Genomic DNA, 115,343 nt, shown 5'->3' on the forward strand with positions numbered 1-115,343 from the left:
AGAAAACGTTCCGTATGGAACGTAGGTGAGAGTCGCATTCGCTCTTCACCTGAAACAAAATAAGCTGAACTTAATTTGCGTTGCTCGTTGCTGTTGCCCCGAAGCAGGATGCGTATAATACGCTTCCGAGTTTTGATGTCAACGTTTATTTTAAAGTATTTCGAAAAACATTTAAAAGTTAATGTTAACTTACGTTATTTACCGTTATTACAGCTAGATAACATATCAAAACAGTTCATTGATGATTCATTTTGCGTGAACCCCTTGGAACTGGAGCGCATTGTAAAGATTTATATAATTAGGTCAACCCTTTTTTCGTTAAAATCATAATTAAAAACCACTTGCTTAACTTTCATACAGGCCTTGTGTGTGTTTACTTCAATACGTTCATTACTTACTCATATCTATTAAATTGACTTCAATTACTTAGCCTTATCTCTATAAACTTTTTGATTACTAAATATCCCTGGCACTGCATTTATCAGCTAGCTATGTTATTTTTATCACTACTTTACCGAAAACATGCGTCTTCATATGGTTTGGGTATAAACATTCAATTAGATTGCAGTATTGCAATAGGTGCTATATGAGTATTACTAACATACGTCCTTATAAGGGCATTCATCCTTCCATTGGTGCTAATATTTACATTGATAGCTCAGCTGTTCTTGTTGGAGATATTACTTTATCGGAAGATGTCAGTATTTGGCCTCTTGTTGCAGCACGTGGTGACGTAAATACAATTACCATTGGTAGCCGAACTAATATTCAAGATGGTAGTGTTTTGCATGTCACTCGAAAAAGCCCAAGTAACCCACAGGGCAATCCTTTAATAATTGGTGATGATGTTACCATTGGTCATAAGTGCATGTTGCACGGTTGTCAGCTTGGTAACCGTATACTTGTGGGTATGGGCGCCATTATTATGGATGGTGCCATCATTGAAAATGATGTTTTTATTGGTGCGGGCAGTTTAGTGCCTCCGAATAAAACATTAGTTAGCGGTTATTTATATGTAGGAAACCCTGTAAAACAGGTTAGACCCTTAAAAGAAAGTGAGGCAGCTTTTCTTAAACAATCAGCAATAAATTATGTTGAATTAAAAAATGATTACTTAAATGATTAACTACCTTAGTAAATATATTTATTAGCGCATTTGTATATGAATACTACTTCCCTCTGGCTCATTTTTTTCGAGCCAGAGTTCGACTATTTCTTCTAGATCAAATTTAGTACAAGTATCTATTTCTTCAAGCATCTTTAGCTGCATTGAATGGAAGTAAATAGTAATCACTTGCGCTGATAATAATGCCGTAAAGCACCAAGCATCTTGCTCTTTATCAAAGGCTAAATCATCATTAAATAAAATTGCTTGATTCATACTGATTTCTCTCTTTATTTTAAAGAAGCTCTTAATTTAGCAATTACTGGCTGAACTTCGGGAGTCACTCCTCGCCAAACTTCAAAGCTAACGGCTGCTTGTCCTACCAACATACCCAAGCCATCAATCACTTTTATTGCCCCATGTTCTTTTGCCCATTTAAGGAATGGAGTTTCATCTTTACCGTAGACCATGTCATAACAAACCACATTCTGACTTATTATTGAAGTTGATATTGGCGGTAAATGGCCTGATAAACTCGCTGACGTAGCATTTATAATTACATCGAAACTCAGTTGTTCGAGATCTTGGTAACCTAAAGCACTTAGGCGACTATCTGCAAAGTGCTGACATAATGTATCAGCTTTACTTACCGTTCGATTCGCAATAACAATAGAATGAGGACCTTGTGCAAGTAAAGGTAATAAAACCCCTCTTGCCGCTCCACCTGCACCCAATAGCAAAATCCGACTGTTTTTTAAAGAAACGTTGTTAGTAATTAAATCCTGAACTAATCCTGCTCCATCAGTATTATCACCAAAAATCTTACCTTCTTTAAAGGTAAGTGTATTGACAGCGCCAGCTAATGACGCACGGTCGGTGAGTTCATCAGCTAAAGCCAATGCTTGCTCTTTAAAAGGTACTGTGACGTTTGCGCCCTTGCCATCCTGATGGATAAAGTCGGCAACGGCATTGGAGAAGCCGTCAATATCAACTAACTGTTTTTGATAATTGATATTTTGTTGGCTCTTACTAGCAAATATATGATGAATATCTGGGGAACGGGAATGCTCTATTGGGTTTCCAAAAACGCGATATTGATCTGGGGTCTGTTGTGTCATAGTTATTGCAAATAAGTTAGCGTATGGCTACAGCCTAACTGAATCAACAATTAATGAAAACAAAAAAGCAGTAACCCTTTAGAATAAGTTACTGCTTTTTATTGTAAGTGCTTATTTAATATTCTTAGAATTTATAACCAAGCATTACGGAATATACCATAGGGTCGACATCAATACTTGCGGTACCAATACTATCACCACCTACATCAAAGCTGGCATCTGAATTGATATCTATATAACGAATAGAGGCATTTACATGCCATTTCTCATTAATATGATAGTCAGCACCAATTTGCACTGAATAGCCAAAAGAACCATCTAACTCTAAGTTGCTTAAACCTAAACCTGTTGGAGCAGATTCGAATTCTTCATCAAAAAATATTGTGTAATTTAAGCCAACACCAATATAAGGCTTAAGAGAAGTCCCTGTATCAAAATAGTACAGAGCACTTAGCGTTGGTGGTAAGTGACTAACTTCGGCCAATTTTACTCCATCTACACCCAAAACAGCATTCGGGTCTTGGATTGTCACATCATGAGTAAATGGTGTTGCTGCAAGCAGTTCAATTGCCCAATTACTATCAAAGAAATACACTACATTTAAACCTAACTGTGTATTGTCATCCACAGTCATCGTCATAGTGGAGTCATTACCACCTAAAATAATTGGGGTTTTACCCGTATCAGGTGAAACCATAGTGAGACCTCCTCTCACTAAGATGTCACCTGCTTGATTAGCTAAAGCTGCAGTAGGAAGTATTGATAATAAAGCGATGGTTAATAACGTTTTTTTCATGATTTTATATCCTTAAAATAATTATGGGTATAATAGTCATATTGATTTAATAAAGTTTGATTTAGCGCAACGTTTTAACCACTATCTAGGACGCTCATCGATACTTTGATCTCGATCATATTCTTATGATATTCAAAGAAAACATCACATTATCTAACTGGAGTTGCGGATAGATTAGCAGTGTTATTCTCTTAACTTTCACACATCAATAAATCATTTAACTTCTGATTACTTTACCTGTCAACGCATCAATAATTTTTGATGGTGAAGTATGACCTAGAGTTACTCCCTTAAGTATAAAGTCGACTTGATTAGATAAGGTGAGATCTAATGTCTGCCAAGTTTTGGCGGGTTCTTGTCCAGATAAATTAGCACTGGTTGAGACTATTGGTTTATTCGTTTGCTTACACAAGGCAACTACATCGGGTTGACTGGTAATTCTTACAGCAATAGTATCAAAGCGTCCTGATAATAACGGTGAAATTGTATTATTTTTAGATATTAGCTGAGTGATGCCATCAGGCCATCTTGATAATACGCTAGCACGCATATCTTGCGGGATTTTACTGTCGTCAATATATGGAAGTAACTGAGCGTAGTTTCCTGCGAGTAAAATCAGTCCCTTGTCAGCAGACCTTGCTTTTAACTGCAACAGGCGCTTAAGTGATTCTTCATTATCAGGATCACAGCCAAGCCCAAATACCGCTTCCGTTGGATAAGCAATTATGCCTCCACTGTTAAAAGCATCAACTACATTTTTTTCGCTCACAGATCGCCCTTATCTTAATTAATCACTTCCATACAATATTACCAAACACTGTTCATAAACGCCTAGTGAAGGATTAATTTATCGATAGAAAAGTTCTATATTCCGTATTTAGCTAAACAAGGTTATAATTACAGCTCTATTTTTACTTTCTTCATATACGAAGAACATTCTATAATTTTAAAGGGCATAAATTCATGACAGTCGGTATCATCATGGGATCAAAATCAGATTGGCCAACAATGCAGCACACAGCAGAAATGCTTGATTCTTTAGGTGTAAAGTACGAAACCAAAGTCGTTTCTGCACACCGTACGCCTCACTTACTTGCCGAATATGCTGAAAGTGCAAAAGATAGAGGTATTAAGGTTATTATTGCAGGCGCTGGCGGTGCAGCTCATTTACCAGGAATGGCAGCTGCTTATACTGCTTTACCTGTTTTAGGTGTTCCTGTGCAATCTAAAGCTCTTAATGGCCAAGATTCTTTATTATCTATTGTACAAATGCCAAAAGGTATCGCTGTAGGTACATTAGCCATTGGTAATGCCGGTGCAGCTAACGCTGGATTACTTGCAGCACAAATCATTGGTACTTATGACGCTGAAATCCAACAAAATATCGAAGAGTTTCGTCAAAAGCAGACTGAAACCATACTTGCTAACCCAAACCCGGCAGAATAGAACCTCTCATGAATAAAGTTCTCATACTTGGCGCAGGTCAATTAGCTCGAATGATGGAATTAGCGGGCACACCTTTAAACTTGGATGTTAAAGCTCTCGATGTATTAAGTAATAAGGTTGTACAACCTCTTGCTCCTGAATATATTTGTAGCGATTTAGAAACAGGCATTAAAAATGCTGATGTAATTACAGCTGAATTTGAGCATGTTGCCCATGACATACTTGCTGAGTGTGAGCAATCAGGGAAGTTAAATCCAACAAGTAACGCGATTAAAATTGGTGGTGATAGGAGATTAGAAAAAGCATTACTTGAATCTTGTAATGCTGCCAATGCCAAACACTATTTTGTTAACTCTAAAATAGATTTTGATAAAGCTATTGAACACTTATCATTACCTATTATCTTTAAGAGTGCACTTGAAGGATATGACGGGAAAGGGCAATGGCGATTAAAGTCAGCTGCTGATTCAGATGCCATTTGGCAAGATATGGCTGACTTTATTGCGGCCTCAAAAACGACTGTTAAACAAGGTATTGTTGCTGAGCAAATGGTACCTTTTGATCGTGAAATCTCGCTGGTTGGTGTTCGTCGTATAAACGGTGATGTTGCGGTTTATCCTTTAACTGAAAATCATCATACTAATGGTATTTTGAGTGTATCTGTTGCTGCTCCTGTTGATGAACAATTGCAGGAACAAGCCAGTAAGGTGTTTAAAGCGCTTACAGATAAACTCAATTATGTTGGAGTTATGGCAATTGAATTTTTCCAAGTGGGAAATCAACTCTTAGTCAATGAAATTGCACCAAGAGTACATAATTCAGGACATTGGACCCAACAAGGAGCTGACACTTGTCAGTTTGAAAATCATTTAAGAGCAATCTGTGATTTGCCTTTAGGTAGTACTGCACTGATTCGCCCTACAGCAATGGTTAACATCATTGGTGAAGATACTGTACCTAATGAGGTGCTTGCTATACCGAGTGCTACTATTCATTGGTATAACAAAGGTAAACGTGCCGGTCGTAAAATGGGTCACATAAATGTTAGTGGTGAGAGTGAGTTACAACTTGCTGAGCGTTTACAGTGTTTAGCCGATATCCTTTGTAAACAAGCCTACCCAGATCTTAATGGCTTCGCAAAAAGCTATTTAGAAAAGCACAGCTAATAACTTTTTTAGTTGATAAGCTAAAAATAAAAAGACGCCTATTACGTATATAGTAAAGGCGTCTTTTTTATATCTATAGTTACTGCCTATTTATAGCAATTTCTGCATATAAGAACACTTTTTATCTGCACACTGGTATTTGAGTCCGGCAGCCATATTTCTTTTTAATAAAAGAGGAAATTGACACTTTTCACAGCGCCCTTCAATTGGCTCATGATTGACGACAAACTTACACTTTGGGTAAGCATCACAAGAGTAAAACTTCTTACCAAATCGACTGGTCTTTTCTTGCAGTGAGCCTCTTTTACAACTTGGGCACACCACATCTTGTATGATCTCTTGCGCCTCTTGCTCAATATGATGGCATTGGGGGAAGTTACTACAACCAATAAACATACCGTAGCGACCTTGCTTAACCGCTAACACATGAGAGCATAATGGACATTCACTTCCCGGTAATGTTTTATCTTCAACACGTTCGTGTTCAACCACTGCCCGAGTATATTGACAGTTAGGATAATTGACACAACCTAAAAATGCTCCTGATTTACCATGTTTAATGGACAATTCTGATCCGCATTCAGGACACACTTGATACTCTTTTTCTAAAGCATGTTCGTGATGAGTAAAAAGAGCTTTATCTGATTCAGACATTAGTGGAAATTGCGCATAAAATAAGTGTAGCGCTATTATGCCACAAAATGTCCCTGAGCAATACGCTCAGTGACTGCTGGCTAAATACACTGCATAGTGAATTTAGTCAGCTTGAGGGGAATTGGTTAGTGAAGTGGACCTTCTTGTTCTTCAAAGATTAAGTCTTCTAGCTGGGAGTACGCAGACTCTTTACCTGGTACATTAAATAACACCATCAAAATAACCCACTTCAAATCATCCATAGAGAAATACTTGGTATCAAGTTCCATGACTCTATCGATCACCATTTCACGCGTGGTAAAATCAAGCACATTAACTTGCTCTAAAAATAAAATAAAACCACGACTTGGGGTATCAAGTAACTGCATTTCTTCACTGGTATAAATACGTACCGACTTACTGCCTACGCGAGTAAGATAAGGATAAGCATCTGTGTCTTGCAACGCGGTAAGTTTTTCAAGCCAATTTAATGCTTTATATATTTCATCCTGATGAAAGCCTGCGCGTGTTAACTCATCAGTTAACAGCTCATGATCCACCATGGCTTCTGCTTCATTTTGGATGTACGTTTCAAAAAGATACATTAAGATATCGAACATAACTAGCCCCTTTTATTGCGTTCTAATGTAGCCACCAGGTACCGCAGATACCAGACCACTTAGCTCAAGCATTGTTAACCGAATTAACACTTCCTCTACGGGAAGTTCGCTCCGTGAAACTACCTTATCTACGGGAGTAATCTCAAATCCCACACTAGCCAACAATGCATCGTTACACAAGTCTTTTTGATTTATTTCACTTTCTCCATTGTGAGTGCCCTTTTCAACTGACTCTAAAGCCTGTTGACCACCCTTTAAGTGTAGACTAGGTTTATCTGCAAAAGCGAACTCATCTATTATATCGGCACATTGTTCAACAAGTTTAGCGCCTTGTTTAATTAACCAGTGACAGCCTTTAGCTTGTTTATTTTCAATAGAGCTAGGAATAGCGAAAACGTCTCTATTTTGATCGAGTGCACAGCGAGCTGTAATCAAAGAACCACTTTTTAACTCTGCCTCTACCACTAATACACCTAAGCTTAAGCCACTAATAAGACGATTTCTTTTTGGAAAGTGCCCCGCTCTAGCTTGTGTGCCTGGAATAAACTCACTAATAATTGCGCCACTTGACGCAATTATTTGCTGTGCCAGACATAAATGTCTAGCTGGATATACTTGATCTAATCCAGTAGCAACAACTGCGATGGTACCCGCAGGTTGGCTAAGAGCACCACGATGTGCTGCAGCATCAATACCGAGAGCCAATCCACTGGTGATAACAAAATTTAGCTGCACCAATTGTTGGCATAATGAAAATGCAGTATCCCTTCCCCCTACACTAGCAGAACGACTACCGACCACTGCTAATTGCGGGGCATTGAGTAATAATGTATTTCCCTGAACAAATATTACTAAAGGTGGATCATAAATTTGTTTGAGTAATTGTGGATAGCGAGGTTCGTCAAAACAAATGATGACACTATTACATGCTGCACTTGTTCGAATAATTTGCGCTATTTTTTGCCAGTCAGGCTGATGAAAAGCGTAAAGTTGTTTTACACTTAAATTATTAGCAGAGCTAAGTACAGAGGGCTTATTATCTAACGAAAATAATGCTGTTAAACCAAAGGTTTCAACAAGTGCTATTTTTTTGTGGATGGCTAACCGAGGAACAAGCTTTAAAGCTAACCAATGTTCAATATTATTACTGTTATTAATCATTACTTGTCTTCTCCTTAAGAGCAAGTCATGTATCCGCTCCACCTGAAGACTCAGTAGGAGCGGGTATAGGTTTTATTTTTTCTCTAATAAAGCAGGAAAAATAAAACACTCAACAGTTGGCTATTCTGGAGCAGTAATCAAATCGTTTATTCTTGCTGGTTTCTGGGTATTAAGAATAAGTGCCATACTTGCTTTTTGGTACACTTTAAAAACCATTAATTCACCTAATTGCTCTTCTGGCATTTTATAATCACTACCCGTTATCTTATTCCAACGAGACGTTTCTATACTATAGGCAGGACCATTGCCGGTATCAACAACGGCAGGACTTGTTCGCTTTATCGCCATAACATCACCGACAGTAACGTCATGCTCAAAACCACGGTTAATCATAACTACTTCAAGCTTGGCAAATTCACGGCCATTGCTAGTTGCCTTAATAATAGCGCCACGTAGGGATGAATTAGCAGCTTTCATAGGAAAAACAGCTGGTAACAATTGTCCTTCATTAACTGGTACTACATAGTGTCCAGCATGAATCTCTCTTTTCACAGAGCCAACATTCATCGTTGAAGGTACATCATCTTCGATATCACCGCGCTTTATTACCTGTCCGGTACCAACTAGATTGACATAAAAACCTAAAGAATCGCCTGTTTCAGGATCAAAAATTTCTTCACCTTTATCATAAATGGCGTAACTGTGAGCAAGCTCTAAATCCGCATTAACATAAACTTTGAAGTCATTCGTTGTCATTCTGTAGCCTTCATCACTACCAATAATATAAGGCAATGCTTCTAACTCATCTTCTGTAAATAAATTGTCATATCTAATAAAGGGTGCAATCACTTCTAGTGGTAATAAAGTAATGGAAGAATCTTTAGTCTTTTCTTGGCGAATCTTAGGTGACCATTTATAGCTTGGTTTTACTGGCTCTACCACAAGCATTGGTTCACCATTTTCATCAAAGACAAGCTTTAAAATATCACCTGGATAAATTAAGTGCGGGTTATTAACTTCTGGATTTAAACGCCATAACTTAGGCCATAACCAAGGTTGATCAAGAAATAGCGCTGAAATATCCCATAACGTATCACCTTTAACTACTGTATGTGTTTTAGGTGCATCATCATTAAGCTTTATCTGGTCGGCAAGTACTACCAATGGACAAGACAGTAAAGATAGCGAGAGTATTATTTTTTTAAGCATGGAGCTCATTCCTTTTCGTGCTTACTGCTGTAACGCACTATAAATATTGGTTATATCGAGTGACTTAAAAATGCAGGTTTCAGTTACAGTTACTTGAGTATATAATTAAAACATAACATTCTAGATGAATTATCGCTAATTCTTTTAACAAAATATGACTATTTTAACTGTATTACGTTTTCCCGATCCGCGTTTAAGAACAAAAGCGCAGTCCCTTACTGATATTACTGATGCAACGGCTATGATTATAGACGATATGTTGGCAACTATGTATGAAGAAAAAGGCGTCGGTCTGGCCGCTACCCAAGTCGATATTCATCAACGTATTGTTGTAATGGATACTTCTGAAGATAACGATCAGCCCTTAGTCTTTATCAACCCTGAAATTATAGCTACTAGTGACGAAACATCCATCAATGAAGAAGGTTGTTTATCTGTTCCTGGCACTTATGCCAAAGTAGATCGTCATGATGCATGTACGGTAAAAGCACTTGATCGACAGGGTAAAGAATTCACATTAAACGCCACTGAATTGCAAAGTATTTGTATACAACATGAACTTGACCACTTAAACGGTGTTTTGTTTGTTGATTACCTATCCCCGCTAAAGCGTCAACGTATTCAAAAAAAGCTTGAAAAAGAAGCTAGACTTGAAAAAAATCAGTAAGTACTTACTCACTTACAATAATAGGAATTCCTTTGGCTACTCCATTAAATATCATCTTTGCAGGCACTCCTGACTTTGCAGCACAACATTTAGCCGCGTTAATTCACGCTAAACATAATGTTATTGCCGTTTATTGCCCGCCAGACAAACCAGCAGGTCGCGGTAAAAGACTAACCGCTTGCGCAACAAAGCTACTCGCACTAGAGCACAACATTATTGTTGAGCAGCCTATTAATTTTAAGAGTGAAGAAGACCAACAGCAATTAGCTCAATATAATGCGGATATCATGGTTGTCGTTGCTTATGGCCTATTATTACCTGAAGTAGTTTTAAGTGCTCCACGTTTAGGTTGTATTAATGTACACGGTTCAATTTTACCTAAGTGGCGTGGTGCTGCACCTATACAGCGATCACTTGAAGCGGGTGATAAAAAAACAGGTGTCACTATCATGCAAATGGATAAAGGTTTAGATACTGGCGACATGATATTAAAAACCGAGTGTGACATAGAGATTACCGATACTAGTGCTAGCCTTTATGAAAAACTCGCCAACCTTGGCCCAACAGCGTTAGTAGAAACACTCACATTGATGGCTTTGCCTAATTATCAAGCCAGTGATCACAATATTGCTCAAGATAATGAATTAGCCACTTACGCCAAGAAACTAGATAAAGCTGAAGCAGAACTTAATTGGCAACTTAGTGCCACCGAACTGCACCGCAAAGTTAGAGCATACATCCCTTGGCCGGTATCTCAATTTACCTTCACTGAGTCAGAGACTGAATCGGAAGGTAAGCAACATAGATTACGAGTCTGGCAAGCATCCGTTCAAGAATATCAAGGCAATGCAGTTCCTGGCACTATAATAAAAGCAGACAAAGAAGGTATCGATGTAGCAACAACTGATGGTTGCTTACGCCTAGAAGTTATTCAACTTCCTGGAAAAAAAGCATTGGCCGTGAAAGATATCCTTAATGGTCGCAGCGATTGGTTCGTTGTTGGCAGTCCTATAAATAAGCTTGGTTAATAAAAAATGATAATTAATATTAGAGCTCTTGCAGCAAAATGTTGTTACGCCGTTATAGATCAAGGGCGAAGCTTAAGTGACGAACTACCAAAACAACAAGATAAACTGATAGGTAAAGATAAGGGCTTGCTGCAAGAAATTTGCTATGGCGTACTTCGCTATCTCCCTGAATTAGAAAACGATGTCAGTCAATTAGTACAAAAGCCTATAAAGGGAAAGCAGAGAGTCTTTCATTTTTTGCTTTTAGTGGGGGTTTATCAAATAAGATATATGCGTATACCTGACCACGCAGCGGTGAGTGAAACGGTAGCAGCAACAAAAACGTTAAAAAATGACCATATGAAAGGGTTGGTTAATGCTGTGCTTAGAGGTTTTTTACGTACTTTGGAAGCAGAAAGTAAACAAGACAACAAAACAGATAAAAAGATACCTGACCCAATAAAATACAATCATCCAGGTTGGTTTATTAAAAAAATACAACATGCTTACCCTGATCAATGGCAAGCGATACTCGATGCAAATCAGCAAAAGCCGCCAATGTGGTTGCGAACCAATCAGCAACACCATACTAGTGAGCAATATCAGGCGCTACTTATTGAGGCAGATATTGAAATTGCCAATATTGAACCACACTCCCAGGCCATTGCACTTGCTAAACCACTCGATGTCGCTCATTTACCCGGATTTGATGACGGCTGGGTTTCAGTACAAGATGGTGCAGCACAACAAGCAGCACGTTTACTCGATTGCCAACCCAATGATGTTGTACTAGATTGCTGTGCAGCACCCGGTGGTAAAACCTGCCATATCCTTGAGAAAACGCCTGATATTGCCTCAATGACTGCAATAGACATTGAAGAAGGTCGTCTTACTCGCGTTCATGAAAATTTAGATCGCTTAAATCTAACCGCTGAAGTAATTACTGCAGACGCAGCTACCCAAGAGTGGTGGTCTGGCGAACAATTTGACCGTATACTACTTGATGCGCCCTGCTCTGGAACTGGCGTTATTCGCCGTCATCCTGATATAAAATGGTTACGTAAAGCCGACGATATTGATAAGTTAGTCGTATTGCAGCAGCAGATTCTTGACAACATTTGGTCAATGCTCAAACCAGGCGGTACCTTACTTTATGCAACCTGTAGTGTTTTACCTGAAGAAAACAGTCTGCAAATATCTCGCTTTATAGAGCAAAATCAAGACGTACAATTAATTGCCATTAACAGTAATAACCCTGATACTGATGAAAATGCAATAGGTTGGCAATTATTACCTGATGCTGAAAACATGGACGGCTTTTATTACGCCAAATTGTTAAAACTAAAATAATATAAACAACAAAAGCAGAAAAGTAATACATGAAAATAATCATAGTGGGTGCAGGACAAGTTGGCGGTACGTTAGCTGAAAACCTTGTTGGTGAAAACAACGATATTTCTGTAGTAGACATAGATGGTGAAAAGCTACGTGAACTGCAAGACAAAATGGATTTACAAGTCGTTACTGGTCAAGGTTGTCACCCCGATGTATTAAAAAGTGCTGGCGCTGAAGATGCTGACATGGTTATTGCGGTGACTAGTGACGATGCCACCAATATGATCACATGCCAAATATGTTCTTCACTATTTAATACGCCGAAAAAGATTGCTCGTATCCGCTCGAATCAAATATTAAAATATTCAGAGCAACTTTTTCATAAAAAGCATATCCCTGTAGATCATGTTATTGCCCCTGAAGAATTAGTAACACGAGATATTGCTCGTCTAATTGATTACCCTGGTGCACTGCAAGTATTAGAATTTGCGCACGGAAAAGTGAGTCTGGTTGCAGTAAAAGCTTACTATGGTGGTTTACTTGTTGGTCACGCACTTTCAACATTAAGAGATCATATCCCTAATGTTGATACTCGCGTTGCGGCAATTTACCGAAATGGTAAGCCTATTCGTCCTCTTGGTACTACCGTAATTGAAGCTGACGATGAAGTTTTCTTCATCGCCGCGAGTATTCATATTCGTGCGGTGATGAATGAATTACAAAAATTAGAAGCCGCATACAAGCGCATTATGATTGCCGGTGGCGGTAATATTGGTGCTGGTTTAGCAAGAATTTTAGAAAAAAACCATCAAGTAAAGCTCATTGAACGTTCACCAAAACGTGCGGAACAATTAACTTCTGAGCTCAATGATACCTTAGTTTTCGCTGGTGACTCTTCCGACCAAGAATTACTCACAGAAGAGAATATTGATCAATTTGATATTTTTATCGCGGTTACCAATGATGACGAAGCTAATATCATGTCGTCACTACTCGCTAAAAAACTTGGCGTTCGTAAAACCATGGTACTTATCCAACGAGATGCCTACATTGATTTAGTACAAGGCAGTACTATTGATATTGCGATATCACCACAGCAAGCCACTATCTCTGCATTATTAACACACGTTAGACGTGGTGCTATCGATAACGTTTATAGTCTACGCGGCGGCGCAGCTGAAGCCATTGAAATTGTTGCTAAGGGTGACGAGAAATCATCCAAAGTTGTTGGTCGCTCAATCAAAAACATTAAACTACCACCGGGTGCGACTATCGGTGCAGTTGTCCGAGGTAGTGAAGTCTTAATCGCTCATTCAAACACCTTAATTCATGAAGAAGATCACGTTATTCTATTTTTAGTGAATAAACGCTATATTAGCGATATAGAAAAGCTGTTCCAAGTGAGCGCCATTTACTTCTAGTCCTTTTGAAATAACTACTTACAGCTAATTACTTACCTTACAATTGATTAGCTGTAATAATCCCGTTCCTGTCACACAGTCTTTAAAGTGAGAGTTATCACTCTCGTTTCAAATAATAAAAAATAATAATTTAAAAGGATTTTAATGAAAATATCAAAGGTATTTACCGCTATTACTTTTGCGCTTTCGAGTGTAGCTTTTACCACTCAAGCAGAACTTGCTGATAGTACTCAAGATTGGCAAACGTTTGAAACTGAAAATTTCCGTGTGCATTTCACCCCTGAATATCGTCAATGGGCCTTATCCAGTGCGCGAGAAATGGAAGTTGTCCGTCAATTAATCAAAGATCAACAAGGCCGAGTGCTCACAGAAAAAGTAGATACCTTTATTATTGACCCATATAACGCGGCAAACGGTTTTGCCGTACCACTTAGCCATAAGCCTTATATGGCTCTTTTCGCAACACCAGCACAATCAGATACTGTTATTTCAAGTTCAACGGGTTGGCAGCAACTTTTAGTACTACATGAGTATGTGCATCTAGTACATCTAGCTCAAAAAAGTCGAAGTAATTGGCGAAATAATGTTGCCAATTGGTATGATGTTTTTGATGCGAGTCAGATAAATGGTGAACGATGGGTTAGTGAGGGGTATGCAACATTACTCGAATCGAGATTAACCGGTCGAGGTCGCTTATTCAACAATCAAATTGAAGCCATTATTCAAAAGTTTGCGCGACAAGGCGCAATGCCATCTTACAAAGAACTCAGTGTTGCTAATGACAATTTTATGTCTGGCTCTATGGCTTACCTTGTTGGTGTGCGTTATTTAAAGTGGTTAGAAGATAATTATGGCGTAGATACACTGGATGCCGTTTGGACTCGTTGGTCTGCCGTTGAACAACGAGACTTTGAAGCGGCTTTTAAAGGTGTTTTCCCTGATACTGCCAAAAACCTTTATCAACGTTTCGTTGCTGAATACACTTTCAATGCCATGAAACATGAAGTTAAACTCGGTAAAAATAGCAATGCGGATAATCGCTCAGCATTATGGTTAGATTTATCTGATTATATTAGTGGTCCAAGTTTAAGCCCACAAGGCGATTACCTTGCTATCGTTGAAACACAAAGAACTGATGAAGGAAAAATCACTAAGTTAAATGTATATAAGACTAGCGAAAACACAAAAAAGGCAGAAGAGTTTACTAAAGATAACAAAGAGTTATTGGAAGAAGATCCTCAAGATATTGTAGATAAAGCGCCGAGTGTTTTTAAAAGAGAAGTGGCCTACACATTAAATCAAAAAAACAATCGTGGTATTAATAACCCTCGCTGGCTTGATAAGGATACCCTTATATATGGTTCAGCGACCTTAGCTAGTGTAAATAGCCTTCATCAAGATCTGTTTTCTTGGCATTTGCCTACAAATACCGTAAAGCAATTGACTAAAAGCGCAAATATTCGTCGTTTTGATATCAGTAATGATGGCCAATATATTATTGCTGAACGTAATCGATTTGGTTATTCTCAATTAGTAAAAGTAAGCTTATCCCCTTCATCAATCGGACAAATTACTGCTGAATTAACGCAAAAAAGCCTTGAGCACGTTTACGATTTCCCACGACTTCGCCCTACTTCTGATGGTAAACCTTCAGATAGTTTTGCTTATGTTAGCTCAACTTTAAATAATAAATGGCAGTTAAAAGTTCGTCAGCTAAGTGACGGTCAAGAAACAATTATTCCACTCCCAGAAAACTACCAATTTCTTTCTTTTCCTGAATGGTCTAAAGATGGAGAGGCATTGTATTTTGTCGCTGGCTTAGACAGTGCAACACGCATATATAAGTATGATTTTACGACTGAAGATTTATCGTCTATCACCTTAGGTGAACAGGTTGTTACCTGGCCTATGGTTCAGAAGGATAATAAACTACTGCACTTGGCGATTAATTCTGAGGGCTCAGATGTTTTTCAATTAGATTTAACCAAAGCTAATAAACAACTTATTACCGATACAACAACGAGTTCGGCAATGACCGTTGAGTTAGCTGACAAGTTAAAACTAGCCAAAGCAACTGTCCATATTGATGAGAGTATTGGTGAACAATCAACCTATGGCATAGGTCCACAACAGGGTACCATAACCTTAGCAGAGAGCTATTATTCTGCCAGTAGCAGTATGTTAGAAGTCGGTTACAAGTCTGGCGATGTACTTTCTCGTTTTGACTGGCAAGTAAACCTCAGCCAAGATGTTTTCAGCAATATTATCTCTGGTGCATCAGGGGTTGTTCGCTGGCAGGGATGGCCTGTTAAATTACTTGCACACAGTTACGTATTCAACTTAAAAATAGATCAACAAGATAGTGATGCATTATCTTTGGGTAAAACAACTGAAAAAGGGCTGTTATTTGAGGCTCGCTATCCATATAACGTAGAAACACTTTCTGTCGATGTATTTGTACAAGCGCAAGCTTCACAATTTGAAAACAGCCAACATGTTGATTTTTCTAGCCAGTCTTTTTCCCTCGGTATTGAACAAAGTTGGTCTCATGACCAACAGAGCTGGGGTATTTCGCAAATGATTAACGCCCAAGTAATTGGTGCCCAAGATGATCAAGCCGATGCAGGCATTAGTGGTAATGGCAATGATGGTAGTTACACGGGTAGTAATGGTCTAGTAAACCTCAGTGCGCATATAAAAAGCTTTAGCTTAGGTTTTAACTATCTTTGGGCACAACGTTCTGAAGATGCTGGCGATATACTTAGCTTAGGTGGTTACGCTTCTACACTCATTCAAGACAAAGCGCATCTCAATAAGCAGTTAGCGCCCGAGTTGGCTTTTTATCGTCAAACAGGTAATGACTATCAAGCCTATCAAGCCTATATACCATTAGGGATTGTTGAAGTGTTTTATACTCGACATGAAATGGCTGAACGAGACATTATTGATAGTTACGGCGTTAAAGGGTCTATCAATAACGACTTTGGTTTTACTGGGGTCACTAATTTAGCGATTAATTATGGTATTGCACAAGTTAACCCCGAGAATGAGAGTTCTGATACTCAAGGTTGGCTTGCCTTTAGTTACCAGTGGTAATTATACCAATTCAATTGATCACCTAACCATTGGATAGATTGGTGGACTTATGAAGTTGTACATACCTATTTAATTATATGTCTGTACAACTCATGAACGCCAGAAGGCTGGAGTAAACAAAACTAACAGCGTAAAAATCTCTAAACGACCAAATAACATTGCCATGATTAATACCCACTTACTCATATCATTAATCGATGAAAAGTTAGCAGCAACCTCACCTAAGCCAGGGCCAAGGTTATTAATACAAGCAGCAACCGCGGTGAATGCCGTAATGTCGTCCATACCTGCGGCAAGTAGTAATAACATACAAATAACAAACACTGCAGCATATGCAGAGAAGAATCCCCATACCGCTTCAACAATACGATCTGGTAAAACTTTTCGACCTAATTTGATACTAAATATAGCTCTGGGATGTACTAGCTTGTTGAGTTCTCGAAGGCCTTGTAAATAGAGTAATACCACCCTAACTACCTTCATTCCGCCACCGGTACTACCCGCACAACCACCTATGAAACTTGAAAAAATAAGCAGCATAGGTAATAACGTTGGCCAATCCGCAAATGATGTTGTGGTAAAACCTGCCGTTGTACTAATAGATACAGCTTGAAATAGTGCTTGATCTAATGCTTGGTCTGCATCTTGATAAGTACCTGTACTTAATAAGACGGTAAAACAAATCAAAACCAGTACGATTTGAATACCAATAAAAACTTTGAACTCAGGGTCGAAGAAATAATTTTTTAGTGATTTACTTTGTACCGCAGCATAGTGCAATGCAAAGTTCACCCCTGCAATCAATAAGAATGTGACACAAACTAAGTTAATTGCGGGGCTATTGAAATAGCCCATGCTGGCATCATGTGTTGAAAATCCACCAATGGCAATCGTTGAAAAGGCATGACAAATAGCATCAAACCCAGACATACCCGCAAGCCAATAAGCGAGCGCACAAGCGATAGTTAACCCTAAATAGATATACCACAAATGTTTTGCGGTATCGGCAATACGAGGCGTCATTTTCGAATCTTTAACTGGGCCTGGTGTTTCAGCACGATATAGCTGCATACCACCAATACCAAGCATGGGTAATACCGCAACCGCTAACACAATGATACCCATACCACCAAGCCACTGTAATTGCTGGCGATACCATAAGACCGCATGAGGTAAATCATCAATGTGATTTAGAATAGTGGCACCAGTGGTAGTTAATCCTGAAAACGATTCAAAAAAAGCATCTGTGGTGGATAAATTTGGCGTCTCTAATAACATCAGAGGAATAGCAGAGAAGCTAGCTAATACTAACCAAAAAAGTACAACAATCAAAAAGCCCTCCCTGGCTTTAAGATCAGTCTTTTCATAACGGTTAGGATACCACGCTAAAAACCCGGTACCGATACACCATAGAAAAGCGAGAATAAAAGGTAAACCACCACCATCGCGATAGACTAATGAAATTAATGCAGGAGGCAGCATGGTCACACTAAGTAGCCCAACCAACAAACCTAGAATTCGGATAATATTTTTATATTGCACGTTTAATTTTTCTTATTCGGTTTATTGTTCGGTTTCTTGTTTGATAGCGGTTAACTGTAATTGTCCTGATGACAATGTGTTTAACTTATCCTGCATGAATACCAATTTCGCTATTGGAATAGTGAGTCTAAAAATGACTGTTTGTTGATAGTCCTGAGTGATAACTTGGCCTTCAACTTGCCTAAGCAAATGTAAAACATCATCAACTTGACTATATTGACATGCTAAGGTTTTGTGCACCATAGCTATTTTAATTTTTGACTGTAAAAAGGTTAATGCTTGGCGAACACTACCACCGTATGCTCTTTGTAAACCACCGGTACCTAATTTAGTACCACCAAAATACCGTACGACGATAGCACAAACATGACCAATGCCTCCGCCTTGTAATGCTATTAACATTGGTTTTCCAGCAGTTCCTGTCGGTTCTCCATCATCAGAAAAACCATAACCTTGACTATCATCAGCCGATTTTGTTAAAAAAGCATGGCAATGATGACTCGCTTGCGGGTGAAGTTGTTGCAGTTCTTTTAACATAGCTTTTGCTTGTGCTATATCATCACAGGGGCGTAAATAGCAGATAAAACGACTGCGGTTAATGATGGTTTCATCTTCAACATCATTAACCGCGATAGCGTAGGGTTTGGTCACAATTACTATTACTTATCTAACTAAGACCTAAATCTCTGGTCATATTCTCATTGTGTGATTGATGCACAATAATATTATCTTCAATACGAATACCACCAAAACAACGCATTTCATCAACATTTTGCCAGTTAACTTGATCCGCATTAGTCGATGACTTTAAATCAGCAAGTAATGAATCAATAAAATATAAACCAGGTTCAATGGTAAATACTTGGTTTGCTTCAATAGTACGAGATGTGCGTAAGAATGGGTGTGCTGCTGGCGTATTTACATGAGTGCCACGCTCATCAGCCATAAAACCACCAACATCATGTACCTGTAAACCTAAGTGATGACCTAAGCCATGTGGGAAGAAGGTAGAAATAATACCTGACTCAACCGCTGTATCAGCATCAACATTGATAAAGTTAAAGTCACGTAATACTTGGCCTATGGCTCTATGTGTTTCAATATGAAGATCAACATAACTCACACCAGGCTTTAATCCTGCTACAGCATTAAGCATCAGCTTATCCATACGAGCGATCAATTCCGCAAACTTATCATTCTTATATGAGTAAGTACGGGTAATATCTGCTGAATAGCCGTTAAAGTTAGCTCCGGCATCAATAAGAAATGATTGATGCGCTTGTGGCGTTATTTTATCCAACGTCATGTAATGTAAAATTGAGCAATTTTTATTTAGGGCTACAATGTTACCGTATGGCGTGTCGTTAGTGCCATAACCAATCGACTTAAGATAAGCCTGTTGGATATCATATTCACTATCACCTTGTAAAAAAGCGTTACGTGCCGCTTGATGCGCCTTAACTGCCAAAACATTCGATTGACGAAGGCACTCATGCTCATATTTACTTTTATAACCACGATGATAGTGGATGTAATTAAGTAATGGTTCCGGATTAATAGCTTCAAAGCCTAGCGCTGTTGCTACTTCAATGTGGCTACCAATATAAGCAAAACCCTTTTTATCATAAGGTAATAACTTATCAACCTCGCTAGCCTTAGTTAACACTTTAATGTTAAAAAACTCACCCCAATAACTTTCTGCTAATGGTGTTATCTTGTGCCAAAAGTCGACTGGCTGATAATAAATTAGCGTTGGTTTATCTTCGCCATTAAGCACCAACCAAGAATTTGGAATATCAATGAGTGGTAGCCAATATTTAAAGTGAGGATTAACTTTAAACGGATAACTATTATCATCAAGAAAGATCTTAATTTCTTGTCCAGAATGGATAACTAAACCTTCGAGGTTTTCACGTGAAAGAACGGCTTTAGTCATCTGTTGCAACTGAGCAATATGAGCTGGGTATTGGCTAGCCAACTTGGCATTAATTGTTGTCATGTATTATGTCTCCGAAAGACGGCTATCAAGAAATTTAACTCATGATAGCATATACCATGCTATTGACTGATGAATGGCCTGCTTTAAATGTGATAAATCTGTGCAGAATACTTTGCGAATGAAAGAGACTGTTACCTTTAAAGCTTAAAATTTAATTAATCACCAATACTCATATTAATAACGTTATTAAAAACCTCACTCACCTGTCCAGGTTTGTGCTGGTAAATCTCTTGATAAGCTAAAACGCTTTTGACGTAATTACGGGTTTCTTTAAAGGGTATGGTTTCTATCCAAATATCAGCGGGCATGACACTGCTATTTTTTAGCCATCGTTTTACTCTATAAGGACCCGCATTATATGACGCAGTAGCAAGAATCTGATTCCCCTTATTTTTATCAAGTAAGTTACGTAAATACTTGGTGCCTAATTTGATGTTATTTTCCGCATTGTACAAATATTTTCGACTAACACTACCTCGTTTTAATTGCTTTGCAGTCTTCGGCATTAATTGCATTAGTCCTTTAGCTCCTACTGGTGAACGAGCATCAGTCATAAACGAACTTTCACGTCTAGCTATAGCAAAAGCCCATGCTGGATTTATTGCTTGTTTCTTTGCGTGTTGATTGATTTTTTTGTCAAATGCTTTTGGAAATCGTAATTCAACATCATCAAGATAACCAACTTGTGACAAGGTAAATATTGCTCGATCAAACCAACCATTTTCGTTAGCTAGTTTCGCAGCAACAAGCTTTTCGCGATCATTAAGTTGTTTCAACCAAAAACGCCATTCTCTTCGTGCTTCGATATAACGGCCTAAATAATAGAATTCGAATGCCCTCTTCGCTGAGGGATACAACAAGATGTTGTTCTTTTCCTGACTACTGATCGTTAACGGACTATTTTGTAAACTGACCGGTGTATCTAAATAACTTGCCGCTAAAAAACCATAGTAATGACGTTTACTTGCTAATTCGTTCATTACATCTTGTCCACGTTCGAGTTCATCCGTAGCAATCAATGCCCTTGCATACCAATACTGCCACTGCAATTCTGTTTTATATTTTGCCGGCATTGTTGCTAACTCTTGCAACACTCTTTGCCAATCCTGTTGTTTTAATACTTCAGTTAACTGCCACTGCATAATACTGCGGTCTACATTTTTAGGATCTAACCTTTCCAGCCATGTCATTGCCTGCTCATGATTTTTACTCGATAAAGCCACTGCAAATTTTTCTGTTATTTGTTCATTTTGCGTTGCCGAAAAAGTAAAGACTTGTTGCGCCTTTTTGTAACTAGCTAACGCTTTATCTGGGTCGCGCCAGACTAAGCGTTTAATACCATAAGTATATATTTCACTTTCTTGCACTGACTTTTTAATAAATTTATTTTGTCTCGTTACTGTTGCAGGATCTCTTCTTACTTGGTGCCATAACCGCCCTAAATATTGCTGCTCTTTAGGCAATAAATTAGTTAAATAAGGAATAAGCGTATGTTTTCCGCCATTTGCAGCTAAAGCTATACGTTGCAAGACAATTTCATCCGTTCTATAACCAGCGAGTTGCCACTGCTTAATGATTGGGTCACAGACTTTATCTAATGATTTACCAACCAACCAAAGCTTAGTCACCTGTGGTAGTACGACACTTTTAGGAAAGCCTGCTTTTAATGAGAAGTTTAACTTTTGACAACTCAACACTGTATTAGACGTTTTTTGATAAAACGACAAAAATAGAGAGCCTTTGCCTTTTTTAGCTAAATACTTCAACCACGCCTTTCGAAGTGGCCAGTCTAATGGTGAGTTTTTATATTTCTCTAGAAAAAGTGCTATTTCACCGGCAGATGATAGTTGCATAGTTTCCATTAGACGACGTTGGTCTAAATAGGGCTGTAGAGGGTAATAATATAATTGGTTATACAAGCTTTTATATCGCTCAGAATAACTTTGTGCTAATAACTTTTCAGCTTTTATGAATATTCTTTGCTGGCCAATATCTGTCAATATCTGCAAATTATCATCTGCTTGTGACATCTTCATTGATGCAAGCATACAGGCCGACAACAATAAAACCTTAAGTATACTTTTCACTGGCACCTCGGGAATTGATAATTAAATTTCTGGAGAGATTATTCTTAAACTTTGGATAACTTGAGTATAGCTGAAGCAATTTCTTTAAACGTTATTCTCGCTTTATTTCTTATGCTGAAATACTCCAATAAGGTATAATTATTTATAAATTAATCTTCTTAATGTTCATGTGATGCCTACTACTATTTTTCAACAAACTGATAATACCCTCGATGCTATAGGCCTACGTTGTCCTGAGCCTGTAATGATGGTCCGTATGAATATCCGAAAAATGGCTAGCGGTGAAACTTTATTAATAAAATGTGATGATCCATCGACAGCTAGAGACATTCCTAGTTTTTGCCGATTTATGGAACATGAACTTATTGCAAAGCAAATAGACACCCTACCTTTTTTATATGTTATTAAAAAAAGCTAACCGTTGCTCAAGCTTTCTATTATCAAGTTGTAACTAGGTATTTCTAGCAGGAACTTTTTCTTTAATTTATTGCCTGATTATTAGCAACAAGTAATCGCTAATACCCATGGAGCAATACCTTATGACCAAACCTAGTAATAACAAACTCATTTCTTTTTTACAGAGCAATAAAAAATTTATTATTTTTATCTTATTAATGTCGGTATTTCGAAGCGCTGTTGCCGATTGGTACACAGTGCCTACCGGCTCAATGCAACCTACCATTCAAGAAGGTGACCGGATTGTCGTTAACAAGATGGCTTATGATTTACGTCTTCCTTTTACCGGCGTAACATTGGTCTCCCTTGATACCCCACAACGTGGTGAGATTGTTGTTTTTGAATCTAAAGCTGCTGATCTTAGATTAATTAAACGTGTGATTGGTTTACCCGGTGATGTAGTAGCAATGAATAATGAAATTATTCAAGTGAACGGTAAAACGCTTTCTTATAAAGCATTAGCTAAAAGTCCTAATAACCAAAACAGTACTACGATCTCTTCAATAGAAACAATAGGAGATATCCATCACCATATAAATATTGATAATACCGCAAGTGATAGCCTCAGTAATTTTTCCCCCGTGACTGTTCCCGCAGGTCATTATTTAGTATTGGGTGATAATCGACGCCATAGTGCTGACTCTCGTGTTTATGGCTTTGTTCCTCATAATGAATTACGTGGAAAAGCGACAGCAATCGCCTTCTCTGTTAATTATGATAACTATTACATACCAAGATCTGACCGATTTTTACAAGACATATATCGTTTATAGTAGCCATTCATTATAAAAAATCCCCAAGCCTAATAGGTATTGGGGATTAAGCAACTCACTTTACAATAAAATTTATGCCGGTATTTGTACTTTTTTCAACATAACAAAAAGCTCATCTTTCAGTTTGAGTCTTAGCTTCTTTTTACCATCCAAATATTCATCACTGGTGTTCTCAACACCTTGCTCTATACGATTAACTTCGTGATCAATTTCATGATACTCATTAAAGCGTTTCAAAAAGTGGTTATCATTCATTTTTAAGTGATGTATCTCATCGGTTAAATCTGGAAATTCGTGATGTAAATCATGCTTTTCTAATGTCATATTTTTCTCCAAAAGTTATTATCTAAATTTGTAGTGTTGATTATTAATGTGCGCACTTAATACATGTGGTTGTATAGGGTAATGCCGATAATCTATCGGGATTAATCGGTTCATCACACTCAGTACAATTCCCGTATAAACCGTCGGTAATCCGCTTGAGTGCTGACTTAACTAAGCTTAATTCTAATTTCGCTTCGTGATGTATTTCATCAAGTACGTCGTCATTTTCTGTTTCTGTTGCTTGTTCAGAAAAATCCTGTGATCGACCTTTATGGAAGTCAGCTTCTATTGCAGAAATTCGCTTTGTTAGTTGTGATTGCTTATTTTCCAATAACGTCGTTATCTCTTTGCTTGGCATAAACAGTTCCTTATTAATCAGTCTTTATATTCTCTACATTCACTTTACGCCTATCAGTATTGCTGTTGTTGATCTAGCTCAAGTTTTTGATGCCATTTCTTTATTGTTTACCACTTAATTTTAGACATAAAAAAAGGCCATGTTGCCATGACCTTTTTTAGGTTTTTGTACTTATAGAATGATCAAAATACCACTATTGAAGTACTGAAATATCCGCGATAGCAAAGAAGCTATTTCTTATTTCATTCAGTAACGTTAGGCGATTAATTTTAATAGCTTCGTCATCACTCATCACCATGACATTATCAAAGAAAGTATCTATCGGCGCTTTAAGCTGAGCCAACTCAGACAGTGCTGCTTGATAGTTTTTATCGACCATTAATGGCGAAACCTTCAACTTTATCTCTTGGTAGATGTTAGCTAAATCACGTTCAGCTTCTTCTGTTGCTAAGTCAGCATTAAACGCTTGATAAAGTTCACCATCAAATTTAGCTAAGATGTTACCTACACGTTTATTTGCCGCAGCAAGTGTTGCCGCTTCAGCTAACTCACCAAAGAATGTCACTGCTTTAATGCGTTTGTCAAAATCAAGTGGTGCACTTGGTTTTTTAGCTAATACCGCTTGGATGATATCAACTCGAATGCCCTGCTCTTGATAGAATGCACGGAAACGACCCATAATAAATTCAAGTACATCGCTGGCGGTATTTTCGTTAACTAACTTGTCACCAAACAATTCTATGCTTTTATTAATCAAAGTAGAAAGGTCTAAATCAAGCTGCTTTTCTATGATGATACGAATACTACCAATAGCAGCTCTTCGTAGCGCAAATGGGTCTTTATCGCCCTTAGGTGCTTGATTAATACCAAAGATTCCAACTAGGCTATCAATCTTGTCACTTATAGCAACGGCGCAACCAATATTTGCTTCAGGTAACGAATCACCGGAAAAACGTGGACGATACTGATCTTCCAATGCTTGCGCGATATTTTCATTTTCACCATCATGCAAAGCATAGTACTTACCCATAGTGCCCTGCACTTGTGGAAATTCCAGTACCATTTCTGACATTAAATCTGTTTTGCTAAGTAGACCTGCACGATAAGCATCTTGTGCATTTTCATTTAATTGTTCAGCGATGAACTGAGATAACGAGGCAATGCGTTCAGATTTTGCTTTTAATGTCCCTAACTGCTTTTGGAACAATACTGACTCAAGGCTAGCAAGTCTTGATTCTAAGCTTTGCTTTTTATCTGTTTTAAAGAAAAACTCAGCATCAGCTAGACGTGGACGGATTACTTTTTCATTACCAAAGATAACGGCGTTAGGATCTTTAGATTCTATATTGGCAACAAAAATGAATTTATTAACCAATTGACCTGCTTTATCAGTTACAGGAAAATACTTCTGATGATCTTTCATCGAGTATATTAACGGCTCTGCAGGAACATTTAAAAAGTCTTCATCAAATGTGCCCACTAAGGTAACTGGCCATTCAACCAGTGCAGTAACTTCGTTAAGTAATTCTTCATCAATCAAGGCAACAGCATCAATGTCATTCGCTACTTGTTTTATTTGAGCAACAATCTTGTTTTGTCTTTCATTAAAGTCTACTTCTACATAAGCTTTTAATAAGTTAGCTTGGTAATCATTAGCATGTTCAATTGTCACTAAACCTTCATGATGAAAGCGATGACCTTGCACTTGATTACTTGAACTTACACCAAGTGCTTCTCCTGCAATTATTTCATTACCAAAAAGCATAGTTAACGTGTGCACTGGACGAATGAACTGAGTACGCTCAGCTCCCCAACGCATTGGTTTGGCAATGGGTAATTTATTTAAGGCTGTAGTGACCATGGCGGGTACAAGTTCAGTAACCGCTTTACCTGCGACAGTAGCGCGATGAAGCAACCACTCGCCTTTATCAGTAACTAAGCGTTCAGCCTGATCAACGTCTATGCCGTTCGATCGAGCCCAACCTTGTGCAGCTTTACTAGCATTACCTTCAGCATCAAAAGCAACATTGACTGCTGGCCCGCGCTTTTCTACTGTTTTGTCTTCTTGTTTATCTACTAAATCAAATACTTGAACAGCTAAACGACGAGGTGTTGCGAACCATTTAATATCGCTATACGCTAAACCATGAGCATCCAACTGGCTTTTAATATTGTCATAAAAAGCAGTTGCTAATGTTTTTAAAGATTTCGGAGGTAACTCTTCAGTACCAAGCTCAATAAGGAGTGTTTCCGTAGTCATTATTTATCTCCTTTAGTTAACGTTTCATTAGTGCTGGCGTTGTTATTTTTACATAGCGGGAAACCAAGCTCTTCACGTTTCTGGTAATAAGCTTGTGCAACACCTTTTGATAAAGCACGTACTCGTAGAATGTAACGCTGGCGTTCAGTTACTGATATAGCATGACGCGCATCAAGTAAGTTAAAAGCATGTGATGCTTTTATTACTTGCTCATAAGCTGGTAGAGGTAAATTAGCTTCAATCAGCTTTTGACTATCTTTTTCACATTGATCAAACTGAACAAATAACGCATCAACATCGGCGTGTTCAAAGTTATAAGTAGATTGCTCTACTTCATTTTGATGGAAAATATCACGATAATAAACAGTACCTAATGGACCATCAGTCCAAACTAAGTCATAGATGCTATCCACATTTTGGATATACATTGCTAAGCGCTCTAGTCCGTATGTAATTTCACCGGTAACTGGCGTACATTCTAAACCACCAACTTGTTGGAAATAAGTAAATTGAGATATTTCCATACCGTTTAACCAGATTTCCCAGCCTAAACCCCAAGCACCTAACGTTGGTGACTCCCAGTTATCTTCAACAAAGCGAATATCATGAACAAGTGGATCTACACCTAACTCTTTTAATGAGTTGAGGTACAGCTCCTGAATATTCTTCGGTGATGGTTTCAGCATCACTTGGAATTGATAATAGTGCTGTAAGCGATTTGGGTTTTCACCATAACGACCATCTGTTGGACGACGGCAAGGTTGCACGTAGGCGCTACTAATCGGCTCAGGGCCAATAGAGCGTAAAAAAGTCATTGGATGGAATGTTCCAGCCCCTACTTCTAGATCAAGAGGCTGTACGATTACACAGCCTTGACGTGACCAGTAATCTTGCAGTTGCAAGATTAATCCTTGGAAAGTTTTACTATTATAAGTTGTCATGGTGTTCACATTCACTTTTGTATTGTTTAACTGAGCAAAGGGTTTTCATATTCTTTGCCATATTATTCGTTTTGTAATTATAACTTTATTAGAGTATTTATCCTACAAAAATGCCCGATATGAAGACCGGGCATTTTATTTAGAAGCTAATAATTACTATATATCAAGGTTTGAAACTTTTAAGGCATTATCTTCGATGAACTTTCTACGTGGTTCAACATGATCGCCCATTAACGTAGTGAACAATTGATCCGCTGCAATAGCATCTTCAATCGTTACTTGTAACATACGTCGTGTATCAGGATCCATAGTCGTTTCCCAAAGCTGCTCAGGGTTCATTTCACCTAGCCCTTTGTAACGTTGTATGTATTGACCACGTTTCGATTCTGCCATTAACCACTCTAAGGCTTCTTCAAAGTTAGTTACCGGATTAACTTTATCACCACGCTTAACGTAAGCACCTTCTTCCATCAAATCATTAATAGCGGTGTTCAATGCCATAATTGATGCAAATTCTTTTGATTGTATGAACTCATAACTACAATGATATTCTTTATCAATACCGTGCTTTCTTACAATAAAGTTAGGGAAGTAAATATTACGCTCTGGGTTATGCTTTACTTCAATTTTATAGATTGAACCATTACTGTCTTGATTCTCAAGTTGAGTAATTAAATTCTTTGCCCAAGCATTGACTTTAGCTTCATCAGTAAAGTCTTCGGCGGTAATAGTACTGCTATAAATCATTTTCTCTAAGATATCCGCAGGTATCTGTCTAGATAAACGTTTAATAACATCCTTCGTTTTACGGAATTGATTTACTAACTGCTCTAAAGCAGCACCTGAAATTGCCGGTGCATCTTCATTAACATGAATAGCAGCATGGTCAAGTGCAAGTGTTGTTAAGTATTCTGTTAAGCCATCATCATCTTTAATATAACGTTCTTGCTTACCTTTTTTAACTTTATAAAGTGGTGGTTGTGCGATAAAGATATGACCACGTTCCATAATTTCTGGCATTTGACGATAGAAGAACGTTAATAATAACGTACGGATGTGTGATCCATCGACATCGGCATCGGTCATGATAATGATGCTGTGATAACGAAGTTTTTCCGGATTATATTCATCACGGCCAATACCACAACCTAACGCTGTAATTAACGTGCCCACTTCTTGAGAAGATATCATCTTATCAAAACGTGCTTTCTCAACGTTAAGAATTTTACCTTTTAGCGGTAATATAGCTTGGTTTCTACGATTACGTCCCTGCTTGGCTGAACCACCAGCAGAGTCCCCTTCCACAATATATATTTCAGATAATGCAGGATCTTTTTCCTGACAATCTGCTAACTTACCAGGTAAGCCTGCAATATCTAAAACACCTTTACGGCGAGTCATTTCACGAGCTTTACGAGCTGCTTCACGCGCTCTTGCAGCATCAACTATCTTCATGATAATGGTACGTGCAATTGAAGGGTTTTCTAATAGGTATTCACCTAGTTTTTCGCCCATCGCTTGTTCAACAGCTGTTTTCACTTCTGATGAAACCAATTTATCTTTTGTTTGTGAAGAGAATTTAGGATCAGGAACTTTAACCGAAATAACCGCCGTTAAACCTTCACGCGCATCATCACCAGTAGCACTCGTTTCAGTAGCACCACCTTTTTTGGTTTTGTTTAAACCCTCTTTAGTCATATAAGAGTTAAGCGTTCGTGTTAATGCTGTTCTAAAACCACTTAAATGAGTACCACCATCACGCTGTGGAATGTTATTAGTGAAACAATAGATATTCTCTTGGAAGCCATCATTCCACTGCATTGCTACTTCAACAACAATGCCATCTTCACGTTCTAGATCAAAATAGAATATTTCTTCATTTACAGCAGTTTTGTTAGTATTTAAATAATCAACAAATGCCTGAATACCGCCATCATACTGGAAGTGATCTTCTTTACCTTCTTCACGCTCATCAATTAATCTAATTGATACGCCAGAGTTCAAGAATGATAATTCACGAATTCGTTTTACTAATATTTCATAATGAAATAAAACATCTGTGAAAGTATCAGTGCTTGGCCAGAATCGAACCTCTGTACCTGTTTTATCACTAACGCCAACTTCAGCAAGTGGCGCTTCAGCTACACCGATGTGATAAAACTGTTCAAACAATTTACCATCACGGCGAATGTTCAATTTAAGTTTTTCACTTAAGGCATTTACTACTGAAATACCAACACCGTGTAAACCACCAGATACTTTATAACCTGAATCTTCACCACCAAACTTACCACCGGCATGTAAAACCGTCATGATAACTTCAGCTGCAGAAATGCCTTCTTCAGGATGAATTTCTGTGGGTATACCACGACCATCATCTTGTACTGACACTGAGCCATCTAAATGGATAGTCACTATAATATCAGAGCAATGTCCTGCTAATGCTTCATCGATTGAGTTATCTAGAACCTCGAAAACCATATGATGTAAACCAGTGCCATCATCCGTGTCACCTATATACATACCAGGTCTTTTTCGTACTGCATCAAGCCCTTTTAGTACTTTAATACTGGCCGAGCTATATTCATTTTCTACTGTCATAGTTTTTGCCTACTCAATCTTAACTGAATTATTCACAGGTAATATACCACCATGTTTCACGTGAAACATATGATATTTATTTTTACTACTCTCTTTATCAATAACTGAGTCGTTAGTAATAAAAGGTTGTAATACACCCTCTTCTATTGCCGTAATAATTACTTGGCAATCCAAAGTACTTAACGCTGTTGACAAAGACTCTCTAGAATTAGCATCTAATTCAGCACCTATGTCATCAATAAGTAAAATTGGTTTTACTCGATTAACTCTTGCAATTAATTTAGCTTGTGCAAATGTTAACGCCAGTAAAAACAACTTTTGTTGTCCTCTTGAAAGCTGACTTTCTAATGCCTGCTTTGCAATGAGAAATTTCACATCAAATTTATGCGCGCCATAAATGCTATAACCAAAAGCTTGTTCTCTTTCATAGCTATCATTTAACGAATCAATTAACTTCTTCTTCTGTGGCCAACCTTGTAAATATTGAACCGTAACTTTATCAGCAATACTCGGTAATAACATTTCTAACCAATAAGGTAACTCTGCAATTAAGTTAGTTATATATTGATTTCTAACTTCAGCAACTTCTTCTGAAAGTTGGCAAAACAGCGCGGTCCAATAATCAAATGTCGCTTTATCTAAATTGTGTCTTATACAAGCATTACGTTGTTTGAGTACTCTATTAAATTCACGCCATTGCTTAGATGAATCATGTTTCACGTGAAACATACCTAACTCTACAAAACGACGACGCTCTTTCGGTCCGCCAAAAAATAGTTTAAAACTTTCCGGAGTGACAATTTGTACTGCTATATTCTTAGCTAACTCAGATAAACGCGCATGACGCTCACCATTTATTTTAATAAGCGTAACACCTGTTTGTAAATGTTTGCTTAAGCCTAGTTGTAAATCGTTTATATCTTTAACACTAACAACAAAATTATCAGTGTCGTAACTTGCAAGATGCTCTACTTTACTCGTTCGAAAAGATTTACCATGACCAAGAAAAAATATAGCTTCAAGTAAACTACTTTTTCCGCTGCCATTATCCCCAACAAAAAAATTAAGTTTGGGATGTAAATCAATAGCAACAGATGATAAGTTTCTAAAATTATACGTAGTAAGCCTAGCAACACTCATCTGTAAAAAAGTACCTATTCACTATAATCTATAAACGCATCGGCATAACAACATAAAGCGCTTCGCCATTGTTACTACCTTCAATGACTACACTACTGTTTGCATCGGCTAAAGTAAATTTAACATTTTCATCTTTGATAGCACTTAATACATCAAGAACATAACTAACGTTAAAACCAATTTCTAAATCGCCATAAGGAAAGTTAATTTCAATTTCTTCCTCTGCTTGTTCTTGCTCTGGATTATTGGCGGTAATTTTCAAATTAGTATCTGAGAAGTTTAAGCGAACGCCTTTAAACTTTTCATTAGATAAAATAGAAGCACGTGATAAAACCTGACGAAGTGCATCTTTATTAGTTTCAAAAATCTTGTCACCATTTCGAGGTAATACTCGTCGGTAATCAGGAAAACGACCATCAACTAATTTACTGGTAAAAGAAAACTCAGTATCAATAATGCGAATGTGATTAGAGCCTAAAAATATCTTTACTGATTCATCAACAGGAGCAAGTAGTCTAATTATTTCCAGTATACCTTTACGCGGAACAATAACTTGTCTTGCTGGTAATGCTAACGATTCATTTGATATTTTACAAATTGCCAGACGATGACCATCGGTTGCAACAGATCTGATTTCGTTACCTTCACTTTCAATAGACATACCATTGAGATAATAACGAACATCTTGGTTAGCCATCGAAAAATGAGTGCTCTCAATTAAACGTAAAAATTCAGATTTTAATAACTGAAATTCTACATCACCTTTCCATTCTTCAATATTTGGAAAATCAACAGCGGGTAAAGTAGAAAGAGAATATCGACTACGGCCCGAAGATAACTTAATAGACTCATCAATAACTTCAAAAGATATCAAAGAATTATCCGGTAAGCTTTTACATATATCTAAAAGCTTACGTGCGGGAATAGTAATATTGCCGTCTTCACCTTGATTCTGAATTTCTGCATAAGCAACCATTTCAAGTTCTAAATCAGTAGCTGTCAAGGTAAGTGAATGACCACTTACTTCAAAAAGTATATTACTCAAAATTGGTAAAGTACTTTTACGTTCTACTGCACCAGAAACCAGTAATAATGGTTTAAGTAATAATTCCCTGTTCAGTGAAAACTTCATTTTGGTACCTGCTTAAGTGCTTGTGTTATTATTTTTAAATTAAGACGAAAGTGTTCTAATTAAATTTGAATAATCTTCTTTAATATCATGCGTTTCTTCACGTAAAGACTTAACTTTACGGCAGGCATGTAAAACAGTTGTATGATCTCGACCACCAAATGCATCACCAATTTCGGGCAAGCTATGGTTCGTTAACTCTTTAGATAATGCCATGGCTATTTGGCGAGGTCGAGCAACAGAGCGATTTCGTCGTTTTGATAACAGGTCTGCTATTTTAATTTTATAATATTCAGCAACCGTTCGTTGAATATTATCTATAGTAACTAATTTATCTTGTAAGGCGAGTAAATCACGTAATGCTTCTCGGACAAAGTCGATAGTAATAGCACGACCGGTAAAATTAGCATTAGCAATAACACGGTTTAAAGCCCCTTCTAACTCGCGAACATTAGATCGAAGACGTTTCGCAATAAAGAAAGCAACTTCATCAGCCAGATTAATCTGACTTTCTTCTGCTTTACGTTTTAATATTGCCACACGCGTTTCAAGCTCTGGTGGTTCAATGGCTAAAGTTAAGCCCCAGCCAAATCGAGATTTCAAACGATCATCAACACCATTGATTTCTTTAGGATATCGATCACTAGTCAATATAACCTGTTGATTTCCCTCAAGAAGAGCATTAAACGTATGAAAGAATTCTTCTTGAGTTCGTTCTTTACCTGCAAAAAATTGAATATCATCAATAAGCAAAGCATCAACACTACGGTAATATTGTTTAAATTTTTCCATAGCGTTGTTTTGTAATGCTCGAACCATATCTTGCACAAAACGCTCTGAGTGCATGTAAGCAATTTTAGCATTGGGTTTGTTGAGCAGAATTCCATTACCAACTGCATGCAATAAATGCGTTTTACCTAAACCCGTGCCACCATAAATAAATAGTGGGTTATAAGCAGTACCTGGATTATCTGCAACTTGTGAAGCAGCTGCTCGAGCAAGTTGATTAGATTTACCTTCAACAAAGTTTTCGAAGGTGTAATTTAATCGTACATTGGTTTTTTTGGGAATATTACTTTCTGGCTCTGCAACTTTAGGAGAAGAAGTCGCTTTAGAAAACATTGACTCATTACCACCATTACTGCGAGTGGTTAAATTATTAGTAACGTTATTATTAACTATCGGTTTACTACCGACATCAAAGCGGAGTAATAATGGATTACTTGGTTCGTTAATAGTAAGAAGTTCATTTATACGATTAACATATTTGTCTCTAACCCAATCTAGAACAAAGCGATTCGGAGCATATAAGGTCATAACATTATCATTTATGACGCATTGTAACGGTCGGATCCACATACTAAATTGCTGAGCAGGCAATTCTTCTTGTAGAACAGATAGGCATCTTTGCCAAGGTGAATGATCCAACCAAAACTCCAGTAGTAACTAGGTTATTATTTTTCTGAGGGCTATTATCTATTGAGTTATCCACAAGTGCAATATTGACTTTTCACTATTATAATTGTTTTTTGATCACATAAAGATAACTAATTGTAATTATTAGATAAAAGCAAAGAACATCAACAAAAATAAGTATGCTATTTATCAGGTATTTTCACTTTAAACCTTCATTTAACTGAATTAGTTATTCATAAAATAAAACTGTATTGTGGTAAAACTGTGAATATCATTATTAAAGCGACTAAAGATCACAATGATCATCGTTTAATAAGTAAGGATCATTGTGAAAATAGCTGACATAAATCATTGACAATTTATCCAGTAAGCTTTAATATTCGGCCTCATTTTTTAGACTGTGTGCTCAATAGGCTGTTTTGCCAGGGCAACAACAACCGACGGATTAGCGTAATGAAAAGAACATTTCAACCTAGCGTATTAAAGCGTAAGCGTAACCACGGGTTTCGTGCTCGTATGGCAACTAAGAACGGACGTGCTGTTATAGCTCGTCGTCGTGCGAAAGGCCGTGCTCGTCTTAGCGCATAGTATCGAACCTTGTTTACAATGTTTGATATAAGGTAGCCTGACTATGGCTACTTACAAATTTAATCGGGAGTCACGTTTGTTGACTCCCGGTCATTTTCAAGCGGTTTTTTCTAAACCTATCCGCTTTGGCTCTCGCCACTTTACTTTATTAGTAACAACTAAACCTCATACTCTCATATCTGATAAACATAACTCAGTTGCCAAAAACCGTTTAGGCTTAGCTATTGCTAAAAAACGAGTAAAACTGGCTGTGCAACGTAATCGTGTTAAAAGACAAGTCAGAGAAAGTTTCCGCTTAAATCAAGATAATTTACCAGCTATCGATGTAGTCGTTATGGTAAAATCCGGTATTGATCAACTTGATAACAAGACGATAAATCAGGAATTAGAAAAGATATGGCGAAAAATAATTCAGCGCCACAAAAACTAGTAATAACAGGTATAAAAGGCTATCAACGCTTTATTAGTCCGTTACTAGGTTCTAATTGTAGATTTTATCCAAGCTGTTCTGCCTATGCAACTGAAGCAATTAATCGTTTTGGTGTAGTAAAAGGTGGCTGGTTAGCTAGCAAACGTATATTAAGATGTCACCCACTCAATGAGGGCGGTGAAGATCCAGTTCCCCCTATAAAAAACAACTTCAAATCAGATTAAGATAATATTTCGGCATTGAAATACGAGTAAATATACTTATATACATCTATAGCCTGATAGTTTTTATTCATATCAATAGCTAGCCTATTACCAATGAGTTTTACGAATAAGTTACTATAAAATGATTTATTCGCCGATCTGAGGTTAAATAACCGACCTAGACTAAAAGATAGTAGGTTATTAAGCGTACCTATATTAATATGCCTCGCACTTATCAAATTTAAATTATGCTCGGGATAATATTCCCCTGCCAACAAAGAAGAGAAGTAAATTTTATGGAATCCCAACGCAGTCTACTTTTTATTGCGCTTATGGTTGTTACCTACTTACTGTTTAGTCAATGGCAACAAGAAAATGCCGTACTTCCTGAGCAAACAAGTATTAGCCAAAACCAGTCAGCTGAAAATGCCAACTCAGACTTCGTGCCTGAATCTTCAGATGCTCAAGTAAGTTCGGTAAAATCAAAACAGACTTCTGCCAAATTAATCACAGTTACCACTGATGCATTCATCTTGAAAATTAATAGTCAAGGTGGTGACATAGTTGAAGCTAAATTACGTAAATTCGATACCGAGCAAGGTAATGGTATTCCTTTTACCCTTTTACAAAATGGTAATCAAAAATATATTGCTCAAAGTGGTTTAACCGGTGCTAATGGTATTGACCGTACAATTAAAGGTCGTCCAATATATACCAGTGCACAAAGCAACTATGAATTAACCAATGACAATTTAAGTATTGATTTGGTTTTTCATGATGCTAGCGGTATGACAGTGACTAAACGTTTTACCTTTAATAAAAACAGCTACGCTGTTGATGTTGAATACTTAATAGACAACAAGACGGCTAACAGTGTTTCCATTCAAATGTATGGTCAACTTAAGCAATCGACTGTTGTAGCTACTGGCGGAGGCATGCTACCAACTTACCGTGGCGCTGCATTCTCAACAACAGAAGATCGTTACGAAAAATATGATTTTGACGATATTCAAGAAGAAAACTTAACTAAAGCGACTGCTGGTGGTTGGGTGGCGATGCTTGAACATTACTTCGTTTCAGCTTGGGTACCAAAAGCTGAAGACAGTAACCAAATTTATACTAGTTTTAGTAATAATTTTGAAGCTGTTATTGGCTTTAAAGCTCCAGCAGTAATCATTGATGCAGGTCAGCAAGGTTCAACGTCTGCAATATTCTATGTAGGCCCTAAAGATCAGTATGCACTAGATGAAATTTCTGACGGCTTAGGTTTAACTATTGATTACGGTTTCTTATGGATGATTAGTAAACCACTATTCTGGTTACTACTTACCATCCAAAGTTTTGTTATTAACTGGGGTCTTGCAATTATCTGTATCACCTTAATTGTTAAAGGTGGTATGTACCCGTTAACTAAAGCGCAATATACCTCAATGGCTAAAATGCGTGACTTAGCACCTAAAATGGCTCAGTTAAAAGAACGCTTTGGTGATGACAGACAAAAAATGTCACAAGCTACCATGGAAATGTATCGTAAAGAAAAGGTAAACCCAGCAGGCGGCTGTTTACCACTAATACTTCAGATGCCTATTTTCTTAGCGCTTTACTGGGTATTCTTGGAAAGTGTTGAATTACGTCATGCTCCGTTTGTATTCTGGATTCAAGATTTATCAGCGATGGACCCATACTTTGTATTACCTGTGCTTATGGGTGCAAGTATGTATGTCATGCAAAAAATGCAACCGATGACAATACAAGATCCAATGCAGCAAAAGATTATGCAATACATGCCTGTAGTATTCTCAATATTCATGGCTTGGTTCCCATCTGGTTTAGTACTTTACTGGTTAGTAAGTAACTTAATATCAATTGCACAAATGAAAGTTATCTTTGCTGGCATAGCCAAGAAAAAAGAAGCAACAGCAGCGTAAAATCTGCACATAGCTTACTTAGTAAAATAAATACAAAGGCGATTACTGTTTTATCAGTAATCGCCTTTTTTATTATTAGGGAGTAACTTTTAGGCATTTAACTCGGAAATACAGTAAAATAGTCGGCATTCAGATTTCAAAGTAATTACCTAGCCATGACCTCAATTTCTTACAAAACGACAATCGCCGCACAAGCCACAGCACCTGGACGTGGTGGCGTTGGTATTATTAGAGTATCAGGCCCAGAAGCCAAAAATGTTGCTCTCGCTATTTTAGGTAAACTCCCGGAAGTAAGAAAAGCTGAATATCTGCCATTTTTAGATAGTACATCCGCTGATAAAGCACAGGTATTAGATCAAGGTATCGCACTCTATTTCAAAGCACCTCATTCATTTACTGGCGAAGATGTTATTGAGTTTCAGGGCCACGGTGGTCCCGTTATTTTAGATATGCTGCTTAAATCAATACTCGCGTTACCCAAAGTCATTATGGCAAAGCCTGGTGAGTTCAGTGAACAAGCTTTTTTAAATGACAAACTCGATTTAACCCAAGCAGAAGCAATTGCTGATTTAATTAACTCAAGTTCAGAACAAGCAGCTCGGTCTGCCCTGCACTCTTTACAAGGTGATTTCTCAAAACTCGTCAACGAAATGGTCGAAAGTATTATTCATCTACGCATGTATGTTGAAGCTGCAATTGATTTTCCAGAAGAAGAAATTGATTTTCTCGCTGATAAAAAAATAGTTAATGACTTAAAAAGTATTATTAACAAAGTAGAAGATGTTCGCAAACAAGCACAACAAGGCAGCATTATTCGTGAGGGAATGCGCGTAGTGATTGCAGGCCGCCCTAATGCGGGTAAATCAAGCTTATTAAATGCATTGAGTGGTAAACAAACTGCCATAGTTACTGATATTGCCGGTACCACCCGCGATGTGCTCGCCGAGCAAATTCATATCGATGGCATGCCACTACATATAATTGATACTGCGGGATTACGAGACAGTGATGATGTCGTTGAAAAAATTGGCATTGAACGCGCTTGGCAAGAAATCAATAAAGCTGACCGTGTGTTATTAATGGTAGATGCCAGCGAAGATCACAGTATCTTAGAAGATGAGCAAGATATTAAAGATTACTACCCAGAGTTTTTTGCCAAACTACCTGAAAATATTGGCCTGACGCTTATCAGAAATAAAGCCGATGTAAATGATGCCAAAACAGGCTTTACCGAGTTTACTGATACTGATGGCACACAACACGCCATTATTACCTTGTCAGCAAAGACAGGTAAAGGCGTTAATAACCTTAAAGAGCACTTAAAAACGATTATGGGTTACCAAGGTAGTACTGAAGGTGGCTTTATGGCAAGAAGACGTCACCTAGTGGCACTAGAGAATACCCATCAGCATTTGCTTGTCGGCTTAGAGCAACTTGAGTCTTATGTAGCAGGCGAGATATTGGCAGAAGAATTACGTATTTGTCAGCAAGAGTTAGATCAAATAACAGGTGAGTTCACTAGTGATGATCTTTTAGGTAAGATCTTTAGTTCATTCTGTATTGGTAAATAACCAATATTCATACCTGTTAGCATTAAAATAAACAGAGGTAAGCCATTTACCTCTGTTGTTATCACCTAATATAAATTATTACATTTGGTATAACCCTTCGTACGAATCCTCATTATAGTGTCTACAGTCCCCTATTCCACGCCAGTAAATGTTAGTAATTCAACACTGAAAAGAGTAAAAAATAAGTAAATATACTTATTATATTTGATCGAAAAGCTTATTTTTATCCATTGTTAAGTAATACAATAGGGTAAATATGCACTATAAATCCCCCCTTATAAACTAAAGAGACCCTCTATGAGCTCAATTCAAATCATTGTTGGCAGTATGCTTGGTGGTACAGAATATGTTGCAGAAGCGTGTGAAGAAACCCTAATTAAGCTTGATCATAAGGTTGATATTCACTTAAAACCGGATCTTAATAACATCATCAATAAGACTTTCCCTAACCAGATTGAAGATAAAAAGCCTATTTGGATCCTTTGTACCTCAACACATGGTGCTGGTGACTACCCAGACAACATCAAGCAATTTGTTAGTGATCTAAGACATTGTGCACAAGATCTATCCACGGTTAGTTTTTTAACCATAGGGATCGGAGATTCTAGCTATGATACTTTTTGCAAAGCCGCTACAGATATATCAAAACTATTAATTTCAATGGGTTGCAGTGAGTTAGCTGCGGTTAAGACCTTTGATATGTCAGAAGATATAGATCCAGAAGATCTTGTTCAGCAGTGGATCAGTTCAAATATAGATCTACTTTCGATCTAAGGTGATCACTTACCCATAAGTTATACACAGTTTTCGATCTATTTAATTAGCATTGTGGATAAAACACTGAATAACCCGTTAATTTTCTATTATTATTCAGTGGATTAAAATCGTTTTTAAACGTCTTGTGGATAACTAGCTGTTTTGATCAAAGCTTATTCGCTGGTTGATCAAAGGTTGATCACAGTGTTATCATTGCCGTTAGTTATTAATAAATATAAGAAAAAAGCACTTACCCACAGAAAATAACGATCCTAATAAGTAATAATAACAAGATCTTTCTAAAGATCTCTTTTTATATATTAAGGATCAGCCCCGATCATTTTTACGAATTTGATCGTATCCCTGAAGAGAAAAAAGCGCTAAAATACGTTTCCTAATTTTTGAGTCTTGCAAATTTTGCAATTCATTTTCAAATAAAAACTTTAACTAATTTTAACCAAGCGGGATTGTTATTTTATGTGGTATCAAGAGTCTTATGACGTAATTGTTGTTGGTGGTGGTCATGCGGGAACCGAGGCCTCACTTGCTGCTGCGCGTATGGGCTGCAAAACTTTGTTGTTAACTCATAACATTGACACGCTAGGCCAAATGTCTTGCAACCCTGCCATTGGCGGCATTGGCAAGGGGCATCTTGTTAAAGAAATTGATGCACTCGGCGGTTTGATGGCAACGGCCATTGACCATAGTGCTATTCAATTTAGAACCTTAAATTCAAGCAAAGGCCCTGCGGTTAGAGCAACGCGTGCTCAAGCAGATCGTGTTTTATATCGAAACTACGTTCGTAACTTTCTGGAAAACCAAGAAAATTTAACTATTTTCCAACAACCATGCGATGACTTGATCCTTGAAAACGATCGCGTAGTTGGTGTATCGACTCAAATGGGTCTTAAATTTAAAGCTAAAACTGTAGTTCTTACGGTAGGAACTTTCCTTTCAGGACTGATCCACATTGGTTTAAATAATTACCAAGGTGGTCGAGCAGGTGATCCTGCAAGCGTAAATCTCGCTGCAAAGATGAAAGATATGCCATTTAGAATGGATCGTTTAAAAACGGGTACTCCACCAAGACTTGACGCAAGATCATTAGACTTTTCTGTTATGGAAGAGCAAGCGGGTGATACACCTAGCCCAGTGTTTTCTTTTATGGGATCACAAGCGGATCATCCTGAACAACTATCTTGTTATATCACCCATACTAACGAACAAACCCACCAGATCATTCGTGAAGGATTAGATCGATCTCCAATGTATACCGGTGTAATTGAAGGCGTAGGTCCAAGATACTGTCCGTCTATTGAAGACAAGATCACACGTTTTGCAGATAAAAATTCACATCAAATATTTGTTGAACCTGAAGGACTAACTACTCATGAAGTATACCCAAATGGTATTTCAACGAGTTTACCTTTTGATGTGCAAATGAATTTAGTCCGTTCAATTAAAGGTTTTGAAAACGCTTTTATTACCCGTCCAGGTTATGCCATTGAATATGATTACTTCGATCCTCGTGATTTAAAACAGAGCTTAGAAAGCAAATTTGTTCAGAATTTATATTTTGCGGGTCAAATTAATGGTACTACAGGTTATGAGGAAGCCGGTGCTCAAGGTCTTATTGCTGGTGCTAACGCAGCCAACAGAGTTAAAGAACGTGACGAATTTACTCTAGGTCGTGATCAAGCCTACATGGGTGTGTTAATTGATGATCTAGCAACGCTAGGTACTAAAGAACCTTATCGCATGTTTACTTCTCGCGCTGAATACCGTTTATTGCTTCGTGAAGACAACGCAGATATACGCTTAACAGAAGAAGGTCGTAAAATTGGTTTAGTTGATGATGCTCGCTGGCAGCGATTTAATGAGAAGATGGAAAACGTTGAACTTGAACGTCAACGCTTACGATCTACTTGGGTACAAAAGGATCATACAAAAATAGATCAAATTAATGCTTTGTTGAAAACACCAATGAGTAAAGAAGCGAGTTTAGAAGACTTAATTCGTCGTCCAGAAGTAAACTATACCGATCTAATGAAGATCGAAGGTTTAGGTCCAGCGATAAAAGATAAGCAAGCCTCTGAGCAAATTGAGATTCAAACGAAGTACGCGGGTTATATCGACAGACAGCTCGATGAAATAGCCAAGAAAAAACGCAATGAAGATACTTTGATCCCTGCCGATTTTGATTATCAGCAAATTTCAGGCCTTTCTAATGAAGTTGTTGCTAAGCTAAAAGACGCTCGTCCGGAAACTATCGGTAAAGCTTCGCGAATTTCTGGTATTACTCCAGCGGCAATTTCGTTATTATTAGTCTACTTAAAAAAACACGGTCTTTTACGCAAATTAGCGTAAAAGCAATAGCTAGGGGCTAGCTGGTAATTAATTTTAAATTTAACGTTAATTACCCGCTCGTCTAAAAAAAATGACCTTAACACAGCAATTATCGACACTGATTAGCAAAACTCAGCTAGTCGTATCTGAAGAACAAATAGATTTACTTATTCAATACGTTGAGTTACTCAACAAATGGAATAAAGCTTATAACCTAACGTCTGTTCGCGATCCTAGTGAAATGCTAATTAAGCATATTATGGATAGCTTAATGGTGGGTGAAGTACTTACAGGTGAAAACTTTATTGATGTAGGTACTGGCCCTGGTTTACCTGGCATACCTTTAGCTATTTTATATCCAGAAAGAAATTTTGTCTTATTAGATAGTTTAGGTAAGCGAATCACTTTCCTTAGACAAGTCGTTTTTCAATTAAAACTCGCTAATGTTACCCCCGTGAAAGCGAGAGTTGAAGATTACCAAGGTGAACAGCCTTTTGATGGTGTATTAAGTCGTGCCTTCTCTTCCCTAAATGATATGGTAAGTTGGTGTCAGCATTTAATTACCACTGAACAAGGACAATTTTTTGCACTGAAAGGGCGATATCCTCAGGATGAAATCTCACAATTACCTGAAAATATTACTTTAGTAGCGAGTCATGAAATTACCGTGCCTGAACTGGTTGGTGAACGCCATGTTATAGTGTTGAAAAAGTCGCACTAGAAATAAAATAAAAATAGAGGCGCTTGTGGGAAAAATAATAGCAATTGCAAACCAAAAAGGTGGTGTGGGTAAAACCACTACCGCGGTTAATTTGGCTGCCTCGTTGGCAGCGACAAAACGCAAAGTTTTATTAGTTGATTTAGATCCGCAAGGCAATGCAACCATGGCGAGTGGTGTTGATAAATACCAAGTTCATGCGACCTGTTATGAATTATTAGTTGAAGAGCAAAGTGTTGAAGATGTTGTTATTAAAGAAACATCAGGTCTTTATCATTTAATATCAGCTAATACAGACGTTACTGCAGCAGAAATAAAATTAATGGAAGTCTATGCACGTGAACAGCGCTTGAAAAGAGCGTTAGCGCCTGTTAAAGACTTTTATGACTTCATCATCATCGATTGTCCACCATCTTTGAATATGCTTACTGTTAACGCCATGACAGCGGCTGATTCCGTCCTAGTGCCAATGCAATGTGAATACTATGCATTAGAAGGCTTAACAGCACTTATGGATACTATTACTAAGTTAACGTCAGTAGTGAATGATAAATTACATATCGAAGGCATACTTCGCACTATGTATGATCCTCGAAATCGCTTGGCTAATGATGTATCTGAGCAATTGAAACGACATTTTGGTGATAAAGTTTATCGCAGTGTAATCCCAAGAAATGTTCGTTTAGCTGAAGCACCAAGTTTTGGTACTCCAGCGATGTATTATGATAAATCTTCAACGGGTGCTAAAGCTTATTTAGCCCTTGCCGGTGAAGTATTACGTAAAAATGATTCGGCTAAAAAAGCCAAGCAAGCTACGGCCAATGTTGCCAGCTAGCGTAAAGGACAAATTATGAGTACAGCAAAACGTAAAGGCGCTAGTCGCTTAGGTCGTGGTCTTGATGCGCTATTATCACCAGCGGTTTCAGGTGCAGAAACAAAAGCGAATATCACTGAAGCTAGCAACAGCGTACAAACGATAGAAAATGAGCTACTAAAACTACCAATTGAACAGTTAATTCCAGGTAAATATCAACCACGCCGTGGTATGTCTGATGCCGGCCTTGAAGAGTTGTCATTATCTATTAAATCACAAGGTATTATTCAACCGATTGTTGTGCGTTTAGTTGAAGATGATAAATATGAAATTATTGCCGGTGAACGTCGATGGCGTGCTGCTAAATTAGCACAACTTAAAATTGTTCCTTGTTTAGTTAAAGACGTACCTGACGAGTCAGCGGTCGCTATTGCACTGATTGAGAATATCCAACGTGAAGATCTTAATGCGATGGAAGAAGCGGTGGCATTAGAGCGTTTATTAACGGAGTTTGAGTTAACCCATCAAGAAGTCGCTGTTGCTATTGGTAAATCTCGTACTACGGTAAGTAACTTATTACGTTTAAATAAATTAAATGAAGAAGTTAAAACCTTACTAGAAAATGGTGATATTGAAATGGGTCACGCCCGTGCTTTATTAGCCTTGGAAGGTGAGGAGCAAACTTCAGCCGCGCAAACCGTAGCAACGAAAGAGCTGACGGTACGAGAAACAGAGAGTTTAATTAAAAATATTCAAAACCCTGTTGCTGAAAAAGAAAAAGTTGAAAAAGCGATTGATACTATCGTGTTGGAACAAGGCTTAGCAGATAAAATCGGCGCTAAAGTTGCTATTAACCATAATAGTAAAGGCAAAGGTAAGCTTGTTATCTCTTACGATAACTTAGCTAAACTTGAAGAGATATTAGCCAAAATTAATTAATATGTTGATGATATTAAGTAATATTAAAACCAGCCTAGCGCTGGTTTTTTGTTTTACAAGTGTAAAACAGCCAAGCTCACTCTGATTTTATTTAAACGGGCTAAATTATCTAAAAAATTAGCCTATGTTAAAGTTTATTTTATCAGTCCTATTATCTCTCGTTATATTTATGAAAAATCACACTAATTTAGTCAATAGAGTTTTTCTACAGGCTCTGACTATATGCGGAATGAAGGAGTAATTGTTGTGATCGAGTATCACTATAATGCTGTTAGTAGTGATAATGATGAATATTACACTGAACTTGCCACTGAAGCTCCTATCAGAAAGTTAGAGTGTATTTATATGGCGAGAACTACAATTACCCAGCTCTGACTTAGTTGGCCCCCCTTTTGTCTCTCTAAGTGCCAGTGCTTTTTATAATATAAATGATCGTTCAGTGTTTTGACTATCAATAGTGAAACCAGCTGGAGTGAGAGTTTATATTCTGATATTGGTGTTTATATAAGTCATGGCGATACGTTGCAATACCAAACTAATGGTTTGATGTTGAATATGCTTTTGGCTCTGAATTTGGATTCAGCCACTGAATCTTTATGCCTGTTTTGGGGATTGTTTTTAGTTTTTGATTTGAGTTATTATTTAACGTAAAGTACAGGTTGTTATTATTTTCAAGGATGAAATATGCAAGAATTACCACCATTAACACTCGTTAAAACCTGGCTTGAAGTTGTTCAACAACTCGAAATCCCTATCTCTATACGTGAAAAACGCAGTAAATTGCTGACCTATTATTTTGGCTCAATTAAACAAGCTCAAAGATATGTAGAGGATAATGATGATTACAGGATATTAGTATCTTAGGTAAGTAGATGGTCCACCCGACAGGAGTCGAACCTGTGACCTCGCCCTCCGGAGGGGCGCGCTCTATCCAGCTGAGCTACGGGTGGTTTATTGATGCTATATATTGTTAAAAATATAACCTCAATGGATACGCGGCAGATACTATAATTTATCAATATACTTGTCTAGTTAAGTTATCGAAAATATCTCATAAGTAAGGTGGATATATTCGGCTTAAACCTTATCTTTGCCCTATTTATGTACTTTCGCGGGAAAACTGCCTAAAGTTATGAATACTCTATTAAATTTTCGGTTATATTATCAAAATGAAACCATCTCTTGTCGGGTTACTTTCAAGCTTGATCATCGTCAGTGTGTCATTAGTTATGCCCATTTATGCGCAACAACTTGAAACTAAAACTATTAAAGCTGAACCCATGGTTAAAAAAATTAGCCGTACGGGTAAGTTAACTTTCAAACGAACGTTAAGTTTGTCCTTCAAAAGTAGTGGTTATCTTGAAAAACTTAGCGTTGATGAAGGTGAAAGCTTTACTAAAGGTCAGTTACTAGCACAAATTGACAGTGAAGAGCTTACTGCTGAAAAAAACGCTAGTTATGCGCGTTTATTACAAGCAAAGCGTGAAATTAGGCGTATTAAAACGCTTATTAGTAAGAAACTAAGTTCACAACAAGCATTAGATGATGCGAAAACTTTGGTTGAAACAACACGTGCTAGTCATAAAATAGCAGAATATAACCTTTCAAAGTCTCAGCTGATAGCACCGTTTGATGGTGTCGTGCTAACTCGATTTTCCGAGTTAGGTGAATTACAAAGCCCTAATCAACATGTCTTAAAAATAGCAGCGATAGAAAATAATTTAGTGGTTCGAGTTGCCTTAACTGCAGCAGAGTTGAATCTAGTTAAATTACAGCAAAAAATTGACCTTAATTTAGCTAAGTTTGGGGTAGTTACTGGCTCAGTGAGTAAAGTACCGGCGATTGCGGATGAACAAAGTCATTTGTTTACTATTGAAATATTATTAGATAATTTGAATGTGAATCAAGTGGCTGTTGGACAATTGGTCTATGTATTAACGGATGTAGTTACCGATACTCTAGCCTATAGATTACCGCTTGAGGCCCTCAATAGTGTCGATAGACAAGGTCGAGCTTTAATTATGGTACTAGATGCCGATTCAGCCGAAGCTGAAAGTTATAGCCAACAAGCCTTCTCGATTAAGCAGCTTTCAAATGAATACATTTACTTATCAGCTCAGCCAAGTCCCCTACCCTTAACTATTGTCACAAGAGGTTGGCAGCATCTTGCTTTAGAAAATAAGCAACTAGATGAAACTCAGTAAAGGGAAATAGCAGATGAAACTCCCTAGATTAGCGATAGACAATGCCCAATTCACTCTAACTATTTTTTTGTTGTTAGTTTTGATTGGTGTGGTGTCATATTTAAGTATGCCTCGCTCAGAAGATCCTCAATTTGACTTGCCGGTCACCTTAATTGAAGTAGTTTACCCTGGCGCATCACCCAGTGACATTGAAACCTTAGTGGTTGATCCGCTTGAACAAGAAATTGCTGATATTGAAAATATTAAAAAGATAGAAGCAAAAATCCATAATGGCGCGGTTAGAATTACCATAGATTTTCTTTATGGTACTGATGCTGAAGCTGCTTTTAATAAAGTTAAACAGGCGGTATCCACAGTAAGGCCTAATTTACCTGTAGGCGTTGCTGAGTTGCTGGTATTAAAAGCAACGCCGAGCAGTGTTGCCATAATGCAGTTGGCTTTATGGTCTGAGCCGACAGACTACAAAACGATGGAATTGCATGCCAAGTTACTAGAAAAAAGACTAGAAACTATCGCTAGTGTTCGTAAAGCCAGTATTTGGGGATATCCGCGGCAAATTGTAGCGATAGATATTAATCTACCGTTATTAAAACATTATGGCCTCGCACTGACTGATATAACACAAGTGCTTCAGGGGCGAGCATTAAATATCACCCCTGGTTTTGTTGATGCCAGCACACGCCGTTTTAATGTTAAGACCAGTGGGAATTTCACTCAAGTAGATGAAATAGAAAATACCATTATTAGTGATAGCAGCATGATCAGTGCTAATGGAATTTTAAAAGTTAAAGATATCGCTAATGTCAGTTTTACTGATGCAGAGCCAAGTTATTTAGCATACTTTGATGATATTCCGGCAATATTTATTACGGTAGAACAGCGTGAGAAAACCAATATATTTGTCTTAACTGAGCAAATAAATCAAGAGATTGAGCTGTTTAAACAGAGTTTACCTCGTGGTATTAAGCTGGAAAAATTATTTCAGCAAGCTGACAGTGTTAACGTACGTGTTAATGGTTTTTTTGATAATTTAACGCAGGGGCTGGTTATAGTTGGTTTGATGGCCTTACTATTTTTAGGGTTCAGAGAAGCCTTAGTGGTGATCCTAGCTATTCCCATTTCATTTTTGATGGCCATTGGTTGGCTTGATTTTAGTGGTTATGGTTTACAGCAAATGTCGATCGTTGGTTTAATCATTGCTTTAGGTTTGCTAGTTGATAACGCCATTGTGGTAACCGAGAGTATTCACCGAGAAAATAAGCTGGGTAAAGATATAAACCAGGCGGCAGCAATCGGTACTAGTAAAGTAGCTTGGGCAATTGCCAGTGGCACTATTACCACTATGTTAGCCTTTTTACCTATGCTAATGATTCAAAGTAATACCGGTGATTTTATTCGCTCAATGCCGGTAACAGTGGTGTTAGTACTACTTGCTTCCTTATTAGTGGCATTAACGTTAACGCCACTTTTAGCAAGTAAGCTGTTTGTTGTTATCGATAAAGGCAGTAAAACTAAAGCAGCTAAAAGTTACACCCTTCAGCATTACGCTAATAAATTTGCAGAAAAAAGTTATAGCAATACTTTACAGGTATTAATGCGCCATAAAGTAAGTGTTATTGTTATTAGCTTATTGATGTTAGTTGCTATGTTCTCTTTATTTGGCCAAGTCGGTGTAAGTTTATTTCCGAAAGCAGAAAAACCGATGTTACTAATTAATGTCACGACACCTGCAAACTCATCTTTAGCCTATACAGATAAAGTGCTTCAGCAAGTACGTCAGCACGTTAAAGAGTATGCTTTAGTTGATAAAGTAGCGCTTAACGTGGGTAATTCAAATCCACGTATTTATTATAATGAAGTACCCAAACGCGGTATTGTCCGTTTTGGCCAAGCATTGCTTGTTTTAAGGGAATATCATTCTGATGAAGTTACTAATTTAGTTAAAAGTTTACGTGATGATTTTAGTTATTGGCAGCAGGCAGAAATCACCGTTAAAGAGTTTACTCAGGGTCCGGTGACCGATCAGGTTATTGCAATTAGGCTGTTAAGTGAATCACTAAATGACTTAGAAAAGGTTGCTAATGACCTTGCGGCTAAAGTACGACAGTTACCCGGTGTTGTAAATATAGATAACCCTATTGGTATGGCAAATACGGAGTTAGCGCTTACTATTAATTACCAGCAAGCAGCATTGAGCGGTGTTAGTATTGAGCGATTAGATAAAACTATTAGTACTCTTTTATCAGGCACTACTATTGGTCAATTTAATGATATTAACGGTGAAGATTATCCTATTATGATTCGTCAAAAAAGTCCCAGTATTGATAGTTTATCGGCCATTGAGATTAGTAATAATCAAGGAGTTTCAATTCCCCTTGAGCAACTCGCTACCATCGAATTACAAAAGGGTGGCAGTGATTTTTTTCATTACCAAAAGCTACGCATGGCTAAAGTATCAGCCGATGTAGAAACGGGTTATTCAGTTGGCGATATCACTAAAAAATTGGTTAATTATCTTCAGCAGTATGATTTACCTGAAGGTATGCATTTTACTTTAGGTGGTGAAGAAGAATCTCGACAGAAGACTTTTGCGGGCTTAACACAAGTTATGTTGATTACGGCTATAGGGATATTTGCCGTATTGGTATTACAGTTCAAGTCTATTTTGCAGCCCATGATTATTTTTAGCTCTATTCCTTTTGCAATGGCAGGCTCTATTATAGGGCTGTATTTAACCGGCTTATCTTTTTCTATGATGGCTTTTGTCGGTTTGATTAGTTTGTTTGGTATTGTGGTAAACAATGCCATTATTTTGATTGATAGTACCAATGTTAACCTGCAATTAGGTTTAGACAAACGTTCGGCAATTCTAAAGGCAAGTGCTGTACGTTTTACGCCAATACTGTTAACAACGTTAACGACTATAGGAGGTTTAATTCCATTAACCTTATACGGTGGTAGCTTATGGCAGCCTCTAGGTGTAGTACTCATTTCAGGTTTATGTGTTTCCGCCCTTTCAAGTTTTTTGTTAGTACCAATTTTAACTGAGATCTTTACTCCTAAAGGAGTCTAAAAATTCAAATTAAACCATTTTATAACTGCTAATTAGGCGAAGACAAAGTATTGATTTAATATATAATGGTTTAAATTGTTATCAATATGTAATCACGTTTTACTGAATATTTACTTGGCAATAAATTACACTATTAATTAGTACAATAAACATAATTATCAGGACAAATAGAAATGGAAGTAATTGGCACTTCAGGTTATTTTTTAGCAGCCTGTGCTTATGCAGTTTTTATTTTATTACTTTTAGCAGCACGTAATAAAACCCTTGCTGGAGGTTTAGTATTATTAGCATCATTATTGATGTTTTCTTCCTCTCTTAGTGCTGCATTACAGCCAAAACAAGGCTTTTCGTTGCTGATAGTTATGGCAATAGAAACGGTTAAATTAGCTGTTTGGTCGCTATTAATCATTTGTACACAAGCTAATATCACTTCGCTTAAAGCGCTAGTTACCCATCCCAAAGTTAAGCAATACTTGCAAATATGGAGTGGTCTATCCGTACTTTGTTGGGGTGCTGCGCTATTTATTCCTGATAGTGTTAAGTTATTGTTTTCATTGTTTTTATTACTTAATTTATGGTTGTTGGTTTTACTCGAACAATTATATCGAAATGCCGATGTTAAAGTTAAATGGGCCATTTGGTCATTAGTTATCGCATTGGGTATGGCGACTGTTTTTGATTTTGTACTCTTTGCTCAAGCCGCTATGGTTAACCAATTAGATTTTTCTTATTGGTATGCACGTGGTTTTATTGTTGCCATAGGTATGCCATTAATTTTGATCAGTACTCGGCGCATTAAAGACTGGTCTGTAGATGTTTTTGTTTCGCGTGAAATGGTCTTTTACAGTTCAATGTTACTCATTTCGGGGTTATATCTACTCCTATTAGCGATAGCTGGTTATGTAATTAATTATTTTGGTGGTGCTTGGGGCGATATTATCAGCGTCGCGTTTATTATTTTAGGTGGCAGCGTTTTAGCTGCCTTGTTAATAACGGAGAGGTTACGTCGAGAAGTTAAAGTTTTTATCACCAAACACTTTTTCGCGAATAAATATGATTATCGTGTTGAGTGGTTTAAATCTATTGAACAACTAGAAATTGGTAAAAGTGATGATTATTACCATACCGCGACTCACATAATTTGCTCTTCATTAAATATTGAGCAGGGCGCCTTAATTAAAAAAATGCCGTCAGGTCAGTATCAATCTATTTACCAAGAAAACTTAAACCTCGAACAAAGTGACTTAAATTTCTTAGGCACTGTTGATGAATTTTGCCAGCTACATGGTTGGATTATTGATATTCGGGAGTTCGCTATGGTAGAGGATAGCTATCCTGGCTTGTCAGTAGACGCTCAGTTATGCGGACAAAAAAATATTGATATCATCATTCCTATTTTCATGAATAAATCTGTCTACGGCTTTTTCTTACTTGCGATGCCTGCAGAGCAAGGGTTACTCAACTGGGAAGATAGAGATTTACTGTTTTCTATTTCTAAGCAATTAAGTAATTATTTATCACTCAATGAAGCCAATGAGAGTTTGGCTGAATCTAAACAATTTGACGCTTTTAATCGCATGTCAGCCTTTTTAGTTCATGATTTAAAAAATATTCAAGCACAGTTATCATTAATTAGTAGTAATGCAAAACGCCATAGAGACAATCCTGCTTTTGTTGATGATGTTTTTGAAACGATAGAAGCGGCAACAGGGCGACTCGATAAGGTGCTAACTCAGCTGCGTAATAAGCAGGTGGTAGAGTCGAATAAAAAAAGTACTGATGTGCAAGCGTTAATAATGGCTGTTGTTGAACAGCGCAATGTACAAATGCCACAAGTGAGTGCTCAGCTATCCCTTGAAAGTAATATGGTTATTGATGAAGAGACATTTTCTTCAGTGTTAAATCATTTATTACAAAATGCACAAGAAGCGACAAATGATAATGACTGGGTTAAGATAATTGCTGAAATTAAGCAAGATAATTTACATATCGCTATTATTGATAATGGCTGTGGCATGTCAGCAGATTTTATTGCTAATCGCTTATTTAAGCCCTTTGATACCACCAAGGGTAATGCGGGTATGGGAATCGGTGTTTACGAAGCAAAACAGTTCATTGAGGGCACTGGCGGGACTATGCAGGTTACGAGCAGTGAAAATGAAGGTAGTCATTTTACAATCGTCATACCGAATAAAGCACTATAAAAATAAAATTAATTAATAAGCAAAAATAATACAAAGGATATAGCATCGCTATGGAAAAGTTACTGATTGTTGATGATGATATAGGTGTACAAAAACAATTGAAATGGAGCTTGGCTGATTACGAAGTCGTATTAGCTGATACCCGTGAAAGTGCTATTGCAGCAGTAAGACGTCATGAACCTAAAGTGGTTACTTTAGACTTAGGTTTGCCGCCTGATGCGGCCAATGCTAGCGAAGGTTTAGCTGCATTAAAGCAAATATTAGAGATTGCCCCTCATACTAAAGTCATTGTTATAACAGGTAATGATGATCGAACCAATGCGTTAAAAGCGATTGAAATGGGCGCTTATGATTTTTACCAAAAACCGGTTGATGCTGATGTTATTAATGTCATTGTTTCTCGTGCTTTTAGTTTAGCCACGATAGAGATAGATAATCGTAGTATGAAGTCGATTGTCGGCTGCGATACTGGCATTATTGGTAGTAGTGAAAACATTGATAGATTGCGTGTCATGATTCAACGTATTGCACCAACAGAGATAACAGCGCTACTACTGGGTGAAAGTGGTACCGGTAAAGAAGTTACCGCTAAAGCTATTCATAAAGTGAGTGATCGTAGTGATAAACCTTTTGTTGCTATTAATTGTGCCTCTATTCCGGAAAACTTATTAGAGAGTGAGTTATTTGGCTTTGAAAAAGGCGCTTTTACCGGCGCTCACAAAACCACCTTAGGAAAAATAGAATGTGCCCAAGGCGGCACACTATTTTTAGATGAAATAGGTGATATGCCTTATCATTTACAAGCAAAATTATTACGTTTCTTACAAGAAAAAATAATAGAGCGCTTAGGTGGAAGAAAAGAAATACCGGTTGATGTGCGTGTTATATGTGCAACCAACCAAAATCTGGAAGTTATGGTGGCAGAAAAGTCTTTCCGTGAAGATCTTTTTTATCGCATTACAGAGATAACGTTAAACATACCACCATTACGTGACCGTGATGAAGATGTACTTATTTTAGCTAATTTCTTTTTGCAGCAGTACGCTGCTGAGTATAAACGTAATGCTAAGTCATTTGCCGATGATGCATTATATGGTCTACGACACCATAAGTGGCCAGGCAACATCAGAGAGCTACAGAATAAAGTTAAATCATCAGTGATTATGAGCACCAGTAATCAAGTAACCGCTTTTGATTTAGGTTTCTTTGATAAAGAAAATGCAGAGTATGAATTATCATTAAATTTACGTGCTGTGCGTGAACAAGCTGAGACTCTAGCCATTCAAAAAGCTTATGCATTGACTGACGGGAATATGTCGAAGACGTCGGAATTATTGGGTATTACCAGACCGACGCTTTATTCTTTAATTGAAAAATATAAAATTGCAATTAACGTTTAGAACTAAAAATTGTAATGCTGATAGTTATTCACTGTAACTATCAGTATCTTTACTCTGTAATTCAGCAAACTCACGATTTTTCTGTTTTAAAAGCTTATCAATATAACGGGTCATTTTAACTTTCTGTTGAATTGTACTTTCTAATATCTCTTCAACTTCACGTAAAACATTCTTTATATTTTCAACATTTTCAGTTGAATTAATAACTAAAGGTTGATGAGTTTTACTGCCTTCAATAGCATTAGTACTCAATGATCCTGTAAGCTCTACAGACATTTCTTTAGCGACTTCATTGATGGCATTACAATCAATTTCACTTAATTCTTCTAAAAAACCAAATAACAATAAACGATCAACAAATATGTTTATTTTTCTGGGGACGCCGAGTGTTTTTTCAAAAATAAGCTGACAGGCTTCATCTGAAAATAAAGCCTCTTTAGTACAATTTGCTTGCGCTAATCTGTGATTAATATAGTTTTTTACTTCTTCAGTATTCAGTGGCTTTAGATGTGCAGAGGCAATTATTCGTTGTCTAAATTGCTCCATGTCAGGTGCTGATATTATTGCTTTTAATTCTTCTTGGCCCAGGAGAAAGCTCTGGATCAGTGGTTTATTATCGAGCTGAAAATTAGAGAGCATACGCAACTCTTCTATTGTTTCAGCAGGTAGGTTCTGTGCTTCATCCACCAGTAATAAAGCGCGCTTACCTTGCTTATTCAAACCGATTAAAAATTGTTCTATGCTTTGTAATAAATCAGCTTTGCTATTACCCGTTACCGTGATGTTAAATTCAGCAGCAATAAGTTCAAGTAATTCGTCGGGTGTTAATTTGGTGGTAACAAGTTGCGCCGCGACAATGTTTTCATCAGCGATATTAGCTAATAAATTACGCGCTATGGTGGTTTTACCCGTACCAATAGGTCCAGTAATAACAATAAAACCTTCACCTTGATCTAAACCATATTGCAAATAAGATAAAGCACGTTGATGATGACTGGTAGCAAAGAAAAAGCGTGGATCGGGACTTAACTGAAAAGGGCGTTCACTAAAACCATAGTAACTTTCATACATGTTAAAAATCTTTTGTTAAATTGATGGAAGCACGGGCTTCGTTATAAGTGTAACGCTCAATATTTGATTGTCTATCAAGGTATTGCAACGTTAAAAAGGCATTGAGCGATGATGCTAGGCTTCTATTGTAAGTTGCCGATAGTGTTTTATAGGTATCTTCTTGCCTAGGGCCATCAGTTTTATCTTTATCAATAACATTTTTTCTGTAATTAACATAAACAGTGACATCACTTCTCGCACTCATACGGCGACTGACACTAAAACGTGCGTCAAGGTAATTATCTATGACTCCAGTACTTAATACCTCTCGGTCACGGTTAGATAAATCCAGGGTGAAGGTAGTTCGCGCGAAGGCTAACTGAGATTGCCATGCTAAGCGCTTGTTTAAAGTAAATTCATTATTTTCTTCTAAAACTAACGATGTTAACGGTATGCTGACAAAGCCGTTGTTATCATCAGGCAGCTGACCTAAGGGTAAACACGCATTTATATCAGGGGCATTTTCAGGACACCATATTTCACCCGCGGAGACTTCCTGGTAACTATTACGATCAAATGTTTCGATAGTCTCATGATAAGAAATAGTATTCGTTAGGCGTCGAGTACGGTGAGAAAAGTCCAACTCGTAAGAATCACCAAAAAAGCGCTTTGAATACCCAGCCTTAACAGACGTTCTTGCCGACGGCTGCCAGTCAATATCTGCAGCAACATAATCATCACTGGCTTGAGTCTCATCGTCTACGTAGTTATACGATAAATCAATAATAAAATGTTTGGCTGCTTGGTAACGTAAGCCGGGTCCCCATGACGGAATGGCATCAGGATTACTTCCTGCGGCGGTACCCGTGACCTTTTCATTATATAAACGAATAAAAGGATTCACTTTATAAGGTGTTATGGCGCCAATTTTTGTTTCAAATTGATAGTTTTCACTAATAAATCCATTATTTTCTTGATTAGTAAAAGAGCCATTTATTTGCCAAAAAACAGCACGTGCAGCATTACCATTAGTCGTATTGACCATCACACTATAACCATGGCTTTCGCCTATGTCATCTTCGGTGTCTACTAAGTTAAGCATGTAAGAAGACGACAGCGCATAATCGCTGTTAGCAGTATTGTATTGCAAACCAGTAGAATAGTTTCGTTGCTGAATGGTATCAGCGGTAATTAAATCAGCTAAACTATTGCCTGAATCACTTTTACTAACGTTAGTTATTGATGAGCTAGCAATAATTTGCAGCTTATCTTGCCAAAGAGAATATGAAGCATTGGCTAATAAAGTCTGATAGTGATCGTCGAGTTCTCTATCATGACTATAGAAAGCTGTCGTATCTGTGCCAGCTATTTTGAACTGTAATTTTTTAGAACTAAAACTAGCATCAGCACCAATAATAAACTGACTCACTAGACTCGATTGTTTGTCTAGTTGACTCAGTTCTATATTATTTGTAAATGTTTCGGTAAGCCCTAAGCTGGGATCAAATTGCCATTCACCCGCTAAAGCACTGGTTGATAAAAACAAACCAGTTATCGCTAAAACGTGTAATTTGAGTTGAGCTTTACTGGTTTTTTCTGCCATAGCCATATCCATAATAACCATAAACATCCTTTTTTGATCTAATGGTTTTATTCATTACTAAGCCTAATGCAATATCGCTATTTAATTGACTCACCGCAGTTTTTACATCATCTGTTTTAGTTTTTGACTCTTCAACCACAATAAGTGCTTGGCCAACAAGGTCTGATAAAACAGGCGTTTCTGTCACACCAATGATTGGTGGACAATCAAATATAACTATTCTATCTGGGTAGCGTTCCGCTAGTTCTTTAGCTAAGTTCGCCATGCGTTCACTGGCCAATAATTCATTGGTCAAATGATGCGGTTTACCCGCGGGAACTAGCTTCAAGTTTTCAATGTTGGTACTGTAAATTATATCAGACAAAGACGAGACGTCAGCAAGTAGGTATTCAAGTAAGCCCTTTTTACTATCGAACTCTAATTCTCTATGTAAACTAGGTCTTAGCACATCAGCATCAATGAGCAGTACCGTTTTATCTTGTTCAAGAGCGATACTTAAGGCTAAGTTAATAGCCACATAAGTTTTACCTTCATTAGGGTGAGAGCTAGTCACCATAATCAAGTTACTGTTATGTAGTGTTTTTGACGCTAAGCCAAAAGCATTGTTAAGTAACTTTCGTTTAATGTGACGAAACTCTTCTTGAATATGGTGAGCACTATCTGAACTATAAATAAAGCCTCGTTCATTTAATCGCTCGCCATTTAATATTATTTTATCTTTATTATTACTGCTTGTGTGCCCTGTTGCTAAAGGTGTTGAGGTGCTGGATGTGTCATCAACCTTATTCTCAGTAGTGGCTTCATGTTCAGTGGTACTAGCTAATTTCTCTTGCTGAGCTAACTTTTGTTTAGCCAAGGCTTTTTCAATGGTACTCATGGCTAAAATATCCTTTTTAATGGAGCTTGAATAAGATCAGGAAATAAAAAATAACTAACAAATAACACTAATAAACAGAGTAATAACACGTTAGAGCCTATAAAAATCAAGGTTTTCTTTTGGTGCCATTTCTGTAAGCCTAGGTTTTCATTAGCCGATATAACACCAAAAATAGGTACACCGGTGATTTTAGATAACTGAGCGGTAGATGTTGCTACAGGATTCAATTGACTCATTAAGAGTGATAAACCAATGCCAACACCAAAACCTAAAATAAGGACAACACCAAATAAAATGAAACGTTTTGGTCCTGATGGTTTAGTTGCTTTACGTGCAGGGTCTATCACGCGAAATTGAATCTTATCAGTTGTTTCATCAGCTTGTTGAGCGAGCTGTGCGGTTTCTTTACGTGATAATAACTCTTCATACTTCTTTTTAGTAATAGAATAACCACGGTTTAGTGCTACTAATTCCGCTTCTATTTCAGGTAAGGTATGCACTCTATTTTCAAGTTCGATAATACGTTGGCGATAATCATCAGCTCTAACATTGAGTGAGGCAATTAGGTTTTCCAATTGATTCACTTGTATTTGTACTTCTTGAATAACCGGATTAGCACTTAAACGTTTTAAGCTACCCGTATTTTCACTATTTTGCGCAAGGTACTTCTCAATTTCAACGCTGCGTAATTTATTTAAATGTTCTAAATTTCGGCTTATTTCAATGACATCTGGATGTTTATCGGTATAACGTAACTTCAAAGTATCTAGTTGAACTTCTAATTCATTGATCCGGTCATCATAAGTAGTCTGTATTGAGCTTTCACTTTTGATTTTATTATCGCTACCTGTATCGGCAACAATAGATTGAGCTAGCTGTTTTTTAGCAGATTCTAGACGGGTTTTGTTTTCTAAAATATCTAACTCAATCGATTTTAACTTATCTTTATGACCATTGAGTTTTGTATAATAACCACCGGATTGTTCAGGTAAAATACCACTGTATTTTTGTTTGAAACTCGTTAATCTAGCTTCAGCATTAGACAGGCGATTTTCATAATCTTTAATTTGAGTATTTATAAATTTTTGTGCACTATCTGAATCACTTCGCGTTTCACCTAAGGTATTTTCAATGAAGACATTGAGCGCAGAACGGACAATGTTTTTGGCCATTTCAGGATCTTTATCTTCTATACTTAAGGTATAAATGTTTTCTCGACCAACACCTGATATTTTGATATTTTCTTTTAGGTTTTTGATTATAGCTTCATATTCTTCACTATTACTAGCCTGAACATCTAAATCGGTCATACGTGATATACGTTCTAAATTTGGACGACTTAATAATGTTTTTATCATCAAACGGATTTGGGTATTCGGATTAGTCTCAACCGTTAAACCTTTTAATAAAGGGCGTAATAAAGATTGGGTATCAACATAGACCCGTGCTTCTGATTTATAAACATTAGGCATAGCAGCAACGAAATACCAACCGATAGGGCAAATAAGCCAAGTTGCTATGATGATATAACGACGTTTTAACCAAATTCCTTTTAGATAATCAATTATCTCTTCAAATATGTCTTGCATTACTACCCTTTAACTACCTTTAAAATTGTGCACTAAGTTTATATGCCATTGTGTGATGATAAACTTTAAAACCATGCCTCAGGAATGATAATAATGTCGCCTGGTAACATATCAACATTGGCACTGATTTCGCCATCTTTAAGCAGTTGATCTATCATAACTTGATATTGTTTTTGTTGTCCTTCTTCAATACGTATTAATACCGCATCATTACCATCAGCAAATTCAGTTAAACCACCTACTTGAATCATTACATCGAGTAAAGTCATGTGTTGAGTATAATTAATCGCTCGTGGCTGTGCCGCCTCACCAATAACACGAACTTGTTCACTAAATGGACCGACAAAATTTGCTACTGTGACCGTAACAATAGGGTCTCGTAGGTAAGTTGCTAATATTTCTTCAATTGAGCGAGCTAATTCAGTCGGTGTTTTACCGCTGACCTTGATATCTTCGACTAAAGAGGTGGTAATCATGCCATCTGGACGAACTACAAATGAACCGGAAACTTCAGGGTTACGCCAAACAAAAATATTAAGCACATCACCTGAGCCTATTAAATATTTATAAGCATTTATATTGGCTGTATTGGAGGGGTGTAAAGTTGCACTAGGCAATGTATTGTGTGAACTACAACCGGAAAGAACAGTTGCTAACAATAACAGTCCAACTTTTAAGTTGTTGGTAAAGAGATTATCCATAATTTACACCTTTTATTTATACTCATTACCAATCAATATACATCTTTCAGAGTGTACTTTGAATAGTAATGGATATCGTACAATTTAATTGAAAAACAATGGTTAATTGTATGATATTTTACCTTCTTTTGGCAACGTTAATTAACAAGTGTAAAATAAACGTTAACATTGGTGTTTTTTTTGTTAGAATCAGCGCTGTTTTTTTTGTCGGTGGATAGCTGCTATTTAGCAATTATCAATTAAAGGGAATCTAGTCGGCTATGTCTAGTTCGAAATTTCGTGATTTATCAGCAGGGACTAAATCCTTAATCATCATAGAGCAAATTTTATTTGCTGGTGCTTTGTTGTTAGCTGTTCACTTGAACGGAATATACCAAGTTGTTGACTTTCAGGTTATACCTGACAGTTTTTTATTACTCTATGCCGTTATTTTTGCACTACTTAATCAGTTAAGTGCATTAGCGCTAGGATTGTATAACTCAAAACTGAGAGAGAGTTTTCGAGGCATATTCCGTCGCATGTTGATGTGTGTTTCTGTGGCCTTTTGTGCTGCCACCCTCATTAACCCTTTTTATGGTGCTTATCTTCTACCAATAGAATTATTGGCTATAGCCTCATCCCTTAGTGTTTTTCTTATTAGTTCTTTTCGTTATTTTACCTTTAAAATTGATTTCTTTGGTTTTGGTAAGCGTAATATTCTGGTGTTAGGATCAGGTAAACGAGCATCCATTATAGAAAGGCGTATGCGACGCGATGTCGATAGGCAAGACTTCACTGTGCATGGTTTTGTTATTATGGACGGTGATGCACCTGATGGAATTCAGCGTGAAACGCGTATTAATCTTGATGAATCATTGGTTGAGTACACCTTAGCTCATAATATTGACGAGATAGTTGTCGCTAATGACGAACGCAGAAATAATCTACCCGTAGATGAATTATTTGCATGTAAAATCCGTGGTATAGAAATTATAGATATATTGGATTTTATTGAGCGTGAAACAGGACAAATAGCCGTTAATCTTATTTATCCAAGCTGGGTAATCTATTCAAATGGGTTTGCCTCTAATAATCATTTACGCAATACACTCGATTGGATTTTTAATGCGGTAATGGCATTTGTTTTGTTATTAATTACTTGGCCTGTAATGCTTATTACTGTGTTGATTATGAAAATAACTGAAGGTTTTGATGCGCCAATTTTTTACAAGCAAGAACGTGTTGGTTTAGATGGCGAACCGTTTAATATTATCAAATTTCGTAGCATGCGTTTAGATGCTGAAAAACACGGCGCTCAAATGGCGAGTGAAAATGACAGTCGAGTCACAAAAATAGGTCTGTATTTGCGTAAATACCGTATTGATGAACTGCCACAAATTTGGAATGTATTACATGGTGATATGGGCTTTGTTGGTCCAAGACCAGAACGCCCTCAGTTTGTGCAAAGCCTTATCAAAAACCTTCCTTATTATAACGAACGTCATAATGTTAAACCGGGTTTAACCGGTTGGGCACAATTAAAATACCCATACGGGGCTACGGAAGCTGATTCGTTAGAAAAGCTAAAATATGATTTGTATTATATTAAGCATCGTAGTTTTCTATTGGATTTATTGATACTAATTCGAACCGTTGAAATTGTGTTATTTGGTAAAGGGCGTTAATTGAAATGCAAGTTGTAGATAAAGTAAGCCCGATACCTGAAAAACAGGCGCTAACGGTAGATGTTGAAGATTATTTTCATGTTTCAGCCTTTGAAAAGGCGATTGATAAAACTGATTGGAAAAACCTTGAGTTAAGAGTTGAAAAAAATACTTATCGATTATTAGAACTGTTTGAACAGAAACAGGCTAAATGTACCTTTTTCACCTTGGGCTGGGTCGCTGAACGTTGTCCTAATATGATTAAAGCAATCGTTGACCAAGGACATGAATTAGCAAGTCATGGTTTTGATCATCAACGTGCGACTGAAATGACGCCAGAGCAATTTATAGCGGATGTTAGTCAGAGTAAAAAAGTACTTGAAGATGTTTCCGGACAAGAAATTATTGGCTATCGAGCGCCAAGTTTCTCTTTTAATGATAGTAATACTTGGGTGTATCAGGCTCTAGTTGATTTGGGTTTTGAATACAGCTCTAGTACTTACCCAATTGAGCATGATTTATACGGAGTACCTAATTGGCCACGTTTTAAATACCAAAGAGACGAAGGCATCATTGAAATACCTGTACCAACAGTAAGAAAAAATGATCGTAATACTGGCATCGGTGGTGGTGGTTACTTTCGCCTTTATCCTTATTGGCTGTCTAAAAGACGTATTGATAATTACTTGAGTACAGAAAAACAACCTTATAGCTTTTATTTCCACCCATGGGAAATTGACCCTGAGCAACCTCGTGTCGCTGGTGCGCCGGTTAAGTCTAAGCTTCGTCATTACTTAAATTTATCTCGCATGGAAGGCAAGGTCGTTCGTTTGTTAGAAGACTACCAATGGGACACAATGAAGAGTGTGTATTTAAATAAAGGAATTAAATAAGCATGATTAAACAGATAATTAAAGCTGCACCAGTTGTAGCCATTTTTATTGCTTGGTTTTATACTTATTACCAAGGACTGGTTACAGCGGTAAATATTTGGGCTATCTCTGAAATATTTAATCACTGCTTTCTCGTCATTCCTATTTCTTTTTTCCTTATTTATCAAAAACGAGCCCAACTTTCTCAACAGACTTTTGTTGCTAATTATTGGTTGTTACTGCCTTTAATGGGAACGTTACTCTTATATACTTTTGCTGTTGTTGGTGATATTCGGTTATTCATGCACATAGCTACTTTTGCCTCATTACCATTACTTATTTGGTTTGTTATTGGTAATCAAGCAGCTAAAGTCATCGCATTCCCTTTATATTTTATGTTGTTCTCTGTTCCTTTCGGTGAGCAGTTGATACCTTATCTGCAAGAAATCACGACTGATTTAGCCGTTCCTTTATTAGAAATGACAGGCATACCTGTTTATAGAAATGGTCTTTATTTAGACATCCCAGAAGGGCGTTTTTTAGTTGCTGAAGCTTGTTCTGGAATTAGCTTTTTAATCACATCAATCGTTTTTGGTAATTTATACGCATATGTATCTTTTAACAGATTACCTAAAAGATTATTCTTTATTTGCATCTCATTAATCGTCCCAATTATTGCAAATGCTTTAAGAGTGTACGGTATAGTCTTAATTGCGCACCTAACCGATATGGAACATGCCGCGGGGGCCGATCATCTTATATACGGTGGTGTGTTTTTCGCGTTTGTGTTGTTCTTATTGATAATGATTGGTGAGAGATTAAGAGATAGAACTGAAGTAGCTAACCCTCAAAAATCTACACCAAGTGAAGATATTAACGAAAAAAGTATTAGTGTAGATAGTACTAGCGTAAAGAATAGTCCTGTGATGGCATGTAGTCTTCTTGTTTTGTTATTTGTAAGCCAAGTCTTTTGGTTGTCTTCTGTAACTAACAATAAAGCCACGTTAACAGGTGATGAATTAATAGTGGATTTAAGAGCATTACCCTTTGTTGTCAAAGAAAAACCATTGCAAAAGTGGCGTCCTGACTTTTCTAAAGCATCAAATATTCAGCAAGGAGTTATTAAAGGTGCTAACAACCTTGATAACATAGAGCTTTTTATTGCTAGCTATTTAGGTGGGGAAGGGGAGCTAATTTCTTCTATGAATAAATTGTATAGTGCAAACCGTTGGACATTAATTCAAAATAGACAAATTAGTATTGATGAAGATAAAGAAATTCAACAGATTAAAATTGTCTCACCGTCAGGTCAATATCGATATATTTTATATTGGTATCAGTTCTCAGGTGAAGTATTCACAAACAAGATAAAACTGAAGCTTTACCAAACGTTAATGGCAATGTTAGGTCAAACACAAAGCTCAGCTATTATCGCATTGTCTATGGAAAGTGATAAAGATATGGAAGTTGTTATCTCTATGATAAAAAATAAAGTTAACCTTATACAAGATAACATTAAGGATTGAGCACAGTGATATCTGTCCCGTTTTCTCTTGTAGAGAGTCATAGTGTTTCTCGTACCTCTCAACCTGTAAGTATTGGTTTTCCTTTTGTTATGGGCACTGTATCTACTGATACTAAGCTGGCTATTCAATATCAGGATAATCAGCTTGTATCATGTCAAATATCACCTTCAACGTTTTGGCATGATGGCAGTGTTAAATGGGCAATGATTGATTTTATTGTTGATATTACAAGCAATGAAACCTTATTACTTACGTTGACTGATAATTTTTCTGATGAAGGTATATCGTCACAGCAAAGCCAAATAAATGTATTAGATAATAATAAGAAACTTGAAGTTAATACTGGCTTAGATTCATTCTACATAGATACATCTGAAGGTGAATTGCTATCTATCGTTAGCTCTAAGTTGGGTAAAAAAGGAAGTGAACCTTTATCCATTCAACTTACTAATTCAAAAAATGAAGAATACAAAGCTATTATAGATGATGTTTGTATTGGCCTTATTGAAGAGGCGACTCATCGAAAAAATTTAACTATCAATGGTAGTTTCGTCGATAAAAATAAAGAAAAGAGTGAACTTAAATTTGAATCCACACTTACATTTTTTGCCAACACAAGTTATATAAAAGTAGAGCTTACGCTGCATAACCCACAAGCTGCAAAACACCCTGGAGCATTATGGGATTTAGGTGACGAGGGCTCTATTCTTTTTAAGTCTCTCTCTGTAAATATCCCTGTGGATAGTAATAGCTCCGTTGATATTTATGATCATGTTTCAAATAAAACAATCCCGTGTGGCCAAAATGCCTTCCTCAAGCAACTCTCTAGTGGTGGAGTAAATTGGAATAGCCCTGTGCATAAAGATGCCGCAGGGGACATAGGGTTTGAAAAAAATGGCTTTGTTATTAACTCTGCTAATGATGAACACGAAGGCATGCGTATATCTCCTTCTTTTAGTGTTAAAAACTCAGAAGACACAACCAGTGTTTATATTGAAAAATTTTGGCAGAATTTTCCTAAAGCCATATCAAAGCAAAGTGATTCATTAACTGTCGCATTATTTCCCGAAGGTAATTTTGAATTACAAGGCGGCGAGAAAAAATCACACTCGGTATGGATTGACTTTAAATCAACGGCTCAAAATTTTAATTGGCTTGATAAACCGTTAACTGTAATCATAGAGCCGCAGTATATTGAGAAAACGGGTGCGTTTGATTTCTTTAAATCATGTGTCAAGCAGGACGAATTGTCCGCGATTATTGAAAAAGGCATTCATGGCCCCAGCAACTTTTATGAAAAGCGTGAAGCTGTTGATGAATATGGTTGGCGAAATTTTGGTGATCTGTATGCAGATCATGAAACAAAGGGTTATGCAGGAGATGATATCTTTGTTTCCCATTACAATAACCAGTACGACCCCATTTATGGCTTTGTCTATCAATACTTAGCTACTGGAAATCCAAGCTATTTTGAGTTGGCAAATGACCTTAGCAAACATGTGGCTGATATTGATATTTATCATACTGTGGATGACAAAGATGAGTATAACGGTGGACTTTTTTGGCACACTGACCATTACTTGGATGCTTCCACTTGCACACATAGAACTTTTTCAAAAAATCATCAAGCCGCTTATGAGGACTATAGCTCAGGAGGAGGTCCTGGTGTACAGCATTGCTATACAACGGGTTTAAAGAGTCATTACTTATTAACGGGTAATGAAAAGGCTAAAAAGGCTGTATTACAGCTAGCTGATTGGATTACTTTTAGTTTTGAAGGCTCAAATAGTTTTCTAGCAAAACTATTTGCGATCAAGCAAAGTGGTAATCACGGTGTTAAAGATCACCTATTAGGGCGGTATCCTTTAGACAGAGGCACAGGGCATTATATCATTGCTTTATTAGATGCTTTTGACCTCACTCAAAAAGAAGACTATTTAGCCAGATCTTTTAAGGTAATATCTAATACCTTCCATCCAAACGATGATATTAGTTTACGTGATTTTGGTAATATAGAAGCCACATGGTTTTACACTGTATTTTTACAGTCAGTAGGCCGATTTTTGCTGGTAAAAGAACGAATAAAGCAACTAGATGATGACTTTTATTACGCCCGAGATGCAATGCTTCATTACGCGGATTGGATGTTGAACAATGAGTTACCTTATTTAGAACAAGTAGATAAATTAGAATTCCCAAATACCACATGGGCAGGTCAAGATTTACGTAAAGTTGGAATTTTTTATATGGCTAATTATTATTCATCAGTTAAGAATGATAAGTTCCTAAACAAAGCCGATTATTTCTATCAGCACATTATAGATATGCTGCAAAGTGATACTAACAATGATTATACGAGAATTTTGGTATTACTGATGCAAAACATTGGTTTTGCAAACTTCTATCAACATAGCGCTAGCCAAAATGAGTTTGAAAGGATTAGAGAGTACACCAAGCCTGTTAAGACAAATAAAGGAATGAAAATTTGTGCTTTATTATTTAAAGAGCTATCACGGTTATCAATAAATAATGAATTGAAATGGCTGAGTTTACGCTCTGTCAAGGTTGCAAAATTATTAGGGAATAAAGCTCAATGAAAAAGCTTAATGTATTACAATTTATATGTTCAACAGGCTTTTATGGTGCAGAGCGTTGGGTATTAGCACTGGCAAAGTATTTGAATCCGCAAGAAGTCAATTGCCACCTTGCCGTTACTCTTGAATCAAACAACGATGAGTTAAAAATAGTCGGTGAATTCAATAAGCTTAATGGCAGTGTTTTTCAATTACCTATGAGTAATAGGTTTGACCTTAAAGTAGTTGATAGACTGGTAGAGGTTATCAAAAGCAATGATATTGATATCATTCATACTCATGGATATAAATCTGATATTTTAGGTTTATTAGCTGCAAAGAAAGCAGGAATTAAAATTGTAATTACACCCCACGGGTTTGAGAATGGTCTTGATTATAAATTAAGGTTATTTATTTGGTTAGGTTGTCAGTCATTTAGATTTGCAGATATTGTTGCCCCGCTTTCTAAAGCCCTTTGTAATGATGTCCGTGGCTTCGGAGTGAAAGAAAAACGTTTGGTTTATGTACAAAACGGTGTCGATTTATCCGAAGTTGAAGAGCAAAAAATAAAAGAAAATACTTTAAAGTCAGTTGGAGATAACAAAAGAATCGGCTTTGTTGGTCAGATGATTAGCCGTAAGAATATTAAAGATATTCTCGACATCTTTGAATCACTGGCAGGTAAGTACCCTAATATTACCTTGAGTTTACTTGGTGATGGCGAATCTCGAGTTGAGCTTGAAGAATATACACAATCACTTTCCCATAAAAGTCGAATTGAATTCTTAGGCTTTAGAGATGATCGTTTAGAACTATTGCAAAGTTTTGATTTATTTGTAATGACATCAACTTTAGAAGGAATACCTCGTTGTTTAATGGAAGCCACAGCGATGGGGGTTCCTGTTGCAGCATATAATATTGCTGGGATTGACCAGCTAATAGAGCATGAAAAAACTGGCTTGTTAGCGCCTTTTGGTGAAAAAGAACTGTTGTTAGGTTATTGGGAAGATTTGCTTTTCAATCAAGATAAAGCAGAACAATTATCTCTTGCAGCTTGTGAGTTTGTAAACGCTAACTATTCAGGCAAAAGAATGGCTAGTGAATACACGACACTTTTTCAAGATTTAGTGAAAGGTTAAATTAGATGACAATGCAAAATAAGCCATCTGTTTTGTTTGTATTGTCGGTAGACACGGAAGAAGAGTGGGATTGGAAAACTGAATTTCCGCAATACAATGTGCAAGTTGAAAATATTCAGGCTATACAAGGATTTCAACAAGACTGTAACAGTGTAGGGATTCGGCCCACTTACTTTGTTGACTATCCAGTTATAAATAACTCACAAAGTGTACAAATATTAAAATCTATTGATCAAGCTGGGCAATGTGAAATCGGCGCTCATTTACACCCTTGGTGTAATCCACCTATGACGGCTGAAAATGATGAGTTTTCGTCTCATGTTGTAAATTTACCTATAGATTTGGTTGAGCAAAAATTGGTTAACTTATTAGGGAAATTGAGGGCATCATTTGGCAAAGATATTAGTTCATTTCGAACAGGGCGTTGGGGAATAAACTCAGCTGTAATGGCGTTGCTAATTAAACATGGTATTACTGTCGACTCCAGCGTTTACCCATATTACCGTAATAGTTATTTTAACTGCGACGGTGCGCCAGTTGAACCCTATTGGCCTGATTTATCAAATCCATTAAAAGCTCAGTCACAAATTACACAATCGTCTATTTTCGAGATACCTGTTTCTGCAGGCTTTAACCATGCCCCGTTTACTTTATGTGACAAAATCCATAAATTATCTAGTACTCCATTTTTATCCTTCTTGCGAATACCAGGAATTATGTGGCAGTTAAAACTTTTACGAAAAATATATTTAAGCCCAGAGTTGGCATCAGCAACTGACATGCAAACATTGATTAAAGTATTACTGAAACGAAAAGCACCTATTGTTCATATGAACCTGCATAGTTCAAGTTTAATAGACTTACCCTATAGCAATCATCCTTTTACTCGAGAGCAGATACTGAAAAACATGAAACAGACTGTCAGTTACTTACAGGAACATGCAAATGTGACCTTTTGTACTATTAGTGAAGCGAAAGAAATATTAACTCAGAATCAAGGTATTCAATAGTGACAAATTCTCAGTTAGTCATTACAACAATTAGTGCTTCTGATTCTTTATTGTGGGACCAATATGTGCAAAAGCATAAAGGACATAGTCCTTATCATCTTTTTGCGTGGTTAGCGGCTATTGAGGCAGCTTATTCACATAAAGTTTATTACTTTGTTGCAATGCAGAATTCAAAAGTCGTTGGCGTTTTACCTTTGGTGAATATTCATATTCCGCTTAAAGGTAGCTCATTATGTTCGCTTCCTTTTTGTGATGTGGGTGGGTGTTTAGCGGATAATAATGAAGTACAAATTACATTAGAGCTAAAAGGCACTGAATTAAAAGGGCAGTTAAACGCTAAATCGATAGAATATCGTGAACGTGCAGAAATTAGCGATAACACTCAGTTTGAAGGAAGGAAAGTGAGTATGCTTTTACCCCTACCTGCAACGAGTGATGAGTTGTTTTCGGGTTTTAAATCTAAATTGCGCAGTCAAATACGTAAAGCAGAAAAAAATGGTTTGACCTATGAGCTAGGAACAAATCAACAGTTTATTGATGAGTTCTATGCAGTATTTAGTGAAAATATGCTCAGGTTAGGTTCACCAGTTCACAGTAAAAAATGGATTGAATCTATCTGTGAGCAATATAAAGACCAATGTATTATCGTGGTTGTTAAATTAGATAGTGTACCGGTAGGTGCTGGAATCGTGCTCTTTTCTAATGATAAAGCTTGTATTCCATGGGCGTCTACCCGAGCAGAATATAACCGTTTATCTCCCAATATGATGTTGTACTGGGCATTATTAAAATTTGTTACCGAGCAAGGATGTACCGAGTTTGATTTTGGCCGTTCAACGTTTAATGAAGGTACGTTTCGATTTAAACAGCAGTGGGGAGCTCAACCAGTTCTATTGGAATGGCGTGATGATAATGTCCAATCTGATTCGCAGAAGGGCATTGTGCAGTCAACTAGCTCACTAAAGACTTTAGTGGAGAATATTTGGAAAAAATTACCACTAGCGCTAGCGAATACTATCGGTCCAAAATTAAGACGTTATATCAGCTTATAACAAGCAGTATAAATGGCTTGAAATACTAATACAGGTTAATAAGGAAGTAATCATCATGTGTGGCATAGCAGGTTTTACGCAATTTCATCAGCAACAGGGTTCAATTGACACGCTGAAAACGATGGGTGAACGTATTTTTCATAGAGGCCCAGATGCTGGCAGTGAATATTTAACTGATCATGTTGGTTTATGTCATAGACGTTTAGCTATTATTGATTTATCAGATGCTGGTATTCAGCCAATGAAATCTGCTGATGAACAGGTTGTTATTTCCTTCAACGGTGAAATATATAACTTCATAGAGTTACGTGAAGAGCTTATAAAAGAGGGCGTTGAATTTAAAACTGATACAGATACTGAAGTTATATTGGCCTTGTATCAGTCAATTGGCATTAATAAGCTACTAGATAAAATCAATGGCATGTTTGCTTTTGCTATCTGGGACAATATCAAACAAGAATTATTTGTTGCTCGTGACAGAATAGGCAAAAAACCATTATATTACAGTTTTTTTAATAACGATCTTGTATTTGCTTCAGAACTAAAAGCTATGTTGGCTCTGCCATCGATACCTAAAGATATTCGCTTAGACGCTGTACATGACTTTTTTGCCTATCAATATATTCCTGATCCTAAAACCATTTTTCAAGGTATTCATAAGCTAGAACCAGGTCATTATTTATTAGTAAATAAAAATGGTTTAAAAAAACAACAGTATTGGGATATATCTTTTGCTCAAACATCTAGCGAGCCAGAGCAAGCATTAAAAGAAAATGTACAAGCGCTAGCACGTAGTTGCACCAAACAACGAATGGTATCAGACGTACCTTTAGGTGCATTTTTAAGTGGTGGCGTTGACTCAAGTGGAGTGGTTGCACTCATGGCAAAAATAGCCGATGAGAATAATGCCAAACCAATAACCACTTGTTCAATTGGTTTTGACGATGAAAAATTTGATGAAACCGAGTTTGCAAAAATGGTTGCAGATCAATACAACACGAATCATCACGAATTAACCGTACATCAAGACGTAGCTGAAAGTTTAGAGCATATTGTTTCGTTTTTTGATGAGCCATTTGCGGATCCATCATTGGTGCCCACTTATTTTGTTTCACAACTTGCACGAGAGAAAGTGACCGTAGCTATTGCTGGCGATGGTGGTGATGAAGTCTTTGCGGGATATGAAAAATATTCAGCCGATCATATGGAAAATAACTTACGTAATAAAATCCCCCCTTGGATAAGAACAAATATTTTCCCAACTCTGGCAAATGTAGCTCGTTCAATAAACATTAATGCCAGCCAAAGAGCTAGTTCTTTATTAACCAGTTTAAGTGTTGAACCGGGGATGGGATTTTATATCTCCAATTCATTTATCAAAGATAGTACTTGGCAAACACTGATAAATGATAAAACTAAAATTGAACTTGGCGATTATCACCCTTCAAAATTAACGATAGATTTTTATAATAATTGTGATGGCAAAGATCACTTATCGCGTATTTTATATACCGATATGAAAACCTATTTACCGGGTGATATTTTAGTCAAAGTTGATCGCATGAGTATGGCTAACTCATTAGAAGTTCGTGCTCCCATTCTCGATCATAAATTAATAGAGTTTGCTTGTACTATCCCTTCTGAGTTGAAATTTAATACCAATAAAAGCAAGCCTGAGAAAAAATATTTACTCAAAGAAGCCTTTAAAGACTATTTACCTGACGATATTTTATATCGAAAAAAAATGGGTTTTTCAGTACCGCTGGCATCTTGGCTACGTAATGAACTGAAATCAATAACAGAAGAGCGATTATTAAATAGAGAGCATGGGCTTTGCAATTTTTTCAAGAAAGAGCAAATAGCAAAGCTGTGGCATGAACACAAAACAGAAAAGAAAGACAATGCTACCGTACTTTGGAGCATGTTAATGTTTCAAATGTGGTGGGATAAGTATATGAATGATAGTAATTCTATTAAAACGACTGAAAATAAATAACATATATGTAACAATAAAATCTCTCACTAGACCTAAATTAGCAAGCAACTCTTTGAAGGACGTTACCCAAATGTAATGCCAATGTTGCCATAATTATGCGTTATTACCTTTATTTATTAATAAAATAGCAAACTACTAATATGATAGAAAATGGAAATTTAATCCCTGATAAAGCTAAACTTGCGTGCCAAATATGTATTGTTGGTGGCGGAGTAGCTGGCATTGTTTTAGCAAACGAACTTAAAGATCACTTCGAAGATATAATACTTGTTGAATCGGGTGACATAAATTATCAACAAGAAAGCCAAGATTTGTATCAGGCGGAAAGGTTTCCACCTCCCTTACCCGATCCACATTATGCAAGATTACGATTTTTGGGGGGCAGTAGTAATCACTGGCAAAATAATACCTCACCATTAGACCCTATAGACTTCGAGCATAGAGAATGGATCCCTAATAGCGGCTGGCCAATATCTTACGCAGACTTATCTGTCCACTATATAAAAGCACAGCTTTATTGCGGTGTAGAAACGGATGGTTATCAAACCAATTACTGGAGAAAAAAATTAAATAAGATCGATTTAGTAGCTAACTCAAAAATTTTAGAAACTAGAATAACTAAAGCTTCCAACCCTCCAGTTCGTTTTTTTGCACAGCATGGTCAAGCAATTGTTGATGCAAAGAATATAAGGATACTAACAAATAGTAACCTCGTTGATATTGATTATGATAAACAAACAAAAAAAGCTAGAAGTATAGCCATTTTAAATAACAAAGGTAATAGTTTTACATTGCATGCAGATACTTTTGTAATCGGTTTAGGTGGTCTCGAAAATGCTAGAATGCTGTTAGCATTTAATGAAAAATATGAAAATAAGCTCGGGAATCAAGGTGACAAAGTTGGCCGCTACTTTATGGAACATCCTACACCTAGAGCCGCCCATTTATTTACCGATAAACCAGAGAGTTTTGATTTATATCAAGCTTCGCTGTACGAACAGAAATATGTTCTTGGCTTCCTAACATTATCTAATGAGTCGTTAAGACAACACAAAACAACAAACCTAAGAATGCCAATGGTGCCTGCTAGCGAATATACAATTTCTGATGGCATATCTTCTTCTCATGTATTAGGGGCAGCCTTATCTGATTTAACATTACCCGAAGACACAGGTTCCCACTTGTATAACATTGTTTCTGATATGGATATGGTTCTTGAAGCAATAGCACGTAAGAAATTTGATTCACATTTGTTTGACGGCGCTAATGAGGTAGGAGGGTTTGAGATTCCCATGATGATGGAACAAACACCAAGTGAAGATAATCGCATAAAATTAGGTACAAAACGAGATGCACTTGGCCTACCTAAAATAATTATTGACTACAAAGTCAGTGATTCAGATAAGAATAGATTATGGACATCCTTAGAAATCGCAGCGCAAGAAATAGGCGCTCAGTCATTAGGGCGATTAAAGTTACTTAAAAATCGCTCTAGTAGAATCTGGAATGATCAGCTCGGATTTAGTAATCATCATATGGGCACCACCCGCATGAGTACGACGCCAGAAACAGGGGTAGTTGACAGTAACCAGCTAGTTTTCGGTACAGAGAATCTATATATTTCTGGTTCTTCCGTATTTTCTACCGGTGGTAATGTTCCACCAACACTAACCATAGTAGCAATGACTATTAGACTTGCAGAGCATTTAAAAAATGGATAAAAGCAAAAGAAAACTATTAAAAGCATTGTCTGTATTTTCAGTGACAACTATCAGTGCACCATTATTTGCTGGTTTAGGAGGGTACAAGCATCCTAATTCAACACACGAGTTATTTAATTTGGCTTTAAAAACTTGGCAAAAATCGGAAGATATATGCCCAGAATTATATATTGAACAAATAGGAATAAACCAAGTCAACTACAAATATATACAAAAAAATCAATTTGTTGCTGGAGAAATCATTGAGCTTGATGGCTTAGTTCTCAGTAAATGTGAAGTGGCCGGCCTTGCCAATATTGCATTAATTATTAAGGAGCAGAACTAAACAATGTTCGGTTTATTAAGAACAATTCTTGCTATCAATGTTGTTGCCTATCATATTCTAAAAGTTCCAGCTATTGGACCTTATGCTGTATATTCTTTTTTCATATTGAGTGGTTTTTTAATGACCATGATTATGCAAAAAACATATGGTTATACTTTATTAGGCTTTAAAAACTACGCATCAAACAGACTTTTAAGGCTGTATCCAATTTATTGGATATTAATGCTTGTTACCTTGATAATAATCTATTTTGTTGGCAATGACATTGCACAAGAATTTCATCATAGCTTGAGAGTCCCTACAACTTGGCAGGAATTCCTTATTAATACTTTAATGATATTTCCTGGGTTAATGGAATATCCGACACGTGTATTACCAGCCACATGGGCACTAACCATAGAGCTGTTTTTTTACCTATTGATTGGTTTGGGAATATCTAAAAATAGAAAGGTAACACTTGTGTGGTTTATCTCTAGCATAAGTTATATGGTATTTATTATGTATTCTACTAAAGCTATTGCCTATGACTATGGTAGCCTATTAACAGCTTCACTCCCTTTCTCTCTGGGGGCTTTTATCTATCACTACAAGCAATCACTATATTCTTTGCTGGAGAGATATATTCCATTAAAAGTAAGCTTACCATTATTTATTGTTAATTTAGCACTAAGCCTTTCTTTACCAATATTTTGGTCAGACTCTTTTAGTTGGAAAATGAGTTTCATTTTTGAGACTTTGAATATTGCATTAACAGCTTGCCTAATTCTTCAATTACAAAACATTAAAACAAACAAAAAATGGATGACGCTGGATAAAAAAATTGGAGACTATTCCTATCCGATATATATATTCCACTGGACCGCTGCGCTCATCGTTTTCTGGTTGCTTACAGTGCCGAATATTCAACTACCAAAGTTCAATAACGATATAGTTATATTTTTAGGTTCTTTGGTTATTTCCTATGTAATCGGATCGTTTGCTAATAAATTCAATGATAAATACATAGAAAAACTAAGGAAGAAAAATAGGAAGGTAAAGGGGAAAAGGAATTTGGCTAAAGTATGAGAGATGTAGTTGTTCTAATCATTATTTTATTATTTCTAATTATAGCGTTTCGCGATAGTCTTGGTGGGATGATAGCTTATTGGTGGTTTGCTATTTTTAGACCACAAGACTGGGTCTATATGGATATCACTGGTTTTAGGTTTCCTATGATAGCCACAATCCTGTTTTTCATCCCTTCAATGTTTCGTGGTAAATATCCTACACTTAAGGACGGTATAGCAATACTTATGGTTACGTGGTACCTGTTAATGGTACTCTCCGCTAATATCAATGGCTGTAGTGACTTATTTCAGAAAATAGAACCACTACAATACATGTTTTTGCTAATGTTCGCAGTACTACTCTCCGCAAGTGTCATTGAAAATAAACAACACTTATTATATTTAATAGCAATTGTCGGTCTATCCTTAGGGTTTTACTCTGGGAAAGCGGGTATACAAGCAATATTAGCTGGTGGTACTTCTACTTACGGCGCATCGAATTTAGAAGGGATATTTTCAGGTAGTAACGCTTTTGCAATGGGGAGTGGTATTTTACTGTTTTTTCTTATTTTCATCTACCAGCAATGCTCAAATTGTAATTCAAAAGGATTGTTTCCAAAGTACATAATTCTTCATCCAAAATTATTTTCAATTGTTATGTTATTATTTATTATAGGTACTATTTTTAATATTATATCCTTGTCTTCTAGAGGTTCTGCATTAGCGACATTTTTAGCATTAGTCTTACTTTTTGTATTAAATGGTAAATGGTTTAAAAAAGCTTTCTTAATGATACCTATATTAGCAATTACTATTACAATCATCCCACTACCAGAGGGCTATGAGCAGCGTATAGAATCAGCCTTTGCGGAAAAAGAAGAGTTGGATGCTTCTGCTGCATCTAGACCTCACTTTTGGAAAGTAGCAACTAAAATGACTCAAAGTTATCCATTAGGCGTAGGTCCTGGTTGTTTTCGAGAATATTACGATTTTTTTGATGATTCAAATGGCAAGTATCGCCGTGCTAGAGATGTACATAGTAGTCATTTTCAGGTACTTGCTGAGTCAGGTTATTTAGGCATATTTACATGGGGGCTTTTGTTTGTTTTTACTTATCTTCGATTATTTAAACTTCGTAGAATAGTTAAAGCAAATGAAAAAAATCTTGATAACCCAATATTCTATACACAATTATGCAATGCCATTATTTGCAGTATCACTGTATACCTTATTGGCGGGTCGCTTTATTCTCTAGCATTCAACGATTTAATATGGCTCAATTTTGGCATTACCATTGTATTGACAAAATTAATAAACAAAGAAGTAACTTCAATACCAACAAACGGCAAGGAGTCCCGAATAGGATAAACTTATAAACCGATAGCCAACCAACTTAGTGATGCTTGAGAAAGTCGAGTATCACACCAAGTATGGAAGCTAAGTACAAAAGAACTTGTAGTAATATTGCTTACTCTTGCTTTTAATCGGTGATCGGGCCCGTTCGCAAAATCTAACGTTTGAAAAGATGCTAATACATGAGGAACTGAAAGAAATGGTGAATCGAATTTGATTGTCTTTTCAACAATCCCCTTTTTGCCATTACATTGGCTTGATTGCATCAATTCAGGAAATAGTTGAGTAGACAAACTAACATCTCCGCTTTGAACTTGCATCAAGCTCTGCTCGTTACGAACACCATTTACCAAACCGTTAATTAAGGATAATTGATTATTAATCGCCGCATCTTTTCTTTTTATATCAGTTAATAAGCTAGCTATTTCCTGTTGTTGGACTAAAAGTTTATCAGTAATATTGGTACTTGAATTTGTTAAGGTGTGTAGTACGATATTTTCTACTTTAGATGGCAGTACAAATAGCATAGCTAATAGGGTAATAGATACACTGCTACAAATTATTGCAATTGGGTGAAACTGTTTTTTTATCATGAGTTATCTTATAAACATTTAGTGTTAATTTGCATAATTTAAAGTAACATTAACACCATGTAAACATGTTAATGACTATACATCTCCATTTGGTTATAAATTCAAATAATTATTAATATAACTCCGTGAAACAGTGTGTATTGATTCAGCGGAAATAAATAAAATGAAAAAAAATAATATAATGCACATAACCTTTGACATGCGTATCGGAGGCACTGAAATGGTTATTAAAAATATAATAGATGGCAGCGACACTAATTTATTTTCAATGACCGTTCTCTGTATAGAATCTCCTTTAGGTCCATTTGCTGAAGATCTTAAAAAAAACAATATTCGATTCTTCGAATCCAACCGTCAGCCTGGCTTTGACATAAATTTAATAAAAAAAATTCGCGGTATCGTAAAAAAGAATAATATAGATATTATTCATTGTCATCAGTATACCCCATGGGTATACGGTGTAATCGCCGCAGCGTTCACTAAAACAAGAGTTATTTTCACCGAACATGGACGGTTTTATCCAGACTCAAGTTCCTGGAAACGCAAATTAGTTAACCCAATCCTCAATTTATTTACCGATCAGGTAACCGCAATTTCAAAAGCCACGCAACAAGCTCTTGTTAAATGTGAAAGTATTAACGAAACATCAATTGACGTTGTATATAACGGGATAACACCTTTAACCGTTGTTCAGTCTGACGTAGATAAATTAAGAATAGAATTGTCTATCGCTGAGAGCCATAACATTCTCGGTACTATCGCTCGTTTCGATCCGATAAAAAATCATATTATGATGTTAAAAGCTTTTGCGTTTGTACTTGAACAACAACCAAATACTACCTTAATCATTGTAGGTGACGGCGAAGAACGTGAAAACATTGAAGCTTGTATTAAACAACTAAACTTAGCTCAAAATGTAATTTTAACTGGCTATCAAACAAAGCCACATAATTACTTAGCTTTAATGGATATATACTTGCTATCATCCTTTAGCGAAGGAACCTCGATGACACTTTTAGAGGCTATGTCGTTAGGTAAGCCTTGTGTAGTTACAGATGCGGGGGGGAATCCTGAAATTGTGGTAAATGGAGGAAATGGTTTTGTTACGCCAAATGATAATGCTCAAAAGTTTGCTCAAGGAATAACAAATATTCTTGAATCTACTGTGAACAAAAATCAATTTGGTCAAGCATCAAAAAGTAGATTTGATTCTCATTTTTCAGAAATGAATATGAACAAACAATACCATTATTTATATAACCAAGTCTTATCAGGATAATTAGATTATTAATATGAGTTTAACTAACAAATTTAAAAATAGATTATTGAACCTTTTCTTAAAGTTCCTAAAGAATGAAAAAATTCAACAAAGTGTGCACGACTCTATCAAATTATCTAAACAAGACTTAGGTACTCTTCATAATGAGGATAATCCATATGATCACAGTACAAATTGTGTTTCAAATAGTCAAATAACATCTGAGCGTGATGACATAGTATTCATTACTAGTCGTTTTCGAAGTGGTTCAACCTTGCTATGGAATATATTTAGAAACATTGATGGTTGCACATCATATTACGAACCTTTCAATGAACGCCGCTGGTTCGACAAAACGTCTAGGGGCGAGCATGTTGATTCAACTCATATTGGAGTAGATGATTACTCTAGTGAATATGATGGTATGGAACACTTAGATCAATATTATCAAGAAGACTGGATCAGAGAAGGTTTGTTCATGGATTCCAATACATGGGCGCCTGATATGAAATCATACATTTGTGAGTTAATTAATAAAGCAGAAGGCCGTCCTGTTTTACAATTCAACCGTATTGATTTTCGTTTACCCTGGTTAAAACAGCATTTCCCTAATGCAAAGTTTATTCACCTGCACCGTCACCCTAGAGATCAATGGTATTCATTTCTAACGGACAAAAAACTGATGACCAAAGATAATATTGAAACCACCTACATAGACGGTTTTTACTTAAATTCATGGTGTGATGATTTAGCAAAACATTTCCCTTTTTTAGACCAGAGAACAACTACGCACCCTTACCAACGCTTCTATTATCTCTGGAAGTTGTCTTACCTGTACGGTAAAAAAGAATCGAATCAAAGTATTAGTCTTAAACAGCTGATGCAAGACCCAAATAAGATTTTACAAGATCTTTTTACAGAGTTAAATATCGATTATAAGCACCTAAAGCAAGCAGCATCAGTTATAGAAAATCAAGGTGTAGATAAGTGGAAAAAATTTGCCGATAATAACTGGTTTGAAAAACTTGAACAAGAATGTGAATCAGAACTTACCATGTTTTTGAACTCATTAAATGCTAGTTAACTAATGATTTTAATCATGGATATTGTCAGAGGCCTAGCCGCCTTATGGGTGTTTTTTTATCATTCAAAGCAAATTTTTGCGCAGTCATCTCCTTTATTATATGAATTAGCTAAATATGGACATTTGGGTGTGCCAATGTTTTTTGTTATTTCAGGGTACGTTATAGCATATTCAGCTGAATCATCCTTATCTAAAAATGCTTCCCCAAAGGATTTTCTAAAAAAGAGATTTTTGCGAATATATCCAACATTTTGGGCTTCGATTATAGTTGTAATATTAATGCCTTATGCAATAGAATTCATAGCTATGTTTAAGTCAGGTACATATATACAGCCGATATCGTTGTTATCAAAAATGAGCTCTATCGAATGGCTTTATTTTGTAAGCTTAACCAAAGTTTTTTTTTCAAATGGTTCTAATGTTCAAGAACAATTCAATGCCATTAACTCTGTGTACTGGTCATTAGCAATTGAATTTCAATTTTATTTATTAGTATACCTAGCCCTACATTTCAAAAAACATTTTAAAAAAATCCTATTAATAGTTACTGGTGCAAGCTTTTTGAACCAAGTATTAGGCATCGAATTGAGCGGTGGCCTTTTCATACATTATTGGCAAATGTTCGCTTGTGGACTTGCGTTAGCTTATTTACATAAAGGCAACATTTACTTTCAGAAGATAGTAACTAAACACACCCTAATAATTTCATCATTATTGAACATAATAATACTGATTTCTTTGATAACTTATATAGATTTTAATTTGACTATTTCCAATTTTTCATTTGCAGTTATCTTTGTATTAATGTTATGGATAGTGGCCCCGTTTGAAGACGCACTAGTACAATTAAAGCGGGGAAGGATAACAAAATACTTTCTCGAATTATTTTTGATTTTAGGCGCGATGTCTTATTCAGTATATCTTCTCCACGCAAAACTTTATCAAATACCCGAAATGTTTGTTCGCCAGATTATAGAACCCAGTAACATCGCCTATGGGATATTAACAATCGTTCTAACTATAGTACTTTGTGCTCCATTTTATTATTTTATTGAGCGAAGCTTTATGAGTAAAAATTATTCAAAAATACATAAAAATATAATTTCTTGATATTAAGTAGAGATAAATAAATGACAAAAAAAACCTTATTAATAAGCGAGATATTCCCACCCACCAATGGCGGTAGTGGACGCTGGTTTTGGGAGCTTTATTCACGGTTATCGAGAAGTGAATATATAATCGCTGCAGGCCAAGCCGTGTTTGATGAAGCTTTTGATAAAACTCATGATTTAAATGTTACACGTGTAAACCTTACATCGCCAAGTTGGGGAATAAAAAGTTTAAGTGGTATAACGTTTTACGGGCGTGTCTTTAATAATATTAGAAAACTCATTAAACAACATGATGTAACTACAATTCACTGTGGACGTTGTATACCCGAGGGGTTTATCGGCTATCTATTCAAAAAAACGTTCAATATCCCTTACATTTGTTTTATCCATGGGGAAGATGTAGAAGCCGCAGCCACTAGCCGCGAGCTATCTTGGATTGTACGAAAGGTTTTGTCTAACGCTTCAACATTAATTTGTAATAGCCAAAATACAGCTAATTTAATTCGGAATAATTGGGATGCAAATCCTGACATAACGGAAATATTAAATCCAGGCTGCGATACAGATCGCTTCATTCCTGCCGAACAAAATGATGATATTAAGGAGTCTTTAGGCTGGAAAGGTAAACGAGTTGTTTTAACCGTTGGTCGCCTTCAAAAGCGCAAAGGTCAAGATATGCTAATAAGAGCATTACCGGAGATCAAAAAATCTATTCCTGATGTACTCTATGCAATTATTGGTGGCGGTTCAGAAAAGCAAGAATTAGAAGTTTTGACTCAAAAACTGGGGCTTGAAGATAATGTTCTTTTCATGTCGGAAATCAGTGATGAGGAGATGATTCAAGCCTACCAGCAATGTGATGTTTTTGCATTACCCAATCGAACTTATCAACAAGACATCGAAGGTTTTGGTATGGTATTAGTAGAAGCTCAAGCATGTGAAAAACCGGTAATTGCTGGTGATTCAGGTGGTACAGCTGAAACTATGGTCATTGGTAAAACAGGCTTTATTATAGATTGTACACAACCTGAACCGATAGCACTTAAATTGACGGAGTTATTGCAGAATCCGGAAAAATGTGAAGAGATAGGAGCTAAAGCTAGAAAACATGTAGAGTATTCCTTAGACTGGAAAGTACACACTGAAAAAGCTAAATCTATTTTTAATATTTAAGAAACGAGGCCTTATGCTTTGTAATAGACAAAGAACAACACTGATGGAAATATCATGACAAAGGTTCGTAGAGCTTTAAAGTTTTCAATAATCGCGACTCATTTAGACAGTCTTCTAAATTTAATAGCTGTTATTATTATTGCAAGGATTTTAACTCCGGATGAATTGGGTATATTTGCGATTGCCAGTTCAATAGTTATCATTGCAAATACTTTGAAAACATTCGGAGTCGGTAATTACATTGTTAAGAAAGTAGAATTAAACAAAAATGATATTAAATCTGCTTTAGGGCTCAATATAATAATTTCAGTTACACTTGGTCTTATAGTCGCTTTTTCAGCATACCCAGCCCAAGCCTTTTATGAAAAAGATGACATAGGGCTGTTAATGTTAATATTAACAGTTCCATTTTTTGTATCACCATACGCTGCAAATGGTATTGCGTTGTTAACTAGGGATCTAAAGTTTGATAAGATATTTCGAATAGGCATTATTACTCAAATATCCAATCTGATAATGACCATAGTACTTGTTTATTTGGGCTTTAGTTATTATGCACTCGCAATATCTATGGCAGTTCAATCTATTATACAAACGTTTCTGATTCGTGTTTATTCTCCTGCCTCAATGGAGTGGCTTCCTAGGTTTAAAGAGATGAAGAATATTGCTAAATTTGGTTTTTATGTAACATTCAGTAACTTATGCAATAAAATGAACATGATATCACCGGATTTGATCATAGGTAAAGTGGGGACGCCATCTATGGTAGCCTATTACTCTAGAGGGTTAGGATTAATCAATTATATTCATACTACTTTAGCAATGGGGGTTATGCAGGTAGCACTTCCATATTTCACTAATAGTAAGAAAGATGGAACCCCCATTGAGGACGCTTATTTAAAATCGACGGCACTTATCAATGGACTTTTACTTCCTGCTTTTGTTATCGCATCAGTTATTAGTGAGCCATTGGTTTTATTTATATTCGGCGATCAATGGACAGAAAGTGCGGGTCTGGTAGCTACACTTTGTTTTTGGGCATTTTTTAATAATATTCATCCGCTCGTGTCTGTACTTTTAATTGCTGAGGATAAAGAAAAACACATATTCATTATCAACTTAATATTTACAATAATTACAGCATTAACTATATTTTTTGTTTTTCCTTTCGGCCTTAATGCTATAGCACAAGCCATGATAGTAGTCTCTTTTGTTTATTTTATTACAATAAATGTAGTACTTTCTATTTACATGAAATTCTCAACGCTGAAATTTATCCGTTCACAAATCAAGAATATTCTTCTTTGTGTAGGGTGTTATGTCATAGCCACCGGAATTACAAAAATAGATTTGTTTATTGAGACAAGCATTTTAATTCAAATGCTAGTGTTTTTACTGTTGATGGGAATTACTTGGTTATCGATTATATTTATGATTAAGCATCCACTTCAACAAGAATTTAAAAAGGTTTTTAGTGGTTCACACTAAAATATATTTTAGGATTAATATAGCATAGAACAAAATTATTGAATGATTCCATCTGATGAAATTAATACAGTAATAATCATGATATAAGTGATATGTTTTTTTGCTTTATAATGATTATCACCATCCTACAAATTAATTGTAGGGAACTAAATGATGCAAGGAATTTTATATTACTAGAAACTACTGTAATAGGCGTCAATCTACCCTGAACATTAAGCAAGAGGTTTATTCATGGACCAATCAGAAAAAAGATTATTAATAGGCTTAACTGAACAACATGGTATGGCAGTTGAGCAAGCTAATTATCCCCCCGAAAACGTAAACTACAAATTTTTAGAGTACCTCAATAAAGGTCATCCTATTATGCATAGTCCCCTTAAAGGATTTATGAGTTCTTTCGATGAAGGTGATTGTGATGCTATTGAAGCTATATTAACGCCTGTAAATACTAGAAAGCCGTGGTTCTATTCTTTGGCGATGTATCAAGAAGCCCTCGCATTTTCATTTATGGGCTTACCCCTTCCCAAAATTATTCGTGCAAAATATATGGAATACCTTTTTGCTCAAGATAACTTTAAAAAACTGTTGTTTTGGAGCGAGGCAGGGAAAAAAACTATAAAGAGTTATGGCAATGTAACTAACTCGGTTATTTTAGAAAAATCAACCGTTGTTTATCCTGCTATCCGCAGTGTCGATGAACAATTCATCCAATATAAAAAAGAACCGATAAATTTACTTTTTAATGGCAACTTTTTTATTAAAGGTGGCGTTAATGTTGTAGATGCTTTTGAGGTTATGCAAAAAGAATATCCTTCACTTCAACTTACTTTATGTTGTGACGAGGTTATTGACTTCCATACAGGAGATGAAGAATTAAAACAAAAGTACCTTAATAAAATAAAAAACAATAAAAATATTACTATGGGTCGAGTATTAAGAGATACATTTCTCAATAATTTATTACCCAATACAGATATTTATCTATTACCTACTTATGGTGACGCTTTTGGTTTTGCTGTATTAGAAGCAATGGCTTATGGTATACCTGTCATAGCAACTAACTATATGGCTATTCCTGAGATGATGGTACAAGGTGAAACTGGTTATATGATAGATATATCTGAATATGATTGCCTTAAAATGTTTAAAGGTTGTTATGTAACGACCCTACCTTTAGATTTCAGTAATTATGTTACCGATGCATTGGTAACGTATTTAGCAGAATTACTTTCTTCAATTGAAATAAGAAAAAGCTTTGGTGCAAAAGCGATTGATATTACCAAATCTAAATTTTCCTTTGAGCAAAGAGCTCAAACAATGCATGATATATATATAAATACTTTATAAAAATCATACCCAAGTCAATTGGGTATGATAAGTTTTTTAGGATTTTGTGCTTGTTACCTTGCTTCTAGAGTTATCTATTTTGACAAGTTACAAGTCGCGGTTAATAGCTATTTATTTTATAAACATAAAACAAGGGAGGGCGTCCGAACTTCTCTGTAGTATCACCATTCTCTAAAGAAATATATAACAGCCCACTCTCAGCATCGTAACTTGCTCCTTTAAGCTCTGCATTTGAAGGCGTATCAAGCTTGCCATATTCATAAGGACGAAGATTGTGGGGTTCCATCAAGCCTTGTTTTACTTTAAGTAAGTCACTGACATGCCATAGCCAAATGTAGTTATACTTATCAGCGGCAACAAATGGGCAAGGGCCACCACACTTAGTGCCGTCGTCTTGGGTAGCCTTATAACCCAATCCTGATTCATGACCCGCTGAATATCCTAGTGTAACGTAAGTATTACTACCAGGAGCGATGAAGCCGTATGATGCTCCAGAGGTTCTCGTCCAAAGGTCATTATTTAAGTCATTGTTATAAAGAATATCATCTTGACTGATAGGGCCTTCGCCATAGATAGCTTTGTTATATAGAATTTCTTGAGGATAATTAAAATTGAGCAACCCTTCAGTTTCAATTAGTATTCCAGATTTAGCATTTAATAAACTACTTTCGTCTGCAAGAATAAATGCTGATGGGCCAACCGATAATCTAGATAGTATAGAGCCACTGGAAAACCCGCTAACATAACGGCCATCTAAACTTTGCTGCCATTCCTGCGGGATAAGAGTGATCCAACCCGCAGCATGCATAGCGCCTTCAAATTGAAAAGGGCCAACAATCTCACTGGTAGATAAATTATTAGCGTCCTGAAAAACTACTGTAGTATCAGTCTCCAATCCAGATGAATCATACCAATCCATATAATTGGCAATTAGTTTACCTTCAATTAAAGCCAGCCCTGTTATTCTGAAACGTTGGTCAATACCTGTATCAACACGCCCTGTTTCGTGGAAATCAACAAAACCTTGAAGTATATTTTCTTGTACTTTAAAGTCAGCCATATTTCGGCTATTTACAATTTCAGGTATGAGAAACTCCGCGATAGCCTGTTCGCTACTGTGGCCTACAATGAAAAGAGAATGATTTGTTGGGTTGTATGTGATAACTCCAGGTGAATAGCTTAGGTTAGCGTAATTTGAATCTCCAAAAAGCTCTCCTGAAAACCTAAAACCACCTTGATACTCAATATCATTTATGGTTAATGATGAGAATTTAGTAGGGGTTGATGTAATGCTTACTGTGTCGCTACTACTTTTTCCTTTATCATTCTCAACAGTTAAAGCAAACTCAAAAACTTCTGCCGTATTCGGTAAATCAAAGGTTGTCAAACAACTAAAGTTATCATCAAGTGTAATAGAGCTACCAGAAACTTGTACCCATAAAATATTTAGGTCACTTCCTTCAGGATCGTAACTTTGACTGCAATCTAAGGTTACCTCTGAATTCGGTGCTAGTATTTGATCTTCACCGGCTTTTGCAATGGGGAGGCCATTAGTTGAATTTATAGTAATTGAAATTGAGTCCGTAGTTACAGCGTCTAAATTATCTGTAACCGTTAATTCAAAAACCAAAACTTGAGTTTTTTCTTCTAATGGTAATATGGGCGCAATAAATGTTGTATGAGCCGAGAAAGCATCATTTAACTCTACATTTATACCTTCGAGTTGCTTCCAAGAAGTTGATACTATTTCCCCATCCGTATCACTTACCTCTCCAGAAAGTATTACCGTGCTCCCCTCATTCTCTTCAAAATCGGAACCCACACTCACTAAAGGAGATTGATTTGGATTTATAGTAATGGAAATTGAATCAGTATTTACTGCGTCTAAATTATCTGTAACTGTTAATTCAAAAATCAATATTTGAGCTTCTTCTTCTAACGATAATGCAGGAGCTATAAAAGTTGTATTAACTGAAAGAGCATCATCTAGCTCTACACTTTTCCCTACAAGTTGCTTCCAAGAAGTCGATAGTATCTTCCCATCCGCATCACTTACTTCAGCAGTAAGCACTACAGTACTTCCACCAATATCTTCAAAATCTGAACCAACATTAACTAGAGGAGATTCATTCACTGGAACCTCAGGGACAACTGGAACCTCAGGGACAACTGGAACCTCAGGGACAACTGGAACCTCAGGGACAACTGGAACCTCAGTAACTTCTATAACATCATCACTTTCACTTTCGGAGGCACCACAGCCAAGTAAAATGAAACAAAGAACGATAGATAAGCAGTAAGAAATATTAATGTTTAAGCCTTTATTCATAATAAAAATTCCCTTTATTAATCTATTTTCAATACAACATGATATGAGCGGTTCATCCGATAAACTAAGCGCTCATTCAAATTTGATTCAGTAAACATTATATACCTTAATTGACAAAAAACGAGACTAAGGAATGGATAATATATTTTAATAATACGAAAAATTATCCTGCTTTTTTAATGAAAAACAATATATCATTTATTACAAATATATAATTCATAAGAAAAACTAGGTAATCAAAATCGTGAATATTCTTTTTCTCGCTCAACGCGTCCCTTTTCCGCCAAATAAAGGTGAAAAAATCCGTACCTTTAATCAATTAAAGCACCTTGCGGAACAGAAACATAAAATAAGTGTCTGTGCTCCTTTAGATCAAAGTGAAGATGTTAATTATTTTAAAGAGTTAGCGGATAGATATTGTGAGAACATTACGAACCATGCATTAACGGTAAAACCTATTAGATTACTTAAAGGACTATTAAAAGGGCAAGCATTAAGTGTCGCCAACTTTTATGTTAACGAATTACAAAATAAATTTGATTGTTTATTACAACAAGAATGTTTTGATGTTGTTATTTGTACCAGCTCTGCCATGGCGGAATATATCTACAAAAGTAAATCTATTCAAAACTTGGAAAAGAAACCACTCTTGTTAATGGACTTTATGGATTTAGATTCTGATAAATGGCGACAATATGCACAAACATCAAATTGGCCAATGAAATGGATTTATCAACGAGAGGCTAGGGTTTTAGCTAAATATGAACAGCAAATAACCCATGATTTTGATACAAGTTTTTTCATCGCTGATGCCGAAGTTGACTTATTCAACTCACGATGTAGCAACGCTGGAAAAGTACTAACAATGGGTAACGGTATGGATACTACAGCTTTTGTTCCTGCAAAGGCCGCCCCTGAAAATGAAGCACCTGTATTTTTGTTCACCGGCGTTATGGATTATAAACCTAATGTCGATGCTGTGGTTTGGTTTATTGAAACGGTTTGGCCAAGTATTTTGGCTAAATATAAAAAAGCGCGGTTTATTATTGCCGGCATGAATCCATCTTCGGCGGTTAATGAATTAACAAATATTACCGGTATTGAAGTTACCGGTTTTGTGGATGATATATTGCCTTATTACCATCAGTCTGATTATTTTGTTGCTCCGTTTAGGTTAGCTCGTGGAGTGCAAAATAAAGTATTACAAGCGTTTGCATGCGGCTTACCGGTAATTTCAACATCTATGGGTGCTGAAGGTATAGATTGTGTTCAAGATGAACATATACTCATTGCTAATAATGAAGTTGGGTTTTTAAGTGCAGTGGAAAAATTAGAAAACGATCAAGTGTTTCGTACCACAATTAAGAAAAATGCATTATCGTTAATTCATGAACATTATTCGTGGCAAGGTAAGTTACAAGTCTTAGATGATGTGTTGAATGGTCGGTTGTAGGTTAGAATTTATGCTAACAAATTACATTTTTCGGACTAAAGTACGACCTACATTCAGATTAATTAACGATGAATTGATAGATTAAGGCGAAAGTTATTTTGAAGATATTAATTAAGAAAATTATATTTACTATTGCAGCTGTTGCTATGTCTCCAATAACATTGCTTTACTTTATTTTTAATATGGTTTTGAAAGATGATGCCTTGTTATCAGGTTTTAGTCAATTCTTATGCCTTATTCCAGGTAAACTTGGTGTGTACCTTAGAGCTGGATTTTATCGATTTACACTTACAGCATGTGCTCCCGATGCAGTGATATCTTTTCTCGTTTTATTTTCTCAACGTGATACTCAAATTGAGTCTGGTGTGTATATTGGACCACAATGTAATATTGGTAAATGCATAATTGGCCAAGATACCCTGCTTGGTAGTGGTGTTCATATTATGAGCGGCAAAGGACAGCATAATTTTTCAGATTTATCAAAGCCTATTAAAGATCAAGGTGGCTCATTCGAAAAAGTAACAATAGGCAGTGGCTCTTGGCTTGGTAATGGTTCACTTATTATGGCCAATGTAGGTGATCATTGCGTGATCGCAGCTGGTGCTGTCGTTATTAATGATGTAGACGATTATTCTATTGTCGCAGGTAATCCTGCCAAGGTTATTAAGACGCTTGATAAATAAGTACATATTATTTTATAAAAATCACCCTGAACATTAAAAGGAAAAGCATGCCAACAAGTAATATTATAGTTTTAACAACAGGGCTAAGTGGTAGCTCGGTAGTGACAGGGTTTATTGCACAAAAAGATTATTGGCTAGGTGATAAAACAGTTTTTAAGTCCAATGCATCAGGACATTATGAAACATATGAAAATGAAAGATTGGTCGAATTGAATGATGAATTGCTTGCTACTTTGAATATAGAACTTAATGAATCATCATGGTATGACGCAGACTTATTTGTGCGTATTCGAAAAAGCCACAACGAGGTAGACACTAAAAAATTTGTTGAGTTTATTAATTATTGCCAACAACATGGCAAGTGGATATGGAAAGACCCTAGGCTATGGATAACAATAGGTTTTTGGGGAGAGTTACTCCAAGGTTGTGATATTAAATATATCGTTGTCTCACGGCAGCCAATTTCTTTATGGGTTTCTTTGATAAACAAGAGACAGATTGTGAGTTACTCAAAGCTTAAAGTATCTGAAAAAAATTCACAGGATAGAATAATTCGCTACTTGAGTGATTCTGATTTCCCTAGCATAACTATGAATTATGATGAGTTAGTTGAGCACCCAAAAACTGAAATTCACAGACTAAATCACTTTCTCAATTCTAATTATACGTTAAAGATGTTTCGTGATTTATATAAAGGTAAAATAGGGCGTAAAACCTTTAGTAATAAAGCCTTTATTAAGGCAATTTTAATTTATATAAAAAACTATAAGCTCACCTAAAGGGGTTTTTGAGAACACGTTTGCCAAACCCTACCTTTAATTCTGGGAATAGTAGGTGGTTATCCCTGGGCTGGTTTAAATCTATTTTACACCTGAATTCGAAAATGATTTGAATAGACCCGCTAATGTACCAATGACTCTTGCTGGAAAGTAGGTGACATAAAATTGAAGTACTCGCCAAAAGCTAGTCTCTTTTCGCACTAATTTATATAGCCTTACACTGTATAGTGCAAACGGCAATAAGAAAGAACATAGGGCTAGAATTGCTATTTCTATATTACTAGTAAATAAGGCGCTGATAAAAATAATTAATAGGATAGGCAGAGCAATAGGAATAATGAAACTCGGAATTTCTCTTAAAGGAATATTACGTCCGCTAATTGATTGTAAATTTGACTGGCCTCGCCAAATTTCTTTTTTGTACATTTCTTTATATTTTTTGTCTTCACCTAAATGCACATAAGTTGCTGCAGATGTGTAATAAAGGTTACCAAGTTGATTCACTTGGTCAGTGAAATAATAATCTTCACAAGTTATTAGATGTTCAGGAAATCCGTTGACCTTTTCAAATGTTTCTCGAGATAAAAATAAATTTCGCCCAGGTAAGAAACTAACATTGCAGTCTAAATCTGCATTGCTCAATGCAGTTCTTATTTTCTCTAAAGGTGGCGCAGTTGGGCTATTGATTTGTGCGGCACTAGCTAATACACAGTTATCTTGCTCATCAATTGTCGATAACATGGCATTTAACCAATTTTGAGATAACTCAATGTCAGCATCTAAAAAAGCAAGATACTCACCCGTAGATTGGGCTGCACCAACATTTCTTAACGCTGAAATTGTCAAGCTCTCTTCCTGAAAAGAGATGACAACGTTAGAGTGTTGTTCAGCAAGCTTTGATAACTCATTTGAGGACTTATTTTGACTCACTACGATAATTTCATAAGTCGCTTGTTCGCCACTTTGGTTGAGAATTGAGCTGACTGTTTGTATAAGCATCTCTTCTCGCCCTTTGTGGGGAATAATAAAAGAGACGTGTTTATTCTTGGTCAATTTAGTGTCCTAGTATAGTGTGCGATGTGAAATTTGTAACTGTCAGATAGGATAACCTATTATTTCACTGCATTTTCATTAAACGTAGGAATAAGAAAGGAGATTATCAGTTGTTTTTCTATCATGACTACCGCACTTAACGATATATTATTAGTTTTTAATTAAACATTCATAACATTTATCAATGGTGTGATATTCTGCATTAATTGTATTCAAATGTAAAAAAAGTTTTAAAATTTAGTAAAAAATTAACCAAACAGAGTATTGATGTCTATAAAAAAAACATATGTCACAACAGTTAAACCATTTGAGCTATCCCAAAAGGAAAAGCTTGGTGAGAAATGGCTTTTATTAGAAAGTGATTCTGATTGTAGTGTTTTTTTATCTTGGCATTGGATAGGCAATTGGCTTGATTTAGTGACTGATAAACTGTTCCTTGTAGAGGCATATCGTGATGATCAAGTTGTAGGTTTAGGCTTTTTTGTTGAAAAAACGAGAAAAATTTTTGGCTGCTTTACAGTAAAACAATGGTGGCTACATCGAACAGGGGATCAGCAACAAGATCAAATATGGGTCGAGTATAATGATTTTCTGCTAGATGAGTCTTGTTCTGTAGTTGTTAGAGAAGAAATGGTTAAGGCTGTAGCTGACTTTGACCCATCGGTAAAAGAAGTCATTATAGGTTTGTCGGCCAGTGAAAAACTTGATTTTTTTACAGAGTCTTTTGCTAAATTAAATTTTTTAGCAACAACTGCTGTTGAAACTAACGGTTATCTAGCTTCCTTATCGTGCATTAATGGTGATTATTTAAATAAAACTCTTTCTAAAAATACCCGCCTGCAAATATCCAGAAGTAAAAAAATATTACAGAGCCAAGGACAGTTAAGTTTTGAGGTATTTTCAAGCCCTCAAAAACTCGTTGAGTTATACCCTAAAATTGCCAGTATTCATATTGATAAATGGCAAGCGACCAATGAAGGTAGTGGTTTTTCAAATCCACTATTTGAAGACTTTCATCAATCAATGGCCCTTAACAATACCAACAATATGGTGCAAATTGCCGTATTAACGTTAAATGAAGCCGAACTGGGTTATTTAGTTAATTTTGTTTATAACAACAAAGTATATTTTTATTTGTCTGCTTTGCAAAAAAGTTCAGATAATAAAATTAAAATAGGGCTGACTTTACACTCTGAAGCAATGAAACATTATGCTGAACTAGGGATTGAGTCTTATGATTTTCTTGGTGGCGAAGCACGATACAAAAAATCATTATCTAATGAAAAATCCAGATTGGAAATGAAATGCTTTTATCGAAATGAGTTTATTTTGCGTTTTGAAAGCCAGTTGAAAAAATTTAAAATGAGAACAATTCAAATATTTACTAAGTATTTGAAGTAGTGCTTTTTACTATACGCTTTCAATCATGATGCATTATCCCATTTATAACTTATAAAATATCGTGAAGAAAGCACTGTGTATGCTATTTTACTCTTCATTAGTATCGTTTACTATAACCGCATTACTTTCTATGAAACTTCAATCTCATCAACGGAATAAATATGAGCACAACAACTAACATGTCTTCAGTAACTATTTTCCCAACAATAATGTGTGGTGGTAGTGGTACACGCCTTTGGCCACTTTCTCGCGCACTTTTTCCTAAGCAGTTTTTACCGTTAGTTAACGATACCAGTATGTTGCAAGATACATTATTACGCTTGCCTAAAAACAGTCGTGAGCCTGTTTTCATTTGTAATGAAGAGCATCGTTTTTTAGTAGCAGAACAAGTCCGACAATTATCTCAAGATCAAAGCAGCATATTGCTTGAGCCTGAAGGACGAAATACTGCGCCCGCAGTTGCGCTAGCGGCAATTAATGCCTTAGAAAAAGATGAAGATGCTTTGTTATTGGTATTAGCAGCCGATCATGTAATTCAAGACACAGCCGCTTTCCATCAAGCGGTTGAGCAAGCTAGTATTGCAGCACAACAAGGACAGCTAGTTACCTTTGGTATTGTGCCCACTCATGCCGAGACTGGTTATGGCTATATTAAAAAGGGCAATGAGCAAAGCTCAGGTACTTTTGATGTTGCACAATTTGTTGAGAAGCCTAAACAGGACGTAGCGGATGAATATTTAGCCTCAGGTGATTACCTGTGGAATAGCGGTATGTTTTTATTTAAAGCCTCGCGCTATTTAGAAGAGCTGGCTAAACACCGTAGTGATATTTTAGAAAATTGTCAGAAAGCTATGAAAGGGGTTGAGCAAGATCTTGATTTTCTTCGTCCAAACAAGACTGACTTCTTAGCTTGCGCCAGTGAGTCAATTGATTATGCGGTAATGGAGAAAACTGACTCTGCAGTAGTTATTCCGCTTGATGCCGGTTGGAGTGATGTGGGCTCTTATTCTGCCTTGTGGGAAGTATGTGAGCAAAATGAAGACAAGAATGTTTTAAAAGGTGATGTAATCGCTCAGCAAACAACTAACAGCTATATTCATAGCCAAAATAGGCTAATAGCGACTGTTGGAGTTGATAATTTAGTGATTATTGATACGCCAGATGCCGTATTAGTTGCCAATAAAGATAAAGTACAAGAAGTTAAGAAAATTGTTGAGCAACTGAAGAAAGAGCAACGATCTGAAGCCGTTATTCATCGAGAAGTTTATCGCCCTTGGGGTAAGTACGACAGTGTTGATTCAGGCGAACGTTTTCAAGTAAAACGTATTACCGTTAAACCCGGCGCTAAGTTATCAGTACAAATGCATCATCATCGAGCAGAGCATTGGATTATTGTTTCAGGTACAGCGAAAGTGACTATTGATGATAGCACTGTATTATTAAGTGAAAACCAATCAGCTTATATTCCTATTGGCGCTGTTCATGCGTTAGAAAACCCAGGTAAACTACCGTTAGAGATGATTGAAGTGCAATCGGGCAGTTATTTAGGTGAAGATGATATTGTTCGTTTTGAAGATAAATACGGACGAGCTTAGTCAAAGTCTTGGTGCGTCATATAAATTATAGGCGCACCGATTTCACTATTTATTCACTCTTCAGCCACCTGCACATAATTATCCCCACAAGAAAAAGCAATTAACCGGCTAAGTTGCGTTAAGCTGTAGCCACTTTCACTTTGTAATTTATTAAAATGTGCTTGTATTGCTGTTAAGCTTTTTTTACTTTGTAAACCACCATCAATGACTTGCTGTGCCCTTAAGTAAGCTTCCACATCACTGCTTAAAATAAAAGTATCCTTACCTAATAATCTCAACGCGTATGGGCCGGTATTACCGCCTAAGCGTTGGCCGTGTTTTTTTAGGTGCGCCCATAAGCCAATAATATCTTCACTTGGCCAATCATGGATGAATTGTGCGAAGCTTCTGTCATTATTTTGCTGTTCGAATATCATTTGAGCATTGGCTTTTATCGTTTTTACTTTATTGTAGTTACGAATTATTTTAGGGTCAGCGGCTTTTCGTTCTAACATTTCTTCTGGCATCATCAACATTTTTTCAATATTAAAATTAAAAAAGTGCTCTTCAAAGTCAGGCCATTTATTTTCGACTACACGCCAGACAAAGCCAGATTTGAAAATTTGTTTGGTAAAAGCAGCAAGAATACGGTCATCACTTAATTCGGCGACACTTTGTTGTGCGGCTGTATCATCAAGTAGCTTTTTGCCCAGTATTTTTTTACCTAATAACAGCTCAAGTGCTTTTGTGCCGCCTTTACGCTCAGCAGCGCGTTTAAATAGTGATTTAAATGATTCGTGTTTCATAGTTTCTTAATTAAAATGAGTATTTTTCTGCCATTGCAAAGATCAGTAAGCGCGAACAAGTTCCCGCCTACGAATGAATGCCGTAGGCGGGATTTCAATCACGCATGGATCTTCGACAAAACACTTCAAAGATGACGCTATTAATGAACTGCTTATGCTTCAATACCACAATGACGTAATAAGGCATCTATCTCAGGTGCTCGGCCACGGAATTTTTGGAACAATTCACTTGGCTCTTCGCTACCACCTTTTTCGAGAATATTTTGTAAGAATGACTGTCCTGTTTGCTCATTGAAAATACCTTGCTCTTCAAATAAGCCAAATGCATCAGCGGATAATACTTCAGCCCACTTGTAGCTATAATAACCGGCAGAATAACCACCACCAAAGATGTGACTAAAACCATGCTGGAAGCGATTAAATTCAGGTGCTTGTACTACTGAGTATTGAGTTCTAACATTGTCTAATACTTGTTGAATGTGTTTTTCATTGTTCACAGCTTTTGGATCAAAGCTTTCATGCATAGTGAAATCAAAGATGCTGAATTCGATCTGACGTAACATTTGCATCGCCGATTGGAAATTTTTTGCAGCTAGCATTTTATCTAGCATTGCCTGAGGCAATGGCTCGCCACTTTCAAAGTGCCCAGAGATAAAAGCGAGTGCCTCTGGTTGCCAACACCAATTTTCTAAAAATTGGCTAGGAAGCTCTACAGCATCCCAAGGAACACCATTAATACAAGCAACACTGCTAGCATTGATTTGGCTTAACATATGATGAATGCCATGACCAAATTCATGAAATAAGGTAACTACCTCATTATGGGTAAATAATGCCGGATTATTGCCTACAGGGCCGTTAAAGTTACAGGTTAAATAGGCTACCGGGTATTGAATAGATCCATCAGACAGTTGACTACGACCAACGCAGACATCCATCCAAGCACCGCCACGTTTTTTCTCACGAGCATATAGATCTAGATAAAAACTACCACGTTTTTCACCAGCTTTATCAAATATGTCATAAAAGTTAACATCGTCATGCCAAGCATCAACGCCTGCTCGGTGTGTGATAGAAAGGCCGAATAACTTATGCACTACCTCAAACAAACCTGAGACAACCTTATCTTTGGGAAAGTAAGGACGTAGTTGTTCATCTGAAATAGCGTAACGACTTTGTTTTAATTTTTCGCTGTAATAAGCTAAATCCCACGCTTGTAAGTTGTAGTGCTTGAATTCACTGGCGGCAAAGTCGCTAAGTTCTTTAAAGTCTTTTTTACCTTGATGTTGCGACTTAATGGCTAAATTTTCAAGAAACGCCATGACTTCATTCGTGGTGTTTGCCATTTTTGTTGCTAATGAGTGTTGAGCGAAATTGTCGAAATCAAGTAAATTAGCGAGCTCGTGTCTCAAGCTGAGTAACTCGTTCATAATACCGCTGTTATCAAATTCGTTAGCGTTAGGACCTTGATCTGAGGCACGGGTAACAAAGGCGGTATAAAGCTGCTCACGTAAGTTAGCATTGTCACAATACATCATTACTGGTAAATAACTTGGAATATCGAGGGTAAAGATAAAGCCCTGTTTTTCCTTTGCTGTAGCAAGCTCTTTAGCCGCTGCTAAAGCACTCTCAGGCAAACCGGTAAGTTCACTTTCATCTTCAATAGTAATGCTAAAAGCATGGGTGGCATCTAGCACGTTATTGCTAAAGCTTGAACTGAGTTCTGATAAGCGAGTCGCTATTTCACCGTAACGTTTTTTATCTTCATCACTTAACGCAATGCCAGATAGTTTAAAGTCGCGCAGTGCGTTGGTAATAACTTTTTGTTGCGCTATATCTAGCTGGTCAAATTGTTCACTATTTTTAACGCTAAGGTAGGCTTGATATAAACCTTCATGTTGACCAACAAAGGTGCCATATTCTGATAAAAGGGGTAGACAAGATTCATAAGCATCACGCAAGTCATCACTACTAACCACAGAGTTCATATGGGAAACCGGTGACCATAACTTAGATAACACATCATCTACTTCATCAATAGGCAATACCAAGTTGTCCCAAGTGAAGACAGTAGTATTAGCGAGTACTTGCGCAATAATTTTTTTGCAATCACTAATGGCTTGCTCAACAGCAGGCTTTACATGTTCAGGTTTTATTTTTGAAAAGGCAGGTAGTTCGCTCGATACTAATAATGGATTGGTCATAATGCTTAAAAATTAGTTTATGTTATTACTGATGTAAGACCTAGGGAGGCTTTATTCAAGGTAATTGAGACAATAGTTATGATATAAATTTATGTAAACAGTTGTTTTTATGTTGCCTAACCATCTGTTAATGTGATTTTATTGTGTTGAGTGAGTAAACTTGTTAATGACAACTGTTATTTTAAGTTGATGTTTGTTTGCACAAATATAAATAAGTTATACTTTATACCTCTTTGTCTTTTTATAATTAATTCTGTTGTTGAGTGATGATGCTTAAGAAATTATTTATTTCCTTTCTGCTTATACTTACTATTTTATTTGGCGCTATCGGTACGCCTAATAGTTATGCCGCAGTAACAAATCTGTCTTTAGAACACCTATCTGTTGATGATGGTTTGTCACAAGGTAGCATTATTTCAATGATCCAAGACAAAACCGGTTTCATTTGGCTAGCCACTGAAAATGGTATCAATATTTATGACGGTAATGAAGTTAGGCAATTGTCTGGGCCGGATAATAATTTTGAAAATGTTACTGTATATAATATTCTTGAAGATAATAATGGCTTGATTTGGTTAAATATTGATGGGCTAAAACTTTATAGCTATAACCCTAAAACTGATAAATACCAACATATCCCAATAAAACTTGCCGAAGGCTTTGATTATTTCATTACAGACCTCATGCAAGATGAAGACAATAAAATGTGGGTGTTAACATCAAAAACACTTGGCTTTTATGACCAAATTACCAGTGAATATAAGCAAGTTATTGATCTAGAATCAGAGTTAGCAGGTGATTCTACACTCTTCAAAATGTCATTACATGATGGCGTGATCTATCTAGCTTCTAAGGTAGGTATTTTTGCTTATAGCATTAAGGCTAATCACTGGAAGAAACTGCCTGAAATACAAATTGATATAACCAGCGGGCAGTCTAATATTGATAAATTGAATAAAATATATACTGTCCACGCTGATATTAATAAGACCTTATATTTAGGCTCTTACGATGGTTTCTTTGCGATAAACGTAACAGATATTAAGGGGTATATTGCAGGTGAATCCATATTACCTAACTATCAAAGGCTTATTGAAAATATGGCTGCATGGCAGACATTGTCTGATGGCGAAATGCTTTATATTGCATCAGATAAAGGCCTATATTCAGTTAATAAAGTTAATAATCACAGTGAGTTTATGTTTGGCTTTAGTGATTACTTTGACAATAGAACGAATAACAATATAACAGCAATTATTAAAGATCATCATGGTGTTTTTTGGTTAGGCTCTAATACCGTTGGTGCCTATCAATGGGACCCCAAAAGAGAATTAATTAAAAATTATAGTTATAACAAAAACAATCCGGTTAGCTTGAGTTATAACGAAGTTTGGCATGCTTTACCTGATAACCACAATGATGATTTACTTTGGGTTGCTACCTCAAATGGCTTGAATCGAGTTGATCTCGCAACTCAGCAGGTGAAATCATTTTTAGTGAATGATGATTCAAAGAGTATTTATACCAAAAGCTATATTAACAGCATCTATGAACTCAACTCAGAACAATTCTTACTTTATACTGCTGATGGCGTGGTCCTATTTGATAAAAATTTAGAAAAAATAATAGCGTTACCTTTTAATGATGAAATCAATCAATTACTTGCAATACAGCAGTACGATTTGTTGAAGGAAGGGGATTTTATTTGGTTAACGAATGAAAAAGGCATTTTTAAAATAAACATAACCACGAATGAAATCGACCATTTAAGTGAAATAACAGCACTATTTCCACCTGAAAGATTGTTGTTTTTCTTAGGTAAACTACCAAATAGCGATTGGTTTTTACTAACAGGTAATGATGGTTTATGGGGATTTAATGCTAATACACGAGAATTTTTACAGCTTTATAAGTTGCCAGGTGTGTCGATTGGGGATTATACCTCTATAGATAATTGGGCAATAGATAATAATCAAGTCTTGTGGTTGAGTTTTACTGGTAAAGGATTAATTGGTTTAACGTTACCTGACTTTAAAGAAAAGTATTTTTACCATAAAGCAAATTCTATTATCGATAATAATGTTTACGGTGTCATGGCCGATGATGCAGGAGATATCTGGTTTTCTAGTCATAATGGTTTATTTATGCTGGACTCTGATAGCCAACATATCAGTCACTTTACCCGAAAAAATGGCCTCGGAGCGACTGAGTTTAACGGTAGAGCTTATACAAAGTTAGCTGATGGTCGTTTTGTGTATGGGTCAATGGAAGGCATAAGTATCTTTGATCCATCAACACTAAAAAAAGTACACAATAGCGAAAGATTCAAAGTCCAAGTCAAAATTACCGCCGTTGAATTGTTATCCCGAAATTTAGATCTACCACTGGCTCTTGAAGATAATGCCGTTATTAATCTCAACTATGATGATGTCGGCATTCGCATTGATTTTTCTACTTTTTCTTATGGCAATGAAAAAAGCATCATTTATAAGTATCATTTAACTGGACAAAGCAACGTTGATTATCCCGCCACCAGAGAGGGGCACATTACCTTTCCTAGTTTGGCCTCAGGTAAACATACTCTATCTATTAAAGCGAAGTCTCCTTATACGGGTGAATACTCGGAGCCAGTGCATATTAAATTTGACGTCAACTTTGCTCCTTGGCGCTCTCCCTTAGCATTAATTTTTTATGCCATCGTATTGTTACTCATTATGGTAACTTGGTCTCGTTACCGTAAAGCTCAGCAACAGTTGTTGCTTGATGCTCATGAGCAAGTAAAGTATCGAGAAAATCGTCTTCAGTTAGCCTTAACAGGCAGTAATAGTGAAGTCTGGGATTGGCAGGCAGATGAAGATTTAATGTTTGGTAAACGCATTGCTATCGATTTAGGTTACGTAGAAGAAGCGCTATTTTATAGTTTTGAAGAGCATGTTGCCTTGATTCATCCTGAGGACCATGATGAATTCATTCTCTGTTGGCAAATATTTATTAACAACGCCAACTTAGAGGACAATTTTTCCTGTACTTACCGTTTGAGAACATCGGATGACCAATGGCTTTGGTATAAAGATTTAGGGAAAATTGTTGCTGTTGATGCTGATAATAAACCTACCAGAGTGACAGGCTCTTATACAAATATTACCGAGTCTCGTGCTGATGAGGAGCGTGCGCAGTATTACGGGGATGCTTTTCAGCAAACACAAGATTGGGTGTTTATCATTGACGAAAAGATATCAAGAGTCACAGCAAACCAATCAATGCGTGCTGTTTTTGACTGGCCAGAAGAAGAGTTTGATTTTAACTCAAAATTATTAGGTATTAGCCAAAAACGTCGTAACTTCTATCATAAATTGATGCTGTCACTTAAAGAAGGCGAGCACTGGCGTGGTGAAGAGTTGATTGTGACCGCTAATAAGGATGAATACCACGTTATCATCAACGTGACGGTAGGCCGAAATTCAGTGAGTAATGCTTTACATTATTTGTTTGTACTTACTGATATTAGTGCACAAAAAAGTGCCGAAAATGAATTAAGATTATTAGCAAACTATGACCATTTAACAGGGTTACCTAATCGTACGTTATTACTTGAACGTATTAAACATGCAATAGACTTATCCAATCGTCAAACTAAATCGATAGCGCTATTTTTTATTGATCTTGATCGGTTTAAGCAAGTGAATGATTCTCTTGGGCATGATAACGGTGATTTGTTATTGCAAGACGTTGCTAGGCGTTTAAAAGATGTATTGCTGATAGATGATACGGTATCGCGTATTGGTGGCGATGAGTTTGTTGTATTGCTGGAGAGCTTTTCTAATGACAATCAGCTTAGCCGAATCGCCGATGAAGTTATTGAAGCGATTGGTAAACCCGTCGATTTAGCGGGTAACTTAGTCAGTGTTGGCGCAAGTATTGGTATTTCGGTATATCCACATGATGGTAACAACTCTGATGAGTTATTACGTCATGCTGACGTTGCTATGTATCATGCGAAACAAGCAGGTAAAAATAACTTTAAGTTTTATACGGCACAAATGAACGTTGAAGCAATCGCACGCTTAAGTAAGGAATCCGCGCTAAAATTAGCAGTGAAAAATAATGAGTTTATTAATCACTACCAGCCAATTATTGATGCGCATACCGGTAAGGCTGTCGGTGTAGAAATGCTAATGCGTTGGCAAACGTCTACAGGCTTAGTGCCACCGAATGACTTTATTCCTTTATCAGAAGAGCTTAATTTAATTATTACTATGACAGAGTCTGCACTTGAACGGGCCTGTAAAGATCTAAAAGAATGGCACGCCATAAGACCTGATTTTTATGTGTCGATAAATTTATCAGTGCAACACTTTATTGAAGCAGACATAGTCTCATTTATTAGTGAGCTATTGGCGCGGTATCAATTACCGGCAGAAAGATTGCGTGTTGAAGTCACCGAAAGTGCGCTAATTTTACAACCTGAGAGTGCTATAACTACTATGCGCCAGTTGTCTGCATTAGGACTGACTTTAGCGCTAGATGATTTTGGCACTGGCTTTTCGTCATTATCTTATTTAAAGAAACTACCTTTAGATATTATAAAAATAGATCGCAGTTTTGTCTCTGGTATTGGTATTAACGAAGCAGATGAAGCTATTGTTGATACCACGCTAGTGTTAGCCAAAAGGCTCAATATGCATTGTATTGCTGAAGGGGTAGAAACGACGGAGCAATTACATTATCTAGTGGCAAAAAAATGCCATTATATACAGGGTTACTTATACAGTAAGCCAATATCCGCGGATGAAATTATGCAAAATCTGTTATTAAATAAAACAGAAATTATTTCTACCTCGAGTTAATGACTGAAAGATTATTCAACTATTATGGTTCTAATACTTGAATAAAGCCGTTTTGGCGCCCACATTCTATTTAACGTTAACTAATGAGTAAAACCATGACACAACATTTTGACTATCTTGCCATTGGCGGTGGTAGTGGCGGTATAGCTTCAGCTAACCGCGCAGCAAAATTAGGTAAAAAAGCAGCCGTTATTGAAGCTAAGTACATAGGTGGTACCTGTGTAAATGTTGGTTGTGTACCTAAAAAAGCGATGTGGTATGCCGGACAGATATCTGATGCCTTAAAATATGCCAATGATTACGGTTTTGGTGATCACTTGACTCAAGGCAAGCCTAAATTTGATTGGGCAAAGTTAGTGGCTAATCGCGAAGCTTATATAGAAAGAATTCATGCTGCCTATCAACGTGGTTTTGATGCCAATGATGTTACTGTTATTAATGGTTTTGCTAAGTTCGTTGATAAAAATACCGTTGAAGTAAACGGGGAATTAATTACGGCAGACCACATTACTATTGCTACCGGTGGACGTCCCGCGTTCCCTAATATTGAAGGGGCAGAACATGGTATCGACTCTGATGGTTTCTTCGCGTTAACTGAACAGCCTAACAGTGTTGCTGTTGTTGGTGCTGGGTATATAGCGGTTGAACTTGCTGGCGTATTTTATGCGCTAGGTAGTGAAACGCATTTGTTAGTACGTAAAGAAAAACCATTACGTGGTTTTGATGACATGTTAAGCGATACCTTGGTAGAGCAAATGGCAAAACACGGGCCAACGTTACATAACCACAGTACACCAGAACGCATTGAAAAATTGAGTGATGGTCGTTTAGTGGTGCATTTAACTAATGGTAAAACTATTGGTCCAGTTAACACCTTAGTTTGGGCAATAGGCCGTGAACCTGCGACTGATAATATTAATATCGAGTCAACAGGGATCGCGTTAGATGAACGTGGTTTTATTCCTACAGATAAATTTCAAAATACTAATGTTGATGGTATTTATGCTGTTGGTGATAATACCGGACGTGCACAATTAACACCTGTCGCAGTAGCCGCAGGGCGTCGCTTATGTGAACGTTTATTTAATAATAAACCGAATGAACATTTAGATTACTCTGGCATTGCCACCGTAGTATTTAGTCATCCGGTTATAGGTACTGTAGGTTTAACCCAAGACGAGGCTATTGCTGAGTACGGTGAAGAAAACATTACGGTTTATAACTCTCAATTTACCGCGTTATATCAAGCGATCACTGATGATTATCGTGACCCTACTCGTATGAAGTTGATTTGTGCCGGCGCTGAAGAAAAAGTGGTGGGTTTACACAGTATCGGTTTTGGCAGCGATGAACTATTACAAGGCTTTGCTGTGGCGATGAAAATGGGCGCCACTAAAGCTGACTTTGATAACACTATTGCTATTCATCCTACTTCAGCAGAAGAGTTCGTTACCTTATAAGTTTGCTGGCTTCAGCTGTTAATAAATAAAACGTTAAATATCAGAGCTACTAACACTAGGTTAGTAGCTCTGATAGCTTAAGTGTCTAATACTTAACTTCCACTCAACTTACTTAACAGTAATCGTTATCTTTTTAGATATAACCGCAGGCTTATGAGGGATGTGATGATGATCGCCCATAATAAGCTGTAAAGTATGCTGGCCTTTAGGTAATGTTAATGTCGTTTGAGTTTGCCCACCACCAAAGTGTTTAACATCACCGCCCATAGGCATATCAAACGCAGGAAGAGCAGCTTTATCAATTAATAAATGATGATGACCGGTATTTTTTTTCTCAATACCTGCTGGTGAAACACCCATGTCTTTTAAACCAAATGTTACTGTAAAAGTACCTTGCACTGTTGCACCATCGGCAGGTGAAATAATGTAAACGTTGGCAGTTGCGGGAGAAGCTGATTGCGGCATACTACTGGCGTTAGCTAAGTCAGATACCAATAGAGCAGGGCTCATCGCTAAAGCTAATAGTGTTACTTGGATAAATTTTTTCATAAGATTACTCGTTAGTGTTGATTAAATAGTTTATTTTATTTTCTGACTAGGGTCTGTTGATCTTTCAGGGTTAAAATTTATTCAATTTAAAACGGTTTTAATCGCGGCGCGAGTTTTGTAACATCGTTATTCTATGTAAAAAACGAGCAACAATGAATAAAGCCGTTTTAAATGAACCCAAAGGGCAGGGTTTGTTTGAAATGTGCTCTGCCTTGCCTACATCTCAAACAAACTGCTGTAAAAGTAATCTCGAAAGCTCAACAGACCCTAAAGTAGCTCAACACATTTTAGCACTCAATAACGATTAAAACTGATAATCAATTTTAAAATTAAATGCGGTATCCGATTGATTATAATTGCCCCAATCTAAATTGGAATAAACAATCTCACCGGCTAAGCCCATGCCAAAAGAAAAACGGTGCTCGATAGCTATATTTGCACCCACCATGTAACCCTTACTTTTAAGTTCTTCGGTTGGGGCGTTAGAAGAAGCTTTATAGCCACTGAGTTGTCCCCACTGATAGAAAGGACCACCATAAATAATATCTCTAGCAGCAAACTTATACCCTACAACCCAGGCAATATCATAAATATTGGTATCATGCTCCCAAACACTCGTGTTAGTTGTGCTGTCGCAAGAAAACTCATCACAACTCCAGTTGTCGTTATAAGTTGAGTATTGCTCACCAGTAGTATTTCGCTCGTAGCCTAAAGTAAATGCTTGTGAAATATTTCCTTTGCTTGATTGCTCAGTATGGGCGCCATAAAATTGATATTTTAGACCAATGTGCGTGGCAGAGTCTTCATCGTTGCGGACAGATATTTCTAAACCTTTAGTTGCAGTGATATTACCACTAGCGAAACCATAAACCTCAGTGCCATCGTAGTGAGAAAGGTTATCCTCAATTGCTAAAGTTGTTCTACCGCCATGGCCGACAGCCAAGTTAACTTTTAAAGGTTCACTGCTTACCTCGGGATTATCAAATCGCGTAGTAGACATGGAAACAGTAACAGGGTTAGAAGAGCAAGCGGATAAAAGTAGACTTAAAGATAGGCTGGTAAATAGCGTGGGGTATTTCATTAATGTCGAATCCTTTTGATATTATGCGAGCAAAGATAACAAATTTATATAACTAGCTCAATAGTTCTCATTCTTGATTTCTAAATAAAGAAGATGTGTGATAACAATGTATATGGTAAAACTGGTGTCAATATTTATACGGTTTTGTTAAACTGCGTTGTTTTTTAGACATTCCTTCTAACTGTTTTGTGAGTTTATTTGTGCGTACTTTTTGCTTTTACATTGTTATTACCTTGATTGCTTTGCAATCGGTTAATGCGATCTCAGCAATTAATGACAGTCATCAAGATTCTCATCAGAGTAGCCAACAGAATTCCCACCTAAGCTCACATCAACAAAATATTGCCCATAGTTACCAAGATTTTCAAGTTAATCATCAAGACAGTGATCACCATAGTGAAGCCGAATTAATAGCTTTTCAGACACAAACGCTTGATGGTCAATCAACACACAGTGATGCTGATCATCCAGATTGTCATTCTAATCATTGCCATCACAGTAACTTGATCTACTTAGATTTGTCTTCACAAGTGCACTTATCTATCACGACTGATAAGCAAGTAATCAATAAAGCTGTATTATTTAACTCTTTACCCGTCAGCCCTGATTCACGCCCTCCCATCGTTTAGTTCTTATTTAATCGGTGTGCGATTAACTTCGCCAATTTTTTAATAAGTTATACCAACTGGTCCATTAATCCATTTGGTCTTAAACGAGATATTTATGAATTTTTCCAAATCATTCAGCTTGCTGGCTGCTGTATTCTTGCCGGTAATTTTTACCCCAATGAGCCTAGCTCAATCCAATATGAGTGATACCCACCAAGACGAAGCTCAGTTACTCAGTTTTACCGCTGAGCAAATGAAAATGGCAGACATCCGAGTTGCCAAATTAACCCCCAAGTATATGGATAAGCGTCTATACGCTCCTGGTGAGGTGCAAGCAAACGGTTATACCAGTTATGTCGTTTCTCCTCGCGTTGAGTCAGTCATTGTTCGTCGCCATGCTATTTTGGGCGAACATGTTGAGAAGGGACAGTCGTTAGTAACCTTATTTAGTGAGGACGTAGCACAAGCTCAAGCGCTGTACCGTATTTCATATGCAGATTGGCAACGCGCTAAAAAAGTAAGCAAAGATGTTATTAGTGAAAGCCAGCTACTGGCTACGGAAACTGATTATATTGCCGCTTATAGTCGATTAAAAGCGTATGGTTTATCAAAAAAAGCCATTGACTTAATTGCTGCAGATAATAGCTCAGCTTTAGGTGAATACACGTTAAAAGCCGAGCGGTCTGGTTCAGTACTGTCTGATGATTTTCAACAGGGTCAAAGAGTTAGTGCTGGAGATTCTATTATGGTGTTAACTGATGAGCATGAGCTTTGGGTTGAAGCTCGGCTTGCTGCCAATAATAGAATGCCGTTAACTAAAGGCACTCAAGCCCAAGTTATCCTCTCAGGTACTGCTGCGGGTGAAGATAACACTTACCAAGCTGAGGTTATTCAACAAGCCCATACTATTGATCCTAAAACTCGTACTCGAATTGTACGTCTGAAAGTGAAAAATACTAATCATCAATTACATCCAGGTTTGTTCGTTGATGTTTATTTCTCTGTGATCACTAAAGAGCCAATACTGGTTGTACCTGAAAGTGCTTTATTACGCGGTAGTGACGGTGATTGGCTCATCTACAGCAAACAAGAAAGTACCAATAAAGATGAAGTGCACAGTGAAGAGGCTATTCATGAGCAAGATGAAATAAGTAGTCATGTTGAAAATGCTCAACATCAGAATAAAGCCAAGCAAAAAGAAGATTCAGCGAAAGAGCATCAACATGATCATAATGAAACCGCTGAGAATACTGAGTTAAATAAGGATATTTTATCCGTAAGCCTTGCTGCTGAAGTTGCGCATGACCATGAAGAAGAACATCAACAAAACCAGCAAGGTCAGACAAACTTTATTGCACAAGAGGTTGAACTAGGTGCTATATATCGGGTTTTTTCTCCAAAAGAACAGCGGTGGTTAAGCTGGCGCGAAGTAAGCGGTGTTGCGGAAAATAGTTATTTTGCCATCACCGGCGCGTTTTTTATTGCATCACAAAGTGCAAAAAGCGGCTTTGATGCGCATAACCACTAATTTTCTGGAGTAATTTCATGTTAAATCGTTTAATTGAATGGGCTATCGGCAATAAATTGTTGGTGGTCATCGCCTTATTTACCCTGATGATTAGCAGTGTCATGGTACTACCTAAACTAAACTTAGATGCTTTTCCCGACGTGACTAATGTTCAGGTTGTTATTAATACCGAAGCACCAGGTTTAGCCGCGGAAGAAGTTGAGCAATTAATCACCTTTCCGATAGAAGCGGTAATGTATGCCTTACCTGATGTTGAGCAAGTACGCTCTATTTCTAAAACAGGCTTATCTGGGATAACCGTTGTTTTTAAAGAAGGCACTGATATTTACTTCGCCCGTCAGTTAGTTTTTGAGCGCTTACAAGCTGCCAAAGAACTGATCCCTCAAGGTATTGGCGCACCTGAAATAGGTCCAAATACCTCTGGGTTAGGGCAAGTTTATCAGTACTTACTCACTACGGAAGAAGGTTATGATATAGACATCATGACACTGCGTAGTTTGAATGACTGGCTAGTTAAGCTGATGTTAATGCCTATTGATGGGGTAACTGAAGTACTGTCATTTGGCGGCGAAGTGAAACAATATCAAGTCAATATTGAGCCTAATAAACTATTAGCCTATCAGCTAAATCAGCAACAAGTGATAGAGGCTATAGAAAACAACAACCAAAATGCGGGTGGTTGGTATTTAAACCGAGGGCAAGAGCAACTTGTTATTCGCGGTATGGGTTGGTTAACATCGGGAGAAAATTCCTTAGAAGAAATAGCGCAAGTACCACTAAAAACAATTGATGGTGTTGTTGTTACCGTAGGTGATGTGGCAACGGTAAGTCTAGGAAGTGAAATTCGTCAAGGAGCGGTGACTATGTCTAGCCGTGATGCAGACGGTAATATTCAAAGTGCAGGGGAAGTGGTTACCGGCATTATCTTAAAGCGTATGGGAGCAAATACCAAGACGACAATTGATGGTATTAACGCTCGAGAAGCAATGATTAATCAGGCTTTACCCGAAGGAGTGAAGTTTGTTGTGCTTTATGATCAAGCCGAGTTAATTACCAAAGCAGTGACCACGGTGACCGATGCACTACTCTTTGCTTTTGTATTGATAATTATAATATTGGCATTATTTTTAATGAATTTATCAGCAACATTTTTAGTGCTGATCTCTATTCCTATTGCTATTGGCTTAGCACTTATGGTGATGACATGGTTGGGCATATCGGCCAACTTAATGTCATTAGGTGGTTTAGCCGTTGCTATTGGCATGTTAGTTGATGGTGCGGTGGTGATGGTTGAAAATATTTTCAAACATCTAGCACTTGCGCAAGACAAAGCTAAACAAAAGTTATCGGCTGAGGAGATACAAAGTACCATAAGCCTAGCGGCACAAGCAGTGGTACGTCCCATCTTCTTTGCTACCGCTATTATACTTGTTGTCTTTATGCCGCTATTTAGCTTTGAAGGTGTTGAAGCTAAGTTATTTCAGCCTATGGCAATTAGTATCATGTTAGCTATGTTGTCAGCGTTGATTGTAGCAATAATTATTGTGCCAGCGTTGGCGAGTATCTTATTTAAGCGCGGAATTAAGGTAAGAGAAAGCATTGTATTAAAGCCCATTACTGCTTTATATCAATATAGTTTAACGAAGGCGCTCATCTGGAAGAAAACAATTGTGACCTTCGCCTTAGTTTTAATGGTGTCAGCAATAGCCCTTGTTCCGCAGTTAGGCACTGAATTTGTTCCTGAACTGGAAGAAGGCACCATTAACTTACGTGTTACTTTAGCTCCGTCAGCAAGCTTAACAACAGCACTAGCGGTTGCCCCAATACTAGAAAAAATATTACTAACATTTCCTGAGGTGACTTATGCACTGAGTCGTGTTGGTCGTCCTGAAATTGGTGGCGATCCTGAGCCTGTAAATAATATTGAAATTTATCTTGGCCTTAAACCCGTTAATGAATGGCAAAGTGCAGGGAATCGAAATGATCTACAAGACAAAATGGCTGAAAAGCTTGAGCAATTTCCTGGTTTACTCTTTAACTTTTCACAACCGATAGCGACACGTGTTGATGAATTACTCTCAGGAGTGAAAGCGCAACTTGCGATAAAGTTATTTGGTAGTGATTTAGTGGTATTGGCGGATAAAGGACAACAAATAGCGCAAGCTGTAAAAGGAGTTACTGGCGCGAAAGATGTTGCTATGGAACAAATTTCTGGTGAAGCACAGCTGGTTATCAAACCTAAACGCAGACAACTGTCTCGTTATGGCTTATCGGTCGCTGACGTGATGAATGTTGTCAGTGATGGTCTTGGTGGGCGTGCAGCGGGACAGATAATTAATGGTAATGAACGTTATGATATTTATGTTCGTCTTGCTAGTGCATTTAGGCAAGATGTTGCAGCAATTAGTGAATTGCGTTTGTTAGCGCCTAACGGTGCTTGGTTACGTTTAGCGGATATTGCTGAAATAGCCGTAGAATCAGGGCCACCGCAAGTACGTCGTGATGATGTACAAAGGCGTGTGGTTATACAAGCGAATGTACAAGGCCGTGATATGGGCAGTGTCGTGGCAGAAATACGACAAGTCATAGCGCAGCAAGTAGAATTACCCGGTGGTTATAGCGTGCAAATTGGCGGGCAATTTGAATCACAACAACGCGCACAACAACGTTTAATGTTGGTAGTGCCGCTGTCATTGGCGTTGATTGCTTTATTACTCTACTTCGCTTTTAACTCGGTTGGGCAAGCTTTGCTTATTCTGCTTAATGTCCCTTTAGCAACTATTGGCGGTATTGTTGCTTTATATGTATCGGGGCAATACTTATCTGTACCCAGCTCTGTAGGTTTTATTACTTTATTTGGTGTCGCCGTACTTAATGGTGTAGTCATGGTTGAAAGTATTAATGCTGAAATAAAGCTAGCGTTGAATAAAGGCGCAACAACAGTCTGTCAGTTAAACAATGCAATCTTCGTGGGTGCATTGGCCCGCTTACGGCCAGTATTGATGACTGCGCTCACATCATTATTAGGGCTGTTACCTATGTTAATATCGACAGGTGTAGGCGCTGAAATACAAAAACCATTGGCAACTGTTATTGTTGGCGGCTTGGTAAGCGCTACCTTGTTAACATTGTTTGTCTTACCGGTACTTTATAGACTATTTTCTAAAAGTAAGTTTGAGCACTAGGAAGGTATATAGCTGTTATCATTCAAGATGCAGTGATTTTGCTCAAGCGCTTCTTTGATGGGTAACGGGTATAAAGGTAAACCAGAGTAGCTAAGCTACTCTGTTTTGAATATACGAATAAACAACGATTGACAGATCAGGTGAATATTAATGACAAACAACTTGTTTGGCATTTTGTATATTATTACAGAGTTCATAACAGGAAGTAGTAGCAAAACCGTAACATTATTATTCTACGAAGAGTTCCGTTGTATGTATACATAGCATGCAGGTGTTTAAGTATACCTTTAACGCATAATAAAGAATCAAACTGACTTCACCACTAAGGCTCGATTGATATAAAGGTATGTTGCTTATATTTTTTAGTAATAAGAACATTATCTTCACTGGTGGATCTGTTGTCAGGTATTGCCCTTACTCGCTTATATTTTTTAGTTATGTAAAAGTGTAAATAATCTGTAAAAAAAGTTTAATAATACACTGGTAATCGCGCCAATTTCTGATAATCTCTCACCTCGATATTTTACTCAGTTGATTTTTTGTACAACTATAAAATAACGTGATAATAAAATTATCCACATATAATAAAAATAAAAACATTGTGTAGTAAAAGACTTTGATCCACTTCTTTTTATCAATGAAACCAACACACTATATTTATAAGGCCAGATTTTCTATTTGAAAATCCCTGGCTGTTTTTCGTACTTGATCACAAGGTTATCCACAAGAGGATCCATGATCCAAGCAATTAAGAACACTGATAAAGTGGAGCCGACTTACGCTTTGTGGCATGCTTAGCCATCTTTAGCTTAATTTAGTCGCTTCGCGTATTTCTTATGACAACTTCTGCAACTTCTCAAGACTCTAATACCACGCAATCCCCCTTAATATTGGTCGATGGTTCATCGTATTTATTTAGGGCATATCATGTGCCTTACTTACAAGCGCTTTCAACCGCAGATGGCCAACCTACGGGAGCTATTACCGGCGTATTAAATATGTTTCGTAGTTTAAAAAAAGACTACCCCAATGGCAATATCATCGCTATTTTTGATGCTAAAGGTAAAACCTTTCGTAATGACATGTTTCCTGAATACAAAGCCAATCGTCCACCTATGCCTGATGATTTACGTACTCAAATTGCACCAATACATGAGATTATTACCGCAATGGGTTTACCGCTTTTAGTTATTCCTGGTGTTGAGGCCGATGATGTTATTGGTACCTTGGCAAAACAAGCTGATGAGCTTGGTATTGAAACCGTTATTTCGACCGGCGATAAAGACATGGCGCAGCTTGTTACTCAGCATGTTCGTTTGATTAATACCATGACCGATGTAGAAATGGATGTTGCCGGCGTTAGTGAAAAATTTGGTGTTCGACCGGATCAGATTATCGACTATCTTGCCTTGATGGGCGATAAAGTTGATAACATTCCTGGCGTTGTTAAGTGTGGTCCCAAAACTGCCGTTAAATGGTTAGCAGAACATGGCACCATGCAGGAAGTTATTGCCAATGCGGATAAAGTAAAAGGCAAGATTGGTGAAAATCTTCGTGATGCATTAGAGCAACTACCATTATCTTATCAATTAGCTACGATTAAATGTGATGTTGAATTAGAACAAACGGCTGGAGAATTAGCGGCTAAAGAACCAGACGTAGACGCATTAGCTGAGCTTTATGAAAAGTTCGAATTAAAACGTTTGTTAGCTGATTTAATTAAAGGTGATAGCGACGTTGGCGCAAGTACTAGCGGCGCAGCTAAAAAGACTAAAAAATCTAAAGCAGGCTCTACCGCTTCGGTAGGCGAACAGGCCGTTGAAATTAAAGCGGTAGACGTTGAAGAGACTCAATACGATATTATTTTAGACAAAGCGCTTTTTGAAGAGTGGCTGAAGAAGTTACAAGCGTGTGAGTCTTTTGCTTTTGATACTGAAACCACCAGTGTTAGTTATATGAAAGCTGAAATAGTCGGTGTATCTTTTGCTATTGAAGTGGGTAAAGCGGCTTATGTGCCATTGACTCATGATTATGAGGGCGCACCTGAGCAACTTGATAAAGCGTGGGTTCTAGCGCAATTAAAACCGTTACTAGAAAGTACAACTATTAAAAAGATTGGTCAGAACCTTAAGTATGACGCTAATGTATTAAATCATTATGATATTGCTTTGCAAGGTATCGATTTTGATACCATGATCGAGTCTTATTGTTATAACAGTGTTGCTACGCGTCATAATATGGATGCATTAGCACTGAAATATCTTGATTATCAAACGGTACATTTTGAAGATGTGGCTGGTAAAGGTGCTAAGCAACTTACTTTCAACCAAATTGACATTGAAAAAGCCGGTCACTATGCAGCGGAAGATGCCGATATCACCTTGCGGTTACATCATGCTATTTTCCCCGCGTTAGCAGAAACGGCTTCGATCTTAAGTGTTTTCAATGAAATAGAGATGCCATTATTACCTGTGCTTGCCCGCATGGAGCAAACCGGTGTATTAATTGATAGTGATATCCTAGCGGAACAAAGCTTTACCCTAGGCCAGCGTTTAGATGAACTGGAAATTGAAGCACATAATTTAGCAGGTAAAAGCTTTAACTTGGCATCTCCGAAGCAATTACAGCAGATTCTGTTTGAAGAATTACAAATCCCGATCATCAAAAAGACGCCAAAAGGTGCACCTTCAACAGCAGAAGAAGTATTACAAGAATTAGCACTTGATTACCCATTACCTAAGGTTATTTTGGAGAATCGAGGACTAAGCAAACTGAAGTCGACTTATACCGACAAGTTACCGTTAATGGTTAGCGATAAAACCGGGCGTTTACACACTTCTTATCATCAAGCAGTGACGGCTACCGGACGTTTATCCTCGACCGATCCAAACTTACAAAATATTCCAATTCGCAGTGAGCAAGGTCGTAAAATTCGCCAAGCCTTTATTGCACCTAAAGATCATAAAATAGTCGCGATAGATTATTCACAAATTGAATTACGCATCATGGCACATTTGTCGAACGATAGCGGCTTAGTAACCGCCTTTAGCGAAGGCAAAGATATCCATCGCGCGACGGCAGCAGAAATTTTTTCCGTTGCACTTGATGAAGTGACTACTGAGCAACGTCGTAGTGCTAAAGCCATTAACTTTGGCTTAATTTACGGTATGTCAGCCTTTGGTTTAGCCAAGCAACTCAATATTGGTCGTCAACAAGCGCAAGAGTACCAGGATAAGTATTTCCAACGTTACCCAGGCGTATTAATGTATATGGAAGATACTCGTCAACAAGCGAGCGAGCAGGGCTATGTTGAAACCTTATATGGTCGTCGATTATATCTACCTGATATCAATGCCAAAAACGGTATGCGTAAAAAAGCGGCCGAGCGTGCTGCAATCAATGCACCTATGCAAGGTACCTCTGCAGATATTATTAAAAAAGCGATGTTAGCGGTGGATGCATGGTTACTTGAGCAAAATGATGACCGTATCAAGATGACTATGCAGGTTCACGATGAACTGATTTTTGAGATTCACCAAGATATCGTTGAAGAAGCCACAGCGAAATTAGTAACCTTGATGAATGATGCCGTTGAACTGAATGTGCCATTAATTGCAGAATCAGGTATTGGTGATAACTGGGATGAAGCGCATTAAACTATAAGTTATTTACTGTAGTTATCGCTTGATGAATTAATAAAAAGGCAGTTACTTAGGTAACTGCCTTTTTATTTGTATTAGCCATTATATTAAGTTATTGACCACTTAACGAGGATTAAAAGTCTAAAGTGCAGCCACTGCCAACGTCGATAAATCTATTCGTTTCACCACTTTGTTGAAACTCTAATAGCGCTAAATTTATATCATCAAGCAGTTGATGACGTTGAGGATAGCTATTGCTGATCGCATAATATAAATGATTGTATTTTAAAGCAGGTTTAATTTTTTCAATGCTGTTGAGCAGTGCTTGTTTGTTACGATTTGATAAGTTGGAGTAATTAACGCTGTAGGTGAATACACTCGGGTCACCAATGATTAAATCGACTCTTTTAGCGACAAGTAATTTTACTAATTGCAATTCATCTACCGCTTCAACAACGGCGAATTGTTTTGCATCCATCATGGCATCAAACTCAGGGGTATTTTGATAACCTCGAACAACACCAATGATCTTACCTTTTAAATTACCTAAATCTGCTTGTAAATCAAATGCGTAACCTTTGCGTTTTAGTAAGGATAAATCGCCACCAGCAAATTTATTTGAAAGGGCTAATAGTTCTCGACGTTTTTTGCCTAATACTGCGTCTGAGGGAGCTGAACTTTCAATAAAGTATTCGGGAAAGAGTATGTCCATTTTCCCCTGCTCTACCAACATAACTGACCTTGCCCAAGGGTAAAAATGAATATTTACTTGGTAACCTTTACTGGCTAATATAGCGACGGTAAATTGAAAAACCCAGCCTTTATTACAGACATCTTCACTAATATAAGGCGGCCAGTTTAATGTTGCTAAGTTAATGACTTTGTTAGAATCTTCATTAAAACGATAACCATTAGGCGTTTTTATTCCTTGAACAGTCTGTTGTTTCTCATTGGAGTAATAACTCACGTTTAAGTGAGCGTTTGACTCTTCAGCTTGTGCTGTTGTCATCAAGCTGAAATAGGAAACTAAAAAAATAAGTAAAGTAATGCCTTGTATGGCACTGAAAGCCAAACCGAATGCACTAGTAAGTGTATTCGGTGGAACTGTAGAAGAGTTTTGATTTTTTTTGGCTGAAAAATTGAGCAACATTAACTAATACTCCATCACTTAAGGGGTGCTAACGCTAACTTTAAGTGTAGTTGTTCATCGTCAATATTTCATGGGCAATACTCTTGTTGTTTGTTAATACAATAAGAGGAAAGTGACTGCCGCAACAACGCAGGAAACTACAAAGCTTAATAGTGCGCCTTCTAGAACCATATCTCTAATTTCTATTTCCCCAGTACCGTAAGCAATTGCATTAGGCGCTGTTGCTACGGGTAGCATAAAGGCGCAACTGGCGGCCATAGCAGCGGGGATCATGAATATAGCAGGGTCAACGCCCATACTAGTACCAACAACGGCGAGAATTGGCATTAACAGCGTTGCAGTCGCGGTATTACTGGTGATTTCAGTTAAGTAAGTTACTACTAGGCAAAGCGTTAATACCATAGCGATCATAGGTAGGTTAGCCAGTGATGATAACCATTCGCCCAACATACTGCTTAGCCCCGATGCGGCGAAGCCTTTAGCTAGCGCGATACCACCGGCAAAAAGTAATAACATGCCCCAAGGGATTTCTTTAGCGGAATTCCAGTCAAGAATTCGACCGCCTTTGCCATTAGGTGTCATAAACATGATTACGACCGCAGCCAGTGCGACGGTACTATCACCCGCGATAGGTGTATTAAACAACTCACTCCAACCGCCAAAAGGTGCGCCGCGTGTGATCCATGCAAGCGCCGTTATGCCAAATATAATTAACGTACGTTTTTCTTCACTGCGCCATTTTGGCAAAGTCGGTAATTGAATTTTTTCATCTAAGGTAACAGAGCGTGTTAGCCACAGCGCCATTAATGGAATGGAAATAAGTACTACCGGTACGCCAATTTTCATCCACTCGAGAAAACCAAATTCTCTACCCGTGCTTTCTTCGTAAATTCCCATAAAGATGACGTTAGGTGGTGTTCCAATTGGGGTACCAATACCACCGACAGATGCTGAATAGGCAATGCCTAGTATTAAGGCAACTTTAAGTTTTCTATTATTTACATGGCTTAAAATAGCTAAGGCAATAGGCAGCATTATCAAAGTCGATGCGGTGTTTGAAATCCACATACTTAAAATAGCGGTTGCCAACATAAAGCCAAACACTAAACGTCGACCACTTGAAACACCCACAAGGCGTACCATGTAAACAGCCATGCGTTCATGAGCACCACTTTTGACTAATGCCGTTGAGAGCATAAAGGCGCCCATCAATAATAAGATGACATGACTACCTAATGAAGAGGCGACTGTTTTGTGATCGACAATACCGAATAAGGGTAGTAAAGCAAAAGGAACGAGTGAGGTTGCGGGAATAGGAATAGCTTCGCTAACCCACCATATAACGGTGAGCAGGGTTATTGCTGCGGCGATGGCGGGTTTATCCGCTAAGCCAAATTGGCTCAGTAAAAAATAAAAGCTAAAGGCTAAAATAGGGCCTAAAAGGATAAAGTGTTGTCGGGTTATTTTCATGATGTTGCAAACTCTGTTGTTAGTAGCACGCTTTTTGCGTTGCTTTTATTATTTTTGGTATTGCTTGTTCTTGCTTTATTTTTCTCATTAAATGCCGTTTTTAAGCGTTGGAGTAACGTTCTTTATTGCCTAACCAACGCTGAATTAATGCTTGCGCACTTTCAGGGTGCTGACGTGATAATAAATACGCCTTTTGTTTTATCTCAGGAATTAAATAGCCATCACGTAAAAGATCAGCAATTTTAAGGTCAGCTAAACCGGTTTGTCTGGTACCAAGCAACTCACCAGGTCCTCGAATCTCTAAATCCTTTTCAGCAATAACAAAACCATCATTACTTTCTCGTAATACAGCTAAACGTTTGGTGGCAGTTTTTGACAGTGGCGCTTTATACAATAACACGCAAAATGAGGCGACAGAACCACGGCCAACA

90 protein-coding genes and 1 tRNA gene (1 of these 91 running past the window's edge) are annotated in these 115,343 nt (G+C 37.0%); 55 read left to right on the forward strand and 36 right to left on the reverse strand.

The annotated features are described in order from the left end of the window. Positions 1-586: 586 nt before the first annotated feature. Positions 587-1,126 (forward strand): gamma carbonic anhydrase family protein, encoded by a 540-nt coding sequence (locus CXF85_RS17400; RefSeq protein WP_101229916.1) that lies wholly within the window; start codon positions 587-589, stop codon positions 1,124-1,126. 21 nt (positions 1,127-1,147) lie between these two features. Here the strand turns inward: CXF85_RS17400 and CXF85_RS17405 are convergent, their stop codons facing one another. The 4 genes from CXF85_RS17405 to CXF85_RS17420 form a co-directional block, all read right to left on the reverse strand. Next, positions 1,148-1,381, reverse strand: a complete 234-nt coding sequence (locus tag CXF85_RS17405; protein WP_101229917.1) for a hypothetical protein — start codon at positions 1,379-1,381, stop codon at positions 1,148-1,150. Between the two features lie 14 nt (positions 1,382-1,395). Beyond that, positions 1,396-2,223, reverse strand: a complete 828-nt coding sequence (aroE, locus tag CXF85_RS17410; RefSeq protein ID WP_101229918.1) for a shikimate dehydrogenase — start codon at positions 2,221-2,223, stop codon at positions 1,396-1,398. A gap of 124 nt (positions 2,224-2,347) precedes the next feature. Continuing rightward, on the reverse strand, positions 2,348-3,019 hold the full coding sequence (locus CXF85_RS17415) for an OmpW/AlkL family protein (RefSeq protein ID WP_101229919.1): 672 nt from the start codon (positions 3,017-3,019) through the stop codon (positions 2,348-2,350). A gap of 217 nt (positions 3,020-3,236) precedes the next feature. Then, on the reverse strand, positions 3,237-3,788 hold the full coding sequence (locus CXF85_RS17420) for a Sua5/YciO/YrdC/YwlC family protein (protein WP_101229920.1): 552 nt from the start codon (positions 3,786-3,788) through the stop codon (positions 3,237-3,239). A gap of 194 nt (positions 3,789-3,982) precedes the next feature. Between CXF85_RS17420 and purE the strand changes: the two genes are divergently transcribed. Together purE and CXF85_RS17430 are read left to right on the forward strand one after the other, a co-directional pair. Continuing rightward, the gene (gene purE / locus CXF85_RS17425; protein WP_101229921.1) at positions 3,983-4,465 is read left to right on the forward strand and encodes a 5-(carboxyamino)imidazole ribonucleotide mutase; all 483 of its coding nucleotides are present in this window, start codon (positions 3,983-3,985) and stop codon (positions 4,463-4,465) included. An 8-nt stretch (positions 4,466-4,473) separates the two neighbouring features. Beyond that, positions 4,474-5,631 (forward strand): 5-(carboxyamino)imidazole ribonucleotide synthase, encoded by a 1,158-nt coding sequence (locus CXF85_RS17430; protein WP_101229922.1) that lies wholly within the window; start codon positions 4,474-4,476, stop codon positions 5,629-5,631. A gap of 90 nt (positions 5,632-5,721) precedes the next feature. Here CXF85_RS17430 and CXF85_RS17435 read toward each other — a convergent pair whose 3' ends face one another. From CXF85_RS17435 to CXF85_RS17450, 4 genes are all read right to left on the reverse strand, one after another. Further along, positions 5,722-6,285, reverse strand: a complete 564-nt coding sequence (locus CXF85_RS17435) for a DNA topoisomerase family protein (RefSeq protein ID WP_101229923.1) — start codon at positions 6,283-6,285, stop codon at positions 5,722-5,724. Positions 6,286-6,410: 125 nt separating this feature from the next. Then, positions 6,411-6,884, reverse strand: a complete 474-nt coding sequence (locus CXF85_RS17440; RefSeq protein WP_101229924.1) for a DUF494 family protein — start codon at positions 6,882-6,884, stop codon at positions 6,411-6,413. Between the two features lie 12 nt (positions 6,885-6,896). After that, positions 6,897-8,045, reverse strand: a complete 1,149-nt coding sequence (gene dprA / locus CXF85_RS17445) for a DNA-processing protein DprA (protein WP_101229925.1) — start codon at positions 8,043-8,045, stop codon at positions 6,897-6,899. Positions 8,046-8,165: 120 nt separating this feature from the next. After that, on the reverse strand, positions 8,166-9,254 hold the full coding sequence (locus CXF85_RS17450; RefSeq protein WP_101229926.1) for a LysM peptidoglycan-binding domain-containing protein: 1,089 nt from the start codon (positions 9,252-9,254) through the stop codon (positions 8,166-8,168). Positions 9,255-9,408: 154 nt separating this feature from the next. Here CXF85_RS17450 and def point away from each other — a divergent pair, with 154 nt between their 5' ends. The 5 genes from def to CXF85_RS17475 all read left to right on the forward strand — a co-directional run bounded on the left by def (position 9,409) and on the right by CXF85_RS17475 (position 16,780). Continuing rightward, a complete protein-coding gene (gene def, locus CXF85_RS17455; protein WP_101229927.1) occupies positions 9,409-9,921 on the forward strand; it encodes a peptide deformylase in 513 nt (170 codons plus the stop codon). Between the two features lie 32 nt (positions 9,922-9,953). After that, positions 9,954-10,949: a methionyl-tRNA formyltransferase gene (gene fmt, locus CXF85_RS17460; RefSeq protein WP_101229928.1), complete on the forward strand. Its 996-nt coding sequence runs from the start codon at positions 9,954-9,956 to the stop codon at positions 10,947-10,949. 6 nt (positions 10,950-10,955) lie between these two features. Then, on the forward strand, positions 10,956-12,278 hold the full coding sequence (rsmB, locus tag CXF85_RS17465) for a 16S rRNA (cytosine(967)-C(5))-methyltransferase RsmB (RefSeq protein ID WP_198555682.1): 1,323 nt from the start codon (positions 10,956-10,958) through the stop codon (positions 12,276-12,278). Between the two features lie 29 nt (positions 12,279-12,307). Next, on the forward strand, positions 12,308-13,684 hold the full coding sequence (gene trkA / locus CXF85_RS17470; RefSeq protein WP_101229929.1) for a Trk system potassium transporter TrkA: 1,377 nt from the start codon (positions 12,308-12,310) through the stop codon (positions 13,682-13,684). Between the two features lie 144 nt (positions 13,685-13,828). Next, entirely contained in the window at positions 13,829-16,780 is a 2,952-nt protein-coding gene (locus CXF85_RS17475) for a TolB family protein (protein ID WP_101229930.1), read from the forward strand. 90 nt (positions 16,781-16,870) lie between these two features. Here CXF85_RS17475 and CXF85_RS17480 read toward each other — a convergent pair whose 3' ends face one another. The 4 genes from CXF85_RS17480 to CXF85_RS17495 form a co-directional block, all read right to left on the reverse strand. After that, entirely contained in the window at positions 16,871-18,322 is a 1,452-nt protein-coding gene (locus tag CXF85_RS17480) for a TrkH family potassium uptake protein (RefSeq protein WP_101229931.1), read from the reverse strand. 21 nt (positions 18,323-18,343) lie between these two features. Beyond that, on the reverse strand, positions 18,344-18,973 hold the full coding sequence (locus CXF85_RS17485) for a YigZ family protein (protein WP_101229932.1): 630 nt from the start codon (positions 18,971-18,973) through the stop codon (positions 18,344-18,346). Positions 18,974-18,989: 16 nt separating this feature from the next. Then, positions 18,990-20,321, reverse strand: coding sequence for a Xaa-Pro dipeptidase (gene pepQ, locus CXF85_RS17490; protein WP_101229933.1), 1,332 nt, complete (start codon positions 20,319-20,321; stop codon positions 18,990-18,992). A gap of 155 nt (positions 20,322-20,476) precedes the next feature. Beyond that, positions 20,477-22,408, reverse strand: coding sequence for a transglycosylase SLT domain-containing protein (locus tag CXF85_RS17495; protein ID WP_101229934.1), 1,932 nt, complete (start codon positions 22,406-22,408; stop codon positions 20,477-20,479). Between the two features lie 172 nt (positions 22,409-22,580). On the opposite strand from CXF85_RS17495, the gene tusA reads away from it, so the two are divergent. Together tusA and lepB are read left to right on the forward strand one after the other, a co-directional pair. Next, positions 22,581-22,826 carry a sulfurtransferase TusA gene (tusA, locus tag CXF85_RS17500; RefSeq protein ID WP_101230279.1) on the forward strand — a complete coding sequence of 82 codons (246 nt, stop codon included), beginning with the start codon at positions 22,581-22,583 and terminating at the stop codon, positions 22,824-22,826. A 121-nt stretch (positions 22,827-22,947) separates the two neighbouring features. Beyond that, on the forward strand, positions 22,948-23,637 hold the full coding sequence (gene lepB, locus CXF85_RS17505) for a signal peptidase I (protein ID WP_101229935.1): 690 nt from the start codon (positions 22,948-22,950) through the stop codon (positions 23,635-23,637). Positions 23,638-23,709: 72 nt separating this feature from the next. Here lepB and CXF85_RS17510 read toward each other — a convergent pair whose 3' ends face one another. From CXF85_RS17510 to dnaA, 8 genes are all read right to left on the reverse strand, one after another. After that, on the reverse strand, positions 23,710-23,961 hold the full coding sequence (locus tag CXF85_RS17510; protein WP_101229936.1) for a YdcH family protein: 252 nt from the start codon (positions 23,959-23,961) through the stop codon (positions 23,710-23,712). A gap of 43 nt (positions 23,962-24,004) precedes the next feature. Then, entirely contained in the window at positions 24,005-24,319 is a 315-nt protein-coding gene (locus CXF85_RS17515) for a TraR/DksA family transcriptional regulator (protein WP_101229937.1), read from the reverse strand. Positions 24,320-24,512: 193 nt separating this feature from the next. Then, positions 24,513-26,579 (reverse strand): glycine--tRNA ligase subunit beta, encoded by a 2,067-nt coding sequence (gene glyS, locus CXF85_RS17520; protein WP_101229938.1) that lies wholly within the window; start codon positions 26,577-26,579, stop codon positions 24,513-24,515. Next, complete coding sequence (glyQ, locus tag CXF85_RS17525; protein ID WP_101229939.1) at positions 26,579-27,520, reverse strand: glycine--tRNA ligase subunit alpha; 942 nt, start codon at positions 27,518-27,520, stop codon at positions 26,579-26,581. The genes glyS and glyQ overlap by 1 nt, the downstream gene beginning before the upstream one ends. A 156-nt stretch (positions 27,521-27,676) precedes the next feature. After that, complete coding sequence (gene gyrB / locus CXF85_RS17530) at positions 27,677-30,121, reverse strand: DNA topoisomerase (ATP-hydrolyzing) subunit B (RefSeq protein ID WP_101229940.1); 2,445 nt, start codon at positions 30,119-30,121, stop codon at positions 27,677-27,679. A 9-nt stretch (positions 30,122-30,130) separates the two neighbouring features. Then, the gene (recF, locus tag CXF85_RS17535; protein ID WP_101229941.1) at positions 30,131-31,261 is read right to left on the reverse strand and encodes a DNA replication/repair protein RecF; all 1,131 of its coding nucleotides are present in this window, start codon (positions 31,259-31,261) and stop codon (positions 30,131-30,133) included. 28 nt (positions 31,262-31,289) lie between these two features. Beyond that, on the reverse strand, positions 31,290-32,393 hold the full coding sequence (gene dnaN, locus CXF85_RS17540) for a DNA polymerase III subunit beta (RefSeq protein WP_101229942.1): 1,104 nt from the start codon (positions 32,391-32,393) through the stop codon (positions 31,290-31,292). A 39-nt stretch (positions 32,394-32,432) separates the two neighbouring features. Next, positions 32,433-33,818, reverse strand: coding sequence for a chromosomal replication initiator protein DnaA (gene dnaA / locus CXF85_RS17545; RefSeq protein WP_101229943.1), 1,386 nt, complete (start codon positions 33,816-33,818; stop codon positions 32,433-32,435). Between the two features lie 441 nt (positions 33,819-34,259). On the opposite strand from dnaA, the gene rpmH reads away from it, so the two are divergent. The 11 genes from rpmH to CXF85_RS17600 all read left to right on the forward strand — a co-directional run bounded on the left by rpmH (position 34,260) and on the right by CXF85_RS17600 (position 44,963). Next, positions 34,260-34,394, forward strand: a complete 135-nt coding sequence (gene rpmH / locus CXF85_RS17550; RefSeq protein ID WP_011045771.1) for a 50S ribosomal protein L34 — start codon at positions 34,260-34,262, stop codon at positions 34,392-34,394. A 43-nt stretch (positions 34,395-34,437) separates the two neighbouring features. Further along, a complete protein-coding gene (gene rnpA, locus CXF85_RS17555) occupies positions 34,438-34,824 on the forward strand; it encodes a ribonuclease P protein component (RefSeq protein ID WP_101229944.1) in 387 nt (128 codons plus the stop codon). After that, on the forward strand, positions 34,791-35,048 hold the full coding sequence (yidD, locus tag CXF85_RS17560; RefSeq protein ID WP_101229945.1) for a membrane protein insertion efficiency factor YidD: 258 nt from the start codon (positions 34,791-34,793) through the stop codon (positions 35,046-35,048). Before rnpA ends, yidD begins: the two co-directional genes overlap by 34 nt. Before the next feature lie 275 nt (positions 35,049-35,323). Continuing rightward, positions 35,324-36,955 (forward strand): membrane protein insertase YidC, encoded by a 1,632-nt coding sequence (gene yidC, locus CXF85_RS17565; RefSeq protein WP_101229946.1) that lies wholly within the window; start codon positions 35,324-35,326, stop codon positions 36,953-36,955. 155 nt (positions 36,956-37,110) lie between these two features. Then, positions 37,111-38,526 carry a tRNA uridine-5-carboxymethylaminomethyl(34) synthesis GTPase MnmE gene (gene mnmE / locus CXF85_RS17570; protein ID WP_101229947.1) on the forward strand — a complete coding sequence of 472 codons (1,416 nt, stop codon included), beginning with the start codon at positions 37,111-37,113 and terminating at the stop codon, positions 38,524-38,526. 297 nt (positions 38,527-38,823) lie between these two features. Further along, the gene (locus tag CXF85_RS17575) at positions 38,824-39,300 is read left to right on the forward strand and encodes a flavodoxin domain-containing protein (protein WP_101229948.1); all 477 of its coding nucleotides are present in this window, start codon (positions 38,824-38,826) and stop codon (positions 39,298-39,300) included. A gap of 459 nt (positions 39,301-39,759) precedes the next feature. Continuing rightward, positions 39,760-41,649: a tRNA uridine-5-carboxymethylaminomethyl(34) synthesis enzyme MnmG gene (mnmG, locus tag CXF85_RS17580; RefSeq protein ID WP_101229949.1), complete on the forward strand. Its 1,890-nt coding sequence runs from the start codon at positions 39,760-39,762 to the stop codon at positions 41,647-41,649. A gap of 70 nt (positions 41,650-41,719) precedes the next feature. Further along, positions 41,720-42,349 (forward strand): 16S rRNA (guanine(527)-N(7))-methyltransferase RsmG, encoded by a 630-nt coding sequence (gene rsmG, locus CXF85_RS17585; protein ID WP_101229950.1) that lies wholly within the window; start codon positions 41,720-41,722, stop codon positions 42,347-42,349. Positions 42,350-42,374: 25 nt separating this feature from the next. Next, positions 42,375-43,181, forward strand: a complete 807-nt coding sequence (locus CXF85_RS17590; RefSeq protein ID WP_101229951.1) for a ParA family protein — start codon at positions 42,375-42,377, stop codon at positions 43,179-43,181. 15 nt (positions 43,182-43,196) lie between these two features. Further along, a complete protein-coding gene (locus CXF85_RS17595) occupies positions 43,197-44,099 on the forward strand; it encodes a ParB/RepB/Spo0J family partition protein (RefSeq protein ID WP_101229952.1) in 903 nt (300 codons plus the stop codon). 684 nt (positions 44,100-44,783) lie between these two features. Next, a complete protein-coding gene (locus CXF85_RS17600) occupies positions 44,784-44,963 on the forward strand; it encodes a hypothetical protein (protein WP_101229953.1) in 180 nt (59 codons plus the stop codon). Between the two features lie 9 nt (positions 44,964-44,972). Here CXF85_RS17600 and CXF85_RS17605 read toward each other — a convergent pair. Beyond that, a tRNA-Arg gene (locus tag CXF85_RS17605) sits at positions 44,973-45,049 on the reverse strand. Positions 45,050-45,268: 219 nt separating this feature from the next. On the opposite strand from CXF85_RS17605, the gene CXF85_RS17610 reads away from it, so the two are divergent. From CXF85_RS17610 to prsR, 4 genes are all read left to right on the forward strand, one after another. Then, the gene (locus CXF85_RS17610; protein WP_101229954.1) at positions 45,269-46,303 is read left to right on the forward strand and encodes an efflux RND transporter periplasmic adaptor subunit; all 1,035 of its coding nucleotides are present in this window, start codon (positions 45,269-45,271) and stop codon (positions 46,301-46,303) included. Positions 46,304-46,316: 13 nt separating this feature from the next. Then, the gene (locus CXF85_RS17615; protein WP_101229955.1) at positions 46,317-49,376 is read left to right on the forward strand and encodes an efflux RND transporter permease subunit; all 3,060 of its coding nucleotides are present in this window, start codon (positions 46,317-46,319) and stop codon (positions 49,374-49,376) included. Between the two features lie 173 nt (positions 49,377-49,549). Further along, positions 49,550-51,580 carry an XrtA/PEP-CTERM system histidine kinase PrsK gene (prsK, locus tag CXF85_RS17620; RefSeq protein ID WP_101229956.1) on the forward strand — a complete coding sequence of 677 codons (2,031 nt, stop codon included), beginning with the start codon at positions 49,550-49,552 and terminating at the stop codon, positions 51,578-51,580. 50 nt (positions 51,581-51,630) lie between these two features. Next, positions 51,631-52,980 carry a PEP-CTERM-box response regulator transcription factor gene (gene prsR / locus CXF85_RS17625; RefSeq protein WP_101229957.1) on the forward strand — a complete coding sequence of 450 codons (1,350 nt, stop codon included), beginning with the start codon at positions 51,631-51,633 and terminating at the stop codon, positions 52,978-52,980. A 24-nt stretch (positions 52,981-53,004) separates the two neighbouring features. Here the strand turns inward: prsR and CXF85_RS17630 are convergent, their stop codons facing one another. From CXF85_RS17630 to CXF85_RS17650, 5 genes are all read right to left on the reverse strand, one after another. After that, the gene (locus CXF85_RS17630) at positions 53,005-54,051 is read right to left on the reverse strand and encodes an XrtA/PEP-CTERM system-associated ATPase (protein ID WP_101229958.1); all 1,047 of its coding nucleotides are present in this window, start codon (positions 54,049-54,051) and stop codon (positions 53,005-53,007) included. Position 54,052: 1 nt separating this feature from the next. Beyond that, positions 54,053-55,654, reverse strand: a complete 1,602-nt coding sequence (locus CXF85_RS17635; RefSeq protein WP_101229959.1) for a TIGR03016 family PEP-CTERM system-associated outer membrane protein — start codon at positions 55,652-55,654, stop codon at positions 54,053-54,055. Then, complete coding sequence (locus CXF85_RS17640) at positions 55,614-56,510, reverse strand: XrtA-associated tyrosine autokinase (RefSeq protein WP_101229960.1); 897 nt, start codon at positions 56,508-56,510, stop codon at positions 55,614-55,616. The genes CXF85_RS17635 and CXF85_RS17640 overlap by 41 nt, the downstream gene beginning before the upstream one ends. A gap of 2 nt (positions 56,511-56,512) precedes the next feature. Then, positions 56,513-58,099: an XrtA system polysaccharide chain length determinant gene (locus CXF85_RS17645; protein ID WP_101229961.1), complete on the reverse strand. Its 1,587-nt coding sequence runs from the start codon at positions 58,097-58,099 to the stop codon at positions 56,513-56,515. Between the two features lie 65 nt (positions 58,100-58,164). Beyond that, complete coding sequence (locus tag CXF85_RS17650) at positions 58,165-58,800, reverse strand: XrtA/PEP-CTERM system exopolysaccharide export protein (protein ID WP_101229962.1); 636 nt, start codon at positions 58,798-58,800, stop codon at positions 58,165-58,167. A gap of 260 nt (positions 58,801-59,060) precedes the next feature. Between CXF85_RS17650 and CXF85_RS17655 the strand changes: the two genes are divergently transcribed. The 12 genes from CXF85_RS17655 to CXF85_RS17710 all read left to right on the forward strand — a co-directional run bounded on the left by CXF85_RS17655 (position 59,061) and on the right by CXF85_RS17710 (position 75,071). After that, positions 59,061-60,464: a TIGR03013 family XrtA/PEP-CTERM system glycosyltransferase gene (locus CXF85_RS17655; protein ID WP_101229963.1), complete on the forward strand. Its 1,404-nt coding sequence runs from the start codon at positions 59,061-59,063 to the stop codon at positions 60,462-60,464. Positions 60,465-60,469: 5 nt separating this feature from the next. After that, positions 60,470-61,336 carry an XrtA system polysaccharide deacetylase gene (locus CXF85_RS17660; protein WP_101229964.1) on the forward strand — a complete coding sequence of 289 codons (867 nt, stop codon included), beginning with the start codon at positions 60,470-60,472 and terminating at the stop codon, positions 61,334-61,336. Positions 61,337-61,338: 2 nt separating this feature from the next. Continuing rightward, positions 61,339-62,841: an exosortase A gene (gene xrtA / locus CXF85_RS17665; protein ID WP_101229965.1), complete on the forward strand. Its 1,503-nt coding sequence runs from the start codon at positions 61,339-61,341 to the stop codon at positions 62,839-62,841. A gap of 5 nt (positions 62,842-62,846) precedes the next feature. Continuing rightward, the gene (locus CXF85_RS17670; protein WP_101229966.1) at positions 62,847-65,438 is read left to right on the forward strand and encodes an exo-rhamnogalacturonan lyase family protein; all 2,592 of its coding nucleotides are present in this window, start codon (positions 62,847-62,849) and stop codon (positions 65,436-65,438) included. Next, positions 65,435-66,553, forward strand: a complete 1,119-nt coding sequence (locus tag CXF85_RS17675; protein WP_101229967.1) for a glycosyltransferase — start codon at positions 65,435-65,437, stop codon at positions 66,551-66,553. Before CXF85_RS17670 ends, CXF85_RS17675 begins: the two co-directional genes overlap by 4 nt. A gap of 5 nt (positions 66,554-66,558) precedes the next feature. After that, on the forward strand, positions 66,559-67,563 hold the full coding sequence (locus tag CXF85_RS17680; protein ID WP_101229968.1) for a polysaccharide deacetylase family protein: 1,005 nt from the start codon (positions 66,559-66,561) through the stop codon (positions 67,561-67,563). Beyond that, positions 67,563-68,615 carry a FemAB family XrtA/PEP-CTERM system-associated protein gene (locus CXF85_RS17685; RefSeq protein ID WP_232771251.1) on the forward strand — a complete coding sequence of 351 codons (1,053 nt, stop codon included), beginning with the start codon at positions 67,563-67,565 and terminating at the stop codon, positions 68,613-68,615. Before CXF85_RS17680 ends, CXF85_RS17685 begins: the two co-directional genes overlap by 1 nt. Before the next feature lie 55 nt (positions 68,616-68,670). Beyond that, on the forward strand, positions 68,671-70,611 hold the full coding sequence (asnB, locus tag CXF85_RS17690; protein ID WP_101229969.1) for an asparagine synthase (glutamine-hydrolyzing): 1,941 nt from the start codon (positions 68,671-68,673) through the stop codon (positions 70,609-70,611). A 140-nt stretch (positions 70,612-70,751) separates the two neighbouring features. Continuing rightward, positions 70,752-72,332, forward strand: coding sequence for a GMC family oxidoreductase (locus CXF85_RS17695; RefSeq protein ID WP_101229970.1), 1,581 nt, complete (start codon positions 70,752-70,754; stop codon positions 72,330-72,332). Beyond that, the gene (locus tag CXF85_RS17700) at positions 72,325-72,657 is read left to right on the forward strand and encodes a hypothetical protein (RefSeq protein ID WP_101229971.1); all 333 of its coding nucleotides are present in this window, start codon (positions 72,325-72,327) and stop codon (positions 72,655-72,657) included. Before CXF85_RS17695 ends, CXF85_RS17700 begins: the two co-directional genes overlap by 8 nt. Positions 72,658-72,660: 3 nt before the next feature. Continuing rightward, positions 72,661-73,722 (forward strand): acyltransferase family protein, encoded by a 1,062-nt coding sequence (locus CXF85_RS17705; protein ID WP_101229972.1) that lies wholly within the window; start codon positions 72,661-72,663, stop codon positions 73,720-73,722. Beyond that, complete coding sequence (locus tag CXF85_RS17710) at positions 73,719-75,071, forward strand: O-antigen ligase family protein (protein ID WP_101229973.1); 1,353 nt, start codon at positions 73,719-73,721, stop codon at positions 75,069-75,071. Before CXF85_RS17705 ends, CXF85_RS17710 begins: the two co-directional genes overlap by 4 nt. A gap of 2 nt (positions 75,072-75,073) precedes the next feature. Here the strand turns inward: CXF85_RS17710 and CXF85_RS17715 are convergent, their stop codons facing one another. Beyond that, complete coding sequence (locus tag CXF85_RS17715; RefSeq protein WP_101229974.1) at positions 75,074-75,649, reverse strand: H-type lectin domain-containing protein; 576 nt, start codon at positions 75,647-75,649, stop codon at positions 75,074-75,076. 163 nt (positions 75,650-75,812) lie between these two features. Here CXF85_RS17715 and CXF85_RS17720 point away from each other — a divergent pair, with 163 nt between their 5' ends. The 6 genes from CXF85_RS17720 to CXF85_RS17745 all read left to right on the forward strand — a co-directional run bounded on the left by CXF85_RS17720 (position 75,813) and on the right by CXF85_RS17745 (position 83,111). Then, positions 75,813-76,928, forward strand: coding sequence for a glycosyltransferase (locus CXF85_RS17720; RefSeq protein ID WP_101229975.1), 1,116 nt, complete (start codon positions 75,813-75,815; stop codon positions 76,926-76,928). 13 nt (positions 76,929-76,941) lie between these two features. Further along, entirely contained in the window at positions 76,942-77,991 is a 1,050-nt protein-coding gene (locus CXF85_RS17725; protein WP_101229976.1) for a sulfotransferase, read from the forward strand. 15 nt (positions 77,992-78,006) lie between these two features. Beyond that, on the forward strand, positions 78,007-79,101 hold the full coding sequence (locus CXF85_RS17730; RefSeq protein ID WP_157829130.1) for an acyltransferase family protein: 1,095 nt from the start codon (positions 78,007-78,009) through the stop codon (positions 79,099-79,101). A 20-nt stretch (positions 79,102-79,121) separates the two neighbouring features. Further along, positions 79,122-80,276 carry a glycosyltransferase family 4 protein gene (locus CXF85_RS17735; RefSeq protein ID WP_101229978.1) on the forward strand — a complete coding sequence of 385 codons (1,155 nt, stop codon included), beginning with the start codon at positions 79,122-79,124 and terminating at the stop codon, positions 80,274-80,276. A 54-nt stretch (positions 80,277-80,330) separates the two neighbouring features. Next, positions 80,331-81,764, forward strand: coding sequence for a lipopolysaccharide biosynthesis protein (locus CXF85_RS17740; RefSeq protein WP_101229979.1), 1,434 nt, complete (start codon positions 80,331-80,333; stop codon positions 81,762-81,764). Positions 81,765-81,995: 231 nt separating this feature from the next. After that, on the forward strand, positions 81,996-83,111 hold the full coding sequence (locus CXF85_RS17745; protein ID WP_101229980.1) for a glycosyltransferase family 4 protein: 1,116 nt from the start codon (positions 81,996-81,998) through the stop codon (positions 83,109-83,111). Positions 83,112-83,211: 100 nt separating this feature from the next. Here CXF85_RS17745 and CXF85_RS17750 read toward each other — a convergent pair whose 3' ends face one another. Further along, complete coding sequence (locus CXF85_RS17750; protein WP_101229981.1) at positions 83,212-85,440, reverse strand: PKD domain-containing protein; 2,229 nt, start codon at positions 85,438-85,440, stop codon at positions 83,212-83,214. A gap of 244 nt (positions 85,441-85,684) precedes the next feature. Here CXF85_RS17750 and CXF85_RS17755 point away from each other — a divergent pair, with 244 nt between their 5' ends. From CXF85_RS17755 to CXF85_RS17765, 3 genes are all read left to right on the forward strand, one after another. After that, the gene (locus CXF85_RS17755; protein ID WP_101229982.1) at positions 85,685-86,893 is read left to right on the forward strand and encodes a TIGR03087 family PEP-CTERM/XrtA system glycosyltransferase; all 1,209 of its coding nucleotides are present in this window, start codon (positions 85,685-85,687) and stop codon (positions 86,891-86,893) included. A gap of 98 nt (positions 86,894-86,991) precedes the next feature. Next, the gene (locus tag CXF85_RS17760) at positions 86,992-87,576 is read left to right on the forward strand and encodes an acyltransferase (RefSeq protein WP_101229983.1); all 585 of its coding nucleotides are present in this window, start codon (positions 86,992-86,994) and stop codon (positions 87,574-87,576) included. A gap of 47 nt (positions 87,577-87,623) precedes the next feature. Further along, complete coding sequence (locus CXF85_RS17765; protein ID WP_101229984.1) at positions 87,624-88,355, forward strand: hypothetical protein; 732 nt, start codon at positions 87,624-87,626, stop codon at positions 88,353-88,355. Positions 88,356-88,436: 81 nt separating this feature from the next. On the opposite strand, the gene CXF85_RS17770 is transcribed toward CXF85_RS17765, so the two are convergent. Further along, positions 88,437-89,408 (reverse strand): glycosyltransferase, encoded by a 972-nt coding sequence (locus CXF85_RS17770; protein WP_269801198.1) that lies wholly within the window; start codon positions 89,406-89,408, stop codon positions 88,437-88,439. A gap of 267 nt (positions 89,409-89,675) precedes the next feature. Here CXF85_RS17770 and CXF85_RS17775 point away from each other — a divergent pair, with 267 nt between their 5' ends. Together CXF85_RS17775 and CXF85_RS17780 are read left to right on the forward strand one after the other, a co-directional pair. Next, entirely contained in the window at positions 89,676-90,809 is a 1,134-nt protein-coding gene (locus tag CXF85_RS17775; RefSeq protein WP_101229986.1) for a GNAT family N-acetyltransferase, read from the forward strand. Positions 90,810-90,970: 161 nt separating this feature from the next. Then, on the forward strand, positions 90,971-92,404 hold the full coding sequence (locus tag CXF85_RS17780; RefSeq protein WP_101229987.1) for a mannose-1-phosphate guanylyltransferase/mannose-6-phosphate isomerase: 1,434 nt from the start codon (positions 90,971-90,973) through the stop codon (positions 92,402-92,404). Positions 92,405-92,457: 53 nt separating this feature from the next. Here the strand turns inward: CXF85_RS17780 and CXF85_RS17785 are convergent, their stop codons facing one another. Together CXF85_RS17785 and prlC are read right to left on the reverse strand one after the other, a co-directional pair. Continuing rightward, positions 92,458-93,189: a DNA-3-methyladenine glycosylase I gene (locus CXF85_RS17785; RefSeq protein ID WP_101229988.1), complete on the reverse strand. Its 732-nt coding sequence runs from the start codon at positions 93,187-93,189 to the stop codon at positions 92,458-92,460. Positions 93,190-93,341: 152 nt separating this feature from the next. Continuing rightward, positions 93,342-95,393 (reverse strand): oligopeptidase A, encoded by a 2,052-nt coding sequence (gene prlC / locus CXF85_RS17790; protein ID WP_101229989.1) that lies wholly within the window; start codon positions 95,391-95,393, stop codon positions 93,342-93,344. A 269-nt stretch (positions 95,394-95,662) separates the two neighbouring features. Between prlC and CXF85_RS17795 the strand changes: the two genes are divergently transcribed. After that, a complete protein-coding gene (locus tag CXF85_RS17795; protein ID WP_101229990.1) occupies positions 95,663-100,240 on the forward strand; it encodes an EAL domain-containing protein in 4,578 nt (1,525 codons plus the stop codon). 95 nt (positions 100,241-100,335) lie between these two features. Then, complete coding sequence (gene gorA / locus CXF85_RS17800) at positions 100,336-101,700, forward strand: glutathione-disulfide reductase (RefSeq protein ID WP_101230281.1); 1,365 nt, start codon at positions 100,336-100,338, stop codon at positions 101,698-101,700. 108 nt (positions 101,701-101,808) lie between these two features. On the opposite strand, the gene CXF85_RS17805 is transcribed toward gorA, so the two are convergent. After that, the gene (locus CXF85_RS17805) at positions 101,809-102,249 is read right to left on the reverse strand and encodes a DUF4399 domain-containing protein (RefSeq protein ID WP_101229991.1); all 441 of its coding nucleotides are present in this window, start codon (positions 102,247-102,249) and stop codon (positions 101,809-101,811) included. Between the two features lie 152 nt (positions 102,250-102,401). Between CXF85_RS17805 and CXF85_RS22830 the strand changes: the two genes are divergently transcribed. Beyond that, complete coding sequence (locus CXF85_RS22830; RefSeq protein ID WP_157829131.1) at positions 102,402-102,557, forward strand: hypothetical protein; 156 nt, start codon at positions 102,402-102,404, stop codon at positions 102,555-102,557. Here CXF85_RS22830 and CXF85_RS17810 read toward each other — a convergent pair. Beyond that, positions 102,554-103,330, reverse strand: coding sequence for a hypothetical protein (locus CXF85_RS17810; protein ID WP_101229992.1), 777 nt, complete (start codon positions 103,328-103,330; stop codon positions 102,554-102,556). The genes CXF85_RS22830 and CXF85_RS17810 overlap by 4 nt on opposite strands. Positions 103,331-103,530: 200 nt before the next feature. Between CXF85_RS17810 and CXF85_RS17815 the strand changes: the two genes are divergently transcribed. The 4 genes from CXF85_RS17815 to polA all read left to right on the forward strand — a co-directional run bounded on the left by CXF85_RS17815 (position 103,531) and on the right by polA (position 112,307). Beyond that, the gene (locus CXF85_RS17815) at positions 103,531-103,959 is read left to right on the forward strand and encodes a hypothetical protein (protein ID WP_157829132.1); all 429 of its coding nucleotides are present in this window, start codon (positions 103,531-103,533) and stop codon (positions 103,957-103,959) included. Positions 103,960-104,053: 94 nt separating this feature from the next. Continuing rightward, positions 104,054-105,466, forward strand: a complete 1,413-nt coding sequence (locus tag CXF85_RS17820; protein ID WP_101229994.1) for an efflux RND transporter periplasmic adaptor subunit — start codon at positions 104,054-104,056, stop codon at positions 105,464-105,466. Positions 105,467-105,483: 17 nt separating this feature from the next. Further along, entirely contained in the window at positions 105,484-108,651 is a 3,168-nt protein-coding gene (locus CXF85_RS17825) for an efflux RND transporter permease subunit (RefSeq protein ID WP_101229995.1), read from the forward strand. An 836-nt stretch (positions 108,652-109,487) separates the two neighbouring features. Further along, a complete protein-coding gene (gene polA / locus CXF85_RS17830; protein WP_101229996.1) occupies positions 109,488-112,307 on the forward strand; it encodes a DNA polymerase I in 2,820 nt (939 codons plus the stop codon). A 118-nt stretch (positions 112,308-112,425) separates the two neighbouring features. Here the strand turns inward: polA and CXF85_RS17835 are convergent, their stop codons facing one another. The 3 genes from CXF85_RS17835 to recG all read right to left on the reverse strand — a co-directional run. Beyond that, entirely contained in the window at positions 112,426-113,301 is an 876-nt protein-coding gene (locus CXF85_RS17835) for a substrate-binding periplasmic protein (protein WP_101230282.1), read from the reverse strand. A gap of 234 nt (positions 113,302-113,535) precedes the next feature. Further along, positions 113,536-114,912, reverse strand: a complete 1,377-nt coding sequence (locus tag CXF85_RS17840; RefSeq protein WP_101229997.1) for an SLC13 family permease — start codon at positions 114,910-114,912, stop codon at positions 113,536-113,538. Between the two features lie 100 nt (positions 114,913-115,012). After that, on the reverse strand, positions 115,013-115,343 hold the end of the coding sequence (recG, locus tag CXF85_RS17845; protein WP_101229998.1) for an ATP-dependent DNA helicase RecG. Its footprint extends 1,763 nt past the window's final position; only the last 331 of its 2,094 coding nucleotides appear in the window; its start codon lies beyond the right edge, outside the window; its stop codon occupies positions 115,013-115,015.

The sequence above is a fragment of the Colwellia sp. 75C3 genome, assembly GCF_002836255.1.
Taxonomy (GTDB): Bacteria; Pseudomonadota; Gammaproteobacteria; order Enterobacterales; family Alteromonadaceae; genus Colwellia.

Bases quoted from the DNA above. Each gene is read 5' to 3' on its own strand.
- CXF85_RS17635 (WP_101229959.1), bottom strand. From the start codon at position 55,654: ATGGTTATTATGGATATGGCTATGGCAGAAAAAACCAGTAAAGCTCAA.
- CXF85_RS17810 (WP_101229992.1), bottom strand. From the start codon at position 103,330: ATGAAATACCCCACGCTATTTACCAGCCTATCTTTAAGTCTACTTTTA.
- CXF85_RS17705 (WP_101229972.1), top strand. From the start codon at position 72,661: ATGTTCGGTTTATTAAGAACAATTCTTGCTATCAATGTTGTTGCCTAT.
- polA (WP_101229996.1), top strand. From the start codon at position 109,488: ATGACAACTTCTGCAACTTCTCAAGACTCTAATACCACGCAATCCCCC.
- CXF85_RS17510 (WP_101229936.1), bottom strand. From the start codon at position 23,961: ATGACATTAGAAAAGCATGATTTACATCACGAATTTCCAGATTTAACC.
- CXF85_RS17400 (WP_101229916.1), top strand. From the start codon at position 587: ATGAGTATTACTAACATACGTCCTTATAAGGGCATTCATCCTTCCATT.
- CXF85_RS17730 (WP_157829130.1), top strand. From the start codon at position 78,007: ATGGATATTGTCAGAGGCCTAGCCGCCTTATGGGTGTTTTTTTATCAT.
- gyrB (WP_101229940.1), bottom strand. From the start codon at position 30,121: ATGACAGTAGAAAATGAATATAGCTCGGCCAGTATTAAAGTACTAAAA.
- recF (WP_101229941.1), bottom strand. From the start codon at position 31,261: ATGAGTGTTGCTAGGCTTACTACGTATAATTTTAGAAACTTATCATCT.
- CXF85_RS22830 (WP_157829131.1), top strand. From the start codon at position 102,402: ATGAATAAAGCCGTTTTAAATGAACCCAAAGGGCAGGGTTTGTTTGAA.
- CXF85_RS17710 (WP_101229973.1), top strand. From the start codon at position 73,719: ATGAGAGATGTAGTTGTTCTAATCATTATTTTATTATTTCTAATTATA.
- yidC (WP_101229946.1), top strand. From the start codon at position 35,324: ATGGAATCCCAACGCAGTCTACTTTTTATTGCGCTTATGGTTGTTACC.
- tusA (WP_101230279.1), top strand. From the start codon at position 22,581: ATGCCTACTACTATTTTTCAACAAACTGATAATACCCTCGATGCTATA.
- CXF85_RS17720 (WP_101229975.1), top strand. From the start codon at position 75,813: ATGAAAAAAAATAATATAATGCACATAACCTTTGACATGCGTATCGGA.
- CXF85_RS17615 (WP_101229955.1), top strand. From the start codon at position 46,317: ATGAAACTCCCTAGATTAGCGATAGACAATGCCCAATTCACTCTAACT.
- aroE (WP_101229918.1), bottom strand. From the start codon at position 2,223: ATGACACAACAGACCCCAGATCAATATCGCGTTTTTGGAAACCCAATA.
- CXF85_RS17645 (WP_101229961.1), bottom strand. From the start codon at position 58,099: ATGCAAGACATATTTGAAGAGATAATTGATTATCTAAAAGGAATTTGG.
- CXF85_RS17745 (WP_101229980.1), top strand. From the start codon at position 81,996: ATGGACCAATCAGAAAAAAGATTATTAATAGGCTTAACTGAACAACAT.
- def (WP_101229927.1), top strand. From the start codon at position 9,409: ATGACTATTTTAACTGTATTACGTTTTCCCGATCCGCGTTTAAGAACA.
- dprA (WP_101229925.1), bottom strand. From the start codon at position 8,045: ATGATTAATAACAGTAATAATATTGAACATTGGTTAGCTTTAAAGCTT.
- CXF85_RS17415 (WP_101229919.1), bottom strand. From the start codon at position 3,019: ATGAAAAAAACGTTATTAACCATCGCTTTATTATCAATACTTCCTACT.
- CXF85_RS17575 (WP_101229948.1), top strand. From the start codon at position 38,824: ATGAGCTCAATTCAAATCATTGTTGGCAGTATGCTTGGTGGTACAGAA.
- CXF85_RS17405 (WP_101229917.1), bottom strand. From the start codon at position 1,381: ATGAATCAAGCAATTTTATTTAATGATGATTTAGCCTTTGATAAAGAG.
- mnmE (WP_101229947.1), top strand. From the start codon at position 37,111: ATGACCTCAATTTCTTACAAAACGACAATCGCCGCACAAGCCACAGCA.
- yidD (WP_101229945.1), top strand. From the start codon at position 34,791: ATGGCGAAAAATAATTCAGCGCCACAAAAACTAGTAATAACAGGTATA.
- CXF85_RS17765 (WP_101229984.1), top strand. From the start codon at position 87,624: ATGCCAACAAGTAATATTATAGTTTTAACAACAGGGCTAAGTGGTAGC.
- CXF85_RS17650 (WP_101229962.1), bottom strand. From the start codon at position 58,800: ATGGATAATCTCTTTACCAACAACTTAAAAGTTGGACTGTTATTGTTA.
- CXF85_RS17640 (WP_101229960.1), bottom strand. From the start codon at position 56,510: ATGAGTACCATTGAAAAAGCCTTGGCTAAACAAAAGTTAGCTCAGCAA.
- CXF85_RS17450 (WP_101229926.1), bottom strand. From the start codon at position 9,254: ATGCTTAAAAAAATAATACTCTCGCTATCTTTACTGTCTTGTCCATTG.
- prlC (WP_101229989.1), bottom strand. From the start codon at position 95,393: ATGACCAATCCATTATTAGTATCGAGCGAACTACCTGCCTTTTCAAAA.
- xrtA (WP_101229965.1), top strand. From the start codon at position 61,339: ATGATTAAACAGATAATTAAAGCTGCACCAGTTGTAGCCATTTTTATT.
- CXF85_RS17775 (WP_101229986.1), top strand. From the start codon at position 89,676: ATGTCTATAAAAAAAACATATGTCACAACAGTTAAACCATTTGAGCTA.
- CXF85_RS17475 (WP_101229930.1), top strand. From the start codon at position 13,829: ATGAAAATATCAAAGGTATTTACCGCTATTACTTTTGCGCTTTCGAGT.
- CXF85_RS17805 (WP_101229991.1), bottom strand. From the start codon at position 102,249: ATGAAAAAATTTATCCAAGTAACACTATTAGCTTTAGCGATGAGCCCT.
- CXF85_RS17840 (WP_101229997.1), bottom strand. From the start codon at position 114,912: ATGAAAATAACCCGACAACACTTTATCCTTTTAGGCCCTATTTTAGCC.
- glyQ (WP_101229939.1), bottom strand. From the start codon at position 27,520: ATGACAACTTATAATAGTAAAACTTTCCAAGGATTAATCTTGCAACTG.
- CXF85_RS17435 (WP_101229923.1), bottom strand. From the start codon at position 6,285: ATGTCTGAATCAGATAAAGCTCTTTTTACTCATCACGAACATGCTTTA.
- rpmH (WP_011045771.1), top strand. From the start codon at position 34,260: ATGAAAAGAACATTTCAACCTAGCGTATTAAAGCGTAAGCGTAACCAC.
- lepB (WP_101229935.1), top strand. From the start codon at position 22,948: ATGACCAAACCTAGTAATAACAAACTCATTTCTTTTTTACAGAGCAAT.
- rnpA (WP_101229944.1), top strand. From the start codon at position 34,438: ATGGCTACTTACAAATTTAATCGGGAGTCACGTTTGTTGACTCCCGGT.
- CXF85_RS17700 (WP_101229971.1), top strand. From the start codon at position 72,325: ATGGATAAAAGCAAAAGAAAACTATTAAAAGCATTGTCTGTATTTTCA.
- rsmG (WP_101229950.1), top strand. From the start codon at position 41,720: ATGACCTTAACACAGCAATTATCGACACTGATTAGCAAAACTCAGCTA.
- mnmG (WP_101229949.1), top strand. From the start codon at position 39,760: ATGTGGTATCAAGAGTCTTATGACGTAATTGTTGTTGGTGGTGGTCAT.
- CXF85_RS17825 (WP_101229995.1), top strand. From the start codon at position 105,484: ATGTTAAATCGTTTAATTGAATGGGCTATCGGCAATAAATTGTTGGTG.
- CXF85_RS17725 (WP_101229976.1), top strand. From the start codon at position 76,942: ATGAGTTTAACTAACAAATTTAAAAATAGATTATTGAACCTTTTCTTA.
- CXF85_RS17600 (WP_101229953.1), top strand. From the start codon at position 44,784: ATGCAAGAATTACCACCATTAACACTCGTTAAAACCTGGCTTGAAGTT.
- dnaN (WP_101229942.1), bottom strand. From the start codon at position 32,393: ATGAAGTTTTCACTGAACAGGGAATTATTACTTAAACCATTATTACTG.
- CXF85_RS17695 (WP_101229970.1), top strand. From the start codon at position 70,752: ATGATAGAAAATGGAAATTTAATCCCTGATAAAGCTAAACTTGCGTGC.
- CXF85_RS17440 (WP_101229924.1), bottom strand. From the start codon at position 6,884: ATGTTCGATATCTTAATGTATCTTTTTGAAACGTACATCCAAAATGAA.
- CXF85_RS17680 (WP_101229968.1), top strand. From the start codon at position 66,559: ATGACAATGCAAAATAAGCCATCTGTTTTGTTTGTATTGTCGGTAGAC.
- pepQ (WP_101229933.1), bottom strand. From the start codon at position 20,321: ATGACAACAATTAATGCCAAGTTGGCTAGCCAATACCCAGCTCATATT.
- CXF85_RS17740 (WP_101229979.1), top strand. From the start codon at position 80,331: ATGACAAAGGTTCGTAGAGCTTTAAAGTTTTCAATAATCGCGACTCAT.
- rsmB (WP_198555682.1), top strand. From the start codon at position 10,956: ATGATAATTAATATTAGAGCTCTTGCAGCAAAATGTTGTTACGCCGTT.
- CXF85_RS17735 (WP_101229978.1), top strand. From the start codon at position 79,122: ATGACAAAAAAAACCTTATTAATAAGCGAGATATTCCCACCCACCAAT.
- CXF85_RS17660 (WP_101229964.1), top strand. From the start codon at position 60,470: ATGCAAGTTGTAGATAAAGTAAGCCCGATACCTGAAAAACAGGCGCTA.
- CXF85_RS17820 (WP_101229994.1), top strand. From the start codon at position 104,054: ATGAATTTTTCCAAATCATTCAGCTTGCTGGCTGCTGTATTCTTGCCG.
- CXF85_RS17785 (WP_101229988.1), bottom strand. From the start codon at position 93,189: ATGAAACACGAATCATTTAAATCACTATTTAAACGCGCTGCTGAGCGT.
- glyS (WP_101229938.1), bottom strand. From the start codon at position 26,579: ATGACTACGGAAACACTCCTTATTGAGCTTGGTACTGAAGAGTTACCT.
- CXF85_RS17655 (WP_101229963.1), top strand. From the start codon at position 59,061: ATGTCTAGTTCGAAATTTCGTGATTTATCAGCAGGGACTAAATCCTTA.
- CXF85_RS17430 (WP_101229922.1), top strand. From the start codon at position 4,474: ATGAATAAAGTTCTCATACTTGGCGCAGGTCAATTAGCTCGAATGATG.
- CXF85_RS17715 (WP_101229974.1), bottom strand. From the start codon at position 75,649: ATGATAAAAAAACAGTTTCACCCAATTGCAATAATTTGTAGCAGTGTA.
- CXF85_RS17835 (WP_101230282.1), bottom strand. From the start codon at position 113,301: ATGACAACAGCACAAGCTGAAGAGTCAAACGCTCACTTAAACGTGAGT.
- trkA (WP_101229929.1), top strand. From the start codon at position 12,308: ATGAAAATAATCATAGTGGGTGCAGGACAAGTTGGCGGTACGTTAGCT.
- prsR (WP_101229957.1), top strand. From the start codon at position 51,631: ATGGAAAAGTTACTGATTGTTGATGATGATATAGGTGTACAAAAACAA.
- CXF85_RS17630 (WP_101229958.1), bottom strand. From the start codon at position 54,051: ATGTATGAAAGTTACTATGGTTTTAGTGAACGCCCTTTTCAGTTAAGT.
- CXF85_RS17675 (WP_101229967.1), top strand. From the start codon at position 65,435: ATGAAAAAGCTTAATGTATTACAATTTATATGTTCAACAGGCTTTTAT.
- gorA (WP_101230281.1), top strand. From the start codon at position 100,336: ATGACACAACATTTTGACTATCTTGCCATTGGCGGTGGTAGTGGCGGT.
- asnB (WP_101229969.1), top strand. From the start codon at position 68,671: ATGTGTGGCATAGCAGGTTTTACGCAATTTCATCAGCAACAGGGTTCA.
- CXF85_RS17750 (WP_101229981.1), bottom strand. From the start codon at position 85,440: ATGAATAAAGGCTTAAACATTAATATTTCTTACTGCTTATCTATCGTT.
- prsK (WP_101229956.1), top strand. From the start codon at position 49,550: ATGGAAGTAATTGGCACTTCAGGTTATTTTTTAGCAGCCTGTGCTTAT.
- CXF85_RS17795 (WP_101229990.1), top strand. From the start codon at position 95,663: ATGCTTAAGAAATTATTTATTTCCTTTCTGCTTATACTTACTATTTTA.
- CXF85_RS17780 (WP_101229987.1), top strand. From the start codon at position 90,971: ATGAGCACAACAACTAACATGTCTTCAGTAACTATTTTCCCAACAATA.
- CXF85_RS17515 (WP_101229937.1), bottom strand. From the start codon at position 24,319: ATGCCAAGCAAAGAGATAACGACGTTATTGGAAAATAAGCAATCACAA.
- CXF85_RS17610 (WP_101229954.1), top strand. From the start codon at position 45,269: ATGAAACCATCTCTTGTCGGGTTACTTTCAAGCTTGATCATCGTCAGT.
- CXF85_RS17595 (WP_101229952.1), top strand. From the start codon at position 43,197: ATGAGTACAGCAAAACGTAAAGGCGCTAGTCGCTTAGGTCGTGGTCTT.
- purE (WP_101229921.1), top strand. From the start codon at position 3,983: ATGACAGTCGGTATCATCATGGGATCAAAATCAGATTGGCCAACAATG.